Consider the following 110,179-nt stretch of genomic DNA (forward strand, 5'->3'; position numbering starts at 1 on the left):
CCGGCGGGCCGGCGTCAGCCGGCCGCGACGGTCATCAGCCGGCCGCGACGGTCAGGGGAGCGAAGCGTCGACGCCAGTCGCCGGGGAGGTCCGGGAGGGAGCGGACCATGACGCCGTTGGTGGCGATCGAGTCGATGCCGTTCTCCTTCGCCCAGCTCAGCAGCGTCGTGTGGCGCACGTCGATGTCCGTGCGCAGCGGTCGGTCCGTGGCGGCGGCCAGCGAGGCGATCAGCGCCTGGGCCGTGGCCGTGTCCTTGGCGATGAGCGGCCCGACGACATGGGTGGCCATGTTGGGCCACGCCGCAGCGAAGCCGGTGATCTCGCCGTTCTCCTCCGCGACCCGCAGATGGTCCGCGAACGCGGGCAGTCGCGTGAGGATGTGCGTGCGGTCGAGGCCGAAGACCTCGCGGTCCAGGCGCAGGATCGCCTGGAGGTCCTCGGCGGTCGCCGGGCGGACGGGGACGTCCGGGGCGGGCGTGGTGAAGCTGAACCGTCCGCACACCATCTCGGACCGGCTCGTCTCGATGAATCCCAGCTGCTCGTACAGGGGCTGTCCGTTGGGAGTGGCGTGCAGGGTGAGGGGGGTGTCACCGGCCTCGGCCAGGACGTGCTGCATGAGTCGGCGTCCCACGCCTTGGCGGGCGTACGCCTCGGCGACGAGCACCATGCCGATCGCGGCGAGCTCCGGGCCGTACGAGGTGACCACGCAGCACGTGACCAGCCCCGTTCCGGACGGGTCGTCGATGCCGTATCCGGTGCCCGCGGTCAGGAGGTGGCCCCACTTGTGCTCTTCGCGCGGCCACCCCCTGTTCTCGGAGAGGTCGGCGCAGCCGAGGAGATCGTCCGCGGTGAGGCGCCGGATGGGGAGCTGAGCGAGAGCTGAGGGGGAAGTCGGCATGCCTTTCAGGCTGACCGAATCGATGATCGTCCGTCCACCGGTTTACGAGATCCGGCCGATTACCCGGGGAGGCGTTGATTCCACCCCATGGGATGCGGACGATGTTTCACGTGAAACCGAGTGAATCCATGGAATCCCGACACGGCAGGCTGCACCTCTTCGACCTCGACGGCACCCTGATCAGGGGGTCGGCCGCCGCTGTGGAGATCTCCCGGCAACTGGGGCTCCTGGAGGAGATCGCCGCGCTGGAGGAGGGCTTTCTGCGGGGTCTCACTCCGGACGAGTTCGCTGTGCGGGCCCGCGACCTCTGGTCCACGCTCACCCCGGAGCAGGTCGACGCCGCCTTCGAGGGCGCGCCCTGGCTGACGGGCATCCGCGAGGTCTGGGCCGACATCAAAGCCCGGGGTGAGCGCTGCGCGGTCATCTCGCTCTCGCCCGACTTCTTCGTCGAGCGCCTGCTCGACTGGGGCGTCGACACGGTGCACGGTTCACGCTGGCCGGCCGTCCCCTTCACCGAGCCGATCCACCGTCCCGGCATCCTCGACGCGGCGGCGAAGGTGCGGATCGCTCGGGAGCTCTGCACGGAGTACGGGGTGGAGTGGGCCGACTGCGTGGCCTACGGGGACTCGATGTCCGACGCCGAGCTCTTTGCGATCGTGCGGGACACCGTGGCCGTGAACGCGGACCATCATCTCGCCGGGATCTCCCGCCACAGCTATGCCGGAGGGGACCTGCGGGAGGCCTACGACTTGGTCCGAAACCGCGCAGCTTAGCCAGAAACCCGGCCCTATGTCCCGAGAACACCGCTTTCCGTCCGAAGCGGTGCTCGGAGCGGTCATGCTGCGGGCACGGAAGCCGGCCAGCGTGAGGCGAGGCACATGATGGATGCTCCGACCACCCCGAAGGACGGGACGGGGGCCCGAATACCCGAAGAGGCCTCCCCCGACGCGGTTCTCGTCCGCCGCACCCTGGCGGAGATCGCACCCGTCGCCGACCAGGTGACCTCGTACTTCTACGCCCTGCTCTTCGTCCGGAACCCCGAGCTGCGCGAGATGTTCCCCGCGGCCATGGACACCCAGCGGGACCGGCTCCTGAAGGCCCTCCTGACGGCCGCCGAGCACCTGGACGACGCACCCGTCCTCACCGCGTATCTGGAGAACCTCGGCAAGGGACACCGCAAGTACGGCACGAAGGCCGCCCACTACCCGGCCGTCGGCGAGGCCCTCATCGGAGCGCTCGTCCGCTACGCCACGGCGAGCTGGGACGCGGAGACCGAGGCGGCCTGGGTCCGTACGTACACGACGATCTCCCAGATCATGATCGACGCCGCGGCGGAGAACGAGGAGCACGCGCCCGCCTGGTGGCAGGCCGAGGTGGTGTCCCACGATCTCCGCACGCCCGACGTAGCCGTGGTCACCCTCCGCCCCGACCAGCCGTACCCCTTCCTGGCGGGGCAGTACACGACCTTGGAGACCCCCTGGTGGCCGCGGATCTGGCGCCACTACTCCTTCGCCTCGGCGCCCCGGCCCGACGGGCTGCTCTCCCTCCACGTCAAGGCGGTCCCGGCGGGCTGGGTGTCCAACGCGCTGGTCCACCGGGCACGCCCCGGGGACGTCCTGCGCCTCGGTCCGCCGGCCGGCTCCATGACGGTCGACCACTCCACCGACAGCGGACTGCTCTGTCTGGGCGGTGGCACCGGGATAGCGCCGATCAGGGCCCTGGTCGAGGACGTCGCCGAGCACGGCGACCGACGGCCGGTCGACGTCTTCTACGGGGCGCGCAGCGGCCACGACCTCTACGACATCGACACGATGCTGCGGCTCCAGAAGACCTTCCCCTGGCTCTCCGTCCACCCGGTCACCGAGGAACAGGGGCGGCTCCCGGACGCCGTCTGCCGCTACGGGCCCTGGGAGGAGCGCGACGCCTACCTCTCGGGCCCGCTCGGCATGGTCCGCCGGGGCGTCGACGCCCTGCGCGGAGCGGGGGTGCCGTCGGACCGCATCCGGCACGACTTCCTGGCGGAGCTCACCCCCGCGAGCGGTGATCAGCCCAGGTCGGGGGCGTGCATGGCGAGGACCCCCTCGATGTTGCCGTCGAGGTAGTGACGCAGGGAGAGAGGGACGAGGTGGACGGCGGCGATGCCCACCCGGCTGAACGGCACCCGGACGATCTCGTACTCGCCGATCGGTTCGTCGATCTCGGGGCCGTGCCGGAGGGAGGGGTCCATGGAGCCGAGCCGGCACACGAAGAAGTGCTGGACCTTCACTCCGGAGACCCCGCCGTCGACGATGTGCTCGACGGTGTCGACGAAGCAGGGCACCACGTCGGTGATCTTGGCGCCGAGCTCCTCGTGCACCTCGCGGTGCAGGGCCTCGACGACGGTGGTGTCGGAGGGCTCCACGCCGCCACCGGGCGTGAGCCAGTAGGGATCCATCCCCGGCTTGGTGCGTTTGATGAGGACGAGATCGTCCCCGTCGAGCAGGATGGCGCGTGCGGTGCGCTTGATCACGGGCCGTTCGGTCATGGGAAGAAAATGGCCCGTCCGGGGTGTCCTGAAACTCACCAGTCCGCGGCGGCCCGCAATAGCCCCTCGTGGGCCCGCGCGATGTGCGAGAGCGCGAGCGTGCCGGTCCGTACGACGAGGAAGTACGTCCGCAGCGGAGGCACCGGAGGATCGAGCAGCGCCACGAGCCGACCCTGTTCCAAAGCCTCCTCGCACAGATAGCGCGGCAGGACGGCAAGACCGGCACCCGATGCGGCGGAGTCCCGTACGGCTCGAAGGTCGGGAGCGATCACGGTCGCGGCCGCCGCGGGCTTGGTCTCGAAGACGGCGGCCCAGTAGCGGGAGACGAACGGCAGCGACTCGTGCACCTCGACCACCGGAAGCTGCTCCAGGACCACCGCATCCTTGCCGAGCAGCACTTCGGGGGCGAGCCGCGCCGCCCAGCGCGGGGCCGCGACCAGCACGTGCTCCTCGTCGCAGAGGGGGGTGGCCACGAAGAGACCGCCGCGCGGGCGGGCGGTCGTCAGGGCCAGATCGTGGTGGCCCGCGGCGAGCCCGTCGAGGATCTCCTCCGAGTTCCCGAGGAAGGTCGCCCGCACGGCGAGACCCTGGCCGACCAGCGGGGTGAGCGCGGGCAACGCGCGGAGCGCGGTGAACTCCGGGGGCCCCGCGACATGGAGGGTACGGACGCCGCTCTCCTCGTCGAGGCCGGTCTCGGCGATCTCGACCAGGGCGTCCAGATGGGGTGCGGCACGGTGCGCGAGCTCGTCGCCGATCGTCGTCGGCGTGACCCCGCGCGCCTGTCTGAGGAAGAGCGGCCGGCCCAGCTGCCGCTCCAGGGTCCTGATCTGGCTGGTGACGGCGGGCTGGGAGAGACCCAGGAGCGCGGCGGCGCGGGTGAAGGAGCCGGCCCGGTGCACCGTGACGAACGTGCGCAGCAGGGCCAGATCCATGTCCGCCCCCTCCCGGCCGTGCGGCCGTTCGACTCAGGCGGTCGGCTGACTGCGCCTCAGGACCGTCCAACTATAAATAAGTCGATAGGTCTCTGTCGCTACCGTGATTGGACACTGACGCACAGTCAACTAGCCTTGTTCAGGCGGTCTCCGCGCGTGGAACCGAGGGCGTTCCGAGCCACGAGGGGGGAGGCTCGGAGCGCCCCGTTCCTGCCGCCACCAGCCCCTCAGCCCGCGGCCCCGGCCTCGTCGAGGGCGCGCAGGACATCGGCGATCAGATCCTCCGGATCCTCGGCGCCCACGGAGAAGCGGATGAAGCCCTCCGCGACCGCGTCCCCGCCCCAGCGCCCGCGCCGCTCCGCCGTGGAGCGCACGCCGCCGAAGCTGGTGGCGTCGTCCACGAGCCGCAGCTCTTCGAGGAACCGCTCGGCCCGCTTCCGGTCCGCCAGTTCGAAGGAGACCACCGGGCCGAAGCGCCGCATCTGCCGGGCCGCCACCGCGTGCGAGGGGTCGCTTGGCAGCCCCGGGTAGCGCAGCCCGGTCACGTCCGCGCGCTCGGCGAGCACCTGCGCGAGGGACAGGGCGGTGGAGCACTGCCGGTCGATCCGCAGCTGGAGGGTGGCCAGCGAGCGGTGGGCGAGCCAGGCCTCCATGGGGCCGGGGATCGCGCCGACGACCTTGCGCCAGCGCCGTACCTCCGCCGCCCGCCGGGGATCCCGACAGCTCACGTGCCCGAGCAGGACGTCACCGTGCCCGGTCATGCCCTTGGTGTCGCTGGCGACGGAGAAGTCCGCGCCGAGCTCCAGGGGCCGCTGGCCGAGCGGGGTGGCGAGGGTGTTGTCGACGGCCACGAGCGCTCCCGCGGCGTGCGCCTCGTGCACCATGCGCCGGATGTCGCAGACGTCGAGCCCGGGGTTCGACGGGGTCTCGATCCAGAGCAGCCGGGCGCCTTCGAGGACGGCGAGCTGGCCGTCACCGCCGGTCGGCGCGGTGCGGACCTCGATGCCGTACGCCCTCAGCTGCTCGTGCAGCAGCGGCAGCGCCTGGTAGCCGTCGGTCGGCAGCACCACCGCGTCGCCGGCCTTCAGCTGGGAGAAGAGGACGGCGGAGATCGCGGCCATGCCGGAGGCGAAGACCAGCGTCTCGACGTCCTGCTCCCCCGGTGCCTCCAGCTCGCCGATCGCCCGTTCCAGGTGGGTCCACGTGGGGTTCTCGTCGCGGCCGTAGGTGTACGGGCCGGTCGGATCGCCCGGCAGGTGGAAGTGGGCCGCGAAGACCGGGCCCGGCAGGGTCGGTTCGTACTTCACGGGCTCGGGGAGCCCGGCCCGTACCGCGCGCGTTCCGTCGCCGATGTCCATGTCCGTCACGGTGTCCGGTCCTCCAGTTCCAGGCGTACGGCCGCGAGCAGTCCTCCGCTCGACGCCTCCACCATCTCAAGACACTCCTCGTACTCCTCACGGCCCCCGGAGTACGGGTCGGGGACGTCGAGCGCCTCCCCGGCGGCCGGGTCGTAGGAGCGCAGCAGCCGTACCCGGGCCGCCTCCTCGGGCGTGCGGGCGAGCCGGTGGAGCTCCCGCAGGTGCCCTTCGTCCAGCGCGATCACCAAGTCGATGGCCGGGAACCAGGAGGCCCGGAACTGACGGGCGGTGTGCGCGGAGTCGTAGCCGTTCTCCTCGAGTACGGAGACCGTGCGCGGGTTGGCGTCCTCGCCCTCGCGCCAGACTCCGGTGCCGGCGCTCTCGACCACCACCAGCCCGCCGAGGCCGGCCTCTTCCACATGTCTGCGGAAGACGTGCTCGGCCATCGGCGAGCGGCAGGTGTTGCCGGTGCAGACGAAGCAGACGCGGTAGGTCATGGTCTCCACTCAGTCGCCGTCGGGGAGCACGACGTTCAGCGCCCACGAGACGATGGAGATGATCAGGCCGCCGAGGACGGCGGTCCAGAAGCCCTCCACGTGGAAGCTGAGGTCGAACTGCTCGGCCAGCCAGGACGTCAGGAGCAGCATCAGGGCGTTGACCACCAGGGTGATCAGGCCGAGCGTCAGGATGAAGAGCGGCAATGTCAGCAACTTGACGATCGGCTTGACCAAGACGTTCACGAGGCCGAAGACCAGGGCGACGAGAATGAGGGTCAGGGCCTTCTTGCCGGTGCTCTCACCGGTCAGGGTGATGTCCTGGAGGAGCCAGATGGCGACTCCCAGGGCGCCCGCGTTGGCGAGCGTCTTGACTACAAAATTCTTCATGTGTCTGATCGTGGCAGACATGATCGGGCCAAGGGCAGGGGCTGACAGGCGATGAAGGCATTCCGGCTGGACGAACTGGAGGCGGAGCGCGCCGCGAACCAGGGCGCCTATCTCCAGTTCCTGCGGGAGCGGAACATGTCGGTGGGCCTGTACGCGCTGGACGCCGGGGCGCTCGACCCGCAGCAGCCGCACGGCCAGGACGAGGTGTACTTCGTGGTCAGCGGCCGTGCGGCGATCACGGTCGGGGAGGAGACGACCCAGGTGGCGCGCGGCAGCGTGGTCTACGTGCCGGCCGGGGTGCCCCACAAGTTCCACCACATCAGCGAGGACCTGCGGGTCCTGGTGGTCTTCTCCCCGCCGGAGAGCTGAACCTCGGGGGCGGAGGCGGCGACCCCCTAGGGGGCGGATCAGGGGAGAGCGGGGGCCCCGGGGCCCCCTCGGGCCGCTTTCCGCCCCTAGCCTTGAGGGTGTTCGGCGCGGAGTGCGTGGAACGAATCTTCGAGAGCGAGGTAGGGACCATGGCCGTACAGGAGATTCTCGCGGGGATGCCCTGGTGGGTGAAGTGGGTCGCCATACCCGCTCTCGTCCTGGTCGTCTTCGGCGGACTGATCACCAGCGTCCTGACCTTCGTGGTCGCGCTGCTGTTCAAGGTGCTGCTCTTTGTGGCACTCGTCGCCGGACTCGTCTACGTCGTGCGCAAGTTCAAGGGCTCCGCCGGATCGCGCGAGGACTGGTAGCACAAGCCGAGGCACCGTAGGGGACCGACGACGGGCATTAGCCCGGGCGGGGGACGCGTGGGTTGAATCCGGGCGGGTCCCCAAGGGCTGCCACTAGAGTGGAATCCCTCCGCCGTGTTGGGGACTACGGGCGTAGACCTCGTACTGACCAGCGGTTTCCCAGGCCCGGCGGGCGCGCGGGGGCGGCCCCCGCGGGCGGATGCACTGCATCCGTCGTCACGCCTGGGGGTGACCTTTGGCCACGGCTACGCAGACAGCTGCACCTACGTTGATCGGTTCGGTGCAGCGGGCGCTGAGACTTCTGGAGGCCGTGTCCTCCCATGCGGACGGCGCCCCGGCCAAACAGCTCGCCCGTGAGACGGGCCTCCCGCTGCCCACCACGTACCACCTGCTCCGCACCCTGACGCACGAGGGCTATCTGCGCCGTGAGAAGGGTGTGTTCGTCCTTGGCGACGCCGCTGTCCGACTGGCCGGCGGCGGAGCTGTGCAGAATCGTCGCATCAAGATCGAAGACTCCCTTGCCCGCTGGCGGGACGAGATCGGTGTGCCGGTGTACTTCGCCCTCTACCGCGAGGGAGAGATCGAACTCGTCGCCGTCGCGGACACCCCTTCGGCCCCCGCGGTGGAGGAGTGGGCCGACTTCCGCGAGACCGCGCACGCGCACGCCATCGGGCAGTGCCTGCTGAGTCAACTCGATCTGAAGGCTCGTCAAGACCACCTCGACCGCCATCCAGTGGAAGCCATCACTCCGTACACGGTGCGTAACCGCCGTGTCCTTTTGGATCGTTTGGGCGGTTTGGGGCGAATGGAGCCCCTGGTAGAGCGTCAGGAATATGCGCTCGGCACGGTATGTGCCGCCATTCCCATCACGGCGGGTTCCGCGGCGGCCGCGATGGCCATTTCCCTCCCCCTTCACCAGGAAGAACGGTTGCTCCCAGCAGTCGAGCGGCTACGTACGGAGATCGGAAGGCTCTTCAGTTCGCTCGCGTTCTCTATCAGTATCTGAAAAATCACTCCTTGTGATCTGCTAGCGCGTACAGCACGATTGCGTCAAGAGGGCCACGGGGGATCATTCCTGGCCGTTTCGGTCACAGCTTTCAGCAGCTGTGTTTACACAACTGCTTCATCTACTGCGGGGTACATGATGCGAGAGTCGGTTCAGGCCGAGGTTCTGATGAGCTTCCTCGTTTCCGAGGAGCTCTGCTTCAAGATCCCAGTCGAGCTGCGCTACGAGACCCGGGATCCTTACGCGGTCCGGATGACCTTCCACCTCCCCGGAGACGCGCCCGTGACCTGGGCGTTCGGTAGGGAACTGCTGCTCGACGGGATCAACAGGCCGAGCGGGGACGGGGACGTGCACATCGCCCCGACGGACCCCGAGGGGCTCTCGGACGTCTCCATCCGGCTCCAGGTGGGCGGCGACCGCGCCCTGTTCCGGGCCAGCGCGCCGCCGCTGGTCGCCTTCCTCGACCGCACGGACAAGCTGGTTCCGCTTGGTCAGGAACGGACACTCGGTGACTTCGAGGACAACCTGGAGGCTGCACTCGGCCGGATTCTGGCAGAGGAGAACGCCGGCTGAGTCCCGCCGGCCGAGGCGCGCAGCGGGGACGTGACGCGGAGTACGGGGTGCGGGAGTGCGGGGCGGACCAGCCCACACCCGGAATCCCTACTTCGCGCGGCGGCGCCGACCGCCCCGTACCGCCGCAGCCCGGGGCTGCCCGCCGGCATCGGATCCCGGCCGGTCGGCGGAGACCACCAGCGCCGCGAGGACCGTGGTGACCGGCACGGCAGCGACCAGACCGATCGACCCGACCAGCGTCCGGACGATCTCCTCCGCGACCAGCTCGCTGTTGGCCACCGTCCCCATGCTGCTCTGCGCGATCGAGAAGAGCAGCAACAGCGGCAGGGCCGCGCCCGCGTAGGCGAGGACCAGGGTGTTCACGACCGAGGCGATGTGATCGCGGCCGATCCGGATCCCGGCCCGGTACAGCGCACGCGGCCCCATGCGAGGGTCGGCCTGGTGCAGCTCCCAGACCGCGGAGGTCTGGGTCACCGTCACGTCGTCGAGCACGCCGAGCGAACCGATGATGATGCCGGCGAGCAGCAGACCGGACATGTCGATGTCCGGGTAGAGACCGTGGATCAGGCCGGTGTTGTCGTCGGTGTTGCCGCTGAGCGAGGCCCAGCCGACGAAGAGCGAGCCGAGCAGACCGATCAGCAGCAGCGAGATCAGCGTGCCGAGCACCGCGACCGAGGTGCGGGCCGAGAGCCCATGGCACATGTAGAGCGCGATCAGCATGATCGCGCTCGACCCGACCACCGCCACGACCAGCGGATTCGAGCCCTCCAGGATCGCCGGCAGGATGAAGAAGGTCAGCACCAGGAAGCTCGCGGCGAGCGAGATGAGCGCCATCACGCCCTTCATCCGGCCGACGAGCACGACCACGAGGGCGAAGATCCCGGCGAGCACCGTCAGCGGGAGCTTCCGGTTCACGTCCGTCACCGAGTACTGCAGGTCGCGCGGGGCGTCAGGGGCGTACGCCACCACCACGCCCTGCCCCTCGTGCAGTTGGCGCGGCGCGTCCGGCTGCACGATCTCCGTGAACGTACGCCCCTTCTCCGCACCGCTGGTGACCTCGATCGTCGCCTTCTCGCACTGCCCCTGCTGGGCGTTGACCGCCTCGCGTCCCTCGGGGGTGGAGGTGTCCCCGGTCGGGGGGACCTGGGCGGCGTTCACGTCCTTGCAGTCGACCTGCTCGACGGAGACGACCGTGCCCTGCTCGGTCTGCCGGTCGAAGCCGACCCCGGTGCGCTCGTGCGCCGGAGTGCCACCGGGCCACAGGACCACGAGGCCGACCAGGACGGCGGTGGCGAAGGGGATCAGGACCGCGGCGATGACCTTGCGCAGATGCTGGGAGACGGGGGCGGCGGGGCCGTGGCTGTGGCTGTGCCCGTGCCCGGTCGCGTGTCCGTGTCCGTGGTCGGGACCGTGGGCGTGGTCGTGCGGCTCGGGCTGCTGTTGGGGGGAAGTCACCGACCGATCATCGCAAGAACGGTGGGGGCCCACTGTTCAGCACGCCAGGGATGGCGCTAGCGTGGTGACACCTTTGCACACGCGGGAGCTCGGAGCACCGGGCTGAGAGGGCGCTGATCACCGTACGCACGTACGGGAGGAGGCTGCGCCGACCGCCGAACCTGTTACCGGGTAATGCCGGCGTAGGGAGATCGGTCTCATGACCATTCAGGATGCACGCACGCCTGCCTCCGACCAGGACGGCCGCGCGCCGGGCTGGCACAAGGGCTACGTCGAGGGTTCGCGCCCCGACCTCCGGGTCCCGGTCCGTCAGGTGCACCTCACCAACGGCAAGGACGTGACGCTGTACGACACGTCCGGGCCGTACACCGACCCCACCATCGACACCGATGTACGGCGCGGCCTGGCGCCGTTGCGCGAGAACTGGATCATCGCGCGCGGCGACACCGAGGAGTACGCGGGCCGCCCCGTGCGCCCCGAGGACGACGGCATCAAGCACACGTCGCCGCGCGGCGGCGGGCTGAAGAACCTCGACGCCGTCTTCCCCGGCCGCCCGCGCCTGCCGCGCCGCGGCCGGGACGGCCAGGCGGTGACGCAGCTCGCGTACGCCCGCCGGGGCGAGATCACCCCGGAGATGGAGTACGTCGCGATCCGCGAGAACGTCTCGCCCGAGGTCGTACGGGAGGAGATCGCCGCGGGCCGCGCGGTGCTCCCGGCGAACGTCAACCACCCTGAGATCGAGCCGATGATCATCGGCAAGCGGTTCCTGGTGAAGGTCAACGCCAACATCGGCAACTCCGCCGTCACCTCCTCCATCGAGGAGGAGGTGGAGAAGATGACCTGGGCGACCAAGTGGGGCGCGGACACGGTCATGGACCTGTCCACCGGCCGCAACATCCACACCACCCGCGAGTGGGTGCTGCGCAACTCCCCCGTGCCGATCGGCACCGTGCCGCTCTACCAGGCCCTGGAGAAGGTCGACGGCAAGGCCGAGGACCTGACCTGGGAGATCTACAAGGACACGGTCATCGAGCAGGCCGAGCAGGGCGTCGACTACATGACGGTGCACGCCGGCGTACTCCTGCCGTACGTGCCGCTCACCGCGCGCCGCAAGACCGGCATCGTCTCGCGCGGTGGCTCGATCATGGCCGCCTGGTGTCTCGCCCACCACAAGGAGAACTTCCTCTACACGAACTTCGAGGAGCTCTGCGAGATCCTGGCGGCGTACGACGTCACGTACTCGCTCGGCGACGGTCTGCGCCCCGGCTCGATCGCGGACGCCAACGACGAGGCGCAGTTCGCGGAGCTGCGTACGCTCGGCGAGCTGAACACGATCGCCAAGCGGCACAACGTGCAGACGATGATCGAGGGCCCGGGCCACGTCCCGATGCACAAGATCAAGGAGAACATCGACCTCCAGCAGGAGATCTGCGAGGAGGCGCCGTTCTACACCCTCGGCCCGCTGACGACGGACGTGGCGCCCGCCTACGACCACATCACCTCGGGCATCGGCGCGGCGATGATCGCCTGGTGGGGCACGGCCATGCTCTGCTACGTCACGCCCAAGGAGCACCTGGGCCTGCCCAACAAGGACGACGTGAAGACGGGCGTCATCACGTACAAGATCGCCGCCCACGCGGCGGACCTCGCCAAGGGGCACCCGGGCGCGCAGGAATGGGACGACGCGCTCTCTGACGCGCGCTTCGAGTTCCGCTGGGAGGACCAGTTCAACCTGGCTCTCGACCCGGTCACGGCGCGCGAGTTCCACGACGAGACGCTGCCGGCGGAGCCCGCGAAGACCGCGCACTTCTGCTCGATGTGCGGTCCGAAGTTCTGCTCGATGAAGATCTCCCAGGACATCCGGCGTGAGCACGGTGGCACGCAGCAGGAGATCGAGGCCGGGATGGCGGAGAAGTCGAAGGAGTTCGCGGAGAGCGGGAACCGCGTCTACCTGCCGCTGGCGGACTGACCGCGGCGGCATCCGAGCAGGCACCGGCCCGCGACCCACGGGGGAGTCGCGGGCCGGTGCCGTTGTCGGCGGAGGTGCCGCTGTCGGGTGGGGGTGGCTCGTCAGGTGGAGGTGCCGTCGTCCGGGTCCGTGGCCGCGAGGGCGGCGCGGAGGAAGGGGACGACGCCGCGTTCGAGCAGGGCGAGGCGCCAGGCCTCACGGGCGCGGGACAGCTCGTCGTCCGCCGAGGTGGCGGGCGTACCGGCCGTGACTGTCGCGGTCGGGCTGTTGCGCAGGGCGGTCCGGAGGAGACCGGCGGCCGCGCAGAGCAGGCCGGCGGCGGCGACCGCACCGAAGACCAGACCGGCCGTCAGCAGCGTCGCCCCGAAGACCACGGTGGGCGCGATCGCGTGCAGGAGTGCGCCGACCAGCAGGAAGATGAAGGCGGCCGACCCGGAGAGCACGGGCACCATGACGGTGAAGATCGCGACGATCCCCGCCCCGGTGCCGTCCTGCGGGGCGGGTACGCGGGTGGCGACCGCGATGCGGCCCTGCTCGCGGACCTTGACGAAGTGGTCGTACTCGCTCGACGCCGCGGTGGTGATCAGCGCTGTCGCGTTCAGGGCCATGGAGCGCAGTTGTCCCACCGTGAGTCGTGTCCCGACTCCGGCGAGATCCGGACGTGCGTGGGCGGTGCTCAGTGCGTCGTCGAGGACCCGCTCGTACTCGGCGCGATCCTCGGTCAGCAGGTACGGAGCCACGTTCATGTGCATCCCCCGATGCTCCGCAGGCCCGGATCAGCCGTGGAGAACGGCCGATCGGGCAGAAACGGAGGAGAGCCTGCTACGGATGGTCCGATGGTATTGCGGTGACGCCACGGGCTGACAGGGTGTTTCCGGAAATCGACTTCCCCGGATGCGCAGGGTTATGCGTCAGCCGTTCAGGGGGAGTTCGACGACCAGCAGCTTTCCGGCCATGGTCACACCGCCGTCCATGGCGATCGCGAGACCGTCCGCGTACACGTGGGGTCCGTCGATGACCGGGCCGCCGTTGCCCTCGCTCTCCTCCGTGCCGACCTGGCCGAGGAGGTACGGGATGGGGCTGTGGCCGTGCACGATCCGGCTGCCGCCGTAGGTGGAGAGGAGCTCCTGGACGGCCTGCGGTCCGCCCTCGTCTCGGAACGCGAAGCGTTTCGTGAACTTGCGGAACACGTCCCAGACCTCGTCGGCGTCGCTCCGGTTGAGGATCTCGTGGACCGTCTCGTTGACGTCCTCGATGGTCTCGCCGTATTCGAGGTACGCGGTGGTGTCGGAGTGCAGGAGGAGGTGGTCGTCCTCCAGGACCACGGCGTCGAGCCGGGACATCCACTGGAGGTGGACGTCCTGGAGCCGGTCCATGTCGTGCTTCTGGCCGCCGTTGAGCAGCCAGGCAGCCTGGAAGGTGGCCGTGCCCGCGCCGGAGTTGACCGAGGTGTCGCCGAAGCGCTTGGCGCCGATCAGCAGCAGTTCGTGGTTGCCCATGAGGGCCTTGCAGTAGCCGCCGGCGGCGGCGGCCTCGGCGGAGAGCCGCATGACGAGGTCGATGACGCCGATGCCGTCGGGGCCGCGGTCGGTGAAGTCGCCGAGGAACCACAGCCGGGCGTTGCCCGCGGCCCAGCCGCCGTTCTCGTCGACGAGGCCCTGGGCGCGCAGGGCGCCGACGAGTTCGTCGAGGTAGCCGTGGACGTCGCCGACGACGTAGAGGGGGCCGGGGCCGTCGCCGGTCGTGGCGGCGGGGTCGGGCGCGGTGGCGGCGTCGGGGGCGACCCGGACCTGGACGGTGTCGCCGCGGTTGATGACCGGGAGGTCGCGCTCGGTCGGCGTGTAGCCCTCGGGCAGGTCGCCCTCGGGGAAGGCGCTGCCGGGGTGGCCGGTGGCGACCGAGACGATGGAGGAGCCGGTCGTGCTGGTCGTGTGGCCCGCACCGGTGAACGCGGGGGCGACGCGGCGGCCCAGGAGGAGGGTCGGGTCTGCGGGCGCGGGCGCGGGCGCGGGTACGTGGGCGGGTGCGGGCGCGTCGGCGGCGGGCGCGGGCGCAGGCGCGGACGGGGGTGCGCCGACGACGGGGAGCGACCCGCTCGGTGCCGCCTCGACGGTCCGCGCAGGCGCGGTGGCCGGCATGGGCGGGGCGGTGGGCGTCTCGGCGGGGGCGTGGCCGGCCGCCTCGCTCGGCGCCTGGAGAGGTGTCTCGGCCGACACCTGGGTGGACGCCTCGGCCGGCGGAAGGTGCTCGGCCGTCGGCTCGACGGCGTGGCCCTGTACGGGCACCCGGGCGTACGGCGGTACGCGGAAGTCGCGCAATGTCGCCGTGCGCACCACGGGCTCCTGCCCGGCCCCCTGAGTCATGGACCCCTCCACCACCGTCGCGATGCCCTGCACATCGTGGACCGGCCTGGTCGGGGTGGACCACGATGTCGTCCGCCCATCATAGGAATGAGGGTCCTCCTGTGTGACGCACCAGGGGTGGTGAATCCGGGTCCACTCCGGGTTCACCGGTTGTTTCGCCCGAATTGAGAAGGTCCAGTCCAGGGTTGAGGCCGGTACGGTGCTCGGTTTCGCCGCCCCTGCCCACGGGCAGGGGCGGGGGCGGCGGGTCGGGTGAGTCTCGGTCAGTCCTTCGCGGGTGAGCGCGGCGGGCTGACCGTGGTGCGTGGCGAGCGCCGCTGTGAGGAGGTGCGGACGATGAGTTCGGTCGGTATCACCTGCTCGACCGGACCGTCCGTATCGATCCCCTCGATGGCGTCGATGAGGAGCTGGACGACGGCCGTGCCGATCCTGCGTGGTTTGAGCGAGAGCGTCGTGATGGGCGGTTCGGTGGTGGCGTAGACGGTGGACTCGCTGCAGCAGACCAGCAGCAGGTCCTCCGGGACGCGCAGTCCGTAGCGGCGCGCGGCCGCGAGGAGGTCGGTTCCGTTGGGGTCGAAGAGGCCGTACACGGCGTCGGGTCGGTCCGGGCGGGCGAGCAGCCGGTCGGCCGCGACGGCGCCCGCGCACGGATCGTGCGCCGGATAGGCCTCGTAGACGGGGTCCTGGCCGACCCGCTCGCACCAGTTGAGGTACGCGGTGGTGGACAGGCGGGTGTACGTGTCGGTGGTGGTTCCGGTGAGGAGACCGATGCGGCGGGCGCCGGCGTCGGCGAGGTGGTCGAGCAGATCGAGGACGGCGGCTTCGTGGTCGTTGTCGACCCAGGCGGTGACCGGAAGGGTGCCGGCGGGGCGTCCGTCGGAGACGACGGGGAGGCCCTGCCGGACCAGCTCGGTGACGACCGGGTCATGGTCGGAGGGGTCGATGACGACGGTGCCGTCGAGGGCGACGTTCGACCAGACGTCATGGCGGGAGGTGGCGGGGAGGATGACCAGGGCGTAGCCCCGGGCGAGTGCCGCCGATGTGGCTGCTCTGGCCATCTCCGCGAAGTATGCGAATTCGGTGAAGGTGAAAGGTTCATCCCCGTACGTGGTCACGGTCAGGCCGATGAGTCCCGACTTACCCGTACGAAGCGTGCGGGCCGCCGCGGATGGGCGGTAGCCCAGCCGGTCGGCGACCTCGCGGACGTGGCGGCGGGTGGCGTCCGGGAGTCGGCCCTTGCCGTTGAGCGCGTCGGAGACAGTCGTGATGGAGACCCCGGCGGCGGCGGCCACGTCCCGGATGCCTGCCCGGCCCTGCCGGCTTCCCCGGGTCTGTGCCCGGCTCACCTGGTGCTTCCCTGCTGCTGTCATGGCGAGCCGATAGTAGGGCGATGAGGGGCGGTCGGGACGGTCGCATATGCAGGCATTGGCAGGCACGTTTCTGCATGATCGAAACACCTCAACAGGCATGGAATCGAAGGCAGTTAAGGGCTCTTTCATGCGACCTAGGGTTGCCGAACGCCGTAGGCCTGGCGAAGGGGCGAGGTCTCGAAGAGGTCTCAACTCACCTCTACGGGGGATGCGCGCCACGGCGCCCGCCACCGGCGCGCGCCACCCAGACCCGCGCTCCCCCTCTTTCCACAGCGTGTCCCTCCTGTTGTCCACAGGCCATTCGCACCGGAGGCGAATCCTCATAAGGTGAGGAGTATTGGCGGTACGGACGGTCGAGGAGGCCACACTGTGAGCGAGACCAGCGGGACGAGCACCGGCAGCCCCAAGCTGCGCGCCGAGCTGGACGGTGTCCCCACCTACAAGCCGGGCAAGCCGGCCGCCACGGGCGGTCCCGTGGCCTTCAAGCTCTCGTCCAACGAGAACCCCTATCCGCCGCTGCCCGGGGTCATGGAGAGCACGCTGGCCGCCGCCGCGAACTTCAACCGTTACCCGGACATGGCCTGCACCGGCCTGATGCAGGAGCTCGCCGACCGGTTCGGCGTGCCCGTCTCGCACATCGCGACGGGCACGGGCTCGGTCGGGGTCGCGCAGTCGCTGCTCCAGGCCACCTCGGGCCCGGGCGACGAGGTGATCTACGCCTGGCGCTCCTTCGAGGCGTACCCGATCATCACGCAGATCAGCGGCGCCACCTCGGTGCAGGTGCCGCTGACCGAGGGCGAGGTGCACGACCTCGACGCGATGGCCGCGGCGATCACCGACCGGACCCGGCTGATCTTCGTCTGCAACCCCAACAACCCCACGGGCACCGCGGTCCGCCGGGCCGAGCTGGAGCGCTTCCTGGACCGGGTGCCCTCCGACGTCCTGGTCGTGATCGACGAGGCGTACCGCGAGTTCGTCCGCGACGCCGACATCCCGGACGGCATCGAGCTCTACCGCGACCGGCCGAACGTCGCCGTGCTGCGTACGTTCTCCAAGGCGTACGGCCTGGCGGGGCTGCGGGTCGGCTTCGCGGTGGCCCACGAGCCGGTGGCGGCGGCGCTGCGCAAGACGGCGGTCCCGTTCGGGGTGAGCCAGCTGGCGCAGGACGCGGCGGTGGCCTCGCTGCGGGCCGAGGACGAACTGCTCGGCCGGGTCGGCTCGCTGGTGGCCGAGCGCGAGCGGGTCCACGCGGGGCTCGTGGCCCAGGGCTGGACCGTGGCGGACACCCAGGCGAACTTCGTCTGGCTGCGGCTCGGTGAGCGGACGCTGGACTTCGCGGCGGAGTGCGAGCGGCACGGCGTGATGGTGCGGCCGTTCGCGGGTGAGGGCGTGCGCGTCACGATCGGTGAGACCGAGGCGAACGACCTGTTCCTGAAGGCGGCGGAGGGCTTCCGCAAGGAGGGCTAGTCCACGGCTTCCACGCGGATCGGGTCGCCGTCCCTGACGGTGGCCAGGATCCGCGGGTCGCCGTCCAGCGCGCCCAGGAGGTTGCACGGGCTCGCGAGCCGGCACTCGTCTCCGCGTGAGATCGGGGTCGGGCCGTAGGGGAGGGCGAGCGCGTCGCCGTCCGTCCAGAAGGCCACCGTGCCGGGCTCGACGACCTGGCGTGCGCCGTCCTCGACGGGGACGGAGACCGGAGTGTCGAAGTAGACCTCCTCGCCCCACGTCCGGGCGGTGGAGGAGATCGGGAGGGCCCTCGCGAGCGCTGTGCTCGTGGGGGTCTCCTCAAGGGTCGCCGTGGTGTGTCCGGCGGGCCAGACGATGCGTATCCGAAGGGTCATGCCCGGATTCAACAATATGTTGAAGGCTCTGGGAAGAGGTGACCTTCGGTAGGGGGACCCCGACTGAAGGTACGGATTTCGTATGAGCCATAATGCTTGTGAATGTGAACGCGTTCACAAGCGTGTCCTGTTTCCTCCCTAATTTGGTGGGATTAACGGGGCAAACTGCCGATGTGACCACGGCGATGTAAGGAGAAAACGACGTGGACCTCGCTCTTGCGCCAGAGACTCTGGCGCGCTGGCAGTTCGGCATCACCACCGTCTACCACTTCCTCTTCGTCCCCCTGACGATCTCCCTCGCCGCACTCACCGCCGGTCTCCAGACCGCCTGGGTGAGGAGCGGGAAGGAGAAGTACCTCCGGGCGACGAAGTTCTGGGGCAAGCTCTTCCTGATCAACATCGCCATGGGTGTCGTCACCGGCATCGTCCAGGAGTTCCAGTTCGGCATGAACTGGTCCGACTACTCCCGTTTCGTCGGCGACATCTTCGGTGCCCCGCTCGCCTTCGAGGCGCTCATCGCCTTCTTCTTCGAGTCCACGTTCATCGGCCTGTGGATCTTCGGCTGGGACAAGCTGCCGAAGCGGATCCACCTCGCCTGCATCTGGATGGTGTCGATCGGCACCATCCTCTCCGCCTACTTCATCCTCGCGGCGAACTCCTGGATGCAGCACCCCGTCGGATACCGCATCAACGAGGAGCGCGGCCGGGCGGAGCTCACCGACTTCTGGCTGGTGCTCACCCAGAACACCGCCCTCACCCAGTTCTTCCACACCATGACGGCGGCCTTCCTGGTCGGCGGCGCGTTCATGGTCGGCATCTCCGCCTTCCACCTGGCGCGGAAGAAGCACATCCCGGTGATGCGGACCTCGCTGCGGCTCGGCCTGATCACCCTGATCATCGCCGGCCTCGGCACCGCCATCAGCGGTGACCTGCTCGGCAAGGTCATGTTCAAGCAGCAGCCGATGAAGATGGCCGCCGCCGAGGCCCTCTGGGACGGCGAGGCTCCCGCACCCTTCTCGATCTTCGCCTACGGCGATGTCGACAAGGGCCACAACAAGGTGGCCATAGAGATCCCCGGGCTGCTGTCCTTCCTCGCGAACGACGACTTCAGCTCGTACGTCCCGGGCATCAACGACATCAACAAGGCCGAGCAGGAGAAGTTCGGGCCCGGCGACTACCGGCCCAACATCCCCGTCGCCTACTGGGGCTTCCGCTGGATGATCGGCTTCGGCATGGCCTCGCTGGGCATCGGCATGCTCGGCCTCTGGCTGACCCGCAAGAAGTTCATGCTGGCGCCGGGGATGCGGACCGGTGAGGACGAAGTGCCGAACCTGGTCCTGTTCAAGCGGAAGGCGCTCAGCCCCCGCTTCACCAAGTGGTACTGGATCATCGCCCTCTGGACCATGGGCTTCCCGCTCATCGCCAACTCCTGGGGCTGGATCTTCACCGAGATGGGCCGTCAGCCCTGGGTCGTCTACGGCGTGCTGCGCACTCGTGACGCGGTCTCCCCCGGCGTCTCCCAGGGTGAAGTACTCACCTCGATGATCGTCTTCACCACCCTCTACGCAGTCCTCGCCGTGATCGAGGTCAAGCTCCTCGTCAAATACATCAAGGCGGGACCGCCGGAGCTCACCGAGGACGACCTCAACCCGCCCACCAAGATCGGCGGGGACTCCCGTGACCCCGACCGGCCCATGGCCTTCTCGTACTGAGGCTCAGGAGAACGAGGCATGGAACTCCACGACGTCTGGTTCGTACTCATCGCCGTCCTCTGGATCGGCTACTTCTTTCTCGAAGGCTTCGACTTCGGGATCGGCGTCCTGACCAAGCTGCTCGCCCGCGACCGGGCCGAGAAGCGGGTCCTCATCAACACGATCGGTCCCGTCTGGGACGGCAACGAGGTGTGGCTGCTCACCGCCGGCGGCGCGACCTTCGCCGCGTTCCCCGAGTGGTACGCGACGCTCTTCTCCGGCTTCTACCTGCCGCTGCTGATCATCCTGGTCTGCCTGATCGTCCGGGGTGTCGCCTTCGAGTACCGGGCGAAGCGGCCCGAGGAGAACTGGCAGCGCAACTGGGAGCAGGCCATCTTCTGGACCTCCCTGATCCCCGCGTTCCTCTGGGGTGTGGCCTTCGGCAACATCGTCGGTGGCGTGAAGATCGACGCGGAGATGGAGTACGTCGGCACCTTCTGGGACCTCCTCAACCCGTACGCCCTCCTCGGCGGTCTGGTCACGCTCACCCTCTTCACCTTCCACGGCGCGGTCTTCGCCTCGCTCAAGACGGTCGGTGACATCCGGGTGCGCGCCCGGGCGCTCGCGCTCAAGCTGGGCCTGGTCACGGCGGTGCTCGCGCTCGCCTTCCTGATCTGGACCCAGGTCGACACGGGGGACAGCTGGAGCCTCGGGGCGATGCTGGTCGCTTTCGTGGCCCTGGTCGGTGCGATCGGTGCCATCAAGGTGGGGCGCGAGGGCTGGTCGTTCGCGCTCTCGGGCGTGACGATCGCCGCCGCGGTGGCGATGCTCTTCCTCGCCCTCTTCCCCGACGTCATGCCGTCTTCGCTCAACCCCGAGTGGAGCCTTACCGTGACGAACGCGTCGTCGAGCCCGTACACGCTCAAGATCATGACCTGGTGCGCGGCGATCGCGACCCCGTTGGTGCTGCTCTACCAGAGCTGGACCTACTGGGTGTTCCGTAAGCGCATCGGCACACAGCACATCGCTGACGCCCACTAGCCGACGCTCACCAGAGGGGCATGTTTCACGTGAAACCGATCGACCCGCGTCTGCTCCGGTACGCCCGGGCCACCCGTTTCTTCCTTGCCGCGGTGGTCGTGCTCGGTCTGGCCGGGGCGGCGCTGGTCGTCGCCCAGGCGATGCTCATCGCCGAGATCGTGGTGGGGGCCTTCCAGAAGGGCCTGGCGGTTTCCGATCTGACCACCCCCCTGCTGCTGCTCGCGGGAGTCGCGGTGGGGCGCGGGCTCGTCTCCTGGCTGACCGAGCTCGCCGCCCATCGGGCGAGCGCGGCGGTGAAGTCCGAACTCCGCGGCCGGCTCCTCGCGCGGTCGGCCGCGCTCGGGCCCGGGTGGCTGAGCGGCCAGAAGGCCGGTTCGCTGATCGCGCTCGCGACGCGGGGCGTGGACGCGCTCGACGACTACTTCGCGCGGTATCTGCCGCAGCTCGGTCTCGCGGTGGTCGTGCCGGTGGCGGTCCTCGCCCGGATCGTCACCGAGGACTGGGTCTCGGCGGCGATCATCGTCGTCACCCTGCCGCTCATCCCGATCTTCATGATCCTCATCGGCTGGTACACGCAGGCGCGGATGGATCGGCAGTGGAAGCTGCTCTCCCGGCTCTCCGGCCACTTCCTGGACGTCGTGGCGGGCCTGCCCACTCTCAAGATCTTCGGCCGGGCGAAGGCCCAGGCCGAGTCGATCCGGGCGATCACCTCGGAGTACCGGCAGGCGACGATGCGCACCCTGCGGATCGCCTTCCTCTCCTCCTTCGCCCTGGAACTCCTCGCGACCCTGTCGGTCGCGCTCGTCGCCGTGACCATCGGCATGCGGCTCGTCCACGGCGAGCTCGACCTGTACACCGGGCTCGTCATCCTGATCCTGGCGCCCGAGGCCTACCTCCCGTTGCGGCAGGTCGGCGCGCAGTACCACGCGGCGGCCGAGGGACTCGCGGCGGCGGAGGAGATCTTCGAGGTCCTGGAGCAGCCGGTACGCGCCGGCGGTACGGGGGCGGTTCCGGACTCCGTGCGGCTGGAGCTCGACCGGGTGACCGTACGGCACGCGGGGCGCGCCGAACCGGCGCTCGACGCGGCGACGCTGACGGTCGAGCCCGGCGAGACGGTGGCCCTGGTCGGGCCGAGTGGCGTCGGGAAGTCGACGCTCCTGGATGTGGTGCTCGGCTTCGTGGCGCCGGAGGAGGGAGGCTCCGTCCGGGTCGGCGGCGAGGACCTCGCGACGCTGGACCTGGAGGCGTGGCGGTCGCGGATCGCCTGGGTGCCGCAGCGCCCGTACCTCTTCGCGGGGACGATCGCCGAGAACGTACGGCTGGCCCGCCCGGACGCCTCCGACGAGGCCGTACGGGAAGCCTTGCGGGACGCCGGGGCGGACGGGTTCGTCACGGGGCTTCCGGAGGGGCTCGACACCCTGCTCGGCGAGGACGGCGCCGGCCTCTCGGCGGGCCAGCGGCAACGCCTGGCGCTCGCGCGGGCGTTCCTGGCCGACCGGCCTCTGCTGCTGCTCGACGAGCCGACGGCCGCGCTGGACGGTGAGACGGAGGCGGCCGTCGTCGACGCGGTCCGCCGCCTCGCGGCCGGCCGGACGGTCCTGCTGGTGGTCCACCGTCCGGCGCTGCTCGCGGTCGCGGACCGCGTGGTGAGCCTGGTCCCGGCGGCCGTGGAGGCCGATTCGGCCGGGGGCGAGGTCGGGGTCGAGGTCGGGACCGGAGTCGAGGTCGAGGCCGGGGTCGGGACCGGAGTCGGGGTCGGGACCGGAGTCGGGGGTGAGGTCGGCGTCGGGTCCGTGGCCCGGGCCGGTGCGGAGTCCTCGGGATCCGTCGTGTCGGAGTCGGACCACTCGCGGGCTCGACCCGGCGAGGTGTCGGACGAGGCAGCCGGGGCCGACTCCGGGAGGTCGGTGCTCGGGCGGGTCCGGGACATGGCCGGAGAGCTCAAGGGCCGCATGGCGCTCGCCCTGCTGCTGGGGAGCCTGGCCCTCGGATCGGCCGTCGGGCTGATGGCCGTGTCCGGCTGGCTCATCTCCCGGGCCTCCGAACAGCCGCCCGTGCTCTACCTGATGATGGCCGTCACGGCCACGCGCGCCTTCGGCATCGGCCGGGCCGTCTTCCGGTACGCCGAGCGGCTCGTCTCGCACGACGCCGTGCTCCGGATGCTCGCCGAGCTCCGGGTCTCCGTCTACGGCCGCCTGGAGCGGATCGCCCCGGCCGGGCTGCGCCGCACCCGCCGCGGAGACCTGCTCTCCCGCCTCGTCCAGGACGTCGACGCGCTCCAGGACTACTGGCTCCGCTGGTGGCTCCCGGTGGGCGCCGCCCTCGTCGTGGGCGTCGCCTCCGCCGGGTTCACGGCCTGGATGCTGCCCGAGGCCGGGGCCGTCCTCGCCGTGGGCCTGCTGGTCGCGGGCATCGCCGTCCCGGCGATCGGCGGGGCCGTCGCCCGCAGGGCGGAACGCCGGCTCGCCCCCGCGCGCGGCGCCCTGGCGACCGCGGTGGCCGACCTGCTCCGCGGCTGCGCCGAGCTGACGGTCGCGGGCGCGCTGCCCGGCCGGGTCGAGCGCACCCGGACCGCCGACCGGCACCTCACCTCCATCTCCTCCCGGCAGGCCGCGGCCACCGCGCTCGGCGCCGGTCTCTCCGCGACGGTCTGCGGCCTGACGGTCGCGGCCGCCGCACTCGTCGGCGTCCAGGCCGTACGGGACGGGCGGCTCGACGGAGTGGCCCTCGCCGTGGTCGTCCTGACGCCGCTCGCCGCCTTCGAGGCCGTCACCGGCCTGCCGCTCGCCGTCCAGTACCGGCAGCGCGTCCGGCACAGTGCCGAGCGCGTCTTCGAGGTGCTCGACGCCCCCGTCCCCGTACACGAGCCGGCCGGGCCCGGGACTCCCCCGGCGGATCCGTTCCCGCTGGAGCTGGCCGGGCTCTCCGCCCGGCACGCCGGGCAGGACCGGATGGCGCTCGCCGACTTCGGGCTCACCCTGGAGGCCGGGCGCCGGGTCGCCGTCGTCGGCGCCTCCGGTTCCGGGAAGACCACCCTGGCCCAGGTGCTGCTGCGGTTCCTGGACGTGGAGAACGGCATGTACCGGATCGGTGGCGTGCCCGCCTGGGAGCTCGACGGCGACGCGGTGCGACGGTTCGTCGGCCTCTGCGCCCAGGACGCCCACATCTTCGACAGCTCGGTCCGCGAGAACCTGCGGCTCGCGAAGGCCGGGGCGAGCGACGAGGAGCTGCGCGAGGCGCTGCGCCGAGCCCGGCTGCTCGACTGGGTGAACGGCCTCCCGGACGGGCTCGACACCCTCGTGGGCGAGCACGGCTCCCGGCTCTCCGGCGGGCAGCGGCAGCGCCTCGCGCTCGCCCGCGCCCTGCTGGCCGACTTCCCCGTCCTCGTTCTCGACGAGCCGGCCGAACACCTCGACCTGGCCACCGCCGACGCGCTCACCGACGACCTGCTCCGGGCCACGGAGGGCCGTACCACCGTCCTCATCACCCACCGGCTGCACGGGCTCGACGCCGTCGACGAGGTGGTCGTCCTGGCCGAGGGCCGGACCGTGCAGCGTGGCCCGTATGCCGAGCTGGCGGAGGCGGACGGCCCGCTGCGCCGGATGCTGGAGCAGGAGCGGGAGACGGATCTGCTCGTCGTCGGGGCAGCGTCGAGCCGGGCCGTGTCCGGGTCATGAGAACGGCAGCGGGCGACCGGCCGACTTTTCTCGCCAAATCGGACTAACTAGGCTCAAGCTCATGACCGCCGCCGCGCCCGACCCCTCGGATCCCCTGGAAGCCGCCACTCAGGCCACCCGCAGCCTCCAGGGGCTGTCCACGGAGCTCACCGCCCGCGTACCGCAGCTCCTGGAGGCCATGCGCTCGGTCGGTACGGGGCTCGAACTCCACTCCACCCTCGACCGGATCTGCGAGACGGCCGCCGAACTCGCCGACGCCCGCTACGCCGCGATCGGCGTCGTCGACGAGGAGGGCGAGGGACTCTCCGACTTCGTCACCTTCGGTGTCGGCGACGACGTGGCCAAGCGGATCGGGCACCCTCCCGACGGCCACGCCGGGCTGCTCGGCGCGCTCATCCGCGACCCGCAGACGATCCGCCTCGCGGACCTGTCCACCGATCCGCGCGCGGCCGGCTTCCCGCCCGGGCATCCGCCGATGCGGACCTTCCTCGGCGTACCCATCCGGGTCCAGGGCGAGATCTTCGGCAATCTCTACCTCGCCGAGAAGAACGGCGGCGGCGAGTTCAACGACTACGACGTCCACATGGTCAGGGTGCTCGCCACGGAGGCGGGCATCGCCATCGGCAACGCCCGCCTCTACGAGGCCGCCCGGCAGCGCGAACGGTGGATCGACGGCTCGGTCGCCGTCACCACGGCCCTGCTCTCCGGTGGCGACGCGGACGACGCGCTCACGGTCGTCGCCGAGCAGGCGCGCCGGCTCGCCGACGCGGACGCCGGCATCGTGCTGCTGCCCGCCGAGGAGGGGGGCCTGGAGATCGTCGCCGTCTCCTCGCCCCGCGCCACCAAGTCACTGGGCGTCGTGATTCCGCCCGAGAGCGCCGTGGTCGAGCAGCTCCTGAAGGGCGAGGCGGTCTTCGTGGCGGACGCCTCGACGGACCCGCGCATGATCAGCCGGCTGACGTCCGCGTACGGGCCGAGCATGATGCTGCCGCTGCAGAGCGGCGGGCGGGTCCTCGGCGCGCTCGCCACGCCCCGGGCGCGGGGCGGGCGCCCGTTCACGGAGACGGAGCGGACACTCGCCACGCAGTTCGCCTCGCAGGCGGCGCTCGCGCTGATGATGGCGGACGCGCAGCGGGACCGGGAGCGTCTCGCCGTGTACGAGGACCGGGACCGGATCGCCCGCGACCTGCACGACCTGGTCATCCAGCGGCTCTTCGCCACCGGCATGATGCTGGAGAGCGCCCAGCGCAAGTCGATCGTGCCGGCCGTGCGCGAGGGCGTGGGCAAGGCCGTGGACGAGCTGGACGTGACCATCCAGGAGATCCGTACGGCGATCTTCGCGCTCCAGCAGGGGCCCGCCGAGGCCCCGTCGGGGCTGCGCACCCGTGTCCTGCGGGAGATCAACATGGCGGCCGTGCCGCTCGGCTTCAAGCCCGCGCACCGCTTCCTCGGCGTGATCGACTCGGCGGTCGGCGAACTCACTGGGAAGAACCTCATCGCCGCCCTGCGCGAGGCCCTCTCGAACGCCTTCCGGCACGCGGAGGCGAGTCGCATCGAGGTGGTCCTCGACGCCACGGTCACCCTGCCGGACGGCTCCGCCGGGGTGCGGCTCTCGGTCGCGGACGACGGCGTCGGCCTCCCGGAGGGCGGGCGGCGCAGCGGTCTGCGGAACCTGGCGCGGCGGGCCGAGTCGCTGGGCGGCGCGAGCTGGTGCGGGCCGGGCCTCGGGGAGGACGGCGGCGGCACGACGGTGGTGTGGGAGGCCCCGCTGTAGGTGCGGGGCGACGGCGGGCGTGCCCGGCTCGACGCCGGGCGTGCCCGACTACGGGGTGGCCTGCCGCGCCTCCAGGGCCTCCGCCACGAGCCGCTCGATGACGACGGCCACCCCGTCGTCGTTGTTGCCGACAGTGCTGCCGGAGGCGGCGGCGATCACGTCGGGGTGGGCATTGCCCATCGCGTACGAGCGGCCGGCCCAGCTGAGCATCTCGATGTCGTTGGGCATGTCGCCGAAGGCGGCGACCTCATCGGCCGCGATGCCGCGCTCGGCACAGCAGTGGGCCAGGGTGGAGGCCTTGGAGACGCCGAGGGCGCTGACCTCCAGGAGAGCCGTGGGGCTGGACCGGGTGAAGGAGGCCAGGTCGCCGGCGGCCTCCCGGGCCAGGGCCAGGAACGCGTCGGGGTCGAGCTCCGGGTGCTGCGCGAGCAGCTTGAGCACCGGGGCGGCGGCGCCCGGCGCCTCCTCGAAGAGGAGCTTCTCGGCGGTGGCGACGGTGGCGCCGGGGTCGAGGAAGAAGGGCGGGTACTTCGGCTCGTAGTGGATGCCGGTGGTGAGCTCGACCGCGAAGGAGGTGCCGGGCGCGGCGGCGCGCAGGGCCCGTACGACGTCGAGGGCGACCGGCCGCTCCAGCGGGCGGACCTCCAGGAAGGTGCCTCCCGCGTGGAGGTCGACGACAGCGGCACCGTTGGCGCAGATGGCCAGGCCGTGGCCGTGGACGTGGTCGCTGACGACGTCCATCCAGCGGGCGGGCCGGCCGGTGACGAAGAAGACCTCGATACCGGCCTCCTCCGCCGAGGCGAGGGCGGCGACCGTCCGCTCGGAGACGGACTTGTCGTCGCGCAGGAGCGTGCCGTCGAGGTCGGTGGCGATCAGCCGGGTCGCCGGGGTCGCCGGGGCGGAGGAACGCGGAGAGCGGGGAGAGGTCACCGCCCCATTGTTCCGCACCGAACGCACGGGCGTGCGAGGAGGTGCACATATGAGTAGGCGAATTCGGCGTCCCGACCCGTCCGGACCGTCCTGATCTGGCCGTAAAACGCTCGTTCGGTTTCTGGCGGCGCGGGGAAGACCCCAGGTGAGCTGACGGCATCTCCAGGGGGTGGGGCATGGTCTCGGGCCGGCGTTGCGACGAGTGCGAGGCCTGCGGTGCGCCGTATGGCATATGGGTCGTGAGTCTCGGGATGGCGCTCTGCGGGAGCTGTGAGCGGGCCGGATCGGATCATCCGGCGCGTGATCCGGTGCTGGTGGGCGACGTCCTGGCGGGGATGACCGAGGCCGTGACGCGCGCCGCGCGCACCGGGAGGGCCGTGCCGGACGCGCGGAGCCCGTCGCCCGCGACCTGCGATGCGTGTCGAGCGGGCGCCGACTGACCCCGCACCGCCTGGGGGCGCGGGGTCGTGATCGAGCCGGCGGTGGCCGGCGGCTCAGCCCAGCTGGGTGAGGGCCTCGGTGGCGATCTTCTCGAAGACGGCCTGGTCGGCGGCGAAGTCGGAGTCCGCGATCGGCCAGTGGATCACGATCTCGGTGAAGCCGAGGGCGCGGTGGGTGCCGGCGAAGTCGACGAAGGCGTCCAGCGACTCCAGCGGGCGCCCGCGGTCCGGGGTGAAGCCGGTCAGCAGGATCTTGTCGAGCTCGGACACGTCCCGGCCGGTCTCGGCGCACGCCTTGCCGAGCTTCTCGATCTGGCCGCGCAGCGCCTCCACCGACTGCTCCGGCGTGCCCTCCTCGAAGATCTTCGGGTCGCCGGTCGTCACCCACGCCTGCCCGTACCGGGCGGCCAGCCGCAGCCCGCGCGGCCCGGTCGCCGCCACCGCGAACGGCAGCCGCGGGCGCTGGACGCAGCCGGGGATGTTCCGGGCCTCCTCCGCCGAGTAGAACGTGCCCCGGGCCGTCACCGAATCCTCGGTGAGGAGGCGGTCGAGCAGCGGCACGAACTCGCCGAACCGGTCGGCCCGCTCCTTCGGCGTCCACGCCTCCTGCCCGAGGGCGGTGGCGTCGAAGCCGTTGCCGCCGGCCCCGATACCGAGCGTGATCCGGCCCCCGGAGATGTCGTCGAGCGACATCAGGTCCTTGGCGAGGGTCACGGGGTGGCGGAAGTTGGGGGAGGTGACGAGCGTGCCGAGGCGGAGCCGCTCGGTCGCCGTGGCGGCGGCGGTGAGGGTGGGCAGCGCACCGAACCACGGACCGTCGCGGAAGGTGCGCCACGAGAGGTGGTCGTAGGTGTACGCCGTGTGGAACCCCAGCTCCTCGGCGCGGGACCACTTCTCGCGGCCACCCTCGTGCCAACGGTCGACGGGCAGGATCACGGTGCTCAGACGCAGGCTCATGGTCTCGAGCCTACGGCGGTCCGCGAAGGTTCAGCGGACGCTGCGGTTCATCCAGGGGGTGAGCGAGCTGCCCGGGACGAGCTCCTTGTACATGGTGTCGCCGGGGAGCGGGACGACCAGCCACCAGCCGGGCGGGAAGAACCGGCCCTTCACGTGGGCGAGGCCGCCGAGGACGGAGCGGAGGAAGTCGGGGACCGCGTCGCGGGGCACGTCGGCGAACTCGATGCCGTCCACCGTGATCCTGGCGTCGTCCTCGGGGAAGACCTGGACGGTGATCGAGGGGGAGCCGCCCAGTTCGACGAAGGCCTCGTGCGGCAGGGACCCGTCCGGGTCGAGGACCGCGAACGCGCCGGAGGAGGTGCGCCGGGAGGTCTGGTCCGCTCCGATGTCGTCGGTCACCGTCATCTCCAGGTGGAACTCCCGGGCGATCTCGCGGATCGCGGTGACGGCCGCTTCGGTGGTGGGCAGGTGCGGGTGTGCCATGGGAACGATCATGCCCTAGTCGTCAGGCTGTGCGGGGGCGTCACGAGGGGAGGCGGAGGAACTCCGGAGGCACGGCGTCGGTCAACCAGACCCCGTTGGCGCTGATGTGGAAGACGTGTCCCGCGCGGTGCATGGCGCCGGCGTCGACGCTCAGCACGACCGGCCGGCCGCGCCGGGCGCCGACCCGGGTCGCGGTCTCCCGGTCGGGGGAGAGGTGTACATGGTGGCGGGCCATGGGTCGCAGCCCTTCCGCCCGGATCGCGGGAAGCCGGTCCGTGACCGTACCGTGGTAGAGGTACGCGGGCGGCTCGGCGACCGGCAGGTCCAGGTCCACCTCGACGGTGTGGCCCTGGCTCGCGCGGATGCGGGTTCCCTCGATCGCGAAGCGTTTCTTGTCGTTGGTCGCGACGACGTGGTCGAGTTCCTCGCGGCTGATCGGGAAGTTGTGCGCTGCCGTCGCCCGCAGGAGTGTGTCGATCTCGGTCCAGCCCTGCGCGTCGAGGACGAGGCCGATGCGCTCGGGCTGGTGGCGCAGATGCTTGGAGAGGTACTTCGACACCTTCACCGTGCGTCGTTCGTCCATTGTTCTCCGATGAATGGGAGCGGGCATGTTTGATCCACAAGCAAAGCTACTTATCCACAGGCTAGTTGGCGATTCTGTGGACAACATCCCAATTATTTAGGGTGAGTTGGTGGACTTAGCCCGGTATTTGCCTATTTGAGGCAAGAGAGTCCAATGTCCTTTTGCCGACTTCTCGTTCCGTCGCGGCGGTGACGAAGGCCGCGACGCCGTCCGCGCCAACCAGGCTCTGCACGGCCCGAATCGTGTCGGCCGGAAGCGCCACCGAGCGGGGCTCGTCGCCCTTCGTCGACGGGGCGTCGGGGGACAGATGGAGCTGGAGGTGCCGGGTCGCCAACAGGCGCATCGCCCGAGCCAGTTCGGCGTCGACCGTCTGCTGGGCGAGCGGGCGGAGCCGTCGCACCATCGTCGCCGCCTCGGCCGCGTCCGCGTCCGTCGGCGGCCGGTGCTCCAGATAGCGCGCGAAGACGTGCTCGGTCGTGAACTCCAGGAAGCGGGAGGCGATGTGCTCGACCTGGTCGCGAAGTTCCCGAAGGTGTCCGGTGATTGCCGGAAGCGGCACTCCGGCCGCGTACAACTCGACGGCAACGGCGAGCTCTTGCGGACTCGGTACGAGGTACTCCTCCGCCTCCCGGTCCGGCAGCCGTTCCAGTACGCCGAGCTCGACGGCCTCCCGGATGGCGTCCTCGTCCGGAGTGCCGCCGAAGCGGGCGTCCAGCTCCGCGCGGGAGATCCGGGCCGCCTCCTCGTCCGTCCACGGCCCGTGCACCTCCGCGACCAGGCCGAGTACCCCGCCGAGGCCCCGGCCGGTGTCCCAGGCCTCCAGGAGCTCCTTGATCGAGGCCAGGGTGTAGCCGCGGTCGAGGAGGTCGGCGATCTGGCGCAGCCTGGCGAGGTGCGCGTCCCCGTACACGTTCGACCTGCCGCGCCGCTCGGGGCGGGGCAGCAGACCGCGGTCCTGGTAGGCGCGGATGGTCCGGACCGTGGCGCCGCTGTGATGCGCGAGGTCCTCGATCCGGTACTCCGGCTGTGCTGACTGCTCGGACAAACCCGCTCCCACCGCCCGCTTCCCGCACCCCGTCGCCGCGGGGCCCCTCCTGGGAGGGATCGTACGACCGCCCGGCCCTGTCCCGTCCCTCCCCCGTCGCCTCCCCCGTCGCCTCCGCCGTCGCCTCCCGGTCCCTCCGCGTCCGTCGGACGCGGAGGGCGGGAACCGCTACGCGGGCGGCTGCCAGCGGGCGAACGCCCGCAGGACGCCCGGGCTCAGTCTGGACAGGGCGTGGATGCCCCGGGCCTCGGGGGTCACCGGGACGACGGCCCGGTCGTGCAGGACCGCTCCGAGGATCGCGTCCGCGACCTTCTCCGGCGGGTAGTTCCGCAGGCCGTAGAGCCGGGACGCCTTCTTCTGGCGTCGGTTCTCCTCCGCCTTGTCCGTGACCCCCGCGAACCGTGTGGTGGCGGTGATGTTGGTGTTGACGATGCCGGGGCAGATCGCGGACACCCCGATGCCCTGGTCGGCCAGTTCGGCGCGCAGGCACTCGCTGAGCATCAGCACGGCCGCCTTCGAGGTGCTGTACGCGGGCAGGGCCCGGGAGGGCTGGAAGGCCGCCGCGGAGGCGGTGTTCACGATGTGCCCGCCCTGGCCGCGCGCGGTCATCTGCGCGCCGAAGATGCGGCACCCGTGGATCACGCCCCACAGATTGACGTCCAGGACCCGCTTCCACTCCTCGCTCGTCGTCTCGAAGAAGGAGCCGGTGAGCCCGATGCCCGCGTTGTTGACCAGGACGTCGACGATCCCGTACTCGCTCGCCACCTTCGCGGCCAGCTTCTCCATCGCCTGCTCGTCGGCGACGTCGACGGTCTCGCCCCAGGCCGCGGGAGCGCCGATCAGCCGGGCCATCTCGGCCGTGCGGCCCGCGCCCTCGGCGTCCCGGTCCACGGCCACGACCCGGGCGCCGGCCTCGGCGAACGCGAAGGCGGTGGCCCGCCCGATGCCGCTGGCGGCCCCGGTCACCAGGACCAGCTGCCCGCCGAACCGCTCCGTGTACTCCGGCTTCACCCCGCTCTTCGCCCCCGTCGCCGCGACGGGCCGGTGCGGACCGGAGGCCCCGGTCGCCGGTTCCTCGTGGGCCCGGACGAACTCGGTGATCCAGGCCGACAGCTGGTCCGGCCGCGTGCGTGGCACCCAGTGCTTGGCGGGCAGGGTGCGCCGGGTCAGGGCCGACACCCAGGAGCCCAGGTCGTCGTAGAGCCGCTCGGAGAGGAAGGCGTCTCCGGTCGGCGTGATCAGCTGCACGGGCACGTGCGCGAACGCGTCGGGGCGCGGCCTGCCGAGCCGGGCGCGGACGTTGTCCCGGTAGAGCCAGGCGCCGTGCGCCGCGTCGCTCGGCAGCGAGGGCGTGGGGTAGTCGCCGGCGGGGACCTTCTCGACCCGCTCCAGGATCTTCGGCCAGCGCTTGCCGAGCGGCCCGCGCCAGGCGAGCTCCGGCAGCACGGGCGTGTGCAGCATGTACACGTACCAGGACTTGGCGCCCTGGCCGAGGAGCTGCCCGACCCGGCGCGGGGTGGGCCTGGCCATCCGCTGCTTGATCCAGTGCCCGAAGTGATCGAGGCTCGGCCCCGACATCGACGTGAAGGACGCGATCCGCCCCTCGGTGCGCGGGACGGTGGCGAACTCCCAGGACTGCACCGAGCCCCAGTCGTGGCCGACGAGATGGACCGGCCCGTCAGGGCTGACGGCGTCGGCGACCGCGAGGAAGTCGTCCGTCAGCTTCTCCAGGGTGAAGCCGCCGCGCAGCGGCGCCGGGGCCGTCGACCGGCCGTGGCCGCGGACGTCGTACAGCACCACGTGGAACTCCTCGGCCAGCCGGGCCGCGACCTCCGACCAGATCTCCTTGGAGTCCGGGTAGCCGTGCACGAGCACCACGGTCGGCCGGTCCGTGTCGCCGAGCTCGGCGACACACAGCTCGACCCCGCCCGTGCGGACCCAGCGCTCCCGCGCGCCCTTGAGCCCCGCACCCTGCCCCGCGCCCGCGGGCCCTGCGCCCCTGAGCCCTGCCATCAGACCGCCCCCTCGTTCCAGCGCCGCACGTGCGGCAGATCGTCGTCCAGCCAGAACGCGCTCTGCTCGGGATCCTTGGAGTCGGTGACGACCAGGATCTCCTCGAACTTCGCGCCCGTCCCCCGGAATCCGAGGTGCGGCTCGACCGCCCACAGCCCGGGCACGGGCGGGTGGTCGGAGAACGTGTACGGCGACCAGAGCGGCGACCAGCCGTCCCGGTGGCCGTGGATCGTGTCGCTCGCCAGGCCCTTGAGAGCCTGCGTGCCGAAGCCGAAGAGCGTCGGCGACCAGCGGCGCTCCTTCACCCGGTCGATCTTGTGGGCGATGACGCCGAAGGGATAGGCCCGGTGCCGGTTCGCGTACCCCTGGCGGACCATGAGGCGGTCCACGTCCTCGTATATCTCGCGCAGCGTGCGACGCTCGCGGACCTCGCGGAGGATCAGGTCGCGGTGGTCGCGGAGGTCGGCGAGCAGCTTGTCGTGCAGGGGGTTGAGGCCCAGGCAGCCGCTGTAGCCGATGTCGGCGGTGTGGCCCTTGTAGACCGGCGCCATGTCGAGGATGAACGGCATCCCCGCCTCCAGACGACGGTTCGTCGGGAAGAACTGCAGGGGGATCTTGAAGTCGACGAAGGCCGTGCGGTCCCCGAACCAGGCGAACGGCCGGTGGAACCAGTCCCGCACCCCCCGCTCGTACAGCCACTCCCGCTGCATCCGGGCGGCCTCGCGCTCGGTCACGCCCGGCTTCAGCTGCGCCGCGACGGCTTCCGCGCACTCGTACGAGAGCCGCTGTACTTCTCTGAATCCCCGCAGCTCCGCGGAGAGTTCGCTTGTGACTGCTGAGCCCATGCCGTCCGCCGTCCCGTGTGAGCGCCCGATCGCACTACGCGTCCGTAACTTGACACCGATGAATGTGACAATGCCCGGCGGCTGAGTCAAGAGGTCGGACGCCGGCCTGTGGAAAAGGCCGCGTCGGAGCCTGTGGAAAAAGACTTTTGTCGCGACTCCCTTACGGGCTTGTACTCCTATGGTCGGAGAAGGATCGAGCCGTTGGGCTGACGACCGCTGTGGCGCACACCACTACGGTCGTACCGTGACTGTGATCGCGACCGAAAGCCTCAGCAAGCGGTTCCCCCGGGTGACCGCTCTCGACCGGCTCTCCCTGGACATCGGGCCCGGTGTGACCGGACTGGTGGGTGCCAACGGAGCCGGCAAGTCCACCATGATCAAGATCCTGCTCGGACTCTCCCCCGCCACGGAGGGCCGCGCCGAGGTGCTCGGCCTCGACGTCAGCACCTCCGGCGCGCAGATCCGCGAGCAGGTCGGCTACATGCCGGAGCACGACTGCCTGCCCCCGGACGTCTCGGCCACCGAGTTCGTCGTCCACATGGCGCGGATGTCGGGTCTGCCCGCGACCGCCGCCCGGGAGCGGACCGCCGACACCCTCCGCCACGTCGGCCTGTACGAGGAGCGGTACCGCCCCATCGGCGGCTACTCGACGGGCATGAAGCAGCGGGTGAAGCTCGCGCAGGCACTCGTCCACGACCCGAAGCTGGTCCTCCTCGACGAGCCGACCAACGGCCTCGACCCGGTCGGCCGCGACGAGATGCTCGGACTGATCCGCCGCGTCTGGACCGACTTCGGCATTTCCGTCCTCGTGACCTCGCACCTTCTCGGAGAGCTTGAGCGCACCTGCGACCACGTCGTCGTCATCGACGGCGGGCAGCTGCTCCGCTCCAGCTCCACCAGCGACTTCACCCGGACCACCACGACGCTCGCGGTCGAGGTCACCGACTCCGACACTCACCCCGACGGTACGGGCGCGCTCCGCGCGGCCCTCGCCGAAGCCGGCGTCGTGCTCCACCCGGGTGTGGAGGACGGCCTGCCCGGCGCCGGCCACATCCTGCTCCTGGAGGCGGCCGGCGAGGAGACGTACGACCTCGTGCGGGACACCGTCGCCGGTCTCGGCCTCGGTCTCGTCCGCATGGAGCAGCGCCGCCACCACATCGCCGAGGTCTTCCGGCCCGAGACGCCCCCGCGGCACGAGGAGGTGCCGGCCCGATGAGCACCCAGCTGCCCCACCCCTCCCAGGCCGCTCCCGACACGACGCAGATCCACAACATCGGCTACCGGTCCTACGACGGCCCGCGCCTCGGCCGGGCCTACGCGCGCCGGTCGCTCTTCTCGCAGTCCCTGCGCGGTGCCTACGGCCTCGGCCGCAGCGCCAAGTCGAAGGTGCTGCCGATGATCCTCTTCGCCGTGATGTGCGTCCCGGCGCTGATCCTCGTCGCGGTCGCCGTCGTCGGGAAGCAGTCCAAGCTCTCGATCGAGTACACGCAGTACGCGCTCTACCTCCAGGTCGTCATCAGCATCTACCTGGCCTCGCAGGCGCCCCAGTCCGTCTCCCGGGACCTCCGGTTCCGGACGGTGCCGCTGTACTTCTCCCGCCCGATCGAGCGCGCGGACTACGTCCTCGCCAAGTTCGGCGCGATGGCCTCGGCGCTCTTCATCCTCACCGCCTCGCCGCTGCTGATCCTCTGGATCGGCTCGCTGCTGGCCAAGATGGACTTCGCCGAGCAGACCAAGATGTTCGGCCAGGGGCTCGTCTCCGTGGCGCTGCTCTCGGTGCTCTTCGGCGGCATAGGCCTGGTCATGGCGGCCCTCACCCCGCGGCGGGGCTTCGGCGTCGCCGCCGTGATCGCCGTCCTGACGGTGTCGTACGGCGCGGTCTCCACCCTCATGGGCATCGCCTTCGCGACGGACAACGGGGGTGTCATCCAGTGGATCGGCCTCTTCTCGCCGATGACCCTCATCGACGGCGTGCAGAGCGCCTTCCTGGGCGCGCCCCCCGGCTTCCCCGAGCTCGGTGGCCCGAGCACCGGCGTCGGCGTGATCTACGTGCTGGTCGTCCTCGCGCTCATCGCCGGCTCGTACGGCATCCTGATGCGCCGCTACCGAAAGGTCGGGCTGTGACCACCCTCCACATCGACCACGTCTCCCGCTGGTTCGGAAACGTCGTGGCCGTGAACGACGTCACCATGTCGGTGGCCCCGGGCGTCACCGGCCTCCTCGGGCCCAACGGCGCCGGGAAGTCCACCCTCATCAACATGATGGGAGGCTTCCTCGACCCCTCCACCGGCAGCGTCACGCTCGACGGTCAGACGATCTGGGGGAACGAGTCCGTCTACCGCCAGATCGGTGTCGTCCCCGAGCGGGAGGCGATGTACGACTTCCTCACCGGTCGCGAGTTCGTCGTGGCCAACGCGGAACTGCAGGGCCTCGGCGCCAAGGAGGCCCAGGAGGCCCTGGCCACGGTCGAGATGGAGTACGCGCAGGACCGCAAGATCTCCACGTACAGCAAGGGCATGCGGCAGCGCGTGAAGATGGCCTCGGCCCTCGTGCACCAGCCGTCCGTGCTCCTCCTGGACGAGCCGTTCAACGGCATGGACCCGCGCCAGCGGATGCAGTTGATGGACCTGCTGCGGCGGATGGGCGCGGAGGGCCGCACGGTCCTCTTCTCCTCGCACATCCTGGAGGAGGTCGAGCAGCTCGCCTCCCACATCGAGGTGATCGTGGCCGGACGGCACGCGGCCTCCGGCGACTTCCGCAAGATCCGCCGGCTCATGACGGACCGGCCGCACCGCTACCTCGTCCGCTCCAGCGACGACCGGGCGCTCGCCGCCGCACTGATCGCCGACCCCTCCACGGCCGGCATCGAGGTCGACCGCGTGGAGGGCGGACTGCGCGTCCAGGCGGTGGACTTCGGGCGGTTCACGGAGCTGCTGCCCAAGGTCGCGAAGGACCGGGGCATCCGCCTCCTGACGGTCTCGCCCTCGGACGAGTCCCTCGAATCGGTCTTCTCGTACCTCGTCGCGGCCTGAAAGGAGCCTGACCGATGTACAACCCCACAGTCGCCCGGCTCACCTACCGGGCCCTTCTCGGCCGCCGGCGTGCGCTGATCCTCTTCCTGCTGCCCGCCCTGCTGGTGCTCATCGCGGTGGCGGTGCGCGCGTTCAGCGGTGCGGACGACCAGGTCGCCGCCGACTTCCTGGGCGGCTTCGCGCTGGCCACGATGGTGCCGCTGATCGGTGTGATCGCCGGGACGGGCGCGATAGGGCCGGAGATCGACGACGGCTCGATCGTCTACCTGCTGTCCAAGCCGGTGAAGCGGCCCACGATCATCTTCACGAAGCTCATCGTGGCGATCGCCGTCACCATGGTCTTCTCGGCGGTGCCGACGCTGATCGCCGGATTCGTCCTCAACGGCAACGGCCAGCAGGTCGCGGTCGCCTACACGGTGGCGGCCCTGGTGGCCTCCATCGCCTACAGCGCGATGTTCCTGCTGCTCGGCACGATCAGCCGGCACGCCGTGGTCATCGGCCTCGTGTACGCCCTGGTCTGGGAGACCCTCTTCGGCTCCCTGATCTCCGGTGCGAAGACCCTGAGCGTCCAGCAGTGGTCGCTCGCGCTGGCGGAGAAGGTCACCGGCGACGGCCTGATCGACTCCGAGGTCGGTCTCACCACGGCGACCGTCCTCCTCGTGGCGGTCACGGTCGCGGCGACCTGGTTCGCCGGCCACAAGCTGCGGACACTGACGCTGGCGGGCGAGGAGTAGGCCCGGGACCGGGACGACACAGCGGCGGTACGGCTCCGAAGGTCGTCGCCCCGGCTCCGGGAGGCCCACCCGGAGCCGTACCGCCACCCCCCACTCGCCCGCCGCGCGACTCCGGGCCGGCCTTCAGACCGTGCGGTTGCGGGCCGCGAGCAGGCCCACGGCGAGCGAGGCCGCGCAGACACCCAGGACGAGCGAGATCGGCAGGGTCCAGGAGCCGGTGGCCTGGTGCAGGGCGCCGGCGGCCAGCGGGCCCGCCGCGGCGAGCAGATAGCCGACCGTCTGGGCCATCCCCGACAGCCTGGACGCGGTCACCGCGTCCCCCGAGCGCAGCACGATCAGGGTCAGGGCGAGGCCGAGCGCGCCGCCCTGGCCGACGCCGAGCAGGGCCGCCCAGAGCCAGGCGCCCTCGGCCGGCGCGACGAGCAGACCGGCGTAACCGGCCGCGACCAGCGTCGTGACCAGGACGATCAGCGGGCGCTGACTCCGCATCCGGCCCGCGAGGAGCGGCACCGCGAAGGCACCCACGATCTGGGTCAGGGTGTTGAAGGCGAAGATCACCCCCGCCGTGGAGCGGCTCATCCCGTGGTCGGTGAAGATCGTCGGCATCCAGGCGATCAGGACGTAGGACCAGAGCGACTGGCCGCCCATGAAGAGCGTCACCTGCCAGGCCAGCGGCGAGCGCCAGACGCTCACCGGACGGGCGCCGCCGGCCGGGACGGCCCGTACCTCGTGGCCCGTACGCCCCTTGGCGACCAGCACCTGCGGAAGCCAGGCGAGCGCCGCGATCCCGGCGAGCAGCGACCAGAAGCCGAGCGAGGCCTCCCAGCCGCCGCCGAGGGCCTCCTCCAGTGGCACCGAGGCCGCCGCCGCCACCGTCGCGCCCGCGATCAGCGCGCCCGTGTAGACGGAGGTCATCGCCGCGGCCCGGTCCGGGAAGTCCCGCTTGATCAGCCCCGGCATCAGGACGTTCAGCAGGGCGATCGCCGTGCCGACGAGGATCCCGCCGCCGTACAGCGCGTACACGGACGGCAGCACGCGCGCGAGGATGCCGACGCCGAGCAGCAGGAGTGCGGCGAACAGCATCCGCTCCGCGCCGAAGCGGCGGCCCAGCCACGGAGCGACCAGCGCGCCGGCGCCGAGGAACAGGACCGGGACCGAGGTGACGAGCGAGCTCGCCGTCGAGGACAGACCGAAGGCGTCGGAGATCTCGCCGACCAGGGGCGCCACGCTCGCCAGGGCGACCCGCATGTTCAGGGAGGCCAGCACGATTCCGACCAGGAGCACCGCCGGGTGCGCGAGCAGCGCGCGCCGGGCCGTCACTCCCGCGGCCGGCCGCAGCACCCCGGCCTCGGTGCCGGCTTCCCCCGCGAGGGCCTCGTCCGTCGTGCGTATCTCGGTGCTCACCGGTTCCGGACCGCCCCGCCGGTCAGAGCCGCCACGGTCTCCATCGGGACCCGCAGCAGCTCCCGCGCCTGGCGCTCCGCCGCCTCCGGGTCGCCCGCCTCGACCGCCTCCACCAGGGCCTCGTGGGCGTCGATGTCGACGGGCGGCATCTCCCGGTCGCCGAGCGCCTCCACCAGCACCTCGTGCACCTGCGCGGAGAAGAAGCGGTAGACCTCGACGAAGGTCGCGTTGTGCGTCGCGCCCACGACCGCCAGGTGGAACGCGAGGTCCGCGTCCGCGTCCCGGTCGCCCTCCTCCCGCAGGGTGGTCAGGGCAGCCCGCAGCCGCAGCAGGTCGTGGGTGTCCCGACGTACGGCCGCGAGGCGGGCGGCCTCCGCCTCCAGTGCGACCCGCAGTTCGAGGACGTCCGCCGCGCCCGCGTGGCGCACCCCGCGCAGCACGGCGGCCGGGTCGGCGGTCGACCTGACGAAGGTGCCGTTGCCCTGACGGGACTCCAGGAGGCCCGCGTGGACGAGGACCCGGACCGCCTCGCGGACGGTGTTGCGGCCCACGCCGAGCTGCTGCGCGAGCTCGTGTTCGGTGGGGATGCGGTCGCCGACGGCCCACTCCCCGTCCGTGAGCTGCGCGCGCAGTTGTTCCACGACGGAGTCCACCAGCGAGGTCCGCCCCGCCGCCTTGAGTGCCATGCCGTTCCGACCTCTCCATTCGCCCGGTTGCCCAGTCATCCTACAACTGACCGTTCGGGAGACACCGGACTACTGTGGGCCCGTACGTGGACCGAACACCCTCACCACCCTCGGGAGTCAGTCATGTCAGACCGCTTCGACGTCGTCGTACTCGGAGCTGGCCCCGGCGGCTACGTCGCCGCCATCCGCGCCGCCCAGCTGGGCAAGCGGGTCGCGGTCGTCGAGGAGAAGTACTGGGGCGGTGTCTGCCTGAACGTCGGCTGCATCCCCACCAAGGCGCTGCTGCGCAACGCCGAACTCGCCCACATCTTCAACCACGAGGCGAAGACCTTCGGCATCAAGGTCGACGGCACCGTCACCTTCGACTACGGCGACGCCTTCCGCCGCAGCCGCTCCGTCGCGGACGGCCGGGTCAAGGGCGTCCACTTCCTCATGAAGAAGAACGGGATCACCGAGTTCAACGGCCGGGGCACCTTCCTCGACGCGAACACCCTCCAGGTGGCCAAGGCCGACGGCACCTCGGAGACGATCACCTTCGACAACTGCATCATCGCGACCGGCGCCACCCCGCGCCTGCTCCCGGGCACGGCCCTCAGCGACCGCGTCGTCTCGTACGAGCAGCAGATCCTCGCCGAGGACGCCCCGAAGTCGATCGTCATCGCCGGCGCCGGCGCGATCGGCATCGAGTTCGCGTACGTGCTGAACAACTACGGCACCAAGGTCACGATCGTCGAGTTCCTCGACCGGATCGCCCCGCTGGAGGACGAAGAGGTCTCCAAGGAGCTGGCGAAGCAGTACCGCAAGCTCGGCATCGACGTCCTGACCTCCACCCGTGTCGAGGCCATCGACGAGTCCGGCCCGCAGGTCCGCGTCACCGTCACCGGCAAGGACGGCGTCCAGAAGGTCCTGGAGGCCGACAAGGTCCTCCAGGCCATCGGCTTCGCCCCGAACGTCACCGGCTACGGCCTGGAGGCCACCGGTGTCGCGCTGACCGAGCGCGGCGCGATCGACGTCGACGGCCGCTGCCGCACCTCCGTGCCGCACATCTACGCCATCGGCGACGTCACCGCGAAGCTGATGCTCGCGCACACCGCCGAGGCCATGGGCGTCATCGCGGCCGAGACCATCGGGGACGCCGAGACGATGGAGCTCGACTACCCGATGATCCCGCGCGCGACCTACTGCCAGCCGCAGATCGCCAGCTTCGGCTGGACCGAGGCGCAGGCCCGCGAGAAGGGCTTCGACGTCAAGGTCGCCAAGTTCCCCTTCGTGGCGAACGGCAAGGCGCACGGTCTCGGCGACGCCACGGGCTTCGTCAAGATCATCGCCGACGGGACGCACGGCGAGATCATCGGCGCCCACCTCATCGGCCCCGACGTCACCGAGCTGCTGCCCGAGCTGACGCTGGCCCAGCAGTGGGACCTCACCGTCCACGAGGTCGCCCGGAACGTCCACGCGCACCCGACGCTGGGCGAGGCCGTGAAGGAAGCGATCCACGGTATTGCCGGACACATGATCAATTTCTGAGGTTTCTCCCATCGCGGGGTGATAGGCACTGAAAGGTGCCGAGCAGAACCTCTCCGGGTGGCGAACCGTCCCGGCCGATCAGGTCGTGGGTGCGTTCGTCACCCGGTACGCATGTGTGGCTGGCGGTCATCGCGATCACCAGCCTCGTCATCGCGCTCTCCCCCGACGGCCTGGAGACCTATCTCCTCCACCGCAACAGCAGCAATCTCCACCAGCTCTCGCACCACCCGGTGCGGGCCCTGCTCGGCAGCGCGTTCTGGATCGAGGATCCCGCCGACCTCCTGCTGTACGCGGTGCTCTTCGAGGTCCTGCACGCCCCCGTGGAACGCTGGCTCGGTACCGCGAAGTGGCTCTTCACCGTCGCGACGGCCCATATCGCGGCGACCCTGATCAGCCAGCAGGTCGTCCTGGTGGCCATCCGGCTCCACGACGTACCGCGCAGCATGGCCCACGTCGTCGACATCGGCGTCAGCTACGGCCTCGCCGCCTCGGCCGGCATCCTGACCTACCGGCTGCCGCGCCCCTGGCGCTGGCTCTATCTCGCCGGCGTGGTCGCGTTCTTCGTCGTACCCCTCACCACCGACCGGACGTACACCGACCTCGGCCACGCGATCTCGCTGGCGATCGGACTGGCCTGCTATCCGCTGACCCGGGGAGAAAAACCAGTCGCACCCGAACAGGGGCCCGGCGCACACTAGTTGTACGGGGGGCACGGGGGATCCCCCGAAGGGAGCGGCCGCTTCGAGCGCGTGGACCATGTCCGCGCGGGCTGCTCCCTCCCGGAGGGTTGGCCGAGTGGTAAGGCAGCGGCTTGCTAAGCCGTAGTCGGGGGCAACCCCGCGCGCGTTCGATCCGCGCACCCTCCGCCGCGTACGACGAAGGCCACCCCGCGGGGTGGCCTTCGTCGGTTGTGAAGCGTCAGACCGACAGCAGCCGTTCCAGGACGACCGCGATGCCGTCCTCCTCGTTGGAGGCCGTCACCTCGTCCGCCACCGTCCGCAGCTCCTCGTGGGCGTTGCCCATCGCCACGCCGTGGGCGGCCCAGGCGAACATCGGGATGTCGTTCGGCATGTCGCCGAAGGCGATCGTCTCCGCGGCCTTCACGCCCAGCCGGCGCGCGGCCAGGGAGAGCCCCGTCGCCTTGCTCAGGCCGAGCGGGAGGATCTCCACGATCCCCGGACCGGCCATGACGACGTCCACGAGCCCGCCGACCGTCTCACGGGAGATCCGCGTCAGCTCGTCGTCGCTCAGCGTCGGGTGCTGGATGTAGAGCTTGGTCAGCGGCGCCGCCCACAGCTCCGCCGGATCCTCGTACGGGACGTACGGCAGGGGGCCATCCTGGACCCGGTAGCCGGGGCCCATCAGGACCTCGCCCTCCAGGCCGTCGCGACTGGCGGCCACCGCCAGCGGGCCGACCTCCGCCTCGAGCTTGGACAGGGCGAGTCCGGCGAGCTGCCGGTCCAGGGTCAGCGAGGTCAGCAGCCGGTGCTCACCGGCGTGGTAGACCTGCGCGCCCTGCCCGCACACCGCGATCCCCTCGTAGCCGAGGTCGTCGAGGATGTGCCGCGTCCAGGGCACCGCCCGGCCGGTGACGACGATGTGCGCCGCGCCCGCCTCGGTCACGGCGGCGAGCGCGTCCCGCGTGCGGGCGGAGACGGACTCGTCGGCGCGCAGCAGCGTGCCGTCGAGGTCCGTCGCCACCAGGCGGTAGGGGAAGGGGCTCACTTGGCGATCGGCTCCAGGACCTCGCGCCCGCCCAGGTAGGGCCGCAGGATCTCGGGCACGCGCACCGAGCCGTCGGCCAGCTGGTGGTTCTCCAGGATCGCCACGATCGTGCGCGGTACGGCGCACAGCGTTCCGTTCAGGGTGGCCAGCGGCTGCACGGTCTTCTTGCCGCCCTGCTCGTCGCGCATGCGGACGGAGAGGCGGCGGGCCTGGAAGCTGTCGCAGTTCGAGGCGGAGGTGAGCTCGCGGTACTTGCCCTGGGTCGGGATCCACGCCTCGCAGTCGAACTTGCGGGAGGCGGAGGAGCCGAGGTCACCGGTGGCGACGTCGATGACCTGGAACGGCAGCTCCAGAGCGGTCAGCCACTGCTTCTCCCAGTCCAGGAGCCGCTTGTGCTCGTTCTCCGCGTCCTCGGGCGCGACGTACGAGAACATCTCGACCTTGTCGAACTGGTGGACGCGGAAGATGCCGCGGGTGTCCTTGCCGTACGTGCCGGCCTCGCGGCGGAAGCAGGGCGAGAAGCCCGCGTACCGCAGGGGCAGCTTGTCGGCGTCGATGATCTCGTCCATGTGGTACGCGGCGAGGGGGACCTCGGAGGTGCCGACGAGGTAGAGGTCGTCGTTCTCCAGGTGGTACACGTTCTCCGCGGCCTGGCCGAGGAAGCCGGTGCCCTCCATGGCGCGCGGGCGGACCAGCGCCGGGGTCAGCATCGGGATGAAGCCGGCCTCGGTGGCCTGCGCGATCGCCGCGTTGACCAGGGCGAGCTCCAGGAGGGCGCCCACGCCGGTCAGGTAGTAGAAGCGCGAGCCGGAGACCTTGGCGCCCCGCTCGACGTCGATGGCGCCGAGCGCCTCGCCCAGCTCCAGGTGGTCCTTGGGCTCGAAGCCCTCGGCCGCGAAGTCGCGGATGGTGCCGTGCGTCTCCAGGACGACGAAGTCCTCCTCGCCGCCGACCGGGACGTCCGTGTGGACGATGTTCCCGAGCTGGAGCAGGAGCCGCTTGGCCGTCTCGTCGGCGTCGTTCTGTTCGGCCTCGGCGGCCTTGACGTCGGTCTTGAGCTGCTCCGCCTTCTGCAGGAGCTCGGCACGCTCCTCGGGCGTGGCCCTGGGGATCAGCTTTCCGAGCGCCTTCTGCTCGGATCGGAGCTCGTCGAAGCGGACGCCGGACGACCTGCGCCGCTCATCGGCGGAGAGCAGGGCGTCGACGAGCGCGACGTCCTCTCCACGGGCGCGCTGGGAGGCGCGAACACGGTCGGGGTCCTCACGGAGCAGGCGAAGGTCAATCACCCCACCAGGCTACCGGTGCCCGCTTGCGCGCCCCCACCGGATAAGGTCGCGCGTGTTGTTTTGCCCGAATTGCCGCTCCGGGAAAAGTGGACCGAGGGCCGCCGCATTCACTTATCCACAGGCTGTGCGGAAGTTCTGTGGACTACGGGGGCGGTTACGGGGATTCCTCGCCACAGACCTGGCAATTCCGTGATCAAACGTCATTTGCCCACTCATTCGGGTGGGAATAGCTCGCCCCAAAGAGTTGATCCCGGGAAACACGGTGACGGACGCGCCATCGGCGCACTGTGGACGACCGGGGCGCGGTCAGGGAGTGGCCGGGGTGATTTGTCGACCATGTCGGAATGCGATGTCGACTTGTCCCCAGGCCGAGCGGAGCCCTGTGGATAACCTCTGTGGGTAACTGAAAAGTATGCAGGTAGGACTAGTTGTTCGTACCTGTGGACGACCGCTCCCGGCGGCGGGAGCGATCGGTCACCATCGGGTCAGGCCCGACCGTCCTGGGCCCTCGCCAGCCAGTCGGAGGCCTCCATGAACTCCACGTCCGAAGTGCCGCGCCGCAGCGCCGACACGTCCTCGACCGCGACGCCCGCCCGCGGGTACGAGCCGAGGAAGCGCACCTGGGGGCAGATCCGCTTGAGCCCCATCAGCGCCTCGCCCACCCGGCGGTCCGAGATATGGCCCTCGGCGTCCACGGCGAAGCAGTAGTTCCCGATCCCCGCCCCCGTGGGCCGGGACTGGATCAGCATCAGGTTCACCCCGCGCACCGCGAATTCCTGGAGCAGTTCGAGGAGGGCACCCGGATGATCGGCACCCAGCCAGAGCACCACCGAGGTCTTGTCCGCACCGGTCGGAGCCGCCGGACGGGCCGGCCGGCCCACGAGCACGAACCGGGTCTCGGCGTTCTCCGCGTCGTGGATCTCGGTGACCAGCGGCTCGAGCCCGTACGTCGCCGCGGCGAACTCGCCCGCGAAGGCGGCGTCGAACCGGCCCTCCTGGACCAGCCGGGCCCCGTCCGCGTTCGAGGCGGCCGACTCCCACAGGGCGTCCGGGAGGTGCCCCCGCAGCCAGTTCCTGACCTGCGGCTGGGCCACGGGATGGCCCGTGACCGTCTTGATCTCCGAGAGCTTGGTCCCGGGCCGCACGAGCAGCGCGAAGGCGATCGGCAGCAGCACCTCGCGGTAGATCGTCAGCGGTTCGCCGGAGGCCAGCTCGTCCAGCGTCGCGGTCACCCCGCCCTCGACCGAGTTCTCGATCGGTACGAGCGCGGCGGCTGCCTCCCCGTTCCGTACGGCGTCGAGCGCGGCCGGGACCGAGACCATCGGGACGAGCTCCCGGGTCGCGGCCTCGGGCAGCGTACGCAGCGCGGCCTCCGTGAAGGTGCCTTCGGGGCCGAGATACGTGAACCGGGTGGCGGACATACCGTCACCCTAATGGTCGCCGGGCACGTGGGGCGCCTGCTCGAACGACAAGCTGAGCGACCTCCTGCGCTTCCTCCTGCGCGGTTACGCCTCCAGGAGCCGCTGGCCCACGTACTCGCCCTCGGCGGGGCCGCCCGGGACCGCGAAGAGGCCGCTCGACTCGTGCCGGATGAACGCGGACAGCGCGTCGCCCCGGTCCAGCTTGCGCTGCACCGGGACGAAGCCCCGGAGCGGATCGGCCTGCCAGCAGACGAAGAGGAGCCCCGCGTCCGGTGTCCCGTCCGGGCCGATCCCGTCGTGGAAGGAGAAGGGCCTGCGGAGCATCGCCGCCCCGCCGTTCTGTTTGGGGGCGGAGATCCGGGAGTGGGCGTTGTCCGGGATGACCGCCTTCCCGTCCGTGCCGAACTTGTTCAGGTCGAGTTCGGTGGTCTCGCTGCCGCCGCTGAGGGGCGCACCGTCGGACTTCCGGCGGCCGATCACCTTCTCCTGCCGGTCGAGCGGGAGCTTCTCCCAGTCGTCGAGCAGCATCCGGATCCGCCGCACCACCGCGTACGAACCGCCGGCCATCCACTCCTGGGCACCGGTGGCCCCGGCGGGGACGAAGATCCGCCGGTCGAAGTCGGGCTCCGTGGGCTTCGGGTTGCCCGTGCCGTCGACCTGACCCATGAGGTTGCGCGCGGTCATCGGCTTCGCGGTGGCACCGGCGGAGCGGTTGAAGCCGTTCATCTGCCAGCGCACCCGGGCCGCGTCGCCCGCGTCCTTCTGGACGGCCCGCAGCGCGTGGAAGGCGACGAGCGCGTCGTCGGCGCCGATCTGCACCCACAGGTCGCCCTCAGACCGCCGGGGGTCGAGGGCGTCGGAGGAGAAGGCGGGCAGCGGGTCGAGCTGACCGGGGCGGCGCGAGGCCAGTCCGGTGCGGTCGAAGAACGTACGGCCGAAGCCGAAGGTGATCGTCAGAGAGGAGGGGCCCGCGTCGAGCGCGATGCCCGTGTCCTCGGCCGGGGCCTTCCCCGCCATCAGGACCTTCGCCGTGGCCGACCAGCGGCGCAGCAGGGCCATGGCCTCCTTGCGTCCGGCGCCCGGTGCGAGGTCGAAGGCGATCAGATGGCCGCGGGACTGGAGGGGCTCGGTGATGCCGGCCTGATGTTTCCCGTGAAACATCACCTCGGTCGCGCCGACGGAGGTCAGGGCCTGCGGCCCGCCCGCACCGGAGGCGCCGGTGGTGTCGTCGCCCGACACCACCGAGGAGATCCCGACGCCGCCGGCCGCGCCGATGACGAGTCCGGTCGCACCCGCCGCACCGACGGTGCCGAGAAGGCGCCGTCGGGAGATGTCCACAGGGGTGCTCTCGCGGCCGCTGTCGCTGTTGCCGCTGTTGTCGCTCTCGGTCACGAGGGTCAGCCGATCTTCACGTTCTTGTCGATGGTGGTCTGGTCGATGTCGGAGGTGCGGACGGTCACCTGGATCGTCCACTCGCCGGGCATCGGGATCTGGACGCCGCTCGCGCTCCAGTGTCCGGTCTGGATGCGGTCGGGGGCGACGGGCAGTGGGCCGACGTCCTTGGCCTTCAGGGTGAGGGCGACCTTGACCTCGGGGACGTCCAGCGGCTTGCCGTTGGGGCGCTCGACGAAGAGGTGGAGCGCGTTGGCACCGGTGCGGCCGGGGTCGAGGCTGAGACGGACGACGCCCTTGCCGTCGACGCCGCCGGTGTCGAAGGGCAGCCGGATGTCGACGGGACGGTCGGGCACGGCGGCCGAGCCGGCGGCGGAGCCGGTCCGGCCGGCCTCCTCCTCGGTGCGGCCGGGCTCGGTGGAGGTGAGGACGGTGGTCACGGCGAGAAGGACGACGGCGACGGCGGCCTCGGTCAGCACCGAGCGGCGAAGACCGGCCCGCTCGGGGTCGGCGTCCCGCTCCCGCTTGCGGCGGGCGGTGGCGACGGCGGCGCGCTGCCGGGCGAGCTGAGCGGCCCGCTCGGGGTCGGGGTGCGACTCGGCGGCGGTCTCGGAGCCGGGCTCGGAAGCGGCGCCGACGAGGGCCATGCCCTCCTCCGACTGCTCCTCCGACTGCTCCTCGGACTCGGCCTCGGCCTCGGACTCGGCCCTCGTGTCGTCCGCTGTCCCGGCTTCCTCGGCCTCGTCCCCCGCCTCGGTGGGCGTCGGGTCGGCGAGGCGCTGGGTCCAGCGGCGCGAGACCCAGGCGATGCCGAGGAGCACGGCCAGCAGGCCGATCTTGACCAGCAGCAGCTGCCCGTAGCGGGTGTCGGTCAGCGCGGACCAGGAGCCGACCTGGCGCCAGGACTGGTAGAGCCCGGTGGCCGCGAGGACGAGCACGGAGCCGAAGGCGACCTTCGAGAAGCGTTCCACCGCGGAGCGCTCGACGGAGGGGGCCCGGTAGAGGGCGACGAGCAGCACCGTGAGTCCGCCGAGCCAGGCGGCGACCGCCAGCAGGTGAAGGATGTCGACGGGCATGGCGATGCCGGGCTGGATGCCGGTCGAGGCGTGCTCGGCCAGCGCCCAGGTGCCGGCGATGCCGGCGGCGACGACGGTGCCGCCGAGGCCGAGTCCGAAGGCGAGGTCCTTGCGCTCCTTCGGGTCGGTGCGGCGGGCGTAGGAGCCGAAGAGGACCGCGACGAAGAGCGCCGCGGCGCCGAGCAGCAGCAGACGGGAGGTGAGCGCTGCCCCGGTCTTGGTCTCCAGGACGGACTTCAGGCCCGCCAGGTCGAAGGCGTCGGAGAGCTCGCCGGAGCCGGTGTACGGGTTGCGCAGGAGGAGCATCGCCAGCGTGGCGACCGTGAGGGTCAGCCAGGCCCGGACCACGGTCCGCTGGACCGGGCGGACGCCCGCCCCGCGGGGCCAGCAGGCCAGGACGAAGGCTCCGCCGCCCACGAGGACGGCGAAGGAGGCGTACGAGAGGTAGCGCGCGATGCCGTAGAGGCCACCGACGAGTCCGCCGCCGGCGTTCTGCTCGGGCAGGGCGACGGAGGTGGCGGAAGGGGCACCGATGGAGAAGGTGAAGGCGCCGGCGATCGGATGGCTGTCGGCGGAGACGGTCTGCCAGGCCACGGTGTACGTACCGTCCGGCAGTCCGGCGCGGAGCCCGACTCCGTACCGGATGACGGAACCGCTGCACAGGTCGCGCATCTCGCCGGTGTCGGCCCGTCGTCCCGCCGGGTCGAGGACCCGGATCGAGTCGGCACTCATGGCGACCTGCTCGGAGAAGGTCAGGTTGACCTCCTTGGGAGCGGTGGCGACCACCGCCCCGTCCCTCGGGTCGCTTCCGGTGAGCGCCGCGTGCGCGGAGGCGGGGGCGGCGCCGGCCAGCAGCGTGCCGAGCAGCGCGGCCGCGAGGATCAGCAGCCGGGCCACGGCGGTACCGAGGCGCGGGGCGGTGGTTGTCATCTCTGTGTCACTCCGTCAACGAGCTCAGTGCTGCTGCGGGTTGTGGTTGGCTGCCTCGACGGGAACGTCGACCTTGATGGGGTCGGACTTCTCGAAGTGGAGCTCGATGCTGACCTTGTCGCCCTGCTTGGGCTTCGTCTTCAGCTCCATGAACATGATGTGGTTGCCACCGCGTTCGAGCTTCAGCTCCCCGTTCGCGGGGATGTCGAAGGACTTCACCTCCACCATCTTCTGGTCCTTCGTCTCGTGGATCGTGACGTCGTCCGAGATGGGGCTGGTGACGGAGGTGAGCTTGTCCGCCGCTCCGCTGCCGTTGGTGATGGTGAGGAAGCCGCCGGCCATGTCCATCACCGGCTGCGGCATGAACGCACCGCTGACCTTCAGCTCGGGCTTGTCGCCGTCGGACGAGCACCCGGTCAGCGCGAGCGAGGCGGCGAGGGCGACGGCGGCGGTCAGGGCGGTGGTGCGGCGGTTCACGGGTTCTCCCCCTTGATGAGCTTCGGCAGGTCCTTGGCGTACTCCTCGACGGTCGTGTCCTCGCCGTACAGGACGTAGCCCTGGTCGGTGGTGGGCGAGAAGGCGATCACCTGGGCGCCGTGCATGGAGATGACCTTGTCGCCCTCCTTCTTCGGAGGGTCGATGCCGATGCCGATCGAGCGGGCGCCCGCCTGGATGGCGGGGAAGTCGCCGGTGAGACCGGTGAAGGAGGGGTCGCCGGCGGCGGGCAGCCACTTGGCGAGCTCGGCCGAGGTGTCACGCTCGGGGTCGGTGGTGACGAAGACGACCTGGAGCTTGTCCTGGTCGGCCTTGGGGAGCTGCTTCTTGGCGATGGCGATGTTGCTCATCGTCATGGGGCAGACGTCGGGGCAGTGCGTGTAGCCGAAGTAGATGAGCGTCGGCTTGCCCTTGGTCCGCTCGCGCAGGTCGTACTTCTGGCCCTTGGTGTCGGTGAGGACGAGCGAGGGCTTGGTGAACGGCCGGTCGAGCACGGTGGCGGCCTTGGTGGAGTCCTGGACGCCGGAGACCTCGGCGACCGAGTCGGAGCCCGTGCCGGAGGCCTTGTCGTCGTTGCCGCCGAGGCCGACGGCCGCGGTGATGCCGAGCGCGGCGACGATCGCGACCGCGGCCACGATCAGCGGGGTGCGCCGTCCGGGGCGGGCCGTACCCGTCCCGGACGTCTTCTCTTCAGACATGGTGTTTCTTTCGGTTCTCGGGTGAGGGTGCGGCCGTCAGGCCGAGCGGCGGCGGCCGGCGAGGACGCCGAAGGCGACGCCGGCGATGCCGACGAGGATGCCGATGACGCCGAGGATCCGGGCCGTGGTGTCGGATGAGGAAGCGGCGGCGGCCGTCTTCTCCTCGTGGTGGCCGGCCTTGTCGTCGTGCCCGGTCTTCGCGTCCCCGGAGGCCGAGGCCGAGGGGGCGGTGGTGGGAGCGTCGGTGGCGGCGGCGCCGTGGTGGTCACCGCTCGCGGCGGAGAGCTTCAGGACGGGAGCCGGGTTCTGCGGCTCGTCCGCGCCCTCCTTCGCCTCCTCGATCCAGCGCACGATCTCCTTGTTGTCGTACGTCTGGATGGCCTTGAGCACGAGCTGGTCCGTGTCCTCGGGCAGCTGGCCGAGGGAGAGCGGGAACTGCTGGAACTGACCGGGGCCGATCTTCGAGCCGTCGGCGGTCCACGTCACCTTGGAGACGGCCTCGTTGATCTTCTTGCCGTGCAGCTCCAGCGGCTTGCTGAGCTTGCTCTTCGTCACCTCGGCCTTCCAGCCGGGGACGGGCTGCGGCATGACGGAGGCCAGCGGGTGGTCGAGCGGGAAGTTGACCTCCAGCTTCACGGTGGAGGCGTTGTCGCGCTCGTTCGGGACCTTGATGTTGACGGTGGCGTAGCCGCCCTTGGCGGCCTCGCCCTGCGGCTGCACGCTGACGTGCGCGAAGGCCGTGCCGGACAGCAGCACGACGGAGGAGAGGGCGATGCCACCGGCGAGGGCGACACGGGAGGCGGAAACGGAAACGGTCATGGCAGAGGACACTCCGGCTCGGAGAAGGACGGCGGGACCCGGCGCGCCGAGGGGTCGTACCCCGGTCGAGGCGTGCGGGCGTACGCGGCGCCGCTCCTGGTGAGCGGTCCGCGTCAGGCTGCGAGGACGCAGTCGGCGGCCGGCGGGCCGCGTCTGATCACCGTGTTCTCGAGCGCCTCGAACACGGGCGGCGGCGAGGTGTCGAAGGCCGTACGGGCGGACAGCCACGATCCCGCGTGCGGGGTCGTGGACAGTCCGGCGAGCAGGCTCCGTACGAGACGGAGGGCGGCCCGCAAGGAGCGCACGAGGGCGCACTCGGCGAGCTCCGTCGCGCCCTGCTCGGAGAGCTCGACGAGCCGGACCAGGGCCCGGTCGCCGCGGCGCAGCAGCCAGCCCGCGGCGAGCGCCGCGAGCAGATGGCCGAGGAGCATGGGCAGTCCGGGCAGGAGCCCGTCGGCCGGGGCCGTCGTGTGTGCCAGGTGGCCGTGGGCGGTGGCCGGGGCGAGCCCGGCGTCGCCGACGATCCTGGCGGCGTCGGCCGGACTGATGGCCCCGGTGCCCGCCCCGCAGACCAGCTTGGCGGCCATCCGCACGAGCACGTCGTCGGCCGTGGGGCTCAGCGCGAGAGGGCGCTGACCCAGGCTGAAGAGGGTGTGCAGGCCGAGCTGCCCGCCCGCGAGGGCGCCGACGACAAAGGCGAGGGAGCGGTCGCGTCCGGTGAAGAGGACGGTGATCCCGAAGATGCCGAGGAAGCCGGCGACGAGGGTCCACAGGGCGATCCCCGCACAGGCGGCGAGGGCGTGTCCCAGCGCGGACAGCACGACGCAGACCGCGGTGAACACCGCGGCCCTCAGCAGCCGTGGAGCGAGCGCGGGGGCAGTCATGGCGGGCCCATCATCGCACCAGGGGCACGCCCGCCATGAGGCAGGTCCGTAAGGTCGTTCTTGGGCGTCTTCGGGGTGACATACACCGGCGTCCCGGCGCGGTGCATCCGCCGAACGAGCGCTCTTGTCGCCTTCGGGGGCTTACGAAGGGTTCCGTCCGGCAATAGGTATCGGTATGTCGAGCCGCTGCCGGGAGGCTGGAGCATGAGCATCTGGTGGTCACTCCATCTGCGGCGCGAAGCCGCGAGCGTGCCGCTGGCCCGCCGGCTTCTGCTGGGCACGATGGAGACCGCGGGGGTCGACCCCGACGTGTCGTACGAGCTGTCGGTCGCGCTGACCGAGGCCTGTGCGAACGCGGTCGAGCACGGCGGTGACGTCGGCGGCGAGGCCGGCGGGACGGGCAGGGCCTACCGGGTGACGGCCTACCTGGACGGCGAGACCTGTCGTATCGAGGTGGCGGACTCGGGACCGGGCTTCCCCGGTGTCGAGAGGGCGTCGGCGCCGACGGCCCCCTCGGACGACGCCGAGCACGGCCGGGGGCTGCGCCTGATCGAGGAGCTCGCCGACCATGTGCAGTTCGGCAACCGCTCGGGCCGGGGCGGCGCGGTCGTCAGCTTCGACAAGATCCTGAAGTGGAAGGACGGGCCGTCGCTCCTGATGGCCTGAACCGGAGAGAGACGTACGCGTACGGGGAAGGGCCCCCGCCGGTCGGTCGGCGGGGGCCCTTCGTCTCCAACGTACGCGTGATCGCGGTGGTCAGCCCTTCAGGCCGGCCATCCACGCCTCGACCTCTTCGGAGCGGCGCGGCAGCGCGTCCGAGAGGTTCACGTTGCCGTCCTCGGTGACGAGGATGTCGTCCTCGATCCGGACGCCGATGCCTCGGTACTCCTCCGGCACGGTCAGGTCGTCGGCCTGGAAGTACAGACCCGGCTCGACGGTCAGGCACATGCCCGGCGCGAGGGTCGTGTCGACGTACGCCTCGGTGCGCGCGGCGGCGCAGTCGTGGACGTCCATGCCGAGCATGTGGCCGGTGCCGTGCAGGGTCCAGCGGCGCTGGAGGCCGAGCTCCAGGACGCGCTCGACCGGGCCCTCGACGAGGCCCCACTCGACGAGCTTCTCGGCGAGGACGCGCTGGGCGGCGTCGTGGAAGTCGCGGTAGGCGGCGCCGGGCTTCACCGCGGCGATGCCGGCCTCCTGCGCCTCGTACACGGCGTCGTAGATCTTGCGCTGGAGCTCGGTGTACCGGCCGTTGATGGGCAGGGTGCGGGTGATGTCCGCGGTGTAGAGCTCGGTGGTCTCCACGCCGGCGTCGAGCAGCAGCAGGTCGCCGGAGCGGACGTCGCCGTCGTTGCGCACCCAGTGGAGGGTGGTGGCGTGCGGGCCGGCGGCGCAGATGGAGCCGTAGCCGATGTCGTTGCCCTCGACGCGGGCGCGCAGGAAGAACGTGCCCTCGATGTAGCGCTCGCTGGTCGCCTCGGCCTTGTCGAGGACCTTGACGACGTCCTCGAAGCCGCGGGCCGTGGCCTCGCAGGCCTTCCGGAGCTCGGCGACCTCGAAGTCGTCCTTGATCAGACGGGCCTCGGAGAGGTAGACGCGCAGTTCCTCGTCGCGCTCGGCGGTGACCTTGTCGGTCAGCGCCGCCTCGATGCCGGCGTCGTGGCCGCGGACGGCGCGGACGGGGCCGGTGGCCTCCTTCAGCTCGGCGGCGAGCTCGCGGACGTCCTTCGCGGGGACGCCGAGGAGCTGCTCGGCCTCGGTGAGGGAGTGGCGGCGGCCGACCCACAGCTCGCCCTGGCCGTCGAGCCAGAACTCGCCGTTCTCACGGTCGGAGCGCGGCAGCAGGTAGATCGTCGCCTTGTGGCCGCCCGCGCGGACGGGCTCCAGGACGAGGACGCCGTCCTGCGTCTGGTCGCCGGTGAGGTACGCGTACTCGGTGGAGGCGCGGAAGGCGTACTCGGTGTCGTTCGACCGGGTCTTCAGCTTTCCGGCGGGGATCACCAGGCGCTCGCCCGGGAAGCGGGCGGACAGGGCGGCGCGGCGAGCGGCGGTCTTGTCGGCCTGCGCGATGGGCGCCAGGTCCCGCAGCTCGGTGTCGGCCCAGCCGGACTTCATGTTCTCGGCGAGCTCGTCGGACACGCCCGGGTACAGGCCGTTCTTCCGCTGCTTGATCGCCTCTTCGGTCGACTCTTCCGGGGTCTCCGGCGTGAGCTCCTCGGCCACGGGTCTGCCTCCTCTTGGTACGACACTGAACCCCCACCATCGTACGGTCGTACGGAAGGGGGCCCAGGGCCGGAAGACCCATTACCGGAGCGTCACGTTCCGCTCACTCGAAGCGGGGCGGGTCACTCGAAGCGGGCGGCGAGCAGGACCACGTCCTCCTCGTCGTCGACGGTGTCGAGTCCGAGGCCCTCGGGCAGCAGGGTCCGCAGGATGTGGTCGGCGATCGCGCCCGGGTCGCCCCGGTCCGCCCTCGGCACGCTCGAGGCGGCCGCGTGGAGGCGCGCGAAGGCCCGGTCCATGGCGTCGCCGGTACGGCGGAGCAGCCCGTCCGTGTAGAGAAGCACCGTTTCTCCCGGGGCGGGGGACAGCTCGACGCTCGGCGCCTCCCAGCAGGAGAGCATCCCGAGCGGGGCCGAGAGCGAGGTCTCGACGAACTCGGTGCGGTGGTCGCCGATGATCAGCGGCGGGGCGTGTCCGGCCCCGGCCAGGACGATCCGGCGCTGTGCGGGCTCGGCGTACGCGAAGAGCGCCGTCGCCGAGCGCGCGGGCTCGGTGAGCCGGAGCAGGAGCTCCAGGTCGGAGAGGACGGCGACGGGGTCCTCGCCCTCCATCACCGCGTACGCCCGGAGGGAGGCGCGCAGCCGACCCATGGCGGCCAGCGCGCTCGGGCCGGTCCCGGTGACGGAGCCGACGGCGAGCCCGAGGGCGCCCTCGGGCAGCGGCAGCGCGTCGTACCAGTCGCCGCCGCCCCGGGGGCCGGTGCGGTGGCGGGCGGCGAGCTGGACGCCGGGGACGCGGGGGAGGCGGCTCGGGAGCAGCTCCTCGGCGACGGTGGAGACCTGGGCGCGGGCCCGCTCGACCTGGAGGAGGCGGGCGATGTGCTCGGTGGCGAAGCGGCCGTAGAGCCCGATGAGGTGGCGCTGGCGTTCGGAGGGCTCGGCGGGCTCGTCGTAGAGCCAGACGGCCGCGCCCAGCCGGCCGGCCTCCTCGGTGGCGAGGGGGAGGGCGTAGCTGGCGGCGTAGCCGAGGCGGGCGGCGACCTCACGGTGGCGCGGGTCGAGGCCCTCCTCCGTACGGACGTCGGGGATGGCGATCGGATCGGGGACGCGGGCCGGGTCGGCGGGATCCGGGAGGCCGTCGAGGAGGCGGCCGTAGCTGGTGGCGCCGCGCGGGACGGTCTCGATCGTGCCGAGCTCGGCGTGGGCGAGCCCGAGGCCGATGGTGGTGGCGGGGCCGAGGCCGTCGGCGGGTTCGAGGACGACCATGCCCCGGCGGGCGCCGACGAGCGCCGCCCCGGCGCCGAGCACCTCGGGGAGGGCCGCGTCGAGGGACGAGGTCCTGATGAGGCGCTCGGTGAGTTCGTGGAGGGTCGTGAGGTCGGAGACCCAGCCGGCCAGTCGGTCCTGGATCAGCGCGCCGGGCGGGAGGGCCGCGTCGGCGGGTGTCGCCGCCGCGGGGACCCCGGAAAGAGGCGCCGTAGTGTGCGGGGGGTGGGGAACCGTGGAATCGATTCCGGCCACTTTCGGCATGTGTGGGGCGCTCATGTCAGTCGGCTTTCCGACCGGTGCGTTTGACGCCATAGCATCGCAAACCCCCATGTCATTCTGCGCCGCTCGATGCATCCACATGTACACGCACCGGAGGAGCGATGTCCAGCATTGTCCCCATGGGACTTGTGGTGTCCGTGAGCTTGGACGCAGGGGTTGAAGTACGCGAGAAGTTGGCTGAAAATTGCCCCCGGTGTGCACCTTTTGCGGTCGACTGGCGTCGTTTGAAAGCGCGTCATTCCGAGCGTGCTGGGTACGTACTCGATGACAGGCAGGGGCAGTTGGAGCTGCCCCGGAACGTGCCGTGGAACCCCGGCGTCTTACGTGCCGCAGGCCCCGGCCCGTCCCCCAGTGGCGGGGAACGTGTTCTGACCCGGCTTGGATCTGGCACCGATACGGACCGACCTGGCTCGACCTGGTTCCGACCTGGCTTCACCCGGTTCCGACCTGGCTCCACCTGGTTCTGACCTGCTCCACCGGTTCCTCCCCGGCTCGACCTGGCCCCACCGGTTCATACCTGGCCCGTCGACCCCGCTTTCGGCGCGGGGCGGGGCGCCACCGACCTTGTACGCGCTGATACGCACGGTGAAGAGATCTGCACATGGTGTGATGTGGATTCGGCGTTCAACGGAAAGGAACGAGCGCTCATGCGCGAGATCCTCGGAATCCTGGGACCCCTCGTGAAGCGAGGCAGGCGACGCAGGCTCCGGCTCCGGCGCGAGGCGACGACCGCCCGGCTCGCCGCGGCGGTCGCCTACGCGGTCGAGTGGGACTGGCCCGTCCTGCCGGGAGTGGGCCTGAAGACGACGACCCGCACGGCCGCGGGCCCCCTCTGCGCCTGCCCCGACCCCGAGTGCGCGGTGCCCGGCGCGCACCCGTTCGACCCCGGGCTCCTCGCGGCCACCACCGACGAGCGGATGATCCGCTGGTGGTGGACCAGGCGGCCGGAGGCCCCGGTGGTGCTCGCCACGGGCGGCGGCGCGCCCTGCGCGGTGAGCCTGCCCGCGGTGGCGGGAGCGCGCGCGTTGACCGCGCTCGACGCGATGGGCATGCGGCTCGGCCCGGTGGTGGCGACGCCGACGCGATGGTCGATCCTCGTCGCCCCGTACGGCCTCGAACGGCTGGGGGAGCTGCTGTACGCGAAGGACAGCGTGCCCAGTTCGCTGCGGTTCCACAGCGAGGGCGGTTATCTGCTGCTGCCGCCCTCGGTCGCCGGGAGCGGGCAGGTGCGGTGGGAGCGGGCGCCGCTCGCGGGCTCGGCCAGGCCGTGGCTGCCGGACGTGGAGGCCGTGGTGGACGCCCTGGTCGAGGCGAGCACGAGCGCACCTGGCGGCGGGAGCCGGCTCACGTACTGAGCGGCGGCACACACGAGGGCCGGCACGTTCACCCGAACGGGTGTGTCCTGGCCCGACTTGCAGGGGAAACGGGCGCGCGGCCGACCGGGCGCCCGCCGGCCGCCGATATGTTCGCCCCACCCGACGAAGATCCCGGGCGAAAGAGCAGGTGGGTCGCATGAGTCCGGTGATGAGCCCGGCGAAACTCCGCATGATCGGACTCGGAACGGCCGTCGCTGTCGCCGTCCTCGTACCGATCGTCGCGGTGGCCGGCCCGACGGGCGATCCCGTACGACCCGCCGGCCCGGGGGACGCGAAGTCCGGAGCCCGGGACGGGGCACGAGCCGGGGACGGCGCCGGGGCCCGGGCCGGGGACGGGGGGCTGCTGTCGGACCTGGGGCTCGGGCGCGGAGCCCGTACGGCGGAGTCTCCCGCCGCCGGTGCCGCACAGGACCGCGCTTCCGCCCCTTCCGACTCCCCCGCCGCCCCATCCGCCACTTCCGTCCCATCCGCCACTCCGGCGGCCCCGGAACGGATCACGAAGTGTGGGCCGGAACTCGCCTCTCCCGAGGGGATCGAGGCACAGACCTGCGTCCTGGCCGAGGGGCCCGACATCTGGGCGCGTACGTACTACCGGAACGCCACGGGGCAGCAGCTCGACGCGTTTCTGACCCTGATGGCGCCCGGCGGGCGGACCGTACAAGTGCGTTGTCCGGTCGCGGCGCAGGACGAACCGGGAACCTGTGAAACACCCAGGGAACGCGGTCAGGGCAAGGCCACGGCGTATACGGCGGTCGCGGAATTCGCAGGTACCGGCGAAGGGGGCAGCACCCCGCTGCTGCTGAGGTCGGGCAGCAACACGGCGGACACCGAAGGAAGTTGAGTGCCGAACGCCCCGGCGCGGCCTGGGGCGGGCATGGAAAGGCCCGATCGCTGGCGACGGGGGATGCACCAGCGACCGGGCTTCCAGAACGGTAACAAGAGATCTGCTGTTCGCAAATTCGATCTCGGTTATTCGGACAGGGATTTACCCGCCCGCAGACCGGGTTGTGGCGGAAGTCACCGACTGGTCGGTCTGTCAGTCACCGATACCACCTGGGGTATCAGCTGAGAGTCACCTGACGGTTCGTGAGGCCGCCGCGCGCCCGCCGCTCCTCGGCCGTGAGCGGAGCGTCCGAGGCGAGCGCCCCGGCGAGCCGCTCGGCGAACTCGGCGGCCGGCTTCTCGCACTGCTCGGCGGTCATGGAGGTCGGCAGGTCCCACACCGGCACCATGAGGCCGTGGGCGCGGAAGGAGCCGACGAGCCGGGTGTTCTCGCCGAGGGACGTGCCCTCGCCGGCCTGGAGCCGCGCGAGCGCGTCGAGGAGCTTCTCCTCCGGGTGCGGCATGACCCAGCGCAGGTGGTTCTTGTCCGGGGTCTCGCACCAGTACGCCGAGTCCACGCCGGTCAGCTTGACCGTCGGGATCGCGGCGGCGTTGGCGCGCTCCAGGGAGGCGGCGACCTCGGGGTCGGCACCGTCCGCGGACGCCGGGATCCAGAACTCGAAGCCCGTGTGGACCTCCGGGGCGAACGGCGCGTCCGTGTCGAGCAGCTCCTGCAGACGCGTGCCCTCGGCCGGCACGCGGCGCGGCGGGACCGGGTTGCCCGGCTCGGTCTCCAGGGCGCGCTGGAGGGTGTCGGCGAGGTCGCGCGCGAGGTCGCCGGAGGAGGAGTCGTTCTGCAGGGCGAGGAGGACGGAGCCGTCGTCGCGGCGCAGCGCCGGCCACGCCATCGGCAGCACGGTCGCGAGCGTCACGGACGGCACGCCCTCGGGCAGCCCGCCCTTCAGGGTGAGCGGCACGGTGGCGGCGGGCACGAGCTCGCGGAGCGCGACCCAGTCGCACTCGCCGGGCAGACCCTCGAAGGGGCGCTGGACGAGCTCGGTCACGGCGTGCGCGGCGGACCGGCCGTGACAGGCCTTGTAGCGGCGGCCCGAGCCGCACGGGCAGGGCTCGCGCGCGCCGACGACCGGGATCTCCCCGCTCGTGACCTGTGCCTGGCCGGCCTTGCCGGCCTTCGTCTGGGGGCGCTTCTTGGCCATGGTGTGGCTTTCTCCCGATCGCGGCGGTGCTGTGTGCGTGCTGTATCGGGCGCGAGCCTAGCCGCACAGCGCACCACCGCTCCTCAGGCGGGGCGCGGGCCCCGCCCGGTACGCGCCGGTCCAGGGGGCGTGGGCCCGGGGCGCGTGCCGAGGGCGCGTGCCCCGGGGGCCTGGTGCCCCGATGCCCCGGTGTCAGTCCAGATCGTCGTGCGCGTCGAGGAAGTCGAAGCCCGAGCCGCCGCCGACGCGCGCCGCGAAGTCCTCGCGGCGGTGTCCCTCGGTGACCACGACCCAGACCGTGACCTCGCCGGTCGCGCTGTCCCGCACGCCCCAGTCCTGGGCCAGCGCGCTGATGATGTTCAGCCCGCGTCCGCCCCGTGCGGTGACCGAGGGCGTGGAGGGCACGGGTCTCGTGGGACCACCGCCGTCCGTCACCTCGACCCGCAGACCGCCTGACGAGTCGACCCGCCATGCCGCCAGGACGTCGCCCTCGCCCCGTTCCGCCCGTCCCAGCGGCCTGCCGTAGCGACAGGCATTGCTGAGCAGCTCCGAAAGGATCAGTACCGCGTCGTCGACGACCGATTCGGACACCCCGCTGCGGTACAGCTCGTCCCGCATCCGGTGTCGCGCCTCACCCACGCCGGCAGGGCCATGGGGTACGGCCATGCTCGACGACGTGGGCACCTCTTGTGCCACCACCAACGCCACCCCCGAGACCTCCTTTGCCCCACGCCACCGTGTGGATGCCCCACTGGACTGGACCGGAAACCGGCCAAGGGACGTGGCGTGTCGCACTCGTGACGATCGAGTACGCGCCGAACGCGCCGGTGCACTCCCTGTAAGCGCTGGGGACGGTGTGACGAGTGGGGCAGGAGATCAGCCGCGGCCCAGCTGGGCGAGCACCTGCTTGGGACGGTTGGTGATGATCGCGTCCACCCCCAGGCGTACGCAGAGCTCGACGTCCTCGGGCTCGTCCACCGTCCAGACGTGGACCTGGTGACCGGCCTTCTGGAGCCGCAGGATCACGGCGGGGTGGTGGCGGACGATCCGGATCGAGGGGCCCGCCACGCGCGCGCCCGCGGGGAGGCGCCCGTCGCGCAGCCGGGGAGTGACGAACTGGGTGAGGGACACGGTCGGCAGGGTCGGCGAGGCGGCGGCGATCCGGTGCAGGGAGCGGGCCGAGAAGCTCATGATCCGTACCGGGGAGTCGTCGCGGGACGCCGGGGCGTCGAGCCCGAACCGCTTCAGGAGCTGGAGGAGCCGGTCCTCGACCTGGCCGGCCCAGCGGGTGGGGTGCTTGGTCTCGATGGCCAGCTCGACCCGGCGCCCGGCGTCGGAGACGAGCTCCAGGAGGCGCTCCAGGGTGAGGACGGAGGTGTACTCGGGGTCTCCCCAGTCGGGGCTCTCCGAGGCGTCGTCCCGCTCCTCCCGTTCCTTCCAGACGCCGAAGTCGAGCGCGGCGAGGTCGGCGAGTTCGAGGGCGGAGACGGCACCGCGGCCGTTAGACGTACGGTTGACTCGTCGGTCGTGGACGCAGACGAGGTGGCCGTCGGCGGTGAGCCGGACGTCGCACTCCAGAGCGTCGGCGCCGTCCTCGATGGCCTTCACATAGGCGGCCAGGGTGTGTTCCGGGGCGTCCTCGGAGGCTCCGCGGTGGGCGACGACCTGGACGGGGGCGCTGTTCGGGTGCTGCCGTGCGTGAGTCACGGCGTCATGGTGCCATTGGCGGGGTAGGACGAGCACACCGGAGGCTGTCCGTTCTGTCCGTATATAAAGGATGGGGCGCGAATGCACAGCTCCGCCTTACAGCGGTCTGACGCGCTGTGGGAAAAGCTGGTGACAACACCCTGAGCCAGGCATGACCACCCACGACCACCCCGCGCAGTGATCGAGCAGTCGACGAGGAGAGCGAGCTGTGAGCACCGAGAACGAGGGCACGGCGGTTCCGGCGGACCCGACTGCCCCGTCCGCACCTCCGACGCCTCCGACCCCTCCCGTACCTTCGGCGCCGCCGGCGGCGGAGGCCATGGCGAAGGAACACGAGCAGGCCCCGGCCCCGGCCCCGGCCCCGGCCCCGGCCCAGACCCAGGCCCAGGCACCTGCTCCCGAGCCCACCCCGGCACCGGCCCCCGCCCCCTCCCCGACCTCCGAGACCACGACGGTCGCGGCTCCCGTACCGCCCGCTCCCCCTGCCCCTGCGCCAGCTCCTGCCCCCGCCGCCGTCGGCGGGGCCGGTGGCTGGCCCCCGCCCCCGCCGGCCGTACCGGCCTGGGGTGCGCCCGTCCCGCCCGTACCCGTCGCTCCCGAGGCGCCCCGCAAGCGCGCCGGCGGCCTCGTGGCGGCCGTCCTGGTCGCGGCGCTCGTCGCGGGCGGTGTCGGCGGCGGCATCGGCTACTGGGCGGCTCAGCGGGGTGACGGCGAGAGCACCGGCTCGACGACGGTCTCCTCGGCCGAGGCACCGGCCTCCTTCAAGCGCGACCCCGGGACGGTCGCCGCGGTCGCGGCCAAGGCGCTGCCGAGCGTGGTCACGATCCAGGCGAAGTCCGGCGGAGCGCAGGGCGAGAGCGAGGGCGGCACGGGCACCGGCTTCGTGTACGACCAGGAAGGCCACATCGTCACCAACAACCACGTGGTGGCGTCGGCGGCGGAGGGCGGCACGCTCTCCGTGACGTTCTCCGACGGCAAGACGTACGACGCGGAGGTCGTCGGCCGGGCCCAGGGCTACGACGTGGCCGTCCTGAAGCTCACGAACGCCCCGAAGGGGCTGAAGCCGCTGCCGCTCGGCAACTCCGACCAGGTGGCGGTCGGCGACTCGACGATCGCGATCGGCGCGCCCTTCGGCCTCTCGAACACGGTGACGACGGGCATCATCAGCGCCAAGAACCGCCCGGTGGCCTCCGGCGACGGCCAGGGCGGCGGCAACTCGTACATGAGCGCCCTGCAGACCGACGCCTCGATCAACCCCGGCAACTCCGGTGGCCCGCTGCTCGACGCGAGCGGCGCGGTCATCGGCATCAACTCGGCCATCCAGTCGACCGGAAACGGCTTCGGCCAGGCCCAGGCGGGCTCGATCGGCCTCGGCTTCGCGATCCCGGTCAACCAGGCGAAGAACGTGGCCCAGCAGCTGATCAAGACGGGCAAGCCCGTCTACCCGGTGATCGGCGCGACCGTGAACATGACCGAGCAGGGCGAGGGCGCGACGATCGCGACCCAGGGCACCGGCGGCACCGCCTCGGTCACCCCGAACGGCCCGGCGGCGAAGGCGGGCCTCAAGGCCGGCGATGTGATCACGGGCTTCGGAGGCCACGTGATCGACAGCGGCCCCACGCTCATCAGCGAGATCTGGACCCACAAGCCGGGCGACTCGGTCAAGATCACCTACGAGCGCGACGGCAAGACGGCGACGGCCACGGTCACCCTCGGCGAACGCACAGGAGACAGCTAGGGCCTGTCCGCACGGAGGGGGAGCGGCGGGCGATCGCCGCGAACCCGTATATGTGGAGATCTTGTGAACACGGGACTCCGACCCGGCCCCCTCCCCGGCCGACCCCACCCCACGCCGCTCCCCAGCCGGTACGCTGTAGCCCGCTCCACCCCAGGTGGGCCGGGGCGAAGGTGGGTTGCCCGAGCGGCCTAAGGGAACGGTCTTGAAAACCGTCGTGGCGCGAGTCACCGTGGGTTCAAATCCCACACCCACCGCACGAGGTCAGCGCCCGCGCTGACCGGAAGGGGCGCCTCTCCTCAGGGGCGTCCCTTTCTCGTTGCCCGTGCGCCGCAGGGTGAGAAGGTTCTCGGCATGGTGCGAATCGTGCTTGTTCAGGGGGACATCACCGCCGAGGCGGCCGACGCGGTGGTCAACGCCGCGAACTCCTCGCTGCTCGGGGGCGGCGGCGTCGACGGGGCCATCCACCGGAAGGGCGGGCCGGAGATCCTCGCCGCCTGCCAGGACCTGAGGCGCTCCCACTATGGCAAGGGCCTGCCGACCGGACGGGCCGTGGCGACGACCGCGGGGCGGCTGCCGGCCCGGCATGTGATCCACACCGTGGGACCGGTCTGGTCGCGGAACGAGGACCGGTCGGCCCTGCTCGCCTCCTGCTATCGCGAATCCCTGCGGATCGCCGACGAGCTGGGCGACCGTACGGTCGCCTTCCCGGCCATCTCCACCGGGATCTACGGCTGGCCGATGGACGACGGGGCCAGGATCGCCGTGGAGACCGTACGGGCCGCCTCCACCGAGGTGGAGGAGGTGCGCTTCGTGCTGTTCGACGCGGGGGCGTACGCGGCCTTCGAGGCGGCTGTGGGCAGGCAGGACCTTCCATAGGAAGGTTTGTCGAACATTTCCGCCATTGCGGTCGGTGAGTTCGAATTCCACGCTCCCGGGACGCGCCGGGTCGTCTTTCCGAGATAAGGATTGGCGGAAAATCTGCCGGAACGCTTCCTCCCTTGCCGTGCACGGATCCACTCGACGCCACACCCCCTTCCGACCGGCTGAGCTGCGCCGTTCTCGCTTCGCCGGGGTTTATCAGGCTGTCCTCACGCTTGCGGGGGAATAAGCCGCTCCGGGGTGGTTCGCCGGGGATTCGGTGGGCAACTCTGGATTCGCGACGTCGAGCACAACGACCGAGGCGGTCGGCCAACTGCCTGGGTAATGGCTGTAGTTCAGAGAAGTTCTCGAAGCAGTTCCGTGCAAAGCACCAGTTTCAGTTCCCGGAGGAACAGACATGGCAAGCATCCGTACCGCCCGCGTCCTCGCCGCTGCCGCCGCCCTGCCCCTCGCCGCCGCGCTCTTCACCGGGGTGGCCCAGGCCGACAACGGTGGGTTCGCGGACGACGGATCGAACACCAGCGTCGCCACGATCATCGGCAGTGGCGTGGGTGGCGACAACAACGGAAACTCGACCACCACGCAGCAGGTGGCGACCGGTTCCGGTGCCTCCAACCAGAACAACACGGCGAGCGTGAACGGCTCCGCGTTCACCCACATCGACCAGTCGAACGCGGTGGTGAACTTCTACCCGTGGTGGTAGCCGGCAGCAGCACGGGAGCCGGCCCGACGGGGGGCGTGATCGCAGTGTGAACGACGGCCTGTACGCCGGTACTTCGGTACCGGGGTGCGGGCCGTCCGCGTTTTCACGCCCCGCGCGTCCGGGGGCGTGCGGTCTCCGACCTTGACAGAGGTCCTGAATCTGACGGACAGTCAGAAACCTCAGTCGTCCCACGGGAGGCCGTCGCCGTGCACCTCGCCCCGACCGAGCGGCAGCTGCGGCTGCGCGCCGAACTCCGCGCGTACTTCCGCGAGGTGATGCCCGACGGCCCGCCTCCCCCCGACGACACCGCCGCCCAGCGCCTGCTGCTCCGCCGGATCGGGGCCGACGGGCTGCTCGGCCTCGGCTGGCCGGAGGAGTACGGCGGCCAGGGCCGCGGCTCCGACGAGCAGTTCGTCTTCTTCGACGAGGCCTACCGGGCCGGCGCCCCCGTCTCGATGGTCACCCTCAACACCGTCGGACCCACCCTCATGAAGTACGGGACCGCCGAACAGAAGGCCTACTTCCTGCCGCGGATCCTGCGCGGCGAGACCGTCTTCGCCATCGGTTACAGCGAGCCCGAGGCCGGTACGGACCTCGCCTCGCTGCGGACCCGGGCGGTGCGGGAGGGAGGCGAGGGGGACGGAGGCGTACGGGGCGGAGACGTGCCGGGCGGAGGCGTACGGGAGGGGGCGGACTGGCTGATCGACGGGCAGAAGATCTTCACCTCCAACGCCCAGAACGCCGACTGGATCTGGCTCGCCTGCCGCACCGATCCCGCCGCGCCGCCGCACCGGGGCATCTCCATCGTCCTCGTCCCCACCGACGCGCCGGGCTTCTCCTGGACCCCCATCCAGACCGTCGGCGGGCTGACGACGACCGCCACCTACTACGACGGGATACGGGTCCCCGCCGGGAACCTCGTCGGGCCGGAGCACGGCGGCTGGGGGCTGATCACCGAGCAGCTCAACCACGAGCGGGTCGCGCTCGCCGCGATCGGCATGCAGGCCGAGGACTTCTTCGCGACGGCGCTCGACCGGGCGAGTACCCCCGATCCGGTGACGGGCAGGCGCCGCATTGACGAGCCGTGGATACGGATTCGGGCCGCCGAAGCGCATGCCCGGCTGGCGGCGACGCGCCTGCTCAACTGGCGTTTGGTGGGGGATGTGGGGGCCGGCCGGCTGGCTCCGGGGGACGCGAGCGGCGTGAAGTTCGCGGGAACCGAATCGGCGGTCGAGGTGTATCGAATATGTCAGGAGATCGCGGGCGGGGCGGGGACGGTGCGAGCGGGTTCGCCGGGGGAGTTCGACGGCGGCGAGCTGGAGCGCATGAACCGGGCCGCTCAGATCAACACCTTCGGGGGAGGGGTGAGCGAGGTGCAGCGCGAGATCGTCGCGAGGATGCGGCTCGGCATGAAGGGGAGGGGGCGGCGATGAGCGAGGGGGAGCGGACCGACGCGGAGTCCGCGGCGGACGGCCTGTACGAGCGGATCGCCGCGTACGAGGGGCGGTCCGCCGCCACCGCCGGGGTCGGCAAGGACCCGGTCAACCTGCCCATGATCCGGCACTGGTGCGAGGCCATGGGCGATGCCCACCCGGCGTACGAGGGGCCGGGGGCGGTCGCGCCACCGACCATGCTCCAGGCCTGGACCATGGGCGGACTCTCCGGGCACGGCGACCGCTCCGAGGCGTACGACGAGCTCTTCGCGCTCCTCGACGGCGCGGGGTACACCTCGGTCGTCGCGACCGACTGCGAGCAGGAGTACCTCCGGCCGCTGCGGCCGGGGGACGCGATCACCTTCGACGCCGTCATCGAGTCCGTGTCGCCGCGCAAGACGACCAAGCTCGGGACCGGGCACTTCGTCACGACCCGCATGGACGTCCGGGCGGACGGCGAACTCGCGGGCACCCACCGCTTCCGCATCCTCAAGTACGCGCCTGCCGGACGCCCTTCGAAGACCGACCGACGCCCACCGGAGGCCGCCGCCGCGGCTCCCCGGCGGCCCCGCCCGGTCGTCAACCGGGACAACGCGGGCTTCTGGGAGGGCGTGGCCGCACACCGGCTGCTCATCCAGCGCTGCGGCGACTGCGCGAGCCTGCGCCTGCCCTGGCTGCCGGGGTGCGCCGAGTGCGGCTCGCCGGAGTGGGACACGGTCGAGGCGAGCGGCGCCGGGACCGTCTACTCGTACGTGGTGATGCACCACCCGCCCTTCCCGGCCTTCGACCCTCCCTACGCGGTCGGCCTGATCGAACTGGCCGAGGGCGTGCGGATGATCAGCAACGTGGTGGGTGTGCCGTACGACAAGGTCCGGATCGGGATGCCGGTGCGGCTGGAGTTCCTGCGGGTCGACGAGGAGCTGGAGCTTCCCGTCTTCCGTGCGGGAGGGGAGGGCTGACATGGACTTCACCCCCACCGAGGAGCAGGAGGCCGCCCGGGACCTGGCCGCGCGGATCTTCGGCGACCTCGCCACCCATGAGCGGCTCGCGGCCGCGGGCACCGGTAGCGACGCCGAGCTGTGGAAGGCGCTCTGCGCGGCCGGTCTCCCCGGCGCCGTCGAGGAGACCGGGCTGCTCGGCCTCGTGCTCCTCCTGGAGGAGCAGGGGCGCAGGACCGCGCAGGTACCGCTCGCCGCGACCTGTGTGTACGGGATCCTCGCCGTCGCCCGGCACGGCACCGAGGAGCAGCGAGCCCGGCTCCTGCCGGGCCTCCGCGACGGTACGACGGTGGTGACGGGCGCCTTCCCCGGGACCGGCGGGGTCGTGGCGCACGAGGGGCGGCTCGGCGGGGCCGTCGAGTGGGTGCCGTGGCTCAGGGACGCCACGCACGTCCTCGTGGCGGACGCGGAGCGCGGTCTGTGGCTCGTCCGCACCGAGGACGCGGCCCGGATCGAGCCCGTCGAGCTCACCGCGCCCTGGTCCGCGGGGCGGCTGGTGCTCGACGGCACGGCGGCGGAACGGCTGGGGACCGGCTCGGGCTCGGGTGCCGGCTCTGGCTCCGGCTCGGACGCCGTCGGACCCGGCTTCGACGCCTACACGGACGTGCTGGTCGCCGCGCGGGTCGCCTTCGCCGGGCTTCAGGCGGGGGTGTGCGCGGGGTCCCTCGCCAAGGCTGTGGAGTACACCTCCGTACGCGAGCAGTTCGGGCGCCCGCTCGCCACCCACCAGGCGGTCCAGCTGCGTGCCGCGGACGCCTACATGGACACCGAGGCCATCCGGGTCACGGCCTACGAGGCGGCCTGGCGCCACGACGAGGGCCTGGACGCCGCCGAGGCCGCGCTGACCGCCGCCTGGTGGGCTTCCGAGGCGGGAAAGCGGGTCGTGCACACCGGGCAGCACCTCCACGGCGGCATGGGCGCCGACCTCGACCACCCCGTCCACCGGCACTTCCTGTGGGGCCGGCAGCTCGATGCGTACCTGGGCTGCGGCACCGAACTCCTCGCCGAACTCGGCGACCTGCTCGCGAAGGGAGACCCGTCATGAAGCCAGGGGAAGAGCTGCCACCGCTCACGATCCCGATCACCCGCACCCTGATCGTCGCCGGGGCCGTGGCCTCCCGCGACTACCAGGACGTGCACCACGACGCCGAACTGGCCAGGGAGAAGGGCTCCCCGGACATCTTCATGAACATCCTCACGACCAACGGACTCGTCGGCCGCTACATCACCGACCACTTCGGCCCCGGCGCGGTCCTCCGCAGGGTCGCCATCCGGCTCGGCGCCCCCAACTACCCCGGGGACACGATGACCCTGACCGGGACGGTCACCGAGGTGGCCGGGGACACGGCCACGGTCCGGGTCGTCGGGGCCAACGACCTGGGACACCACGTCACCGGGACGGTCACCGTCACCGTGGAGGTGGCGCCATGAGCGTCCGCACCAGGGACGCCATCGGCGGGCGGGCGGCCGTCGTCGGCATCGGGGCGACGGAGTTCTCCAAGAACTCGGGCCGCAGCGAGCTCTCCCTCGCCGCCGAGGCGGTACGGGCCGCCCTCGACGACGCCGGACTGACCCCCGGCGACGTCGACGGCCTGGTCACCTTCACCATGGACACCAACCCCGAGATCACCGTCGCCCAGGCCGCCGGCATCGGCGAGCTGTCCTTCTTCTCCCGCGTGCACTACGGGGGCGGGGCAGCCTGCGCCACCGTCCAGCAGGCCGCGCTCGCCGTCGCCGGCGGCGTCGCCGAAGTCGTCGTCTGCTACCGGGCGTTCAACGAGCGGTCCGGGCGCCGCTTCGGCTCCGGCGTCCAGCAGCGCGAGCCCTCCGCCGAAGGCGCCGCGCTCGGCTGGCAGCTGCCCTTCGGGCTGCTCACCCCGGCCTCCTGGGTCGCGATGGCCGCCCAGCGGTACCTCCACACCTACGGGCTGACCCCGGACGCCTTCGGCCATGTCGCGGTCACCGACCGGCGGCACGCGGCCCGCAACCCCGCCGCGTACTTCCACGGGAAGCCGATCACCCTCGCCGACCATGCGGCCTCGCGCTGGATCGTCGAGCCGCTGCGGCTCCTCGACTGCTGCCAGGAGACCGACGGCGGTCAGGCGATCGTGGTCACCTCGGTCGAGCGCGCCCGCGACCTGCCCCGCCCGCCCGCCGTGATCCTGGCGGCGGCGCAGGGCGCCGGACGCAAGCAGGAGGCCATGACCAGTTTCTACCGGGACGAGTTGACCGGGCTGCCGGAGATGGGCGTCGTCGCCCGGCAGCTCTGGCGGACCGCCGGCCTCGCGCCGGCCGACATCGACGTGGCCATCCTCTACGACCACTTCACGCCGTTCGTGCTGATGCAGCTGGAGGAGTTCGGCTTCTGCGGTCCGGGGGAGGCGGCGGACTTCGTCGCGGCCGACGCCGTCCCGCTGAACACCCACGGCGGGCAGCTCGGCGAGGCCTATCTGCACGGCATGAACGGCATCGCGGAGGCGGTGCGGCAACTGCGCGGCACGTCCGTGAACCAGATACCCGGCGCGGCCCGGACCCTGGTCACGGCGGGCACCGGGGTTCCCACGTCCGGGTTGATCCTGGGCACGGACGGCTGACACGACGGCCTCAGCGGTGGCCGGGCGGGGCGGGCGGCTCTTCACTCGCGCCATGAGCACAAACGCACCGCCCTCGCCCTCGTCCTTCCGTCCGCCGTACGCACGGTCCGCGCCGCCTCCCGGGGCGCGGGCCGTGGCCACCGCCCTGGTGGTGGCGATGGCCGGAGCGGCTCTCCTCGCCGGCCCGGCCGGCGCCTCGGCCGTGGCCCCCGCCGCCCCAGTGGCCCCCGCCCCGGTGGCACCCGCCCCAATGGCCCCCGCCCCGGCCGCGCCCGATTCCGACACCGACGCGGGCGCGCCGCCCGCGTCTCCGCCCGAGCCCGAGTCCGAGTCCGCTCCCGACTCCGAGTCCGCTCCCGACTCCGAGTCCGCTCCCGTGTCCGCGCCGCGCTTCGCGGGCAAGGCCTTCGACACCTGTGAGGCGCCGTCGCTCGCGGTGATGAGGGCCTGGCTCAGCTCCCCGTACCGGGCCGTCGGGGTCTACTTCGGGGGCCGGGGCCGAGGGTGCCCCGTCCAGAAGGAGCTGACCCCCGCCTGGGTCGCCTCCGCCCACGCCATGGGCTGGAAGCTGCTGCCGCTCTTCGTCGGCTCCCAGGCGCCGTGCGTCCACTCCGCCGCGAAGCGGCCGTACGCCATCGGCAGCCGCCCCTCGAGCCAGGGCGTGCAGGAGGCGGGCGACGCGGTGCGGGCGGCGCGGGCTCTGGGGATCGGCGCGAGCAGCCCGCTGTACCTGGACATCGAGGCGTTCCGACTGGAGGACACGAGCTGCGCCGCCACCACCCTCTCCTTCGTCCGCGCGTGGAACAGGGAGGTGCGGCGCCTCGGCTATCTGCCCGGCTACTACAGCAGCGCCGACACCGGGATCCGGCAGATCGAGAGGGAGCGGAAGGCGGGTACGCAGGACCTGCCCTCCGTGCTGTGGTTCGCGCGCTGGCGGGGCGAGCCCGCGCTGTACACGGAGACGTCGCTGCACCCGGAGGCCTGGATGCCGCACGCCCGGATCCACCAGTACGTGGGCAACGTCGCCGAGTCGTACGGAGGACGCCGGATGCTGATCGACCGGAACGCGGTGGACGCCCCGGTCGCCCGCGTCACGACGGCCGGAACAGCCGCTTCGACCCGGTTTCGACCCGGCCCCGACCCTGACTCCGGTGCGGGGCGACTCCACCCAGAGGAGGTCCGGCAGCCGTCTCTCCTCCAACCTGAGGCGGACCCCGGTTCGGGACCTGGGGCCGATACGCCGGGCGCGCTCCGCTTCTAGCGTGGAGTCATGACCCCGCCACCCTCTGGCCCTGTCTGCACCGGCGCCTCGAAGGCCGCCCTCGGCCACGCGCCGTACCCGTCGTTCTCCTCGTACGTCCGGGCGCGTGGTCCTGTGCTGCTGCGGACGGCGCGCTCCCTGACCGCCAACCCCTGTGACGCCGAGGACCTCCTCCAGACCGCGCTCACCAAGACCTTCATGGCCTGGGAGCGCATCGAGGACCACCGCGCCCTGGACGGCTACGTCCGCCGCGCGCTGCTGAACACCCGTACGTCGCAGTGGCGCAAGCGCAAGGTCGACGAGTTCGCCTGCGAGGAGCTGCCGGAGCCGGTCGGCCTCCCGGAGCCCGACCCGGCCGACCGTCAGGTGCTGCACGACGCGATGTGGCGAGCCGTGATGAAGCTGCCGGAGCGCCAGCGCCAGATGGTGGTCCTGCGGTACTACGAGGACCTCAGCGAGGCCCAGACCGCCGAGGTCCTCGGGGTCTCCGTCGGCACGGTCAAGAGCGCGGTGTCCCGGGCGCTCGGCAAGCTCCGCGAGGACCCGGAACTGACCCCCGCACGGTAGGAGTCCGCCGGGAATCAGAGGGAAGAGCGACTTCCGCCAGCGATCACTGGCAATTTACGTACTCCCGGGTAGTGACATACCGCGCGGTACGTGCGCAGAATCTCCCCACCCTTTCTGCCACGTAGCGCCCACCGGGAGGACGCCCCGTGTACAGCACCATGCAGGACGTACAGCTGACCGTGAGCCGCATCCTCAAGCACGGGATGACGATCCACGGGAAGTCCACCATCACCACCTGGACGGGTGAGCCCGAACCGCACCGCCGCTCGTTCGCGGAGGCCGGGGCCCGCGCGCACCAGCTGGCCAACGCCCTGCGCGACGAACTCGGGGTGACCGGCGACCAGCGCGTCGCGACCCTGATGTGGAACAACTCCGAGCACGTCGAGGCGTACTTCGCGATCCCCTCCATGGGCGCGGTCCTCCACACCCTCAACCTGCGTCTTCCCCCCGAGCAGCTCGTGTGGATCGTCAACCACGCCGCCGACCGGGTCGTGCTCGTCAACGGCTCCCTGCTGCCGCTCCTCGTCCCCCTGCTCCCGCACCTTCCGACGGTCGAGCACGTGGTCGTCGCGGGCCCCGGGGACCGCTCCGGTCTGGAGGGCGTCGCGCCGCGCGTGCACGACTACGAGGAGCTCATCGCCGGCCGCCCGACCACGTACGACTGGCCCGAGCTCGACGAGCGTTCCGCCGCGGCCATGTGTTACACCTCCGGCACCACCGGCGACCCCAAGGGCGTCGTCTACTCCCACCGTTCGATCTACCTGCACTCCATGCAGGTGAACATGGCCGAGTCGATGGCCCTGACCGACCGGGACACGACCCTCGTCGTCGTGCCGCAGTTCCACGTCAACGCCTGGGGCCTCCCGCACGCCACCTTCATGACCGGCATCAACATGCTGATGCCGGACCGTTTCCTCCAGCCCGCCCCGCTCGCCGAGATGATCGAGCGCGAGCGGCCGAGCCACGCGGCGGCCGTCCCGACCATCTGGCAGGGCCTGCTCGCCGAGGTCACCGCGAATCCCCGCGACCTCTCCTCGATGACCCAGGTGACCATCGGCGGCGCTGCCTGCCCGCCCTCCCTCATGGAGGCGTACGACCGGCTCGGCGTCCGCCTCTGCCACGCGTGGGGCATGACCGAGACCTCCCCGCTGGGCACGATGGCCCACCCGCCGGCCGGTCTGAGCGCCGAGGAGGAGTGGCCGTACCGCGTCACGCAGGGACGTTTCCCCGCCGGTGTCGAGGCGCGGCTCGTCGGCCCCGGCGGCGACCACCTGCCCTGGGACGGCGAGTCGGCGGGCGAGCTGGAGGTCCGCGGCACGTGGATCGCGGGCTCGTACTTCGGCGGCGTCGACGGCGAGGAGATCCGCCCGGCCGACAAGTTCAGCGAGGACGGCTGGCTCAAGACGGGTGACGTCGGCGTGATCAGCCCCGACGGCTTCCTCACCCTCACCGACCGCGCGAAGGACGTCATCAAGTCCGGCGGCGAGTGGATATCGAGCGTCGACCTGGAGAACGCCCTCATGGCGCACCCGGAGGTCGCCGAGGCCGCCGTCGTCGCCGTGCCGGACGAGAAGTGGGGCGAGCGCCCGCTCGCGACGGTCGTCCTCAAGGACGGCGCCACGGCGGACTACGAGACGCTGCGGTCCTTCCTCGCCGCCGAGGGCGGCATAGCCAAGTGGCAGCTGCCGGAGCGCTGGGCGATCGTGCCGGCGGTGCCGAAGACGAGCGTCGGCAAGTTCGACAAGAAGGTCATCCGCCGGCAGTACGCGGAGGGCGAGCTGGACGTGACGCAGCTGTAGCCGGGGCCGGCACGGACGAAGAAGCGGGGGAGGGCAGCCGCCCTCCCCCGCTTCCTTGACCGCTACGGCTAGTTGGTGCCGATCTTCGCGAGCAGGTCGACGATCCGGGCCTGGACCTCGGTGCTGTTCGACCGCTCGGCGAGGAAGAGGACCGTCTCGCCGGAGGACAGCTTCGGCAGCTCCTCCTCGTCGAGGTCGGCCGAGGTGTAGACGACGAGCGGCGTACGGTTCAACTGCCCGTTCGCGCGCAGCCAGTCGATGATCCCGGCCCGTCGGCGGCGCACCTGCATCAGGTCCATCACGACGAGGTTCGGCCGGGTCTCCGTGGCCAGCGCGACCGCTTCGGTGTCCGTGGCCGCCCGCGCCACCTGCATCCCGCGCCGCTCCAGGGTGGCGCCGAGCGCCTCCGCGATGTCGTCGTGCTCCTCGATGAGCAGGACCCGGGACGGGTGCTGCTCGCTGTCGCGGGGCGCGAGCGCCTTGAGGAGTACGGCGGGGTCGGCGCCGTACGCGGCCTCCCGGGTCGCCTGCCCGAGCCCGGCCGCGAGCAGCACCGGCACCTCGGCGGCGACGGCGGCCTGACGCAGCGACTGGAGCGCCGTACGGGTGATGGGCCCGGTCAGCGGGTCGACGAAGAGCGCGGCGGGGAAGGCGGCGATCTGGGCGTCGACCTCCTCGCGGGAGTGCACGATCACCGGGCGGTAGCCGCGGTCGCTGAGCGCCTGCTGGGTGGAGACGTCGGGCGCGGGCCAGACGAGCAGCCGGCGCGGGTTGTCGAGCGGCTCGGGGGGCAGTTCGTCGTCGACGGGCCGCGGCGCGGGACGGTTGGCGACCTCGATCGCGCCGCCGGGGCCGTCCAGCGGCTCGGGACCTTCGGCGGAGCCCTCGGCGGGCGCCCCTATGGCGTAGGCGCGGCCTTCGGGGGCGGCCGGGGCGAGCCCGAGCGCGGCCTCGGGGGCGGACTGCGGGTGCGGCTTGGCCGTGTTCTCGGCGGCGGCCGGCAGGGCGATCGCCGCCGGGACCGGCGGGTCCGTCTCCGGCGGGGTGGCGAGCTTGCGCCGCCGTCCGGAGCCGTTGGAGGGCGCCGGGAGCGCGGGGGCGGCGGTGGCCACAGGAGCAGCCACCGGGGTCGCGACGGGAGCGACCGGAGTGGCGGGCGCGGCTGTCGGCGGGACGAAGGGAACGCCCTGCCCAAGAGTGCGCACGCTGAACGCCCGCCCCTGGGTCGAGTCCTTCGGCTCCCCCGACTCCTTCGACGTCGCCATCGGCATGGGCAGTTCGGGCGGCAGCGGTACGGAGCCGGTGCCCGTCCCGGAACCGGTGCCGCTCTGCGGCGCAGGGGCAGGGGCAGGGGCAGGCGCGGGCACGGCTGCCGGGACAGCACCCGGCAGCGGCGTCGACGACGGCGGCACGGGCGCCGGCGGTGCCATGGCACGGCGGCGACCGCTCGGCTCGGGCAGCGGCTGAGGCTGCTGCGCAAGGTGCGGATGGGGCTGCGGGGGCGTGTGGTCGGAGCCCGGGATGCCGCGAACGGCCTCGTGCTGCCCCTCGTCGGAGACGGGCAGCGCGACGGCGCCCGGAACCGGCACAGAGGCAGGCACAGGAACCGCAGCAGGCACAGGAACCGCAGTCACAGCCTCAGGTGCAGCCGGGTCGGCCGACTCCGGGCGGTCCGCGTCGGCCGGAGGGAGCGCGAACGGCGTGCGAGGACCGGACTCGGCCGCCGCGGCCCGCTCCTGCGCCGCGGCAAGGGCACGCCGACGCCGCCCGCTCGGCGGAGCGGCCGGTGCGTCACCGCCGGAGGCGACGGCGGGCAGTGCCAGGGCAGGGCCGTGTGCGGGCGCGCCGGCGGGCACGTGCAGGTGCTCGGCGGCGGCGACACCCTGCGGGGGCACGGCGGCGCCCAGCGCGGCCCGCCCCTGCGCGCCTTCGGCGGCGGTCACCACGGAGCCCTCGGCGGGCCGGCCCCGGCGTCGCCCGGTGGGCTCGGCGGCGGGCGCGGCGGAGGGAAGGGCGAAGGGCCCGGCCGAGGGCAGGGCGGCGGACGCGGAAGCCGGGAGCGCGGCCATGGCGGAGCCGTCGGCCCCGGCGTTCTGCTGGGCGGGGATCAGTTCGGCGGGGCCGGAGGCCTCTCCCGTACGGGCACGGCGGCGACCGCCCGACTCGGCGGCCTCAGGGGCGACAGGGCTCTCCAGGAAGGCGTCCGTGGAGGCGCGCCGCGCCCGGCGACGTCCGCCGCCCGAGGTCTCACCCTCCGCACCCGTGGCCTGCGCGGGCAGGGCGGGGAGCTCCCGTACGCCGGCGTCCTGCGGGTCCGCACCGGGAGAGCCGGCGGGTGCGGGCGCGGGCGCAGGTGCGGGGACCGTGCCCCGTCCGGCCCCGAGCGGGACCTCGAGGACGTACGCGCCGCCGCTCGTCCCCGGTACCTCGTGGGTCTGCACGACACCGCCGTGCGCCGCCACGATCCCGCGCACGACCGGCCCGTGGACCGGGTCGCCGCCCGCGTACGGGCCGCGGACCTCGATGCGTACGACGTCTCCGCGCTGGGCGGCCGCGACGACGATCGTGGAGTCGACCGGCCCGGCGCCCTGCGCGGCGGCCCGGTTCTTGCCGGTCGCGTCGACGCCTGCGACGTCCGCGACGAGGTGCGCGAGCGCGGTCGCGAGCCGGTCGGGGTCGACCTCGGCCTCGATCGGCGGCGCGTGCACGGCGAACTGCGCGCGGCCGGGCCCGATCAGCTCGACGGCCGCGTCGATGCCGGCCGTCACGACCCCGTCGAGCAGCGCGACGCGCCGGTCGAGCTCCTCCGTGCCCGCGTCGAGGCGCTGGTAGGCCAGGACGTTGTCCACGAGCGCCGTCATCCGGGCGTATCCGGCGGTCAGGTGGTGCAGGACCTGGTTGGCCTCGGGCCACAGCTGTCCGGCGTCGTCGGCGGCGAGCGCGCCCAGCCGGCCGCGCAGCTCCTCCAGCGGGCCGCGCAGCGACTCGGCGAGGACGGCGGTCAGCTGCTCGTGCCGGGCGGCCAGCGAGGCGTACCGCTCCTGCTGGGCCTCCCGCTCGACCGCGTGCCGCTCGGCGCGGTCGGCGAGCTCGGTGGCGTGCTCCTCGGCGAGCTGCTCGTACGGCCTGCGGTCGGAGAAGGTCATCACGGCGCCGACGAGCTGGTCGCCGTCCCGCACGGGAGCGGTCGTGAGGTCGACCGGCACCCGGTCGCCCTTCTTCGCCCACAGCACCTGCCCGCGGACGCGGTGCTTGCGCCCGGACTTGAGGGTGTCGGCGAGCGGGGACTCCTCGTACGGGAAGGGCTCGCCGTCGGCGCGGGTGGCGAGGATCAGCGGGTGCAGCTCCTGGCCGCCGAGCTCGCCGGCGCGGTAGCCGAGGATCTGTGCGGCGGCGGGGTTGACGAGGACGACCCGGCCGTCGGTGTCCGTGCCGACGACGCCCTCGGACGCGGCGCGCAGGATCATCTCGGTCTGGCGCTGCGAGCGGGCGAGTTCGGCCTCGGTGTCGAGGGTGCCGGTGAGGTCACGTACGACGAGCATGAGGAGCTCGTCGCCGGTGTAGCCGCTGTACGAGTCGTAGGCCTCGCGGCCGTCCTCCAGGCTGGCGCTGGTCACCTCGACGGGGAACTCGCCGCCGTCCGTGCGGCGGGCGATCATCCGGGTCGGCTTGGTGCGGCCGCGCTCGTCGGTGCCTTCGGGGCGGCGCATGGAGCCGGGGATGAGGCGCGAGTCGAAGCCGGGCAGCAGGTCGAGCAGCCCACGGCCGACGAGTGCGGTGCCGGGAGTCTCGAACATGCCGAGGGCGATCGTGTTGGCGTTGACGACCGTGCCGTTGCAATTGACGAGCACGAGGCCGTCGGGGAGGGCGTCGAGTATGGCTGCGAGGCGAGCAGCGCCTCGGGATGGCCTGCTGCTCACGACGACGGTTCCTCCCTGACCCACTGCACGTGCTTGCCTGTCGGCAGGCGGGCCCCATCTTGCCTCTCGGGCCGCAGCCTGTCACTGAGGGAGTCTAAGGGAGCCGCCGCCCGCCGTTCATTGCCAGAGTCATCGCCCCAGGATGGGGAGCACCGGCTGGAGGTCGGTCCAGCGGTCGATCTCGCAGCCGTTGACGCGGGAGAACCGGGCGTCGATCTTGCGGCCCTGCCAGGTTCCGGTGACGTGCGCGACGGCGGCGCCGCCGTACACCTGGGTGCACATCGCGTCCTGCGGAACGGCCTTGAAGGGGTCCGTGCCCGCCTTCGCGTGGTCCTCCAGACGGGCGCAGGCGTCCTCGGCGGCCGGGTGTGTCCCGCCGGCCCGGTCGTCGCAGGTCAGCTCGAAGGTGCCGTCGGCGCCGGGATGGCCGCTCTCGGCGATCGTCACGGTCAGGGTGTCGGGAGGGGAGAGCAGGGGCAGCGGCGGCAGGGGGCCGAATCCGGCGGTCCCGGCGGCGGTGGTGGCGAGGGTCGCGAGGACGAGACGGCGCAGCATACGGATCTCCTGGAGCGGCTGTGTACGGATTTCGGGCCCACGGTGTCCCGCCCCTCTAACGCTCCGGACGCCGGGGCGTTGCGCAAGCGGGGTGCGCCGGGTGGACGCCACGGGCCCCGATCACGGGCCTGCGCGGCGCGGCCGGGGCGCGCAGGGCTTTGCCCTGGACCCCGGAGGCCTAGTACGGTGAGAATCGATTGGTGACAGCCGGTTCGCCTGTGTCATCATCTGCACGCACCACTCGCGTATGCGCGGGGTGCATGGAGGCGTCGCCTAGTCCGGTCTATGGCGCCGCACTGCTAATGCGGTTTGGGTCTTAAAGCCCATCGAGGGTTCAAATCCCTCCGCCTCCGCCCCTACCGAAGCCCCGGCCCCACGGCCGGGGCTTCGGCCATTCCCGGACCGTTCCGAAGGCCGTCCCCGGGACCGCTCCGAGAGTCGCCCCCGGGCCACTCACGGGGCGCATGTGACCCCGGTCTCTTTCGGCCCGTTTCCGGCCCGCGCGCCCCTGTCCGCGACCTCCGGCCGCCGACTCCCCACTCCTCCCCCGAGCGGCGTTTTCGCAGGTCACAAGGGGTGGGGTGAATGGATTTCACATGACGGCGGCAGTCATGTAATGTTCTTCCTGTCGCCGCGAGCGGGCCGAAAGGCCGGGGAGCGAAGACAGAAAACAAAACAAGCACTCGTAGCTTAACGGATAGAGCATCTGACTACGGATCAGAAGGTTGCAGGTTCGAATCCTGCCGAGTGCACACAGACAAGAGGCCCCGGACGAGAGTCCGGGGCCTCTTGCGTTGGTCTCACCCCTGCTTCGTTGGGTCGGTGCCGTGGAGTTCGGCGGCGGCCACGGCCTGTTGGACGTCGCACGCTTCCTGTTCGTCGGCCGGGGCGGCCCACAGGGGTATCAGGTCGGAGGCCGTGGGCGACGAGGCCATGCGCAGGTAGTGGCAGACGTCGTTGATGCGCAGGGCGAGGACGTACGCGCCGTGGTCGTCGGTCCGGCCGGAGGCCGCGCTCACCTCGTCCCCGGCGGTGACCACGCGCTCCTCCTCCAGGAAGTCCGCGGCGCCCTGCGGGGTGTGGGCGTATCCCTCGGTCGCCTTCGGGCGGTAGGGGTGCGCGCCGGTGGGCTGCCGGGTGAGCAGCACGCCCATCTGCGCCGCGAGGCTGCCGGGCCGGCGGTCGGTCCGTCCCGCCGGGCACGTCATGTCGGACTGCTTCACGCTGTACGCGCCGACGCCGAACGTGTAGCGGTAGCAGCGGACCGGATAGGCGGCCGCGGCGACGGCACCCTCGCTCGGTGGCACCAACCCCAACATCACCTCCGCTGTATGGGTCTTGTCGGGCGCCCGGTTCCGATCCGTGTCGGCGCTCAGCAGCACTCCGCCGTGTGCCTGGACCTGGGCGACGAGCGTGCCCTCGGTGAACTGTCCGCCGTAGGTCGCGCCCCCCGAGGAGCGACTCGTGGTCAGTTCTCCCCGCAGGGCCTCGGCGATCTCGGCGGCCTGGGCGTCGACCGCGGACGTGTCCGGAGCGGTGAACCGCTGGTAGAGCAAGGTGCCGGCCACTCCCGCGGCGACGGCCGTCAGCGCGGTCGCCGCGAACAGCAGGGGGCGCAACCCGCCGCGTCTCCGCTTCCGGTCGGAGTCGGAGCTTCCGGCCTGTCGGTCCTCCGTGATCGGCGTCGTCATGTCTTTCCCCTCCGTAGGTGTGGCGCATGGGCTCCGGCAACCGGCCCGTCCCCCAGCGTTTCCTCGGCGTCCCTTGCGTCGACGTGTCCCGAGGTCTGATGATCGTTCCTTCTCTTCATCAGTGGGGGTTTGGGACATGGCACTCTTCGGGAACGCACACGCGATCGACCCGGCGCAGGCGCAGCAGGACTTCGCGCGGCTGCTCGGCCAGGGGGAGCAGGTGCACGCCGCGTACCTCCTGATCCGCGACACGATCTTCTTCACCGACCGTCGTCTCGTGCTCGTCGACAAGCAGGGCATCACCGGCAAGAAGGTCGAGTACCACTCGATCCCGTACCGGAGCATCACGCACTTCGCCGTCGAGACCGCCGGCACCTTCGACCTCGACGCCGAGCTGAAGATCTGGATCTCGGGCAACGCCGTGCCCGTCCAGAAGACCTTCACCAAGGGTGTCGACATCTACGAAGTGCAGGCGATCCTCACGCAGTTCGTCGCCAAGTAACGGCGTGGAAAGCCCCCGGGAATCCCGGGGGCTTTCCCCTTTTTGGGTGAACCTGTCTGATTTGCATGTCAGTTGAATATGCCCTCGGCCTAGCTTGCGAGGTGGAGGTGATGATCGATGGATGCGATCGACATCGATGACATGGTGTACGTCGCCACCGGGGCGCGTCTGAGGCGGCTGACCGCGCCGGACGGGACGCACTGGTTCCCGGTCGTGGACGTGGCGAAGCGGCTCGGGTACCCCGGGACGCGGGAGGCGCTGCGGACGGTGGTGCTGCCCAAGGGGTGCCTCGCGGGGGCGGGGGAGCTCGCCGGGAGCGCCGCGATACTCGCCCTCAGCGGCGTCAGGGCCTCGGTGCGCATGGTGAGCCTTCCGGGTCTCGTCCAGCTCGTGGCCGCGTGCCGGAGGCCGGAGGCCGGGCAGTTCCGGGCGTGGGTCGCGGAGGTCGTGGCGGCGGTCCAGCGGGACGGCGGCTACGGGCTCGAACCCTCGCCGGTCCACGCCGGGTTCCTCCTGCCGCCGGACCTCCTCGACGCGCTCGTACGGCTGGAGGGCGAGTTCGACGAGCAGGCCGCCCTGTACGCCGCCTACGAGGAGCACGCCGACCGCGCGGAGCTGCTCCGTGAGACACGCGAGAACCTCGCGAGGGCCGCCGACTCCCTCGCGCGTCTCGCAGTGCCCCGGCAGCGCACCGGCGCCGTCGTCGCCGCGCTCACCCCGCAGCAGCTCGTGGAGTCCTGGGCCATCACCGGCGACACCCGCACCGTCGCCTGCTGCCTCGCGCCCGCGCTCGTGCGGGGCGGGGTCCGCTACCGGCCCCAGGACGTCACCCTCCGCACCGGACTGTCCGGCGAGCGCGTCGGCGACTGCGTCCGGATCCTCCTGGAGCGCGGCTGCATGCGCGAGGTGGGCTCCCCGGACCCCGACGGCGCCCGGATCTACGTCCTGCCCTGAGCAGGCGTGCCCCGGGCCCGCGTGCCTGAGAGTGTGGGGCCCGGGTGCCCGGTGGCGGAGACTGGACACCACAGCGGGGTAGGGAGGCGTGGGCCGGTGGAGTGGTGGTGTCGGGGGCTCGGCTGGGCCGGCGGTGTGCCCGGGCTGCGGTGGCGCGGGGGGCGCGTGAGCACCCTCGCGTACGGGCAGGAGCTCGGCTTCCGGGCCGTCGGCGTGCGGCGCTGCCCCGGCGCCCGGGGCAATCCCTGCCCCCTGGAGGCCGTCGTGTCCGGGCGGGCCACCGGTGGGCGGTGCGCCGAGTGCGCGCGGCTCGACCGGGCACACTCGGTCGCGGCGGACACCCTCCTCGACGACCCGCAGCCGTACCGCGTCTACCTGGCCTGGTTCGGGCCCGGTATGACCAAGGTCGGGATCACCGCCGAGGCCCGTGGCGAGGCCCGGCTCCTGGAGCAGGGGGCCGTCGCCTTCAGCTGGCTCGGGCGGGGGCCCCTCATGGCCGCGCGCCGGACCGAGGAGGTGCTGCGGCAGGCGCTCGGCGTGCCCGACCGGATCGCGTACGAGCGGAAGCGGGCCGTGCGGCACGTCCTGCCGGACGCCGAGGACCGCGCCCGGGAGGTCGGGGAGCTGCACCGGCGCGCGCGAGCGGTCGGGGGGTGGACGGAGACCCTGGAGCCGCTGGACTTCGTCCCCCGCGACCATGCCGGGGCCTTCCACCTCGACGGGCTGCCGCCGCTCGGCGGCACGGTCACCGAGCTCGTCGACGGCGGCGTCGTCACCGGGCGGCTGCTCGCCGCCGCCGGGCCCGATCTGCACCTGCTCGCCCCCGACGGGCGCTGCGTCGCCCTCGACACCCGGCTCATGGGGGGCTGGGCGCTCCAGGGGGCGGGGGAGGGCGCACGTTTCTCGGTGCCGGTGGCTCCCGTGGCCGTCGCGGAGCCCGAGAGCGCCCAGGGAGAGCTCTTCTGACGTTTCGTAAAGTCTTGGATCCCTTTGGTCTGTGGCCGTGGACATCCCCATCCGGCCCCAGCGAGGGTGATCACATGACCCAGAAGCTGGTGGCGGGCCTGGAACCGCCGTACTACACCGCCCTGTTCACTTCCATCCGTCCCGACGCGCCCGAGGGCTACGCCGAGACCGCCTCCCGCATGCAGGAGATCGTCAAGGAGATCCCCGGGTTCCTCGGCTACGAGGCCGCCCGCACCCCCGGCGGCATCGGCATCACCGTCGCCTACTTCCGGGACCTGGAATCCCTCGACGCCTGGCGCCTCGACACCGAACACCAGGCCGCCAAGACGTACGGGCGGGAGCACTGGTACGACAGCTACAGCGTCCACATCGGCAAGGTCGAGCGGAGCTACAGCTTTGAGCGAGAGTGACATCCCGGCGCTGATCGAGCGGCTCGGGATTCCCGGGCTCGTCGACGTGCACACGCACTTCATGCCGCAGAACGTCCTCGACAAGGTCTGGGCCTACTTCGACTCCGCCGGGCCCCTGACGGGCCTGGAGTGGCCCATCACCTACCGCGAGGAGGAGGACCGCAGGCTCGCGATCCTCCGCGGGTTCGGGGCCGTCGCCTTCACCGCGATGCTCTACCCGCACAAGCCCGGCATGGCCACCTGGCTGAACGCCTGGGCCGCCGACTTCGCCGCCCGCACCCCCGACTGCCTCCACACCGCGACCTTCTTTCCCGAGCCGGGCGCCGACACGTACGTCCGCGAGGCGCTCGACGCCGGCGCGCGGGTCTTCAAGGTCCACCTCCAGGTCGGCGGTTTCGACCCGACGGACCCGCTGCTCGACCCCGTGTGGGGAACCCTCGCCGACACCGGTACGCCCGCCGTCGTCCACTGCGGCTCCGGGCCCACCCCGGGGAAGTTCACCGGTCCCGGGCCCATGGGGCGGCTGCTCGCCCGGCACCCCCGGCTGCGGGTGATCGTCGCGCACATGGGCATGCCCGAGTACGGCGACTTCCTCACCCTGGCCGAGCGGTACGAGGGCGTGCGCCTCGACACCACCATGGCCTTCACCGACTTCAGCGAGCGGCTCGCGCCGTTCCCGACGGCGGAGTTCGGGCGGCTCGCCGACCTCGGAGACCGGATCCTCCTCGGCTCCGACTTCCCGAACATCCCCTACCCGTACGCCCACCAGCTCCACGCCCTCGAACGCCTCGGGCTCGGGGACGACTGGCTGCGGCGGGTCCTGTACGAGAACGGGGCCGCGCTGTTTCACGTGAAACCGGCCCTCTCCCTCTGAGGGGCTTTCTCAGGGAATTCACAGGGAAGGGAAAGAGGGCTCTCAGCGGCAGCGGCGAGCGTGGGCGCATGACCGTCACCACACGCCGCCCCGGCACCCGCGCCGACATGCTCCGTGCCGACGGCACCGCCGTCCGCGTCCTCGTCGTCGACGACGAGGCCTCGCTCGCCGAACTCCTCTCCATGGCCCTCCGCTACGAGGGCTGGCAGGTGCGGAGCGCCGGTGACGGCGCCGCCGCCCTGCGCTCCGTACGCGAGTTCCGGCCCGACGCCGTGATCCTCGACGTGATGCTCCCCGACGCCGACGGGCTCAGCCTGCTGGGCTCGATCCGGCGCGAGCTGCCGGACGTTCCGGTGCTCTTCCTGACCGCGAAGGACGCCGTCGAGGACCGGATCGCCGGACTCACCGCCGGCGGCGACGACTACGTCACCAAGCCCTTCAGCCTGGAGGAGGTCGTCGCCCGGCTGCGCGGCCTCATCCGCCGGTCCGGCGCGGCGCAGGCGCGCAGCGAGTCGCTGCTCGTCGTCGGGGACCTGACCCTCGACGAGGACAGCCACGAGGTCACCCGGGGCGGGGACTCGATCCACCTCACCGCGACCGAGTTCGAGCTGCTGCGGTACCTCATGCGCAACCCCCGACGGGTGCTCAGCAAGGCGCAGATCCTCGACCGCGTCTGGTCGTACGACTTCGGCGGCCAGGCCAACGTCGTCGAGCTCTACATCTCCTACCTGCGCCGGAAGCTCGACGCGGGCCGCTCCCCGATGATCCACACCCGGCGCGGGGCCGGGTACCTCATCAAGCCGGGGGAGTAGCCCCCGTGGGCGTACGAGGTCGGCGGCCGTGGTCGCTGCGCACCAGGCTGGTCGTCTCGGCGGTCGCGCTGATCGCGGTCGTCGCGGCCGTGATCGGGACGGTGACGACCATCGCCTTCCGCTCGTACCTGTACGACCAGGCCGACGAGCAGGTGCGGGCGGTGTCGATCCGGGCCGCCGGGCCGCCGGCCGGCATGTTCCCCGCGCCGCCCGACCCCGGACCGGAGAAGGACGAGCTCGCGTTCGTCCTGCGCGGTGGCACCCCGGTCGGCACGCTCGGCGCGGAACTGGTGGGCGGGGAGATCGTCTCGGCCAAGTACTCGGCGGAGGAGAAGACCGAGGACGGCGGGCTCGACGGGCCGGAGTCCCAGGACCTCGACGCGGCCCAGCGGGCCGTCCTCGCCGCCGTCCCCCGCGACAGGCAGCCGCACACCGTGGACCTGCCCGGCCTCGGCTCCTACCGGGTCGAATACGCGGAGGGCAGCCGCGGCAAATTCCTCATCGGCCTCCCGCTCACCGAGGTCGAGGACGCCCTCTCCACCCTCGTCCTCGTCGAGCTGAGCGTCACCGGCGCCGGGCTCGTCGCGGCCTCGATCGCCGGGACCGTGCTGGTCCGGGTGGCGCTGCGGCCGCTGCGGCGGGTCGCCGCCACCGCCGGCCAGGTCGTCCAGCTCCCGCTGCACAGCGGCGAGGTGGCGCTCCATCAGCGGGTCCCGGAGACGGAGGCCGATCCGCGGACCGAGGTCGGCCAGGTCGGCGCGGCCATCAACCGGATGCTCGACCACGTCCACTCGGCCCTCGACGCCCGCCAGCAGAGCGAGACCCGCGTCCGGCAGTTCGTCGCCGACGCCAGCCACGAGCTGCGCACCCCGCTCGCCTCGATCCGGGGGTACGCGGAGCTGACCCGGCGCGGGCGGGAGGAGTGCGGGCCCGACACCCGGCACGCGCTGGGCCGGATCGAGTCCGAGGCGACCCGGATGACGGGCCTGGTGGAGGACCTCCTGCTGCTCGCACGGCTCGACGCCGGACGCCCGCTCTCGTACGAGAGCACCGACGTCGTCCCCCTCGTCGTGGACGCGGTGAGCGATGCCCGGGCCGCGGGGCCCGAGCACCACTGGCGACTCGAACTTCCCACGGACCACGAGGCCGTGACCGTACGGGCCGACGGCGCCCGGCTCCAGCAGGTGCTCGTCAACCTCCTCGCCAACGCCCGTACCCACACCCCGCCCGGGACCAAGGTCACCGCCCGCGTCCGGACGGAGGCCGACGCGGTGGTCGTCGACATCGAGGACGACGGGCCCGGCATCCCGCCCGCACTCCTGCCCGCCGTCTTCGAGCGGTTCGCGCGCGGCGACGCCTCCCGCTCCCGGAACGCGGGATCCACCGGCCTCGGGCTCGCCATCGTCCGGGCGGTCGTGCTCGCGCACGGGGGCGACGTGACCGTCGAGAGCACCTCCGGCCGGACCGTCTTCACCGTCCGGCTGCCGCACGAGGCCCACTCACAGGCAGGGCACAGGCTCATCACACAGCCGTGACAGCGGCCCCGGCGAGTGTCGTCTGTATGCGAACCCCAACGATCGCGGGCCCCGCGTCCCGGACTCCCGGCGCCCTTCCCGCCCGGGAGCACCTGCCGGTGAGCGTCGCCGGAAGGCCCGTCCTGGACGTGGTGATTCCCGTCTACAACGAGGAGAAGGACCTGGAGCCGTGCGTCCGCCGGCTCCACGAACACCTCGTCCGGACCTTCCCCTACGGCTTCCGCATCACGGTCGCCGACAACGCCTCCACCGACACGACGCCCGCCGTCGCCGCGGCCCTCGCCGCCGAGGTGCCCGAGGTGCGCTCCGTACGGCTGGAGCAGAAGGGCCGCGGCCGGGCGCTGCGGACGGTCTGGTCGGGCTCGGAGGCACCCGTCCTCGCCTATATGGACGTCGACCTGTCGACCGACCTGAACGCGCTGCTCCCGCTCGTCGCGCCGCTCATCTCGGGCCACTCGGACCTGGCGATCGGCTCCCGTCTCGCCCGCTCCTCGCGGGTGGTGCGCGGGCCGAAGCGGGAGTTCATCTCGCGGGCGTACAACCTGATCCTGCGCGGCTCGCTCGCCGCCCGCTTCTCCGACGCCCAGTGCGGCTTCAAGGCGATACGGCGGGACGTCGCCGAGCGGCTCCTCCCCATGGTCGAGGACACCGGCTGGTTCTTCGACACCGAGCTGCTGGTCCTCGCCGAGCGGGCCGGACTCCGCATCCACGAGGTGCCGGTCGACTGGGTCGACGACCCCGACTCGACCGTGCACATCGTGCGGACGGCGACCGACGACCTGAAGGGCGTCCTGCGCGTCGGGCGGGCACTCGCGACCGGTTCGCTGCCGCTCGACCGCCTCGCCCGCCCCTTCGGCGACGACCCCCGGGACCGCGAGCTGAGCGGGGTGCCCGGCGGGCTCGCACGGCAGCTCGTCGGCTTCTGCGTGGTCGGCGCGCTGTCCACGCTCTTCTACCTCGCCCTGTACTCGGCCTTCCGGCTCGGCGTCGGCCCGCAGTTCGCCAACGCCGGCGCCCTGCTCGTCTCGGCCGTCGCCAACACCGCGGCCAACCGGCGCCTCACCTTCGGCGTACGGGGCCGGGACTGGGCCGTCCGCCACCAGGCGCAGGGGCTCGTGGTCTTCGCCATCGGCCTGGCCCTGACGAGCGGTTCGCTCGCCGCCCTGGGCGCGGCGACCGGCGATCCGGCGCACTCCACGGAGCTCGCTGTCCTGATCGTCGCCAACCTCGCCGCGACCGTCCTGCGCTTCCTCCTCTTCCGGCTCTGGGTCTTCCCCGAGCGGACCACCTCAAGGAACGACCGATGACCTCGACCTCCCCGGCCGCTTCACCCGGCGCGGCCCGCGCGGCCCAGGCCGCCCATGCCGCGCCGTCCCGCGGCGGCCCGCTCGCCCGGCTCCGGCGCGGGCGCCCCGAGGACGCCCCCTGGGTCCGCCCCGCCTTCCTCGGCCTGCTCGCCGTGACCACCGCGCTCTACCTCTGGAACCTGAGCGCCTCCGGCTACGCCAACTCCTTCTACTCCGCCGCCGTCCAGGCGGGCGGCGAGAGCTGGAAGGCCTTCTTCTTCGGCTCCCTCGACGCGGCCAACGCCATCACCGTCGACAAGCCCCCGGCCGCCCTCTGGCCGATGGCGCTCTCCGTCCGCCTCTTCGGCCTCGGCTCCTGGCAGATCCTCGTGCCCGAGGTGCTGATGGGCGTGGCCACGGTCGCCGTGCTCTACGCGGCCGTCCGGCGCCGGTTCGGCGCGGGCGCCGGCCTGATCGCGGGCGCGGTCCTCGCGCTGACGCCCGTCGCCGCGCTGATGTTCCGCTTCAACAACCCGGACGCGCTGCTCGCGCTGCTCATGACGGTCGCGGTGTACTGCGTGCTGCGCGCCCTGGAGCAGGACAAGGGCGCGGCGAGGTGGCTGGTCTGGGCCGGGGTGGCCTTCGGCTTCGCGTTCCTCGCGAAGACCCTCCAGGCCTTCCTGATCCTGCCGCCGCTCGCGCTCGTGTACGTGGTCTGCGCGCCCGGCGGGTTCGGGAAGCGGCTCGGCCGGCTCGCCCTCGGCGGGCTCGCGATGGTCGTCTCGGCGGGGTGGTGGGTGGCCCTGGTGGAGCTGTGGCCGGCGGCCTCCCGCCCGTACGTCGGAGGCTCGCAGACCAACAGCTTCCTGGAGCTGACCTTCGGCTACAACGGCCTCGGCCGGATCAACGGCAACGAGACCGGCAGTGTCGGCGGCGGCGGTCGCGGCGGCGGCCAGGGCGGCGGCTGGGGCGAGACCGGGATCGGCCGGATGTTCAACGACGCGGTCGGCGGTCAGATCTCCTGGCTGCTCCCGGCCGCGCTGATCCTGCTCGTCGCGGGGCTCGTCGTCACCTGGCGGGCGCCCCGGACGGACTCGGCCCGCTCGGCGTTCCTGGTGTGGGGCGGTTCGCTGCTGATCACGCTCGCCGTCTTCAGCTTCATGGCCGGCATCTTCCACGAGTACTACACGGTGGCCCTGGCTCCGTACGTCGCCGCGCTCGTCGGCATGGGCGCCGCGGTCCTCTGGGAGGAGCGCACACGGTGGCTCGCCTCGGCAGCCCTCGCGGTGACGGTGGTGTGGGGCTGGACGCTCCTCGGCCGGACGCCGGACTGGCTGCCGTGGCTGCGCTGGGCGGTCCTGATGGCGGGCGCGGTGGCCGCGCTCGGGCTGCTCTTCGCGGGGCGGATCGACCGGCGGTTCGGGCTCGCGGTGGCGGGCCTCGGCCTGGCGGCGGGGCTCGCGGGCCCGTTCGCGTACACCCTGGAGACGCTGGGCTCCGGACACCAGGGCTCGATCGTCACGGCCGGCCCGGCGGGCGGCGCGATGGGCGGCCGGGGCGGCCCGGGCGGCCCCGGCGGTGGCCGGATGTTCGAGATGGGGGCGATGCCGCAGGGCGGCCAGGGCCAGATGCAGCCCCCGGGCGGTCAGGGCGGTCAGATGATGCAACCTCCCGGCCAGGGCCAGGGCCAGGGCCAGGGCCAGGGCGCCGGCGGTCAGATGCCCGGTGGTGGCCAGATGCCCGGTGGCGGTCAGATGCCCGGCGGCGGACGGCTCGACGGTGAGCGTGGCGGCATGGGCGGCGGCGGCATGGGCGGTCTCCTCAACGGTGCGAACGTCGGCACCGAGGCCAAGGAAGCCCTGATCGAGGACGCCGACTCCTACACCTGGGCCGCCGCCACGGTCGGCGCCCAGAACGCGGCCAGCTACCAGCTCGCCACCGAGAAGCCCGTGATGGCGATCGGCGGCTTCAACGGCAGCGACCCGTCCCCGACGCTCGCGCAGTTCAAGCAGTACGTCGCCGAAGGGAAGATCCACTACTTCATCGGCAGCGGCGAGAGCAGCGGTGAAGGCGGCGGCGAGGGCGGCGGCGGCCGTATGGGCGGTGGTGGTCCCGGCGGCAACTCGGAGATCTCCACATGGGTCTCGGAGACCTTCGAGAAGGTCACGATCGGCGGCGCCACCTTCTACGACCTGACCGAGTCGAAGTAATCGCTATACGCCGTACGAGGATCCTTGTACGGTGTACGAGACCCAGTCCCGTACACCGTACAAGGAGTCCTGCCCATGACGGCGTCGACCGCCCAGGCCGCGCCCACCGGCGCCCACCCGCAGCGCTGGCTGATCCTCGGCGTCATCTGCCTGGCCCAGCTCACCGTGCTGCTCGACAACACCGTGCTCAGCGTCGCGATCCCCTCGCTGACCTCCGAGCTCCACGCGACCACCACCGACATCCAGTGGATGATCAACGCGTACTCGCTCGTCCAGTCCGGCCTCCTGCTCAGCGCGGGCAACGCCGCCGACCGCTACGGCCGCAAGAAGCTCCTCGCCGCCGGCCTCGCGCTCTTCGGCCTCGGCTCGCTCGCCGCCGGCCTCGCCGACTCCACCACCCAGCTCATCGCGGCCCGCGCGGGCATGGGCGTCGGCGGCGCGCTCCTCATGACCACCACCCTCGCCGTCGTCATGCAGATCTTCGACGACTCCGAGCGGGTCAAGGCCATCGCGCTCTGGTCCACGGTCGCCTCGCTCGGCTTCGCCGGCGGGCCGCTGATCGGCGGCGTGATCCTCAACCACTTCTGGTGGGGAATGATCTTCCTCGTCAACATCCCGGTCGCGGTCCTCGCGCTCGTCGCCGTCCTCAAGCTGGTCCCCGAGTCCAAGAACCCGCAGGGCGACCGCCCCGACCTGCTCGGCGCGCTGCTCTCCACGATCGGCATGACGGCCGTCGTGTACGCGATCATCACGGGCCCCGAGCACGGCTGGGGCTCCACCGAGGTCCTGATCCCGGCCGCCATCGGCGTCCTCGGGCTCGGCGCCTTCGCGCTGTGGGAGCTCCACACCCCGTACCCGATGCTCGACATGCACTTCTTCCGCAACCAGAAGTTCGTCGGCGCCATCGGCGGCTCGATCCTGGTCGTGTTCGGCATGGGCGGCTCGCTCTTCCTGCTCACCCAGCACCTGCAGTTCGTCCTCGGGTACGAGCCCCTGGAGGCGGGTCTGCGCATGGCGCCGCTCGCGCTGACGATCGTCGGCCTCAACCTCACCGGCATCGGACCGAAGATCGTCATGAAGCTGGGCACCCCGCCCACCGTCGTCCTCGGCATGTCCCTGGTCGCCGCCGGCCTCACCTCGATCTCGCTGCTCGGCGGCGGTACGGACGGCAGCTACTGGGGCATGCTCCTCGGCCTGGTCCTGATGGGCGGCGGCATCGCCGTCTCCTCCCCGGCCATGGCGAACGCGATCATGAGCTCCATCCCGCCGGAGAAGGCGGGCGTCGGCGCCGGTATCAACGGCACCCTCGCCGAGTTCGGCAACGGTCTCGGCGTCGCCGTCCTCGGAGCCGTGCTCAACGCCCGCTTCGCCGCCCTGGTCGCCGTCACCGCGACCTCGCTCCCGGCCGCCCTCGCCGCCGCGGGCAGCGCGGCCGAGCGCCAGGAGATCTCCGACGCCTTCGCCTCCGGCCTCCAGACCAGTCAGTTGGTCGGCGCGATCGCCGTGTTCGCCGGCGGACTGGTCGCCGCGGCCCTCCTGAGGAGGGCCGAGCGCACCGAGAAGGCACTGGCCGCCGAGCAGCCGATCGCTGCCTAGCATGGTGACGGACCGCTGACAGACGGAGGAACGCGATGGTCAAGGCAGCCGATCGGGCCAAGAACCCGGCGCGTTCCAGCGTCTGGCTGGAGGAGAGGGCCGCCCGCAGCGGGGGCGGTCCGGCCGGGCTCGACCGGGACCGGATCGTCTCCACCTCGATCCGGATGCTCGACGAGGAGGGCCTCGCCAAGCTGTCGATGCGCAAGCTCGCGACCGAGCTCGGCGTCACCGCGATGTCCCTCTACTGGTACGTGGACACCAAGGACGACATCATCGAGTTCGCCATGGACAGCGTCTACGGCGAGGTCGACCTCGCGGCCGTCGACGCCGCCGGCGACTGGCGGGAGCGGATCCGTGTGCTCGCCCTGGAGTACCGGCGGATGCTGGTCCGGCACGCGTGGATGTCGCCGAGCGCGGGCCAGTACCTGAACATCGGCCCGAAGGCCGTCGCCGTCGGGCAGAAGATCCACGAGTCGATCCGGGACACCGGCCTGTCGCTGGAGCGCCAGCCGAGCGCGATGTCGGCGGTCTTCCAGTTCGTGTACGGCTACGGGACGATCGAGTCCCAGTTCGGCCGGCGCGCGGCGGAGGCCGGGATGTCGCAGGACGAGTTCTACGTGGACGCCATCAAGGCCTTCCGGAACGACCCGGAGTTCGAGGAGCGGGCCGAGGGCATGAAGGAGCTCCTCGACGAGCGGGCCTCGCACGGCAGCGTCAGCGCCGTCTGGGACCGCGACTTCGCCTACGCGCTGGACGTCCTGGTCGCCGGCATCGAGGTCATGGTCGCCCGCGAGGCCGAGGCGGCGCGCGACACGGAGAAATGACGGAGCGGCGGGCCGTCCCCTGCCCGCCGCTCCGTACCCGACCCGGCCGCGCCTCCGCTCGAAGCGCGGCCGGGAGTCTTTTTACGCGTCGGCCTTCTCGGCCACCTTCTCGTCGGCCTTTTCCTCGGTCTTCCCGTCGGCCTCCACCGTGCTGCTCTTCAGGGCGACCTCCTTGATGAACAGGGTCACCACGAAGGCGAGCAGCGCGAACGGCGCCGAGTAGAGGAAGACGTCACCGACACCGTGTCCGTACGCGCTCTCCATGACCGTACGGATCGGGCCCGGCAGCTTGTCCATGTCCGGGATCCCGCCGCCCGAGCCGCTCTGGCCCATGGCGGCCGCGGCCTTCGGGCCGAGCTCGGCCATGCCCTCCTTGACGTAGTCCGTGACCCGGTGGGCCATGACCGCGCCCAGCGCCGAGACGCCGACCGCACCGCCGAGGGAGCGGAAGAAGGTGACGACGGAGGAGGCGGCGCCGAGGTCGGCGGGGTCCACCTGGTTCTGGGTGCAGAGCACGAGGTTCTGCATCATCATGCCGAGGCCGAGGCCGAGGACCGCCATGAAGATCGCGATGTGCCAGTACGTCGTGTCGTAGCGGATCGTGCCGAGCATCCCGAGCCCGCCGGCGGCCAGGGCGCCACCGCTGACCAGCCACGCCTTCCACTTGCCGGTCTTCGTGATGATCAGGCCGGAGACGGTGGAGGAGACGAACAGACCCGCGATCATCGGGATGGTGAGGACGCCGGACATCGTCGGCGACTCGTTCCGCGCCAGCTGGAAGTACTGGCTGAAGAAGACCGTTCCGGCGAACATCGCGACGCCCACGAAGAGCGAGGCGAGCGAGGCCAGGGTGATCGTGCGGTTGCGGAAGAGGCGGAGCGGGATGATCGGCTCGCTCGCCTTCGACTCGACGAGGACGAAGATCCCGCCGAGCGCGATCGAACCGAGCACCATGGCGGCGGTCTGCCAGGACATCCAGTCGTACTTGTCGCCCGCGAAGGTGACCCAGACGAGGAGCAGGGAGACGGCCGCGCTGATGAAGAAGGCGCCCGCCCAGTCGACCTTGACCTGGCGCTTCACGACCGGGAGGTTCAGGGTCTTCTGCAGGACGATCAGCGCGATGATCGCGAAGGGCACGCCCACGTAGAAGCACCAGCGCCAGCCGAGCCAGTCGGTGTCGGTGATGACGCCGCCGAGCAGCGGGCCGCCGACGGTGGCGACAGCGAAGGTCGCGCCGAGGTAGCCGCTGTAGCGCCCGCGCTCACGCGGGGCGATCATCGCGGCCAGGATGATCTGCGAGAGGGCGGTCAGACCGCCGACGCCGATGCCCTGGACGACACGGCAGGCGATGAGCATGCCGGTGCTCTGCGAGAGGCCGGCGACGACCGAGCCCGCGACGTAGATGACCAGGGCTATCTGGACGAGCAGCTTCTTGGAGAAGAGGTCGGCCAGCTTGCCCCAGAGCGGGGTCGTCGCGGTCATCGCCAGGAGGGCGGCCGTGACCACCCAGGTGTAGGCGGACTGGCCGCCGCCCAGGTCGGTGATGATCTGCGGGAGGGCGTTGGAGACGATCGTCGAGGACAGGATGGCGACGAACATGCCGAGCAGCAGGCCGGAGAGCGCCTCCATGATCTGCCGGTGCGTCATCGGGGCGCCGGTGGTGGTGGTGTCCCCCGGTCGGGCACTCCCGCCGCGCACACCGGTGGCAGGTGTGGTGGTTGCCATCAACTTCCTTCGTTCTCAAGCGTGGTGGGCCCGGCAGTCCCCGAAGGAGTCGCGGAGGCGGGCGAGCAGGTCGGTGAGCAGTTCGACGTCGTCGTCGGACCACTCGGCGAGGGTGCGGGCGAGCATGTCCGTCAGCCGTCGGTCGAGGACGGCGAGCATGGACTCGCCCGCGGGGGTCAGGTGCAGGATGCGGGAGCGCTTGTCGGCGGGGTCGGGCAGTCGCTCGACCCAGCCGCGGTCCACGGTGTGGGCCACGTGGCGGCTGCTGACCGACATGTCGACGGCCATCAGTTCGGACACGCGGCCGATCCGCATGTCCCCGTGGTGGTGGAGCAGGGCGAGGACGATGGCGGACCCGCCGGGGCATTCGGCGGGCAGGGTACGCGCGAGTCCGCGCTTCACCGCTCCGATCGCACTCACCTGGCGGGCGAGGTTCTCGTAGCGCTTGCCTCTGTCCATCGGACCCATCGGACACTCCATGGATGTTGTTGCTTAGGGCAACGATAGAGATGGATGGTTGCTTCAGGCAAACTAAATCGGTCAAACGGCGCTAAAGAATCGGCAAAGGGCGGCCGGGGCCGAGGGGGAGGGTGACGGGCTTGGGCCGCCCACCCGGACTTCGCTAGGGTCCTGGCTCATGGCACACAACCCCCAAGCACCGTACGGCCAGGGCCCTCAGGGTTACGGCCCCCAGGGCTACGGCCCCCAGAACCCTCAGGGCTACGCCGCCCCCCAGGGCCAGGCCCCCGAGGGCGCCTACGACCCCGCCGGCAGCACGCAGATGTTCCGCGCCTTCGTCGACGAGGCTCCGCAGCAGCGCCAGCCGCAGACCGCGGCCCCCGCCTCGGCCGGGCCGCGCGTCGGCCTGATCGTCGGCGTCGTCGCGGTGATCGCCGTCCTGGCGGCCGTCGCCTGGCTCGCCCTGGGCTGACGCTCGCCCTGGGCTGACGCTCGCCCCGGGCTGACGGATCGCCCCGAGCTGACCGCTCGTCCCGGGCGGGCCGTTCCGCCTCGGGTCGACCGCTCGTCCGGGCGGGCCGGTTCCGTCCTGGGTCGACCGCTCGCCCCGGGCCGGCCGCTCGTCCCCTCCGCACGTTCCGGTGGGCCGGGTCCGCATCACGCGGACCCGGCCCACCTCTGCTTTCAGCGCGTCTCTCTGTCCAGGGCGGGGGCGAGCACCGCGAAGGCCCGGCCGATGAGGACCGTCGGATCCTCGGCCTCCTCCCCGTCGCCGCTCCAGTGGTGGAGCACCGTGTCGAACGCGGCGACGGCCATGCCCGCCGCGAGCCGCGGATAGAGCTCGGCCTCGGGGTCGAGCCCCAGACGTGCACCCAGCTCCTCCGTCAGCTCCTCCCGCCAGCGCGCCTCGTGCTCCAGGAAGCGGGCGAGCAGCGCGGGCGTCCGCAGGATCAGCCGGACCACCGGCAGTGCCCGCTCGGCGTGGTCGCCGCAGAGGGACAGGGGTACGGAGACGGCGTGCAGCTGCGCCTCGGAGGGGCGCTCGCCGGCGGGCCGCGCCGCGAGCTCCGCGCGCATGTCGGCGCCCATGTCGGCCAGGAACTGGACGACCACGTCCTCCTTGGACGCGAAGTACCGGAAGAACGTGCGCTTGGAGACCCCGGCGGTGGTCGCGATCTCGTCGACGGTGACCGCGTCGAGGGCCACGAGGTCGCCGAGGGCCTCGCGGCGAGCGGCGTGGGACCGGACCTGCTCGACGTGCGGCGGCTCGACCTCGCCGACCTCGAATCCGTACGCGCCTTCGCGGCCGGGATGCGCGAGGAACACCGGCACCTGGACGTGCTCGTCAACAACGCCGGCGTCATGGCGCCGCCCCGCACCCTGAGCGCCCAGGGCCACGAGCTCCAGTTCGCCACGAACCACCTCGGCCACTTCGCGCTCACCGGGCTGCTCCTCGACCTGCTCGCCGCGGGCCGGGACCCCCGGGTGGTCACCGTCAGCTCGATCAACCACCGGCAGGGCAGCCTCCGCTTCGAGGACCTCGGCGGTGAGCGCGACTACGCGCCCATGGCCTTCTACAACCAGTCGAAGCTTGCCAACGCGGTCTTCGGCCAGGAGCTCCACCGCCGCCTGACCGCGTCCGCCAGCCCGGTCCGAGCCGTCCTCGCCCACCCCGGCTACACCGCCACCAGCCTCCAGACCCGGGACACCCGTGGTCTGACGCGGCTGTTCTTCGGGCGCATCGGCAACCCGCTGATCGCCCAGTCCCCGGAGCGGGGCGCGCTGTCCCAGTTGTACGCGGCCACCGACCCGACCGTGGTGGGCGGCGAGTTCATCGGTCCGGACGGACCGGCCGAACTGCGGGGTGCGCCGACGCGCGTACGGCTCTCCGACGCGGCGGCCGACGCCGGCACGGGGCGTCGGCTGTGGGAGGTGTCGGAGGGCCTGACCGGGGTGAGCTTCCCGGTCACTGCCAGCTGACGGTGACCCGCTGGGTGTCGATCCGCATGCCCAGCGGCACCCGCCAGGACTCCACGCACACGGTGTACGTCTGCGTCCGTGCCGTCTCCGCGGCGATCGGCGCGGGCAGGGGCTGGCTGGAGGTGATCGTCGCCCAGTCGACGCCGAGGGCGCCGATGATGTGCGTGGCGAAGGTGACCGTGCCCGAACGGGCCGCCGTGCCACCGGTGTTGCGGAAGGTGACGGTCACCCGCTCGCACCAGCGCCGGTCGCCGTCGGCGAGGGCGGGCGCGGAGACGGTCAGCGAGGCGGGTGCGGGCGTCGTCGCGGGGGGCGTGGGGGAGGGCGTCGGGGCCGGAGTCGCGGGCGGGCCGGACGACGGGCGGGGGCCGCCGGTGCCGGGTGCGGGCCCGGGGGCGGTGGTGGGGGTACGGGGAGGGGCGCCGTCGCCGGAGCCCGGGGCCGTACCGGAGGTGGGGGCGGAGGAACCGGTGCCGGTGCCGGGGCGCGGGCCGGTGCCGCCGGGCTCGGAGGCCGCCGGGGCCGTACCCGGCCTCGTACCGGAAGAGCCTGCACCGGAGGAGCCCGTACCGGAGGAGTCCGGGCCGCCTGGTGTGTCCGAGGAGCCCGACAGCGGGGGCGTGGCGGAGAGCCCCGCGCCCGAAGGTGACGGGGTCGGTGCCGGTGACGAGGTGCTGGAGGTCGTCCCGCTCGCCGAGGGGTCGTCCAGGGGGACCAGGGTGACCGCGCCCGAGGGGGTGACCGCGCCTCTGGGAGAGGGGCCGGCGCCGACCGCCGCGTACCCCTCGCCGTCTCCTCCGCCACCGCAGGCGGTCAGCGCTCCGCCGAGGCAGAGCGCCACCGCCACGAGTCCCGGTCGCGGTACCGGTCCCGGCTTCCTTCGCCTCATGGGCCCAGTGTGTCTGACGGACCGTCAATAAAGCGGGTTTTCAGGAAAGTCCGGGGCCGGATCCGGGGTTCAGTCGGAGATGAGGCCCTCGCGCAGCTGGGCGAGGGTGCGGGTGAGCAGCCGCGAGACGTGCATCTGGGAGATGCCGACCTCCTCGCCGATCTGCGACTGGGTCATGTTGGCGAAGAAGCGCAGCATGATGATCTGCCGCTCCCTGGGCGGCAGTTTGGCGAGCAGCGGCTTGAGCGACTCGCGGTACTCGACGCCTTCGAGGGCGGTGTCCTCGTAGCCCAGGCGGTCGGCCAGCGAGCCCTCGCCGCCGTCGTCCTCGGGCGAGGGGGAGTCGAGGGACGAGGCCGTGTAGGCGTTGCCGACGGCGAGGCCGTCGACGACGTCCTCCTCCGACACCCCGAGCACCGCGGCGAGTTCGGGCACGGTGGGGGAGCGGTCGAGCTTCTGCGCGAGCTCGTCGCTGGCCTTGGTGAGGGCGAGCCGCAGCTCCTGGAGCCGGCGCGGCACGCGCACCGACCACGAGGTGTCGCGGAAGAAGCGCTTGATCTCGCCGACGACCGTCGGCATGGCGAACGTCGGGAACTCCACGCCGCGTTCGCAGTCGAAGCGGTCGATCGCCTTGATCAGGCCGATGGTGCCGACCTGGACGATGTCCTCCATCGGCTCGTTGCGGGAGCGGAAGCGGGCCGCCGCGTACCGCACGAGGGGGAGGTTGAGCTCGATGAGGGTGTCGCGGACGTAGGTCCGCTCCGGGCTGTCGGTGGCGGCGCCTTCGTTGTCGAGGGCGCGCAGCCGCAGGAACAGGGAGCGCGAGAGGGTGCGGGTGTCGAGGGCGCCGGACGTGGCGGGCAGCGGCGGAGCCGTGGTCGCCACGCTGTCGACGACGCTCCCCGCGGCGCTGTCCGCGGTGCTCACCGCGGAGCTTTCGGCCGCGGTCGGAGCCGTCGTCTGCGTGGGCACGGGAACGGGCGTGAGCGTGAGCACCTTCGAGCTGCCCAGTTCTGTGGACATGCCACCCCCTTGAGGTCGCGGACGGTCGCGGTGGCCGCGACCATCTGAGGAACGCAGCCTCCACCTGAATACCGGCGGCGGGGCTGCGGCAAACTCGGTTCCAGCAGAATGTCACATGTCGGCAACACGCTGTAGTGACTTGTCGACAAGCAGACGGTGCATTTCCGCAGGAAACAAGGGGTGTACGGCATTTGGGGCGCCGCAGAACTGCTCCGAACCGGTCTACCCGTTCCGGTTACGCCTCGATTCTGTTTGCGGATCTCAAACGCGCGAAGCTGCGGGCGAGGAGCCTTGACACATGCATCTGCGAGACGCCGAGTTCCTGGCTGATCTGTGACTGGGTCAGATTGCTGTAGTAGCGCAGCATCAGGATCCGCTGCTCGCGTTCGGGCAGCTGGACGAGCAGATGCCGGACGAGATCCCGGTGCTCCACGCCGGCGAGCGCGGGGTCCTCGTAGCCGAGCCGGTCGAGCAGTCCGGGCAGCCCGTCGCCCTCCTGTGCGGCCTCCAGGGAGGTCGCGTGGTACGACCGTCCGGCCTCGATGCAGGCGAGCACCTCGTCCTCGCCGATCCGCAGCCGCTCGGCGATCTCCGCGGTCGTGGGGGAGCGGCCGTGGGCGGTCGTCAGGTCCTCCGTGGCGCCGTTCACCTGGACCCACAGCTCGTGCAGCCTGCGCGGCACGTGCACGGTCCGGACGTTGTCGCGGAAGTACCGCTTGATCTCGCCGACGACCGTCGGCATGGCGAAGGTCGGGAACTGCACGCCCCGGTCGGGGTCGAAGCGGTCGATGGCGTTGATCAGGCCGATGGTGCCGACCTGGACGACGTCCTCCATCGGCTCGTTGCGGGAGCGGAAGCGGGCCGCCGCGTACCGCACGAGCGGCAGGTTGGCCTCGATGAGGGCCCCGCGCACCCGGTGGTGCTCGGGAGTGCCCGGTTCCAGGTGCTTGAGCTGCCCGAAGAGCACCTGCGTGAGGGCGCGGGTGTCGGCGCCGCGGGTGCTCTGGGGGCGGGGCCGCGGGGTCTCCGCCCCACCTGCCTCGTGCTGGGGCGGGACCTGAGGCGCTGTACTGGCCGGCACGTTCACGCCACCCCTTTGGCTGGTCTTGCTGGTCGACTGGGTCAACAACGGTCAACTCATCCGTCAAAAGCGGTCATAGCATCACAAGACATGTCCACTGTGTGCAAGCACCGTATAGCCACGTGTTGAGGGCATGTTGGAGCAAAAAGGGGAGGCCAGAAACCCACGAGGCCCCCCGCCATGACGGCGGGGGGCCTCGACGGAGGTGTGGCTAGAACGCGTAGTCCGCGATCACCCAGGTGGCGAACTCGCGCCACTGGGCGACACCCGCCTGGTGCGCGGGGTGCTCCAGGTAGCGCTGGAGGGCGTCCTTGTCCTCGACGGCGGAGTTGATCGCGAAGTCGTACGCGATCGGCCGGTCGGTGATGTTCCAGTCGCACTCCCAGAACCTCAGCTCCGGGATCTGCTCACCGAGAGCGCGGAAGGCCTCGACGCCGGCGACGACGCGCGGCTCGTCGCGCTCGACTCCCTCGTTGAGCTTGAAGAGGACCAGATGGCGGATCACGAAGGGCTCCTAGTTGATGAGTTCGGTCATGAACTCGCCGACACCCTGGGCGGCGCTGGAAATGCCCTCGAACCCTACCTGGACGAGATCGGCCGCTCTGGAAGGGGACGTGACGATCGTGTACAGCACAAAGACCACGACCGCGTACAGCGCGACCTTCTTCGCTTGCACCACTGCTCAGCCCTCCCCTGTCCCCCGCCGTACGACCGCGCCACTCTAACCGAGCCTTTATGGACCAAGGGCCCGGAGATCGAGGCCTTTTGCCGCCCCCCGGAAGAGTGACGGCCGAGCAGTATGGATGTCGAGCCCGGAGGATCTGGCAGGAATCCGAAGGGCTTGTCGGAACCGGCCCGCACTGCGGGGTCCGCGCCGCGAGCTTCCCCCTGACCGCGGCGCAGGACTTGTAGGACCGGTTCTCATCGGGGGGAGCGGCTTGTCCCCCCGATGCCGTTCCCCCCGTCCTACGGAGAAGGCCCCGGCCGCGCCACGAGCGCCGCCGGGGCCTTTCCCGTACGAGGCCACCAGAGGCCCGGAGATACGCCGAAGGGCCCGGTGCTGATGCACCAGGCCCTTCGATCGAAGCGGTAGCGGAGGGATTTGAACCCTCGGTGAGTTTCCCCACACTCGCTTTCGAGGCGAGCTCCTTCGGCCGCTCGGACACGCTACCGAGAGAGAGCTTAGCCGAAGTTGGCGCTGCGATGAAATCCGTATCCCCGACGAGGTCAGCGGGGGTGTCAGCGGGTGCGGAAGAAGGCCGTCAGCTGCTCCGCGCACTCGTCGCCGAGCACGCCGTGGATCACCTCGGGCCGGTGGTTGAGCCGCCGGTCCCGTACGAGGTCCCAGAGCGAGCCCGCCGCGCCCGCCTTCTCGTCGAGCGCGCCGAACACCACCCGCTCGACGCGCGACTGGACGAGGGCGCCCGCGCACATGACGCAGGGCTCCAGGGTCACGACGAGCGTGCAGCCCGTCAGGCGCCACTCCCCGGTCACCGCGGCCGCCCGCCGCAGGGCGAGGACCTCGGCGTGCGCGGTCGGGTCGCCGGCCGCCTCCCGCTCGTTGTGCGCGCGGGCGAGGACCGTGCCGTCCGGGCCGAGCACGACCGCGCCGACCGGTACGTCACCGGCGGGCGCGGCCGCGTCGGCCTCGGCGAGAGCGAGCCGCATGGCGGCCCGCCAGGGATCCCGTACGGGATCGGGTCCGTGATCGCGTACGGGATCACGCACGCGATCGTGATCGCGTACGGATTCGGGTTCGGGTTCGGATGCGGTCGGAGGATCGGGTGCGGGTACGGCGTGCGGCACTAGCGGACGGCCTCCAGGACCTCCGCGGCGCCCAGCGCGTCCGCGATCACCGCCAGCGCGTCGCTGTCGAGCGCCCGGAGCTCGCGCTCCGAGAGTCCGAGGTCCGCGAGGACCAGCGCGTCGCCCACGGGTGCGGACGGCACGAGCTCGGCCGCGACTCCGTCCGGCTCGTCGTCGTCGGCATCGTCGGCGAGGGGTTCCCCGTCCTCCGTGCCGTCCAGGTCCAGCGACTCCAGCTCGTCGAGCTCGGCGTCGAGGTCGTCGCCGAGGATCTCCCGGGTGAGGATCTCCCCGTACGAGGAACGGGCGGCGGCGGCGCCGTCCGAGACGTAGATCCGAGGGTCTTCCTCACCCTCGATCCGGACGATCCCGAACCACGCGTCCTCCTGCTCGATGTAGACGATCACCGTGTCGTCGTCCGAGGCCTCACGGGCGAGCTCGGCCAGATCCGACAGGGTCTCCACGTCGTCGAGCTCCGTGTCGCTCGCTTCCCACCCGTCTTCGGTGCGCGCGAGCAGTGCGGCGAAGTACACCTGACTCTCTCCCACTGATCAGAGGTGTGACGTTCCGGCGGCGCGCTCCTGATGCCCCGCCCAATCGGCATCGTGACAGAAACAGGGCGTTCAGGAGAGGTCTTCGGCTCTTGCGTCGTGCATCAGTCTGAAGGCCACCACCATCGGGCGGGCGTGCGACCCCGGCGCACAAAGGGGGCGCACGGCGGGCCGTGCCCGGCGGTCTCACCAGCGGAACGTCCGCATGCGCATGGCCTGGCGCATGCGCGCGGCCCGGGCGCGCCGCGGCTGCACGCGCTCGCGCAGCGCCTTGGCCTCGTTCAGCTCGCGGAGGAACTGGGCGCGGCGCCTGCGGCGCTCCGCGTCGGTCTCCGGTGCCGGTCGGTCGGCCGCCCCCTCGGCGGCTTCCTCGGCCGGTTCTTCCAGGTCGGGCATCGGCCACACCACCCCATCGCTGGGTCCCTGTGCCCCCACCTTCCCCCAGCGGCGTGGGTCGACGCCAGTGCGCGGCGGGCTACTGTTGAGTCATGCGTCTCCACGTCGTCGACCACCCTCTGGTCGCCCACAAGCTCACCACCCTGCGCGACAAGCGCACGGACTCCGCGACCTTCCGCCGTCTCGCCGACGAGCTGGTCACCCTGCTCGCCTACGAGGCCACCAGGGACGTCCGGACCGAGCAGGTCGACATCGAGACCCCCGTCACCCCCACGACCGGTGTGAAGCTCTCGTACCCGCGTCCGCTGGTGGTCCCGATCCTGCGGGCCGGGCTCGGCATGCTCGACGGCATGGTCCGTCTGCTCCCGACGGCCGAGGTCGGCTTCCTGGGCATGATCCGCAACGAGGAGACGCTGGAGGCGTCGACCTACGCCACGCGGATGCCGGAGGACCTCTCGGGCCGCCAGGTGTACGTCCTCGACCCGATGCTGGCGACCGGCGGCACGCTGGTCGCGGCGATCCGGGAGCTGATCAAGCGCGGCGCCGACGACGTGACCGCGGTCGTGCTCCTCGCCGCCCCGGAGGGCGTCGAGATCATGGAGCGCGAGCTCGCGGGCACCCCGGTGACCGTCGTGACGGCCTCGGTCGACGAGCGGCTCAACGAGAACGGCTACATCGTCCCGGGCCTGGGCGACGCGGGCGACCGCATGTACGGCTCCGCCGAATAATCACGCAGCCGGCTCCGCCGAATAACTACGCAGCCGGCTCCGCCGAATAATCACGCAGCCGGCTCCGCCGAATAGTCGGTTCGGTTCTTCAGCACTTTCCGGTCGGTACGGGCGCGGGCTTGGTCAGAGCGACCAGGGCCGCGTCCGCCGTCGCTTTCGGGGTCAGCGTCTTGAACGCGGTCCCGATGATCAGGTCCACGTCCGCCGTGCCCCGGGTGTCCGTCTTGGTCGTGGCGCCCTTGAGCTGGGTGCCGAGGACCGGGAAGGCGCCCTTGGTGGCCGCGGGCGCGCCGAGCAGCAGCCCCGCGCCGGGGACCTTCTTGTCGAAGGCGGCGGGGGCGTTCCCCACCTTGCCGACCTTGAAGCCGCGCTTCTTGAGCTCGTCCGCGGTCGTCTTGGCGAGTCCGCTGCGCGGGGTCGCGTTGTAGACGTTGACCGTGATCTGGCCGGGCTTCGGAAGGGCCGCCACGGGCGGGGTCGTCGCCTTGGGCGCGGGTTTGCAGTCCGCCTGCTTCCCGGCGGTCGTCTTCTTGCCCTCGTCGCCGGAGAAGACGTCGACGAGCTGGAGTGTGCCCCAGCCGGCCGCGCCGAGCACGACCACGGAGGCCGCGGCCGCGAGGACGATCCTGCGCCGGCGGTGGGGGCGGCGCATGCGCGGGTAGACATCCCCCGTGATGCGGTACTTTCCGCCCATTCCGGGGGGTGTGAGCATGCTCATGAACGCAGCGTAATACCGCCCGTCGGCGATGCCTACTTGATGATCATGTGATCGCGTCCGGATGGGGGCGAACTGACCCCGAAAGGGTCAGCGGCGGTGGAACGTCAGTCGAGTTCCAGCACGCGGGCGTGCAGCACCTGGCGCTGCTGCAGTGCCGCGCGGACGGCGCGGTGCAGTCCGTCCTCGAGGTAGAGGTCGCCGCGCCACTTCACGACGTGCGCGAAGAGGTCGCCGTAGAAGGTGGAGTCCTCGGCGAGCAGCGTCTCCAGGTCCAGCTGGCCCTTGGTGGTGACCAGCTGGTCGAGGCGGACCGGGCGCGGCGCGACGTCCGCCCACTGCCGGGTGCTTTCCCGGCCGTGGTCGGGATACGGCTTTCCGTTTCCGATGCGCTTGAAGATCACACGGAAAGCCTACCGGGCAAGCGGCTCCCGGCGCAGCCACGCGAGGCCGGTGGGATGCTGGTGCGAACCGTGACAAAAGCGAAATCAAGGTGTCGTGATGAGCGTCAGTGAGCAGAGCGCACAGCCGCCCGCCCCCCTTGCGGGGCCCGGCGCCGAGATCGCCGCGGGGTACGCCTTCGACGGAGCCGCACTCGATCTGGGGGCGCTTCTCTGGGACGGCGTGTGTCACCCGGACGCGCCGGTCCGCATCCCGCTGACGATGCTCAACCGCCACGGTCTGGTCGCCGGCGCCACCGGCACTGGCAAGACGAAGACCCTCCAGCTGATCGCGGAGCAGCTCTCGGGCCACGGCGTGCCGGTCTTCCTCGCCGACATCAAGGGCGACGTCTCCGGGATCTCGGCCCCCGGCGCGGACGGCGAGAAAGTGCGGGAGCGGGCCGCCCAGGTGGGCCAGGAGTGGCGGGGCACGGGCTTCCCCTGCGAGTTCTACGGGCTCGGGGGCATCGGCCCGGGCATCCCGGTGCGCGCCACGGTGACCGGCTTCGGCCCCGTGCTCCTCTCGAAGGTGCTCCAGCTCAACAAGACGCAGGAGCAGTCACTCGGCCTGATCTTCCACTACGCCGACTCCAAGGGGCTCGAACTGGTCGACCTCAAGGACCTGCGGGCGGTGGTGGCCTTCCTGGTCTCGGACCTCGGGAAGGCCGAACTGAAGGGGATCGGCGGGCTCTCGACGGCGACGGCCGGGGTGATCCTGCGGTCGATCACGGCCTTCGAGCAGCAGGGCGCGGGGGGCTTCTTCGGGGAGCCGGAGTTCGACACGGCCGCGTTCGTGCGGACGGCGGAGGACGGGCGGGGGATCGTCTCGGTCCTGGAGCTGCCGGCCGTGCAGGACAAGCCGCAGCTCTTCTCGACGTTCCTGATGTGGATGCTCGCGGACCTCTTCGACGACCTTCCGGAGGTCGGCGACCTGGAGAAGCCGAAGCTGGTCTTCTTCTTCGACGAGGCACATCTGCTGTTCAACGGGGCGTCGCAGGCGTTCCTGGAGTCGATCACCCAGACGGTCCGGCTGATCCGCTCGAAGGGCGTCGGCGTCTTCTTCGTGACGCAGACCCCGAAGGACGTCCCCGCGGACGTGCTCGGCCAGCTCGGCAACCGGGTGCAGCACGCGCTGCGCGCCTTCACCCCGGACGACGCCAAGGCGCTCAAGGCGACCGTACGGACCTTCCCGAAGTCGCCGTACGACCTGGAGGAGGTGCTCACCGGGCTCGGTACGGGCGAGGCGGTGGTCACCGTACTGAGCGAGAAGGGCGCCCCGACGCCGGTGGCGGCGACCCGGCTGCGGGCTCCGGAGTCGCTGATGGGACCGATCGACCCCGCTGCCCTGGACGCGGCGGTGAAGGCGTCGCCGCTGTACGGGCGGTACGCGGAGGCGGTGGACCGGGAGTCGGCGTACGAGAAGCTGACGGCCGAGCAGCTGGCGGCGGAGGCGGCGGCCCTGGACGCGGCGGCCGCGAAGGAGGCCGAGAAGGCGCAGAAACAAGGTGAAGCGAGGGCTCCTCAAGAGAAGGAGGAGCCCTCGCTCGCCGAACAGGTGGTGGGCAGCGGGATCTTCAAGTCCCTGGCCCGGTCGATCGGCACCCAGCTGGGCCGGGAGATCAGCCGCTCGATCTTCGGTACTGCCCGCCGTAAGAGGTGACCTCGACCGCTACCGAGCGATCGGCTATCGGGCGATCGGCTATCGGGCGATCAGCTGTCGGGCGGTCAGGAGGTGACCTCGTCGTGGTCGTTGTGCAGGCCGCCGCCGCTGCTCTCGCCGCCCGAGGTCGGGACGGAGACGACCGGCTTGCGCAGGGACGAGATGTCGTGGGCGTAGGTGCCCACGGCGTTGGCGATGACGTCGATGTTCGCGTCGAAGGCCGTCATGTTGACGTTCTTCAGGTCGTCGCCCTTGGCGTGGTAGTTCACGTCGTACGCGACACCCGCCTCGCCGCCGAACTTGGCTGCCTGGGCAGCGGTCTTGATGCCCTCGGCGCCGGTGAAGGTGCCGCCGGAGGGGATGCCGACCGCGATGAACGGGCCGTAGTCGGAGCGGCCGGAGAAGTCGGTGCCCTCGTGCGGGACTCCGCGCTTGTCCATGAAGTCGGTGATGTCGCGCTCCAGCTGGGCGGAGCCCTCGGGGCCGGCGCCCTCGCCGACGTTGTCCGAGTTGTCGCCGTCGTACACGAACAGGCCGTAGTTCGGCGAGGCGATCATGTCGAAGTTGAGGTAGAGCTTGATCTCCTTCTTGGAGAGCTCCGAGAGGGTGTCCACGTAGTGCTCGGAGCCGAGGAGGCCGTTCTCCTCCGCGGACCACCAGGCGAAGCGGATCTTGTTGCGGACCTTGTCCTTCGACTCGGCGAGCTCCAGGGCGGTCTGGAGGAGACCGGCGGAGCCCGAGCCGTTGTCGTTGATGCCGGGGCCGGCGGTGACGGAGTCGAGGTGCGAGCCGAGCATCACGGTGTTGGCGGCGTTGCCGCCCTTGGTCTCCGCGATGACGTTGTTGGTGGTGCGGAGCTCCTGGAGCTGGCGGATCTCCAGGGAGAGGTTGACCGGGCCGGCCGCGAGGTCGGTGGCGAGCTGCTGGCCCTCGGCCAGGGTGAGACCGCCGGTGGGGATCTTCCCGGAGGCCGCGTCGCCGAGGGTGCCGGAGAGGGCGCCCGGGACGTTGTTGTAGATGGCGGCGGCGGCGGCACCGGCCGCGGCGGCGTTCTGCTGCTTGATCGCGAATGAGCAGCCACCGCGCTTGATCAGCGCGATCTTGCCGGTGAAGGTGCCGGAGGCGAAGTCGCCCGGCTCGCAGCCGGTGGTGCCGTCGGCGTCGACGGGGACGGCCACGAGGTCGGCCTTGATGCCGCCGACCGGGGTGGACTTGGTGTACGTCATCGCCTTGATGTCGAGGGCCCGGGGGGCGGGGGAGACGACGGAGGCCTTCTCGGCGAGCGTCTGCGTGAACCAGAACTGGAACTTCTGGTACGTGACGGCGTAGCCGGCCTTCTTGAGCTGCGTGTACACGTACGCGGCGGAGGCGTCGTGCCCGAGCGTGCCGGCCGCGCGGTTGCCGCCGGCCGAGTCGGCTATCGCCTGGAACTTCTGCAGGTGCTTGAAGGCGCCCTGGCCGGAGGTCTCGCGGACCAGCTTCTTCGCCAGCTTGGCGGCATCGCGGGCCGGCGCGGCCGCGGGGTCCTGGCCGGCGGTGGCGGGAGAGGCGAGGACCAGCGGGGTGGCGAGGGCGGCGGCGGCCAGAATGGCTGCGGCACGGCGCTGGGTTGCGTTCACAGAAGTCCTTCCCGATACGGACGAGGTTGAGGGGAAGTTAGCGATCTCGGGGGGGTTCTGTGAACAGGTTCTGCGTAATTCCTGTCACCTTGAGCAGGATTGACATCTGGAGTTATCGATTCCCGGACGTTTTCGCAGGCTTGGTGTCTTTCGCGGCTTTCGCCGCCGCCTTCATCTCCTGCTTGTGCGCGCGCACCTTCGCGAGCGACTCGGGCCCCGTGATGTCCGCGGCCGAGCGGTACGAGCCCTGCTCGCCGTACGGCCCCGCCGCCTCCCGCCAGCCCGTGGGCCGCACCCCGTACTGCTTGCCGAGCAGCGCCAGGAAGATCTGCGCCTTCTGCTTCCCGAAACCCGGCAGCGCCTGGAGCCGCGCGAGCAGCTCCTTCCCGGTCGCCGCGTCCGCCCAGACGGCCTCGGCGTCGCCTCCGTACTCCTCGACGAGGAAGTGGCAGAGCTGCTGGACGCGCTGGGCCATCGACCCCGGATAGCGGTGCACGGCCGGCTTCTCGGAGAGCAGCGCGGCGAACTCCTCCGGGTCGCGGGCGGCGATCTCGTGTGCGTCGAGATCGTCCGCCCCGAGCCGCGAGGCGATCGTGTACGGGCCGGAGAACGCCCACTCCATCGGAACCTGCTGGTCCAGGAGCATGCCGACGAGCGCGGCGAGCGGCGAACGCCCGAGCAGCGCGTCGGCGTCGGGCTGCTGGGCCAGGTGGATCTCGGGGGCTGCCTTGGAGCTCATGCTTCGATCATCCCGCCGGTGCCGGGCGCCCGCCCGGTGGGTTCACCCTCCCGCGAGCTCAGGGCTTCGCCCGGGCAGGGGGGACTCCTGTCGCGAAGCGGTCCAGGGCCGCGAGGATCAGCTCCCCGGTCCGCCGGTCGCCCAGGTGCCCCGCGTCCTCGACCATGTGCAGTTCGGCGTCCGGCCAGGCGCGGGACAGCTCCCAGGCGGTGCTGGGCGGCCCGGCCATGTCCAGCCGGCCCTGGATGAGGACCCCGGGGATGCCCGCGAGCCGGTGCGCGTCGCGGATCAGCGCGCCCTCCGCGAGCCAGGCGCCGTGGGCGAAGTAGTGCGAGCAGATCCGGACGAAGCCGAGCCGGGTGTCGTCGACCCGGTCGGTGTACGGGGTGCCCTGGCCCTCCATGGAGAGGACCGCGTCCTCCCAGGTGCACCAGTCGGCCGCCGCCTTCTCCCGGACGGCCCGGTCGGGGTGGTTCATCAGGGCGGAGTACGCCCCCACCAGGTCCTCCGCCCCGTCGGCCCCGTCCCGGAAGCGGGCGTGGGCCTCGGGGAAGAAGCGGCCGGCGCCCTCGTACAGCCAGGCGATCTCGGAGCGGCGGGTGGTCGTGACGGCCGCGACCACGATCTCCGTCACGCGCTCGGGGTGCGCCTGCGCGTACGCCAGGATCAGCGTGGAGCCCCAGGAGCCGCCGTACAGCAGCCACTGCTCGATGCCGAGGTGCTCGCGCAGCCGCTCCATGTCGGCCACCAGGTGCGCGGTGGTGTTCACGGACATGTCGGCGGCCGGGTCGCTCGCGTGCGGGGTGGAGCGCCCGCAGCCGCGCTGGTCGAAGAGGACGAGCCGGTACGCCTCCGGGTCGAAGTAGCGCCGGTTGTGCGGCGAGGACCCGGAGCCGGGCCCGCCGTGCACGACGAGCGCGGGCCGGCCCGCCGGGTTGCCGGAGACCTCCCAGTGGATGAGGTTGCCGTCGCCCACGTCGAGCAGGCCCTGGTCGTACGGTGCGGTCTCGGAGTACATCCGCCCGAGACTACGGGCGGTGGGGCCCCGCGGGTGCTCCGCTACCGGCCCTTGACCCGTACCGCCGGGTCCTCGCACCACTCCAGGACCGAGGCCCACTCCCCGTACCCCGAGCCGGGGTTGAGGTGCTCGCCGCCCGGGACGTGGTCCGTGTCGAGACCGAGCGGGGTGCCGTAGTGGACGTCCGCGCCCTCGGGGCAGTACGGGTCCCCGTCCCCGTACACGAGCCGTGCCCGCGCGCCCGCCTCCGTGAGGCCGAGCTCCGCGCGGTCGGCCTCCGAGAGGCCGGTCTCCGCGAGGGCGAGGCCCTCGGCGAACGCGGCGATCTCCGGGATCGACGCCGTCACCCGCGGCGAGGGCGGGGCGACGAGCAGCACCCGGTCGGCGTCCGGCCGCCGCGCCCCGGCCCGCAGCCACAGCAGCACCGACAGGCTGTGCGCGAGCACCACGAACTCCCCGTCGGCCGGCCGCTCCCCGTGCTCCGCCAGGGCGGCGAGCCAGTCGTCGAGCACCGGCGCGTCCGCCTCGGGCAGCTGCGGATAGCGCACCTCGTGCCCGCGCGCCCGCAGCTCCCCGGCGAGCCAGTGCTGCCAGTGACCCGGCGGACGGTGGTTCTGGAAGCCGTGCAGGATCAGATACGTGGTCATGCCACGATCCTGCGGCCGGAGCCCGCTCCCGGTCCAGCACCGTCCACGCGTCGGAACCTCTCCTCAGGCACGCAGGGTCAGCAGCTCCCGCACCCCGGCCTTCAGGCGCTCGCTCGACAGCTCCTGCTCGACCGTCAGGTGGTGCATGACGTCCGGCGAGAACGACGCGAGTGCCAGGTGCGCGAGGAGTGCGGCGTCGGAGCCGGGCCGCAACTCCCCGATGAGCAGCGTCATGTGAGTGTGCATCACCCGGTAGGCGCCGCTGTGGTAGCGGGCCCGGGGCGCGGCGGAGTGGGCGGCGAGCAGGATCTCGCGCTGGGCGCGGACCCGGTCGACGAGCGCGTCGAGGAAGGCGTCGAGCCGCTCGGCGGCGGGGGCGCCGGGCCCGAGCGGCGGCGGGCCGCTCATGTACGCCTCCTGGAACTGGCGCTCGCGGTCGTCGAGCAGGGCCCACAGGAGCTGGGAGACGTCGCCGAAGCGGCGGTAGACGGTGCCGACGCCGATACCGCTGGCGTGGGCGACCTGGTTCATGGTGACGGCCTGGGGGCCGTCCTCGGCGACGATCCGGGCGGCCGCGTCGAGGATCTTCCGCCGGTTGCGGGCGGCGTCGGCGCGCTCGGGGGCGGGGCCGCCGCCGACGGTGGGGAGCAGGCCGAGAGCCGGTGCGGGTGAAGGTGCGGGCGTGGATCCGGATGCGGGCGTGGATGCGGGGGGAGGCGGGGTCGCGGCCGCGTCCCCGGTTCGCGGTTCTCTCGTGCTCATCTGCCGGCTCCTGTCCAGTCCTGTCGCCTGTTCGCCCGTGTCCCCCCTCTGTAGGCCCTCGATGTGAGCATACCTGCCGCCCTTGCAAAGCGGATAGCGATCCGCTTAACCTCGGAGCATCGAAACGGAAAGTAATCCGGTTGAGGGAGTTCGTCATGTCCGTGAAGGTCGCCGTCATCTACTACTCGGCCACCGGTGCCGTCCACCAGCTCGCCCAGGCCGTCGCCGAGGGCGCGGAGAAGGCCGGTGCGGAGGTGCGCCTGCGCAGGGTGGCCGAGCTCGCCCCGGACGCCGCCATCGACGCGAACCCGGCCTGGCGCGCCCATGTCGACGCCACCGGTGACGTGGAGGTCGCCACGCTGGAGGACCTGGAGTGGGCCGACGCCTACGCGCTGGGTTCCCCGACCCGCTTCGGGAACGTCGCCGCCCAGCTCAAGCAGTACGTCGACACCTCGGGCGGCCTGTGGCAGCGCGGCGTCATGGCGGACAAGCCCGCGACCGCCTTCACCAGCGCGCACAACGTCCACGGCGGCAACGAGTCGACGCTGCTCGCGCTCTACAACACCTTCCACCACTGGGGCTCGGTGATCGTCTCGCCCGGCTTCACCGACCCGGCCGTCTACGCGGCCGGCGGCAACCCCTACGGCACCTCGCACCCCGGTGCCAACGGCGCCCCGGAGGAGAACGTCCTCCAGGCCGCCCGCTACCAGGGTGCGCGCCTGACGCGGATCGCGAAGCGCCTGAAGGGCCTCGCGGACGACTGACCTCCGCCGCGATCCGGAAACGCCGAGCACCCCCAGGGCATGTCCCTGGAGGTGCTCGGCGTTTCGGACGGCGGGCCTCCTCCCGGAGGGGCTCCTACGCCAGCGACAGGAAGAGCTTCTCCAGGCGGGCCCGCATGGCGTCGCGGTCCTCGCCGTTCTTCCGGCCGTCCTCGATGTCGGTCAGGCACTGCTGGAGCCCGGTCGCGATGATCGCGAACCCGGCCCGGTCGAGGGCGCGGGAGGCGGCGGCGAGCTGGGTCACGACCTCCTCGCAGTCCCGGCCCTCCTCGATCATCCGGATCACACCGGCGATCTGGCCCTGGGCCCGGCGCAGCCGGTTCAGTACCGCCTTGAGCTCCGCGCCCGCGAGATCGAGTTCCACGACTACTCCTCCACAGATACCCCAGGGGGTAATTTACTCCCCAGCACGGGGCTACGCCGAAGACCAAGGATGACACCTGCCATGAGCGAACCCCTCTCGCTCGACGCCGACCAGGCCCGCGCGCGGCTGGCCGAGCTGACCGTGGTCGACGTGCGGACGCCCGGCGAGTACGCCTCCGGGCACGTCCCCGGTGCCCTCAACGTCCCGCTCGACCAGCTCGGCCGGCCGTGCCCGAGCTCCGGGAGGCGGCGGCCCGCGGCGAGCTGCTCGTCGTGTGCCAGTCGGGCGCCCGCTCGGCCGG

103 protein-coding genes, 5 tRNA genes and 2 pseudogenes are annotated in these 110,179 nt (G+C 71.7%); 53 read left to right on the plus strand and 57 right to left on the minus strand.

All coding sequences use genetic code 11. The annotated features are described in order from the left end of the window. Positions 1–34 precede the first annotated feature (34 nt). The gene (locus SGA01_RS26365; RefSeq protein WP_141299067.1) at positions 35–898 is read right to left on the minus strand and encodes a GNAT family N-acetyltransferase; all 864 of its coding nucleotides are present in this window, start codon (positions 896–898) and stop codon (positions 35–37) included. Positions 899–999: 101 nt separating this feature from the next. On the opposite strand from SGA01_RS26365, the gene SGA01_RS26370 reads away from it, so the two are divergent. Further along, positions 1,000–1,671 (plus strand): HAD family hydrolase, encoded by a 672-nt coding sequence (locus tag SGA01_RS26370; RefSeq protein WP_141299069.1) that lies wholly within the window; start codon positions 1,000–1,002, stop codon positions 1,669–1,671. 108 nt (positions 1,672–1,779) lie between these two features. Beyond that, positions 1,780–3,000: a globin domain-containing protein gene (locus SGA01_RS26375; RefSeq protein WP_141299220.1), complete on the plus strand. Its 1,221-nt coding sequence runs from the start codon at positions 1,780–1,782 to the stop codon at positions 2,998–3,000. On the opposite strand, the gene SGA01_RS26380 is transcribed toward SGA01_RS26375, so the two are convergent. The 5 genes from SGA01_RS26380 to SGA01_RS26400 form a co-directional block, all read right to left on the minus strand. Further along, entirely contained in the window at positions 2,943–3,422 is a 480-nt protein-coding gene (locus SGA01_RS26380) for an NUDIX domain-containing protein (RefSeq protein ID WP_141299071.1), read from the minus strand. The two genes, SGA01_RS26375 and SGA01_RS26380, sit on opposite strands and share 58 nt — an antisense overlap. 35 nt (positions 3,423–3,457) lie before the next feature. Then, the gene (locus tag SGA01_RS26385) at positions 3,458–4,354 is read right to left on the minus strand and encodes a LysR family transcriptional regulator (protein WP_141299073.1); all 897 of its coding nucleotides are present in this window, start codon (positions 4,352–4,354) and stop codon (positions 3,458–3,460) included. A 227-nt stretch (positions 4,355–4,581) separates the two neighbouring features. Continuing rightward, positions 4,582–5,712, minus strand: coding sequence for a cystathionine gamma-lyase (locus SGA01_RS26390; RefSeq protein ID WP_141299222.1), 1,131 nt, complete (start codon positions 5,710–5,712; stop codon positions 4,582–4,584). Between the two features lie 5 nt (positions 5,713–5,717). Next, a complete protein-coding gene (locus SGA01_RS26395) occupies positions 5,718–6,209 on the minus strand; it encodes a low molecular weight protein-tyrosine-phosphatase (protein ID WP_141299075.1) in 492 nt (163 codons plus the stop codon). A 9-nt stretch (positions 6,210–6,218) separates the two neighbouring features. Beyond that, positions 6,219–6,596, minus strand: a complete 378-nt coding sequence (locus tag SGA01_RS26400; protein WP_141299077.1) for a phage holin family protein — start codon at positions 6,594–6,596, stop codon at positions 6,219–6,221. A 51-nt stretch (positions 6,597–6,647) separates the two neighbouring features. Between SGA01_RS26400 and SGA01_RS26405 the strand changes: the two genes are divergently transcribed. From SGA01_RS26405 to SGA01_RS26420, 4 genes are all read left to right on the plus strand, one after another. Continuing rightward, a complete protein-coding gene (locus SGA01_RS26405; protein WP_055642424.1) occupies positions 6,648–6,965 on the plus strand; it encodes a cupin domain-containing protein in 318 nt (105 codons plus the stop codon). Positions 6,966–7,114: 149 nt separating this feature from the next. Continuing rightward, complete coding sequence (locus tag SGA01_RS26410; protein ID WP_141299079.1) at positions 7,115–7,333, plus strand: DUF5326 family protein; 219 nt, start codon at positions 7,115–7,117, stop codon at positions 7,331–7,333. 235 nt (positions 7,334–7,568) lie between these two features. Beyond that, positions 7,569–8,339 carry an IclR family transcriptional regulator gene (locus SGA01_RS26415; RefSeq protein WP_174867504.1) on the plus strand — a complete coding sequence of 257 codons (771 nt, stop codon included), beginning with the start codon at positions 7,569–7,571 and terminating at the stop codon, positions 8,337–8,339. 138 nt (positions 8,340–8,477) lie between these two features. Then, positions 8,478–8,912: an SsgA family sporulation/cell division regulator gene (locus tag SGA01_RS26420; RefSeq protein ID WP_024760447.1), complete on the plus strand. Its 435-nt coding sequence runs from the start codon at positions 8,478–8,480 to the stop codon at positions 8,910–8,912. 87 nt (positions 8,913–8,999) lie between these two features. Here the strand turns inward: SGA01_RS26420 and SGA01_RS26425 are convergent, their stop codons facing one another. Next, positions 9,000–10,367: a YibE/F family protein gene (locus SGA01_RS26425; RefSeq protein WP_371866162.1), complete on the minus strand. Its 1,368-nt coding sequence runs from the start codon at positions 10,365–10,367 to the stop codon at positions 9,000–9,002. Positions 10,368–10,566: 199 nt separating this feature from the next. Between SGA01_RS26425 and thiC the strand changes: the two genes are divergently transcribed. After that, positions 10,567–12,336 (plus strand): phosphomethylpyrimidine synthase ThiC, encoded by a 1,770-nt coding sequence (gene thiC / locus SGA01_RS26430; RefSeq protein WP_141299083.1) that lies wholly within the window; start codon positions 10,567–10,569, stop codon positions 12,334–12,336. 101 nt (positions 12,337–12,437) lie between these two features. Here the strand turns inward: thiC and SGA01_RS26435 are convergent, their stop codons facing one another. From SGA01_RS26435 to SGA01_RS26445, 3 genes are all read right to left on the minus strand, one after another. Beyond that, a complete protein-coding gene (locus SGA01_RS26435) occupies positions 12,438–13,082 on the minus strand; it encodes a hypothetical protein (RefSeq protein WP_229918127.1) in 645 nt (214 codons plus the stop codon). 165 nt (positions 13,083–13,247) lie between these two features. Beyond that, positions 13,248–14,699, minus strand: coding sequence for a metallophosphoesterase (locus SGA01_RS26440; protein WP_141299088.1), 1,452 nt, complete (start codon positions 14,697–14,699; stop codon positions 13,248–13,250). A gap of 263 nt (positions 14,700–14,962) precedes the next feature. Next, positions 14,963–16,069: a LacI family DNA-binding transcriptional regulator gene (locus SGA01_RS26445; protein WP_055642419.1), complete on the minus strand. Its 1,107-nt coding sequence runs from the start codon at positions 16,067–16,069 to the stop codon at positions 14,963–14,965. Between the two features lie 369 nt (positions 16,070–16,438). On the opposite strand from SGA01_RS26445, the gene hisC reads away from it, so the two are divergent. Further along, entirely contained in the window at positions 16,439–17,536 is a 1,098-nt protein-coding gene (gene hisC, locus SGA01_RS26450; RefSeq protein WP_141299090.1) for a histidinol-phosphate transaminase, read from the plus strand. Here hisC and SGA01_RS26455 read toward each other — a convergent pair. Continuing rightward, positions 17,533–17,910, minus strand: coding sequence for a cyclophilin-like fold protein (locus tag SGA01_RS26455; protein WP_141299092.1), 378 nt, complete (start codon positions 17,908–17,910; stop codon positions 17,533–17,535). The two genes, hisC and SGA01_RS26455, sit on opposite strands and share 4 nt — an antisense overlap. A gap of 203 nt (positions 17,911–18,113) precedes the next feature. On the opposite strand from SGA01_RS26455, the gene SGA01_RS26460 reads away from it, so the two are divergent. The 4 genes from SGA01_RS26460 (at position 18,114) to SGA01_RS26475 (ending at position 26,093) form a co-directional block, all read left to right on the plus strand. Beyond that, positions 18,114–19,622 (plus strand): cytochrome ubiquinol oxidase subunit I, encoded by a 1,509-nt coding sequence (locus SGA01_RS26460; RefSeq protein WP_141299094.1) that lies wholly within the window; start codon positions 18,114–18,116, stop codon positions 19,620–19,622. Between the two features lie 18 nt (positions 19,623–19,640). Beyond that, positions 19,641–20,642 (plus strand): cytochrome d ubiquinol oxidase subunit II, encoded by a 1,002-nt coding sequence (gene cydB, locus SGA01_RS26465; RefSeq protein WP_141299096.1) that lies wholly within the window; start codon positions 19,641–19,643, stop codon positions 20,640–20,642. A gap of 29 nt (positions 20,643–20,671) precedes the next feature. Then, a complete protein-coding gene (gene cydD, locus SGA01_RS26470) occupies positions 20,672–24,319 on the plus strand; it encodes a thiol reductant ABC exporter subunit CydD (protein WP_141299098.1) in 3,648 nt (1,215 codons plus the stop codon). Positions 24,320–24,380: 61 nt separating this feature from the next. Further along, the gene (locus tag SGA01_RS26475; RefSeq protein WP_141299100.1) at positions 24,381–26,093 is read left to right on the plus strand and encodes a GAF domain-containing sensor histidine kinase; all 1,713 of its coding nucleotides are present in this window, start codon (positions 24,381–24,383) and stop codon (positions 26,091–26,093) included. Positions 26,094–26,141: 48 nt separating this feature from the next. Here the strand turns inward: SGA01_RS26475 and SGA01_RS26480 are convergent, their stop codons facing one another. The 7 genes from SGA01_RS26480 to SGA01_RS26510 all read right to left on the minus strand — a co-directional run bounded on the left by SGA01_RS26480 (position 26,142) and on the right by SGA01_RS26510 (position 33,389). Then, positions 26,142–27,023, minus strand: a complete 882-nt coding sequence (locus SGA01_RS26480; RefSeq protein ID WP_141299102.1) for a Cof-type HAD-IIB family hydrolase — start codon at positions 27,021–27,023, stop codon at positions 26,142–26,144. Positions 27,024–27,517: 494 nt separating this feature from the next. Then, complete coding sequence (locus SGA01_RS26485; RefSeq protein WP_141299104.1) at positions 27,518–28,420, minus strand: LLM class flavin-dependent oxidoreductase; 903 nt, start codon at positions 28,418–28,420, stop codon at positions 27,518–27,520. Between the two features lie 30 nt (positions 28,421–28,450). Next, positions 28,451–28,903, minus strand: a complete 453-nt coding sequence (locus SGA01_RS26490) for a hypothetical protein (RefSeq protein ID WP_141299106.1) — start codon at positions 28,901–28,903, stop codon at positions 28,451–28,453. Between the two features lie 40 nt (positions 28,904–28,943). Next, entirely contained in the window at positions 28,944–29,486 is a 543-nt protein-coding gene (locus tag SGA01_RS26495; RefSeq protein WP_141299108.1) for an RNA 2'-phosphotransferase, read from the minus strand. A gap of 115 nt (positions 29,487–29,601) precedes the next feature. After that, entirely contained in the window at positions 29,602–30,531 is a 930-nt protein-coding gene (locus tag SGA01_RS26500; protein ID WP_141299110.1) for a MerR family transcriptional regulator, read from the minus strand. Positions 30,532–30,699: 168 nt separating this feature from the next. Next, positions 30,700–32,544, minus strand: coding sequence for an SDR family oxidoreductase (locus SGA01_RS26505; protein ID WP_141299112.1), 1,845 nt, complete (start codon positions 32,542–32,544; stop codon positions 30,700–30,702). Next, positions 32,544–33,389 carry a M24 family metallopeptidase gene (locus tag SGA01_RS26510; RefSeq protein ID WP_167534184.1) on the minus strand — a complete coding sequence of 282 codons (846 nt, stop codon included), beginning with the start codon at positions 33,387–33,389 and terminating at the stop codon, positions 32,544–32,546. Before SGA01_RS26510 ends, SGA01_RS26505 begins: the two co-directional genes overlap by 1 nt. A 250-nt stretch (positions 33,390–33,639) precedes the next feature. Between SGA01_RS26510 and SGA01_RS26515 the strand changes: the two genes are divergently transcribed. From SGA01_RS26515 to SGA01_RS26530, 4 genes are read left to right on the plus strand one after another with little or no spacing between them, the layout of a single operon-like run. After that, a complete protein-coding gene (locus SGA01_RS26515; protein ID WP_141299224.1) occupies positions 33,640–34,605 on the plus strand; it encodes an ABC transporter ATP-binding protein in 966 nt (321 codons plus the stop codon). Then, a complete protein-coding gene (locus SGA01_RS26520) occupies positions 34,602–35,513 on the plus strand; it encodes an ABC transporter permease (RefSeq protein ID WP_141299116.1) in 912 nt (303 codons plus the stop codon). The genes SGA01_RS26515 and SGA01_RS26520 overlap by 4 nt, the downstream gene beginning before the upstream one ends. Then, entirely contained in the window at positions 35,510–36,421 is a 912-nt protein-coding gene (locus tag SGA01_RS26525) for an ABC transporter ATP-binding protein (protein ID WP_141299118.1), read from the plus strand. The genes SGA01_RS26520 and SGA01_RS26525 overlap by 4 nt, the downstream gene beginning before the upstream one ends. A 14-nt stretch (positions 36,422–36,435) precedes the next feature. After that, positions 36,436–37,155, plus strand: coding sequence for an ABC transporter permease (locus tag SGA01_RS26530; protein WP_141299120.1), 720 nt, complete (start codon positions 36,436–36,438; stop codon positions 37,153–37,155). Between the two features lie 123 nt (positions 37,156–37,278). Here the strand turns inward: SGA01_RS26530 and SGA01_RS26535 are convergent, their stop codons facing one another. After that, complete coding sequence (locus tag SGA01_RS26535; RefSeq protein ID WP_371866163.1) at positions 37,279–38,559, minus strand: CynX/NimT family MFS transporter; 1,281 nt, start codon at positions 38,557–38,559, stop codon at positions 37,279–37,281. Then, entirely contained in the window at positions 38,556–39,245 is a 690-nt protein-coding gene (locus SGA01_RS26540; RefSeq protein ID WP_141299122.1) for a FadR/GntR family transcriptional regulator, read from the minus strand. The genes SGA01_RS26535 and SGA01_RS26540 overlap by 4 nt, the downstream gene beginning before the upstream one ends. 123 nt (positions 39,246–39,368) lie before the next feature. Between SGA01_RS26540 and lpdA the strand changes: the two genes are divergently transcribed. From lpdA to SGA01_RS26555, 3 genes are all read left to right on the plus strand, one after another. Next, on the plus strand, positions 39,369–40,772 hold the full coding sequence (gene lpdA / locus SGA01_RS26545) for a dihydrolipoyl dehydrogenase (protein WP_056653822.1): 1,404 nt from the start codon (positions 39,369–39,371) through the stop codon (positions 40,770–40,772). 89 nt (positions 40,773–40,861) lie between these two features. Beyond that, on the plus strand, positions 40,862–41,470 hold the full coding sequence (locus SGA01_RS26550) for a rhomboid-like protein (protein ID WP_371866164.1): 609 nt from the start codon (positions 40,862–40,864) through the stop codon (positions 41,468–41,470). A gap of 83 nt (positions 41,471–41,553) precedes the next feature. Further along, positions 41,554–41,638, plus strand: a tRNA-Ser gene (locus SGA01_RS26555). Positions 41,639–41,690: 52 nt separating this feature from the next. Here the strand turns inward: SGA01_RS26555 and SGA01_RS26560 are convergent. The 9 genes from SGA01_RS26560 to SGA01_RS26600 all read right to left on the minus strand — a co-directional run bounded on the left by SGA01_RS26560 (position 41,691) and on the right by SGA01_RS26600 (position 51,498). Then, entirely contained in the window at positions 41,691–42,497 is an 807-nt protein-coding gene (locus SGA01_RS26560; protein WP_141299125.1) for an HAD family hydrolase, read from the minus strand. Next, complete coding sequence (serS, locus tag SGA01_RS26565; RefSeq protein WP_141299128.1) at positions 42,494–43,783, minus strand: serine--tRNA ligase; 1,290 nt, start codon at positions 43,781–43,783, stop codon at positions 42,494–42,496. The genes SGA01_RS26560 and serS overlap by 4 nt, the downstream gene beginning before the upstream one ends. 485 nt (positions 43,784–44,268) lie before the next feature. Beyond that, complete coding sequence (gene pheA, locus SGA01_RS26570) at positions 44,269–45,204, minus strand: prephenate dehydratase (RefSeq protein ID WP_141299129.1); 936 nt, start codon at positions 45,202–45,204, stop codon at positions 44,269–44,271. An 84-nt stretch (positions 45,205–45,288) separates the two neighbouring features. Beyond that, complete coding sequence (gene efeB, locus SGA01_RS26575) at positions 45,289–46,596, minus strand: iron uptake transporter deferrochelatase/peroxidase subunit (protein WP_229918126.1); 1,308 nt, start codon at positions 46,594–46,596, stop codon at positions 45,289–45,291. Between the two features lie 5 nt (positions 46,597–46,601). After that, positions 46,602–48,602 carry a copper resistance CopC/CopD family protein gene (locus tag SGA01_RS26580; protein ID WP_141299131.1) on the minus strand — a complete coding sequence of 667 codons (2,001 nt, stop codon included), beginning with the start codon at positions 48,600–48,602 and terminating at the stop codon, positions 46,602–46,604. A 24-nt stretch (positions 48,603–48,626) separates the two neighbouring features. After that, a complete protein-coding gene (locus SGA01_RS26585) occupies positions 48,627–49,079 on the minus strand; it encodes a copper chaperone PCu(A)C (RefSeq protein ID WP_141299133.1) in 453 nt (150 codons plus the stop codon). Further along, complete coding sequence (locus tag SGA01_RS26590) at positions 49,076–49,795, minus strand: SCO family protein (RefSeq protein ID WP_174867506.1); 720 nt, start codon at positions 49,793–49,795, stop codon at positions 49,076–49,078. Before SGA01_RS26590 ends, SGA01_RS26585 begins: the two co-directional genes overlap by 4 nt. A gap of 36 nt (positions 49,796–49,831) precedes the next feature. After that, positions 49,832–50,614, minus strand: a complete 783-nt coding sequence (locus SGA01_RS26595; protein WP_141299135.1) for a YcnI family copper-binding membrane protein — start codon at positions 50,612–50,614, stop codon at positions 49,832–49,834. A 113-nt stretch (positions 50,615–50,727) separates the two neighbouring features. Then, the gene (locus SGA01_RS26600) at positions 50,728–51,498 is read right to left on the minus strand and encodes a hypothetical protein (protein ID WP_141299137.1); all 771 of its coding nucleotides are present in this window, start codon (positions 51,496–51,498) and stop codon (positions 50,728–50,730) included. Positions 51,499–51,702: 204 nt separating this feature from the next. Between SGA01_RS26600 and SGA01_RS26605 the strand changes: the two genes are divergently transcribed. Next, positions 51,703–52,164, plus strand: coding sequence for an ATP-binding protein (locus SGA01_RS26605; protein WP_055642388.1), 462 nt, complete (start codon positions 51,703–51,705; stop codon positions 52,162–52,164). A 90-nt stretch (positions 52,165–52,254) separates the two neighbouring features. Here SGA01_RS26605 and SGA01_RS26610 read toward each other — a convergent pair whose 3' ends face one another. After that, positions 52,255–53,718 (minus strand): aminopeptidase P family protein, encoded by a 1,464-nt coding sequence (locus SGA01_RS26610; RefSeq protein WP_141299139.1) that lies wholly within the window; start codon positions 53,716–53,718, stop codon positions 52,255–52,257. Between the two features lie 122 nt (positions 53,719–53,840). Next, on the minus strand, positions 53,841–55,298 hold the full coding sequence (locus tag SGA01_RS26615) for a PP2C family protein-serine/threonine phosphatase (protein ID WP_141299141.1): 1,458 nt from the start codon (positions 55,296–55,298) through the stop codon (positions 53,841–53,843). Between the two features lie 614 nt (positions 55,299–55,912). On the opposite strand from SGA01_RS26615, the gene SGA01_RS26620 reads away from it, so the two are divergent. Continuing rightward, positions 55,913–56,620 carry a bifunctional DNA primase/polymerase gene (locus SGA01_RS26620; protein ID WP_141299143.1) on the plus strand — a complete coding sequence of 236 codons (708 nt, stop codon included), beginning with the start codon at positions 55,913–55,915 and terminating at the stop codon, positions 56,618–56,620. 157 nt (positions 56,621–56,777) lie between these two features. Then, complete coding sequence (locus SGA01_RS26625) at positions 56,778–57,482, plus strand: hypothetical protein (protein WP_229918123.1); 705 nt, start codon at positions 56,778–56,780, stop codon at positions 57,480–57,482. 220 nt (positions 57,483–57,702) lie between these two features. On the opposite strand, the gene SGA01_RS26630 is transcribed toward SGA01_RS26625, so the two are convergent. The 3 genes from SGA01_RS26630 to SGA01_RS26640 form a co-directional block, all read right to left on the minus strand. Further along, complete coding sequence (locus SGA01_RS26630) at positions 57,703–58,680, minus strand: DUF5926 family protein (RefSeq protein ID WP_141299145.1); 978 nt, start codon at positions 58,678–58,680, stop codon at positions 57,703–57,705. A 192-nt stretch (positions 58,681–58,872) separates the two neighbouring features. Then, positions 58,873–59,475: an ATP-binding protein gene (locus SGA01_RS26635; protein ID WP_141299147.1), complete on the minus strand. Its 603-nt coding sequence runs from the start codon at positions 59,473–59,475 to the stop codon at positions 58,873–58,875. An 81-nt stretch (positions 59,476–59,556) separates the two neighbouring features. Further along, on the minus strand, positions 59,557–60,387 hold the full coding sequence (locus tag SGA01_RS26640) for a glycerophosphodiester phosphodiesterase (protein ID WP_055642381.1): 831 nt from the start codon (positions 60,385–60,387) through the stop codon (positions 59,557–59,559). 208 nt (positions 60,388–60,595) lie between these two features. On the opposite strand from SGA01_RS26640, the gene SGA01_RS26645 reads away from it, so the two are divergent. From SGA01_RS26645 to SGA01_RS26700, 12 genes are all read left to right on the plus strand, one after another. Beyond that, the gene (locus SGA01_RS26645; RefSeq protein WP_141299149.1) at positions 60,596–62,125 is read left to right on the plus strand and encodes a S1C family serine protease; all 1,530 of its coding nucleotides are present in this window, start codon (positions 60,596–60,598) and stop codon (positions 62,123–62,125) included. Between the two features lie 169 nt (positions 62,126–62,294). After that, positions 62,295–62,379 (plus strand) — tRNA-Ser (locus tag SGA01_RS26650). Between the two features lie 97 nt (positions 62,380–62,476). Next, positions 62,477–63,001, plus strand: coding sequence for an O-acetyl-ADP-ribose deacetylase (locus tag SGA01_RS26655; RefSeq protein ID WP_141299151.1), 525 nt, complete (start codon positions 62,477–62,479; stop codon positions 62,999–63,001). Between the two features lie 400 nt (positions 63,002–63,401). Beyond that, positions 63,402–63,707: a hypothetical protein gene (locus SGA01_RS26660; RefSeq protein ID WP_055642378.1), complete on the plus strand. Its 306-nt coding sequence runs from the start codon at positions 63,402–63,404 to the stop codon at positions 63,705–63,707. 206 nt (positions 63,708–63,913) lie between these two features. Continuing rightward, complete coding sequence (locus tag SGA01_RS26665) at positions 63,914–65,140, plus strand: acyl-CoA dehydrogenase family protein (protein ID WP_141299153.1); 1,227 nt, start codon at positions 63,914–63,916, stop codon at positions 65,138–65,140. After that, positions 65,137–66,099 carry a bifunctional MaoC family dehydratase N-terminal/OB-fold nucleic acid binding domain-containing protein gene (locus tag SGA01_RS26670; RefSeq protein ID WP_141299155.1) on the plus strand — a complete coding sequence of 321 codons (963 nt, stop codon included), beginning with the start codon at positions 65,137–65,139 and terminating at the stop codon, positions 66,097–66,099. Before SGA01_RS26665 ends, SGA01_RS26670 begins: the two co-directional genes overlap by 4 nt. A gap of 1 nt (position 66,100) precedes the next feature. Continuing rightward, a complete protein-coding gene (locus tag SGA01_RS26675; RefSeq protein ID WP_141299157.1) occupies positions 66,101–67,183 on the plus strand; it encodes an acyl-CoA dehydrogenase family protein in 1,083 nt (360 codons plus the stop codon). Further along, complete coding sequence (locus SGA01_RS26680) at positions 67,180–67,569, plus strand: MaoC family dehydratase (RefSeq protein ID WP_141299159.1); 390 nt, start codon at positions 67,180–67,182, stop codon at positions 67,567–67,569. Before SGA01_RS26675 ends, SGA01_RS26680 begins: the two co-directional genes overlap by 4 nt. Continuing rightward, positions 67,566–68,732: a lipid-transfer protein gene (locus SGA01_RS26685; RefSeq protein ID WP_141299162.1), complete on the plus strand. Its 1,167-nt coding sequence runs from the start codon at positions 67,566–67,568 to the stop codon at positions 68,730–68,732. Before SGA01_RS26680 ends, SGA01_RS26685 begins: the two co-directional genes overlap by 4 nt. Positions 68,733–68,784: 52 nt before the next feature. Beyond that, a complete protein-coding gene (locus tag SGA01_RS26690) occupies positions 68,785–69,993 on the plus strand; it encodes a DUF1906 domain-containing protein (protein WP_141299164.1) in 1,209 nt (402 codons plus the stop codon). Positions 69,994–70,002: 9 nt separating this feature from the next. After that, the gene (locus SGA01_RS26695; RefSeq protein ID WP_141299166.1) at positions 70,003–70,560 is read left to right on the plus strand and encodes a SigE family RNA polymerase sigma factor; all 558 of its coding nucleotides are present in this window, start codon (positions 70,003–70,005) and stop codon (positions 70,558–70,560) included. A gap of 146 nt (positions 70,561–70,706) precedes the next feature. Beyond that, positions 70,707–72,359, plus strand: a complete 1,653-nt coding sequence (locus tag SGA01_RS26700; RefSeq protein ID WP_055642371.1) for a long-chain fatty acid--CoA ligase — start codon at positions 70,707–70,709, stop codon at positions 72,357–72,359. A 68-nt stretch (positions 72,360–72,427) separates the two neighbouring features. Here SGA01_RS26700 and SGA01_RS26705 read toward each other — a convergent pair whose 3' ends face one another. Together SGA01_RS26705 and SGA01_RS26710 are read right to left on the minus strand one after the other, a co-directional pair. Beyond that, positions 72,428–76,279: a PAS domain-containing protein gene (locus tag SGA01_RS26705; protein WP_141299168.1), complete on the minus strand. Its 3,852-nt coding sequence runs from the start codon at positions 76,277–76,279 to the stop codon at positions 72,428–72,430. Positions 76,280–76,408: 129 nt separating this feature from the next. Next, entirely contained in the window at positions 76,409–76,834 is a 426-nt protein-coding gene (locus tag SGA01_RS26710; protein ID WP_141299170.1) for an SSI family serine proteinase inhibitor, read from the minus strand. Positions 76,835–77,096: 262 nt separating this feature from the next. Between SGA01_RS26710 and SGA01_RS26715 the strand changes: the two genes are divergently transcribed. Both SGA01_RS26715 and SGA01_RS26720 read left to right on the plus strand, forming a co-directional pair. Next, positions 77,097–77,187, plus strand: a tRNA-Ser gene (locus SGA01_RS26715). A gap of 326 nt (positions 77,188–77,513) precedes the next feature. Beyond that, positions 77,514–77,586, plus strand: a tRNA-Arg gene (locus SGA01_RS26720). A gap of 48 nt (positions 77,587–77,634) precedes the next feature. Here SGA01_RS26720 and SGA01_RS26725 read toward each other — a convergent pair. Next, the gene (locus SGA01_RS26725; RefSeq protein ID WP_141299172.1) at positions 77,635–78,525 is read right to left on the minus strand and encodes a hypothetical protein; all 891 of its coding nucleotides are present in this window, start codon (positions 78,523–78,525) and stop codon (positions 77,635–77,637) included. Between the two features lie 136 nt (positions 78,526–78,661). On the opposite strand from SGA01_RS26725, the gene SGA01_RS26730 reads away from it, so the two are divergent. The 11 genes from SGA01_RS26730 (at position 78,662) to SGA01_RS26780 (ending at position 90,494) form a co-directional block, all read left to right on the plus strand. Continuing rightward, entirely contained in the window at positions 78,662–79,027 is a 366-nt protein-coding gene (locus SGA01_RS26730) for a PH domain-containing protein (protein WP_024756150.1), read from the plus strand. A 117-nt stretch (positions 79,028–79,144) separates the two neighbouring features. Further along, positions 79,145–79,981 carry a BRO family protein gene (locus SGA01_RS26735; protein ID WP_141299174.1) on the plus strand — a complete coding sequence of 279 codons (837 nt, stop codon included), beginning with the start codon at positions 79,145–79,147 and terminating at the stop codon, positions 79,979–79,981. 96 nt (positions 79,982–80,077) lie between these two features. After that, a complete protein-coding gene (locus tag SGA01_RS26740) occupies positions 80,078–80,947 on the plus strand; it encodes a DUF2797 domain-containing protein (protein ID WP_141299176.1) in 870 nt (289 codons plus the stop codon). A 74-nt stretch (positions 80,948–81,021) separates the two neighbouring features. Further along, a complete protein-coding gene (locus SGA01_RS26745; protein WP_141299178.1) occupies positions 81,022–81,357 on the plus strand; it encodes an antibiotic biosynthesis monooxygenase family protein in 336 nt (111 codons plus the stop codon). Further along, positions 81,344–82,231, plus strand: a complete 888-nt coding sequence (locus SGA01_RS26750) for an amidohydrolase family protein (protein ID WP_141299180.1) — start codon at positions 81,344–81,346, stop codon at positions 82,229–82,231. Before SGA01_RS26745 ends, SGA01_RS26750 begins: the two co-directional genes overlap by 14 nt. A gap of 68 nt (positions 82,232–82,299) precedes the next feature. Next, positions 82,300–83,043 carry a response regulator transcription factor gene (locus SGA01_RS26755; protein ID WP_141299182.1) on the plus strand — a complete coding sequence of 248 codons (744 nt, stop codon included), beginning with the start codon at positions 82,300–82,302 and terminating at the stop codon, positions 83,041–83,043. Between the two features lie 5 nt (positions 83,044–83,048). Then, positions 83,049–84,578 (plus strand): sensor histidine kinase, encoded by a 1,530-nt coding sequence (locus tag SGA01_RS26760; protein WP_141299184.1) that lies wholly within the window; start codon positions 83,049–83,051, stop codon positions 84,576–84,578. Positions 84,579–84,604: 26 nt separating this feature from the next. Next, the gene (locus SGA01_RS26765) at positions 84,605–85,885 is read left to right on the plus strand and encodes a bifunctional glycosyltransferase family 2/GtrA family protein (protein WP_229918121.1); all 1,281 of its coding nucleotides are present in this window, start codon (positions 84,605–84,607) and stop codon (positions 85,883–85,885) included. Continuing rightward, positions 85,882–88,074: an ArnT family glycosyltransferase gene (locus SGA01_RS26770; protein WP_141299188.1), complete on the plus strand. Its 2,193-nt coding sequence runs from the start codon at positions 85,882–85,884 to the stop codon at positions 88,072–88,074. The genes SGA01_RS26765 and SGA01_RS26770 overlap by 4 nt, the downstream gene beginning before the upstream one ends. Positions 88,075–88,149: 75 nt before the next feature. Next, positions 88,150–89,670, plus strand: a complete 1,521-nt coding sequence (locus SGA01_RS26775; RefSeq protein ID WP_141299190.1) for an MFS transporter — start codon at positions 88,150–88,152, stop codon at positions 89,668–89,670. Positions 89,671–89,705: 35 nt separating this feature from the next. After that, positions 89,706–90,494 (plus strand): TetR/AcrR family transcriptional regulator C-terminal domain-containing protein, encoded by a 789-nt coding sequence (locus tag SGA01_RS26780; protein ID WP_141299192.1) that lies wholly within the window; start codon positions 89,706–89,708, stop codon positions 90,492–90,494. Between the two features lie 153 nt (positions 90,495–90,647). Here SGA01_RS26780 and SGA01_RS26785 read toward each other — a convergent pair. Both SGA01_RS26785 and SGA01_RS26790 read right to left on the minus strand, forming a co-directional pair. Next, positions 90,648–92,141, minus strand: a pseudogene (locus SGA01_RS26785) (MDR family MFS transporter); the annotation flags it as partial. A 93-nt stretch (positions 92,142–92,234) separates the two neighbouring features. After that, positions 92,235–92,678, minus strand: coding sequence for a MarR family winged helix-turn-helix transcriptional regulator (locus SGA01_RS26790; protein ID WP_141299196.1), 444 nt, complete (start codon positions 92,676–92,678; stop codon positions 92,235–92,237). A 178-nt stretch (positions 92,679–92,856) separates the two neighbouring features. On the opposite strand from SGA01_RS26790, the gene SGA01_RS26795 reads away from it, so the two are divergent. Continuing rightward, positions 92,857–93,150, plus strand: a complete 294-nt coding sequence (locus SGA01_RS26795) for a hypothetical protein (protein ID WP_141299198.1) — start codon at positions 92,857–92,859, stop codon at positions 93,148–93,150. Positions 93,151–93,362: 212 nt separating this feature from the next. On the opposite strand, the gene SGA01_RS26800 is transcribed toward SGA01_RS26795, so the two are convergent. Beyond that, the gene (locus SGA01_RS26800) at positions 93,363–94,004 is read right to left on the minus strand and encodes an acyl-CoA-like ligand-binding transcription factor (protein WP_229918119.1); all 642 of its coding nucleotides are present in this window, start codon (positions 94,002–94,004) and stop codon (positions 93,363–93,365) included. Here SGA01_RS26800 and SGA01_RS26805 point away from each other — a divergent pair. After that, positions 93,936–94,658, plus strand: a complete 723-nt coding sequence (locus SGA01_RS26805; protein WP_371866168.1) for an oxidoreductase — start codon at positions 93,936–93,938, stop codon at positions 94,656–94,658. The two genes, SGA01_RS26800 and SGA01_RS26805, sit on opposite strands and share 69 nt — an antisense overlap. On the opposite strand, the gene SGA01_RS26810 is transcribed toward SGA01_RS26805, so the two are convergent. From SGA01_RS26810 to SGA01_RS26845, 9 genes are all read right to left on the minus strand, one after another. Next, on the minus strand, positions 94,645–95,547 hold the full coding sequence (locus tag SGA01_RS26810; protein WP_167534186.1) for a hypothetical protein: 903 nt from the start codon (positions 95,545–95,547) through the stop codon (positions 94,645–94,647). The genes SGA01_RS26805 and SGA01_RS26810 overlap by 14 nt on opposite strands. Before the next feature lie 69 nt (positions 95,548–95,616). Then, on the minus strand, positions 95,617–96,570 hold the full coding sequence (locus SGA01_RS26815) for an RNA polymerase sigma factor SigF (RefSeq protein WP_141299200.1): 954 nt from the start codon (positions 96,568–96,570) through the stop codon (positions 95,617–95,619). A 235-nt stretch (positions 96,571–96,805) separates the two neighbouring features. Further along, complete coding sequence (locus tag SGA01_RS26820) at positions 96,806–97,651, minus strand: RNA polymerase sigma factor SigF (protein ID WP_055646141.1); 846 nt, start codon at positions 97,649–97,651, stop codon at positions 96,806–96,808. Positions 97,652–97,862: 211 nt separating this feature from the next. Beyond that, a complete protein-coding gene (locus SGA01_RS26825) occupies positions 97,863–98,156 on the minus strand; it encodes a Dabb family protein (RefSeq protein WP_055642352.1) in 294 nt (97 codons plus the stop codon). A 9-nt stretch (positions 98,157–98,165) separates the two neighbouring features. After that, on the minus strand, positions 98,166–98,330 hold the full coding sequence (locus SGA01_RS41195; RefSeq protein WP_167534187.1) for a hypothetical protein: 165 nt from the start codon (positions 98,328–98,330) through the stop codon (positions 98,166–98,168). 408 nt (positions 98,331–98,738) lie between these two features. After that, positions 98,739–98,823: transfer RNA gene (locus SGA01_RS26830), tRNA-Ser, on the minus strand. Positions 98,824–98,890: 67 nt separating this feature from the next. Next, a complete protein-coding gene (gene tadA / locus SGA01_RS26835) occupies positions 98,891–99,319 on the minus strand; it encodes a tRNA adenosine(34) deaminase TadA (protein ID WP_229918145.1) in 429 nt (142 codons plus the stop codon). A 137-nt stretch (positions 99,320–99,456) separates the two neighbouring features. After that, on the minus strand, positions 99,457–99,990 hold the full coding sequence (locus SGA01_RS26840) for a tRNA adenosine deaminase-associated protein (protein WP_055642350.1): 534 nt from the start codon (positions 99,988–99,990) through the stop codon (positions 99,457–99,459). Between the two features lie 204 nt (positions 99,991–100,194). Then, positions 100,195–100,404 (minus strand): hypothetical protein, encoded by a 210-nt coding sequence (locus SGA01_RS26845; RefSeq protein ID WP_055646140.1) that lies wholly within the window; start codon positions 100,402–100,404, stop codon positions 100,195–100,197. 92 nt (positions 100,405–100,496) lie between these two features. Here SGA01_RS26845 and upp point away from each other — a divergent pair, with 92 nt between their 5' ends. Then, the gene (gene upp / locus SGA01_RS26850; RefSeq protein WP_024756127.1) at positions 100,497–101,132 is read left to right on the plus strand and encodes a uracil phosphoribosyltransferase; all 636 of its coding nucleotides are present in this window, start codon (positions 100,497–100,499) and stop codon (positions 101,130–101,132) included. An 88-nt stretch (positions 101,133–101,220) separates the two neighbouring features. On the opposite strand, the gene SGA01_RS26855 is transcribed toward upp, so the two are convergent. Both SGA01_RS26855 and SGA01_RS26860 read right to left on the minus strand, forming a co-directional pair. Continuing rightward, positions 101,221–101,850 (minus strand): LytR C-terminal domain-containing protein, encoded by a 630-nt coding sequence (locus tag SGA01_RS26855; protein WP_141299204.1) that lies wholly within the window; start codon positions 101,848–101,850, stop codon positions 101,221–101,223. Positions 101,851–101,954: 104 nt separating this feature from the next. After that, a complete protein-coding gene (locus tag SGA01_RS26860; RefSeq protein WP_055642348.1) occupies positions 101,955–102,251 on the minus strand; it encodes a type II toxin-antitoxin system VapB family antitoxin in 297 nt (98 codons plus the stop codon). A gap of 97 nt (positions 102,252–102,348) precedes the next feature. Here SGA01_RS26860 and SGA01_RS26865 point away from each other — a divergent pair, with 97 nt between their 5' ends. Next, on the plus strand, positions 102,349–103,947 hold the full coding sequence (locus tag SGA01_RS26865) for a helicase HerA-like domain-containing protein (RefSeq protein ID WP_141299206.1): 1,599 nt from the start codon (positions 102,349–102,351) through the stop codon (positions 103,945–103,947). 65 nt (positions 103,948–104,012) lie between these two features. Here the strand turns inward: SGA01_RS26865 and SGA01_RS26870 are convergent, their stop codons facing one another. The 5 genes from SGA01_RS26870 to SGA01_RS26890 form a co-directional block, all read right to left on the minus strand. Next, positions 104,013–105,566 (minus strand): M28 family metallopeptidase, encoded by a 1,554-nt coding sequence (locus tag SGA01_RS26870; protein WP_141299208.1) that lies wholly within the window; start codon positions 105,564–105,566, stop codon positions 104,013–104,015. A gap of 112 nt (positions 105,567–105,678) precedes the next feature. Beyond that, positions 105,679–106,305, minus strand: a complete 627-nt coding sequence (locus SGA01_RS26875; RefSeq protein WP_141299210.1) for an HhH-GPD-type base excision DNA repair protein — start codon at positions 106,303–106,305, stop codon at positions 105,679–105,681. Positions 106,306–106,363: 58 nt separating this feature from the next. After that, positions 106,364–107,323 (minus strand): prolyl aminopeptidase, encoded by a 960-nt coding sequence (gene pip, locus SGA01_RS26880; protein ID WP_141299212.1) that lies wholly within the window; start codon positions 107,321–107,323, stop codon positions 106,364–106,366. Between the two features lie 41 nt (positions 107,324–107,364). Beyond that, on the minus strand, positions 107,365–107,970 hold the full coding sequence (locus SGA01_RS26885; protein ID WP_141299214.1) for an RBBP9/YdeN family alpha/beta hydrolase: 606 nt from the start codon (positions 107,968–107,970) through the stop codon (positions 107,365–107,367). 63 nt (positions 107,971–108,033) lie between these two features. Then, a complete protein-coding gene (locus SGA01_RS26890; protein WP_141299216.1) occupies positions 108,034–108,732 on the minus strand; it encodes a TetR/AcrR family transcriptional regulator in 699 nt (232 codons plus the stop codon). A gap of 155 nt (positions 108,733–108,887) precedes the next feature. Here SGA01_RS26890 and wrbA point away from each other — a divergent pair, with 155 nt between their 5' ends. Then, positions 108,888–109,496, plus strand: a complete 609-nt coding sequence (gene wrbA / locus SGA01_RS26895; protein ID WP_055642342.1) for an NAD(P)H:quinone oxidoreductase — start codon at positions 108,888–108,890, stop codon at positions 109,494–109,496. Between the two features lie 94 nt (positions 109,497–109,590). On the opposite strand, the gene SGA01_RS26900 is transcribed toward wrbA, so the two are convergent. Then, positions 109,591–109,878 (minus strand): metal-sensitive transcriptional regulator, encoded by a 288-nt coding sequence (locus tag SGA01_RS26900; RefSeq protein WP_141299218.1) that lies wholly within the window; start codon positions 109,876–109,878, stop codon positions 109,591–109,593. An 81-nt stretch (positions 109,879–109,959) separates the two neighbouring features. Here SGA01_RS26900 and SGA01_RS26905 point away from each other — a divergent pair. Next, positions 109,960–110,179, plus strand: a pseudogene (locus SGA01_RS26905) (rhodanese-like domain-containing protein); the annotation flags it as partial.

It is taken from the genome of Streptomyces gardneri, from assembly GCF_006539185.1.
Classification (GTDB): Bacteria; Actinomycetota; Actinomycetes; order Streptomycetales; family Streptomycetaceae; genus Streptomyces; species Streptomyces gardneri.

Bases quoted from the DNA above. Each gene is read 5' to 3' on its own strand.
- SGA01_RS26365 (WP_141299067.1), bottom strand. From the start codon at position 898: ATGCCGACTTCCCCCTCAGCTCTCGCTCAGCTCCCCATCCGGCGCCTC.
- SGA01_RS26370 (WP_141299069.1), top strand. From the start codon at position 1,000: ATGTTTCACGTGAAACCGAGTGAATCCATGGAATCCCGACACGGCAGG.
- SGA01_RS26375 (WP_141299220.1), top strand. From the start codon at position 1,780: ATGGATGCTCCGACCACCCCGAAGGACGGGACGGGGGCCCGAATACCC.
- SGA01_RS26380 (WP_141299071.1), bottom strand. From the start codon at position 3,422: ATGACCGAACGGCCCGTGATCAAGCGCACCGCACGCGCCATCCTGCTC.
- SGA01_RS26385 (WP_141299073.1), bottom strand. From the start codon at position 4,354: ATGGATCTGGCCCTGCTGCGCACGTTCGTCACGGTGCACCGGGCCGGC.
- SGA01_RS26390 (WP_141299222.1), bottom strand. From the start codon at position 5,712: ATGGACATCGGCGACGGAACGCGCGCGGTACGGGCCGGGCTCCCCGAG.
- SGA01_RS26395 (WP_141299075.1), bottom strand. From the start codon at position 6,209: ATGACCTACCGCGTCTGCTTCGTCTGCACCGGCAACACCTGCCGCTCG.
- SGA01_RS26400 (WP_141299077.1), bottom strand. From the start codon at position 6,596: ATGAAGAATTTTGTAGTCAAGACGCTCGCCAACGCGGGCGCCCTGGGA.
- SGA01_RS26405 (WP_055642424.1), top strand. From the start codon at position 6,648: ATGAAGGCATTCCGGCTGGACGAACTGGAGGCGGAGCGCGCCGCGAAC.
- SGA01_RS26410 (WP_141299079.1), top strand. From the start codon at position 7,115: ATGGCCGTACAGGAGATTCTCGCGGGGATGCCCTGGTGGGTGAAGTGG.
- SGA01_RS26420 (WP_024760447.1), top strand. From the start codon at position 8,478: ATGCGAGAGTCGGTTCAGGCCGAGGTTCTGATGAGCTTCCTCGTTTCC.
- thiC (WP_141299083.1), top strand. From the start codon at position 10,567: ATGACCATTCAGGATGCACGCACGCCTGCCTCCGACCAGGACGGCCGC.
- SGA01_RS26435 (WP_229918127.1), bottom strand. From the start codon at position 13,082: ATGAACGTGGCTCCGTACCTGCTGACCGAGGATCGCGCCGAGTACGAG.
- SGA01_RS26440 (WP_141299088.1), bottom strand. From the start codon at position 14,699: ATGACTCAGGGGGCCGGGCAGGAGCCCGTGGTGCGCACGGCGACATTG.
- SGA01_RS26445 (WP_055642419.1), bottom strand. From the start codon at position 16,069: ATGACAGCAGCAGGGAAGCACCAGGTGAGCCGGGCACAGACCCGGGGA.
- SGA01_RS26455 (WP_141299092.1), bottom strand. From the start codon at position 17,910: ATGACCCTTCGGATACGCATCGTCTGGCCCGCCGGACACACCACGGCG.
- cydB (WP_141299096.1), top strand. From the start codon at position 19,641: ATGGAACTCCACGACGTCTGGTTCGTACTCATCGCCGTCCTCTGGATC.
- SGA01_RS26475 (WP_141299100.1), top strand. From the start codon at position 24,381: ATGACCGCCGCCGCGCCCGACCCCTCGGATCCCCTGGAAGCCGCCACT.
- SGA01_RS26485 (WP_141299104.1), bottom strand. From the start codon at position 28,420: ATGAGCCTGCGTCTGAGCACCGTGATCCTGCCCGTCGACCGTTGGCAC.
- SGA01_RS26490 (WP_141299106.1), bottom strand. From the start codon at position 28,903: ATGGCACACCCGCACCTGCCCACCACCGAAGCGGCCGTCACCGCGATC.
- SGA01_RS26495 (WP_141299108.1), bottom strand. From the start codon at position 29,486: ATGGACGAACGACGCACGGTGAAGGTGTCGAAGTACCTCTCCAAGCAT.
- SGA01_RS26505 (WP_141299112.1), bottom strand. From the start codon at position 32,544: ATGGCAGGGCTCAGGGGCGCAGGGCCCGCGGGCGCGGGGCAGGGTGCG.
- SGA01_RS26510 (WP_167534184.1), bottom strand. From the start codon at position 33,389: ATGGGCTCAGCAGTCACAAGCGAACTCTCCGCGGAGCTGCGGGGATTC.
- SGA01_RS26520 (WP_141299116.1), top strand. From the start codon at position 34,602: ATGAGCACCCAGCTGCCCCACCCCTCCCAGGCCGCTCCCGACACGACG.
- SGA01_RS26530 (WP_141299120.1), top strand. From the start codon at position 36,436: ATGTACAACCCCACAGTCGCCCGGCTCACCTACCGGGCCCTTCTCGGC.
- SGA01_RS26540 (WP_141299122.1), bottom strand. From the start codon at position 39,245: ATGGCACTCAAGGCGGCGGGGCGGACCTCGCTGGTGGACTCCGTCGTG.
- lpdA (WP_056653822.1), top strand. From the start codon at position 39,369: ATGTCAGACCGCTTCGACGTCGTCGTACTCGGAGCTGGCCCCGGCGGC.
- pheA (WP_141299129.1), bottom strand. From the start codon at position 45,204: ATGTCCGCCACCCGGTTCACGTATCTCGGCCCCGAAGGCACCTTCACG.
- SGA01_RS26580 (WP_141299131.1), bottom strand. From the start codon at position 48,602: ATGACAACCACCGCCCCGCGCCTCGGTACCGCCGTGGCCCGGCTGCTG.
- SGA01_RS26590 (WP_174867506.1), bottom strand. From the start codon at position 49,795: ATGTCTGAAGAGAAGACGTCCGGGACGGGTACGGCCCGCCCCGGACGG.
- SGA01_RS26595 (WP_141299135.1), bottom strand. From the start codon at position 50,614: ATGACCGTTTCCGTTTCCGCCTCCCGTGTCGCCCTCGCCGGTGGCATC.
- SGA01_RS26600 (WP_141299137.1), bottom strand. From the start codon at position 51,498: ATGACTGCCCCCGCGCTCGCTCCACGGCTGCTGAGGGCCGCGGTGTTC.
- SGA01_RS26605 (WP_055642388.1), top strand. From the start codon at position 51,703: ATGAGCATCTGGTGGTCACTCCATCTGCGGCGCGAAGCCGCGAGCGTG.
- SGA01_RS26615 (WP_141299141.1), bottom strand. From the start codon at position 55,298: ATGGCGTCAAACGCACCGGTCGGAAAGCCGACTGACATGAGCGCCCCA.
- SGA01_RS26620 (WP_141299143.1), top strand. From the start codon at position 55,913: ATGCGCGAGATCCTCGGAATCCTGGGACCCCTCGTGAAGCGAGGCAGG.
- SGA01_RS26625 (WP_229918123.1), top strand. From the start codon at position 56,778: ATGAGTCCGGTGATGAGCCCGGCGAAACTCCGCATGATCGGACTCGGA.
- SGA01_RS26630 (WP_141299145.1), bottom strand. From the start codon at position 58,680: ATGGCCAAGAAGCGCCCCCAGACGAAGGCCGGCAAGGCCGGCCAGGCA.
- SGA01_RS26655 (WP_141299151.1), top strand. From the start codon at position 62,477: ATGGTGCGAATCGTGCTTGTTCAGGGGGACATCACCGCCGAGGCGGCC.
- SGA01_RS26660 (WP_055642378.1), top strand. From the start codon at position 63,402: ATGGCAAGCATCCGTACCGCCCGCGTCCTCGCCGCTGCCGCCGCCCTG.
- SGA01_RS26670 (WP_141299155.1), top strand. From the start codon at position 65,137: ATGAGCGAGGGGGAGCGGACCGACGCGGAGTCCGCGGCGGACGGCCTG.
- SGA01_RS26675 (WP_141299157.1), top strand. From the start codon at position 66,101: ATGGACTTCACCCCCACCGAGGAGCAGGAGGCCGCCCGGGACCTGGCC.
- SGA01_RS26680 (WP_141299159.1), top strand. From the start codon at position 67,180: ATGAAGCCAGGGGAAGAGCTGCCACCGCTCACGATCCCGATCACCCGC.
- SGA01_RS26685 (WP_141299162.1), top strand. From the start codon at position 67,566: ATGAGCGTCCGCACCAGGGACGCCATCGGCGGGCGGGCGGCCGTCGTC.
- SGA01_RS26690 (WP_141299164.1), top strand. From the start codon at position 68,785: ATGAGCACAAACGCACCGCCCTCGCCCTCGTCCTTCCGTCCGCCGTAC.
- SGA01_RS26695 (WP_141299166.1), top strand. From the start codon at position 70,003: ATGACCCCGCCACCCTCTGGCCCTGTCTGCACCGGCGCCTCGAAGGCC.
- SGA01_RS26710 (WP_141299170.1), bottom strand. From the start codon at position 76,834: ATGCTGCGCCGTCTCGTCCTCGCGACCCTCGCCACCACCGCCGCCGGG.
- SGA01_RS26725 (WP_141299172.1), bottom strand. From the start codon at position 78,525: ATGACGACGCCGATCACGGAGGACCGACAGGCCGGAAGCTCCGACTCC.
- SGA01_RS26730 (WP_024756150.1), top strand. From the start codon at position 78,662: ATGGCACTCTTCGGGAACGCACACGCGATCGACCCGGCGCAGGCGCAG.
- SGA01_RS26735 (WP_141299174.1), top strand. From the start codon at position 79,145: ATGGATGCGATCGACATCGATGACATGGTGTACGTCGCCACCGGGGCG.
- SGA01_RS26745 (WP_141299178.1), top strand. From the start codon at position 81,022: ATGACCCAGAAGCTGGTGGCGGGCCTGGAACCGCCGTACTACACCGCC.
- SGA01_RS26755 (WP_141299182.1), top strand. From the start codon at position 82,300: ATGACCGTCACCACACGCCGCCCCGGCACCCGCGCCGACATGCTCCGT.
- SGA01_RS26765 (WP_229918121.1), top strand. From the start codon at position 84,605: ATGCGAACCCCAACGATCGCGGGCCCCGCGTCCCGGACTCCCGGCGCC.
- SGA01_RS26770 (WP_141299188.1), top strand. From the start codon at position 85,882: ATGACCTCGACCTCCCCGGCCGCTTCACCCGGCGCGGCCCGCGCGGCC.
- SGA01_RS26775 (WP_141299190.1), top strand. From the start codon at position 88,150: ATGACGGCGTCGACCGCCCAGGCCGCGCCCACCGGCGCCCACCCGCAG.
- SGA01_RS26780 (WP_141299192.1), top strand. From the start codon at position 89,706: ATGGTCAAGGCAGCCGATCGGGCCAAGAACCCGGCGCGTTCCAGCGTC.
- SGA01_RS26790 (WP_141299196.1), bottom strand. From the start codon at position 92,678: ATGGACAGAGGCAAGCGCTACGAGAACCTCGCCCGCCAGGTGAGTGCG.
- SGA01_RS26795 (WP_141299198.1), top strand. From the start codon at position 92,857: ATGGCACACAACCCCCAAGCACCGTACGGCCAGGGCCCTCAGGGTTAC.
- SGA01_RS26810 (WP_167534186.1), bottom strand. From the start codon at position 95,547: ATGAGGCGAAGGAAGCCGGGACCGGTACCGCGACCGGGACTCGTGGCG.
- SGA01_RS26815 (WP_141299200.1), bottom strand. From the start codon at position 96,570: ATGTCCACAGAACTGGGCAGCTCGAAGGTGCTCACGCTCACGCCCGTT.
- tadA (WP_229918145.1), bottom strand. From the start codon at position 99,319: ATGCGGCTCGCTCTCGCCGAGGCCGACGCGGCCGCGCCCGCCGGTGAC.
- SGA01_RS26845 (WP_055646140.1), bottom strand. From the start codon at position 100,404: ATGCCCGACCTGGAAGAACCGGCCGAGGAAGCCGCCGAGGGGGCGGCC.
- upp (WP_024756127.1), top strand. From the start codon at position 100,497: ATGCGTCTCCACGTCGTCGACCACCCTCTGGTCGCCCACAAGCTCACC.
- SGA01_RS26855 (WP_141299204.1), bottom strand. From the start codon at position 101,850: ATGAGCATGCTCACACCCCCCGGAATGGGCGGAAAGTACCGCATCACG.
- SGA01_RS26865 (WP_141299206.1), top strand. From the start codon at position 102,349: ATGAGCGTCAGTGAGCAGAGCGCACAGCCGCCCGCCCCCCTTGCGGGG.
- SGA01_RS26875 (WP_141299210.1), bottom strand. From the start codon at position 106,305: ATGAGCTCCAAGGCAGCCCCCGAGATCCACCTGGCCCAGCAGCCCGAC.
- pip (WP_141299212.1), bottom strand. From the start codon at position 107,323: ATGTACTCCGAGACCGCACCGTACGACCAGGGCCTGCTCGACGTGGGC.
- SGA01_RS26885 (WP_141299214.1), bottom strand. From the start codon at position 107,970: ATGACCACGTATCTGATCCTGCACGGCTTCCAGAACCACCGTCCGCCG.
- SGA01_RS26890 (WP_141299216.1), bottom strand. From the start codon at position 108,732: ATGAGCACGAGAGAACCGCGAACCGGGGACGCGGCCGCGACCCCGCCT.
- wrbA (WP_055642342.1), top strand. From the start codon at position 108,888: ATGTCCGTGAAGGTCGCCGTCATCTACTACTCGGCCACCGGTGCCGTC.